This is a genomic window from Pasteurella oralis (assembly GCF_042681465.1).
In the GTDB taxonomy this organism is placed as follows: Bacteria; Pseudomonadota; Gammaproteobacteria; order Enterobacterales; family Pasteurellaceae; genus Pasteurella; species Pasteurella oralis.
The window spans coordinates 1-111,354 of sequence record NZ_JBHUFP010000003.1 but is presented as its reverse complement, the minus strand read 5'-3'; the positions used below and the strand labels follow the sequence as shown (position 1 = coordinate 111,354).

Below are 111,354 nucleotides of genomic sequence, written 5' to 3'. Positions count from 1 at the left end.
GGTCGTACAGTGGGTGCTGGTGTTGTAGCGAAAATTATCAAATAATTGAATTTTCAATTAGATTGAATAATAGAGGAAGGCGTATCGAGAGGTACGCCTTTTTTGTTTCCAATATTTCTGTAAACAAATAATAAATACAAAAACTCATGCGTTAAGTTGCATGAGTTTTCTATTCCACATAACTGAAATCATAAACAAGATATCAAGTGTTTAGCGTTATTAGCTTAAATACAACAAAATTTCAAAAAAACTGACCGCACTTTATATCCAATCTTGTTTCACTAAAGCTTAGTGACATCATATTATTTAGCTAACCGTTGTTCTAATAGCCACATTATCACTTCAGGGCTATTAAACACAGCATCCCATGTATTATGTGGATTATTATTAATAATGCCATTATCGCCTACTTGTTGTACGCTAAATTCGGTATATTTCACATTTTTTGCATTCACTTTATTCTGCAAAATATCGTAATTAATTCGTGATCCTACTACAGGTGAAACTTTATCTTCGATACTATGGAAAAACCACATCGGTACATCTTTCAACGCAGATAAACTCTCGACCGTCGCATTACCATCTATCCATTCAACAGTGTTAGCTTCTCGTCCACTCATCAGTAATGCACCAGCAAAAAAGTGCGGTCGTTTTTGCAACAAATATAAGCCACCTTCTGCACCACGCGATAAGCCTACAATATAAATACGTTTTGTATCAATATTAGGATTATTCGCCATCACCTCATCTAACATTTTAAATACTAGCTGATGACGATTATCTGTTTGCCAATGGATACCTTTTTTATCAAACGGATCAAATACAGAAGCATATTGTGGTGCGAGTACAAATCCATCTTCATATTGCAAAGTAGCGATTGCACCTTTACTTGACAATAAGTGTGCCATATTATCTTTGCCAACTTGCCCTGAACCATGTAAAAACAGCGTTAATGGATACTTTTTGCCCTCTTGCAAAGTCGGTTTGTATAAACGATAAAGTAACTGATTATCTGCCTTAGCTAAAGAAATTGAATGAGCAGTAAAATCATCAATATAACGAGTTTTCACTTGCGCTTTAGTTGCTGCTTGCTTAATTTCACTAGACTGTAATGTCTTACCATTAGTTAATTTTAATAAGCCTGCTTGCTTAATCGTATACACTAATTTATCGTCATAAAATACAGGGACGCGATTAGCCTGTACTTTTTCAACGTCAACAAGCTGTCCTGTACTATCTTTTGACTTAAATTTAACGGGTTGATTATTTTCTACTTTCAACGAGTAGAAATCCGCATTTTTATCCCGTTCATCTAACTCTAAAATCACAAATCGTCCCGCTTTACTTTGATATGCCTTATTCGGCGTATCATTCACATAAGCTCGAAGTAAAGTTCGTGGCATCGCTTCTGCTTGCTCAAGTGCGGTCTGAATTTGGTAAATTTGACGTAAATCACTGCCTGCCAGCAAATTCGCTTCATATTCCACTGCAATACCCGTAATTTTCGCGCCTTTTTCTGTCACATCTGCTAACAAGGTGGCATTGATCGCTTTTGGCATTTGTGGACTATCTGGTATTTGAGTAGAAGCAGTACTAAATAAAGGAAAACTGGCACAAGATAAAATAAGTATTTTTCTTAACATAACGAGGCTCCATAAAAGAATAGCAACAAACTAGGCGAGATTGTTGCTATTCATTAAGTTAATTAATTACAGTTTTTTACTTTGTACATTGACATATACAAGAATCGCAGCAAGTACACCCAGTGGTAATAACAAGTCAGTAATTGAGCCATCATTGCCCCAAATTAAGTTGGCTAAAATCACAGAACTACCACCAATTGCCCATGCAATTGTAGTAGGCACAGACCACACAATCATTTGCTTCTTCACATCATTGATTCCCATCATACGATTTACAACCCAGAATAAACTATCGTTGAAATAACCGAAGAATAAAGACCCCATTGTTGCAGCTTGCGCAGCTAATAACATATTCACACCTGGAATTTGTGCCAAAATAGGCGCAGAAATTGATGCTGCGGTAATCATTGCCACTGTACCTGAACCTTGAATAAAACGTACTAACGTCGAGACGATAAACGGAATCAAGATCGGTGAAATTGGTAACGCCGCAACCTGTTCTGCAAGCTCTTTACCTGCACCACTCTCACGTAAAACTGCACCTAACGCACCACCTGCACCCGTCACTAATAGGATAATCCCTGCGGTTTTTACGCCTTCTTCTAAATGCAATGCAGTTGTGGTTTTATCTACATTAGGTAATAAAGTATACACTGCGACTAATACGCTAATTGCCAATGCAATCATTGGATGACCAATGAAATTGAAGACTTGATAAAGTGTATTTTCAGCTAATGTCGGATTTGTTTTCGCCATTAAACCTAAAATAGCTTTTATGAAAATCAAACCTATTGGTAATAAAATTGGTAATAATGATAAACCTAGGCTTGGTAGATTTTTCTTCTCACGACTTTCAATATAATCATCGTATTTTTGTTTTAGTTCTTCTTGGCTAAACACTTCTTGGTTAAAAGTTGGATATTTTTTATCTAGCCATTTCGCATAAAGAACCATACCCACTACAGGTAATACTGCCATTGCCATACCAACTAACAACATTGCGCCAATATCGACACTAAATAAGCCCGCTACCCCCAATGGACCTGGTGTTGGTGGTACAGTATGATGGGTTACGACTAATCCTCCAGCTAATGCAACGCCCAATGTCAATAATGAACGTTTACCATTTTTAGCCAATGCTTTAGCGACTGGATAAAGAATAACGAACGCAGAATCAACGAAAATCGGGATACTAACAACATAACCAGTTATCGCTAATGCCCATTCTTCTTTTTTCTTACCTAGGAATTTAATGAAGCTATATGCCATTTTTTCAGCAGCACCAGATACTTCAAGAATGCTCCCCATCATGACACCAAGACCAATAACAATCCCAATTCCCCCTAAAGTACCACCAAACCCTTTCGTAATTGCACCTAAAGTGTTATCTACACTCATTCCCCCAATTAAACCAGCAATCGCGGCGGCAATCAGCATTGCAATGAACGCATGTACTCGAGTTTTTAATACTAAAAATACTAAGACAAATACGGCAACTAACAAGCCGATAATTGGAATAGGTAATCCAAACATAACGCCTCCCGTTACATATCACATTGAATAAATTGTTGAATCACATCAGCAAAATTTTGATCGGCGCTAAAACCTAAACCAAACGCTTGTGAACAGTTAATCGCAGCAGGCCAACTTGCCACGATATTATTTACGCCTTCATCAAATTCAAATTTCACATACTGTAAAATCTGTTCTCCTTTAACCTTCGCTAAATCAGCCAGCATTTGTTCAACACTCACGCTAAAGCCCGGTAAGTTGATGACATGCCAATCGCGTGCAGGTAAAGAAGGTAATTGAAGTGCATGAATAAAATTGTTGACGACGGTATTCGGGCTGGATAACCATAAATTCAGTTTTTCTGATACAGGGCAAATCGCCTCTTCTTGATGTAGAGGTTCACGAATAATACTGCTCACAAAAGAAGAAGCTGCTTTATTTGGCTTGCCTGGACGAATACAGATCGTTGGTAAACGCAAAACAATCCCATCCACAAAACCTTTGCGACTATAATCATTGATTAATAGCTCACACATCGCTTTTTGTGCACCATAGGTTGACTGTGGCGTGACTGCGGTATGATCTTGAATCAATGCAGGTAACTGACCACCATATACCGCCAAAGAACTGGTGAAAATGAAACGAATTTTAGGATTATTATGACGACAAATTTCAAGCAAATTACGTGTTGCTAAAAAATTAATTTGATAGCCCAGATCTGGATCTTGTTCCGCATGGCTACTCACAATTGCAGCTAAATGAAAAACCACATCTGTTTTACTATCAATAATGTCTTCTAATCCCACTGGATGACGTAAATCCATTTCGTAACAACGTACTCTTGGATCATTATTTGGCGCCACAGGCTTAATCACATCAATCAGAATAAGCTCATCGACTACCACATTAGATTGGGATAACAAGGTTTTTGCTAAACGTTGTCCAAGAAATCCTTGTCCTCCCGTAATAACAATTTTCATTATTTTCTCCTCAATTTCTGATCGCACTTTTGGCTATATTTTGTGCAAATCACGGTTTAGGATGTAAAAAATGCCCTACCCATCAACAGCAGGGCATTTTTACCAATTAATAACAACGTTGCTGACTAATTAAGTTTTATGCGAGGAATCGACCAATTACTTGACCGCCTACTAAAACCCAAGTCATTAAGAGAGAGGTGAAAAATACACCCAAATAAATGTAACCCGTTTTCAAATAGCACCAGTGATTGATTACAGTAAACACAATGAACTGTGGAATAATGACAGCTAACATCATCATCCAGCGCCCACCAAATTGTGGTAAACCGAGTAAATCGAAGCCAGGACCAATTTGCATAAAGCCAGGCACAAAATGGAATAGCCACAAGATAACTAATCCCGCTGTGGCAAAAATGATTGTTTTGATACTCCAAATAATTAGTGTTGAATGGAAAGATGCCGCCAATTTTTGCTTCATTTGTACTGACACAATCAATCCATTAAAGATGAAGAAAAAGGCTAAAATCGGTAACCAATAAACAAAGAACAAACTAAAACGTTCTGCAGTTAACGGTTTCAACAATGGCCATAAGAAGCGTAATTCTACGCTCAAAGCTTGATAAATTAAGCTTGTAAGTAAATACAAACCTAAAACTAATATCACACTGAGTAGTAAATAACGCCCAATAATTTGACCTGTTGTTAATACCGAAGAATGACTGGTTACACCAAATTCCGCCAGTGAAATAGCCGCTTTTCTTTTCCATAGGCTAAATAAAATTAAGCCAACAATACCACTTACAACTAGCCATAAAACAATACCATTACCCATTTCTAATGGCATAAAGCTCAATTTAGATGCAATAGGTTCATTCGCACCACCCCACTGAGTAAACAATGGATACAGCAACATAGTTAACACAATATTGACCGCAGCAAACACCCACCATTGTTTATCAGAAATTGCGGTTTTTTCTGTCACAGGTTTACGTGCGGCAGAGAAATATGCGCTGTTTAATAAGCCACTTGCGAAAAATAATGCGGCGATTAAGGCTGAGCCTAAAGCAAATAACCCCGCAAACTCTTTATACCAATAAGTCTGCTGATCAGGTTCAAGCCAATCTGTCCCTTTTTCGCCATTTTGTAGCGCTTGGTTAAACCAAAGAATGGCTTCCTTATTACTGTCAGCCGCAATCATCACACCAAGATGAGTTCCATCAACTATAGCAGCACGACGTGCAGAACCATCGTTAAAATCACCATAAGTATGATCCCATTTTAATGTGTCACTTTCCGCCAAACCAAAAGCACTCAAACGTTTAGGGTGAGTGACTAAATCTTTCACAGGGAAAGTTCTTTCACGGTAACCACCAATTTCCTCATATAAACCTTGAGTTAATAAGTAGTTATTCAGCTCCATATCGCCACCATTACTACTTAATCCATTGACTGCTTTATGATCTGGATTAAGTTTAGCGACACGAATCGCGTTCAGCGCACCTGTTGAGTGCCCAAAAACGCCTAAACGTGTTTTATCTACGAAAGGTAAGGATTTCAAATATTGATAGCCGTTATTTGCCCCACTCATATTTTTATTCGAAGCAGGCAACTTTGTCGAATAACCATGCCCAAAGTGGTCAATCGCCAATACCACAAAACCACGTTTTGCTAACTCTAACGCGCCAAAAGTACTGGTTGCTTCTTTATCACTTTGGTAGCCATGCAAAGCAAGTAAGCCTGCTTTGGGATTTTCTGCGCTTGCAGAAACAGGACGATATAATTTAGCAACCATAGGTTGCATTTCTTCAGTCATAAAACTGACCGAACTTACTTCAATCCGCCCGAAATCACGATCAATAGAAGAGGCAAGATAAGCACAAAGGAAAGTGAATAACAAAAATACACTCCCCCAAAGATAATTTTTTGTTAAATTCATATTAAACTCCTTCTGCCAGTACAGTGACTTGTGCACTATCAATTCCTTTGACTAATAAAGGCATTGCTAAAACACGTTTTAAAGTTTTGTTATTGAGCTGTGATAATTTCATGTCTTCAATAATGCAAATAAAGTTATCTTTATACATTCCCAGCATCACTTGATGAGCCTCAACACCATGATCAGGATTCGCCGGTGAAGCAAGGGAAATAAAATCAAAACCAATGGCTTTCAAATTACTCGCATGATCAATCAAATATTTCGCAGCTTGAATACTGACTGCTCCACCATTTGCTGCATATTGCTGTGGATCATCAACCCTTAATTGCTCTAATCCAGTGCGAATGAATAAACCATCTGCTTGCTGAATTTGTGCTAAATAAGGTTCAAGATCTTCTGGCTCAATTAATGTGCCTGCCGTTTTAGGCACATCAATCAAAAGGGGCTTTTCATAAATAAACTGTGTTAAAGGTAACTCGGTAATAGATAACCCATTTGGATTAAAATGCTTAGGCGCATCAAAATGCGTACCAAAATGATTAAACAAATGAATAATGGCACTGTTATACACATCACCTTGTGCCGTGCTTGTACAAATATCATAAGTCAGTGTAGGCTCACCCGGAAATCCTGGGTCCTTCACATCTAATGGATAAGAAAGTAACTGATAATTCATTGCTATCACCTGATCTATTCTTGCTGATAAGGTTTAAACCAATCTAAACCCGCGACAGTTTCAATTCTTGGTTTATATTCACAACCAACAAATCCTTGATAACCAATTTGATCCAACTTATCAAAAAGATATTGATAATTTATTTCACCTTCATCAGGCTCATGACGATCGGGCACTGATGCGATTTGAATATGTGCGACTTTATCTTTGAGTTGATCAGTTAGGCGTGATAAATTGCCATCAACATTTTGCGCGTGAAAATAATCCAGTTGAATAAAGACATTATCTCTATCCACTAAATTGACAATTTCTAAGGTATCAAACTGACTTTTTAACAAATAATTCGGCTTAACTTGCGGGCTTAACGCTTCTAATAAGATCTTGATTCCATGCGGTTTAAATTTTTCTGCCGCATAGCGAAGATTGTTGACAAATGTTTGTTTATATTGCGTTTTATCTGCACCTTCTGGCACAACAGCTGCCATAATATGTACATTAGGGCAATTCAGGGCAAGTGCGTATTCTAAAGCTAAATCAATGTCACGTTGGCTATCTGCTTCACGATTTGGAATAGCAGAAACACCCCATTCACCTTCATCAATATTGCCTGCTGATGTATTAAATAACACCTGCTGTAAACTATATTGATCTAATTTCGCTTTCAGCACATCTGCTGGATAGTCATAGGGCCATAAATATTCAACATATTTAAACCCAGCTTTCGCAGCGGCTTCAAAACGATCTAAAAAAGGCACCTCAGTGAACATCATGGTTAAATTTGCTGCAAATTTTGGCATATTACTTTCCTCTATTTTCGAGATCTTTCACTTCGTTATCAGTGAGATAACGAATTTTTTGTCCTTGCAAAATAAAATACAGCTTTGCGGTTTCTTCTAATTCTTCGGTATTGTCTACTGCATCAACTAAATCGCAGCCTGTTACGACAACACCATGATTAGCTAATAAAAATGCTTTACCAGATAAGGCTCTTTCACTCAATTCACGTGCAATATTCACGTCTCCTGGGCGATAATAAGGAATCACAGGCAATTTACCTACTCGCATGACATAGTAAGGTGTGAACGCTTGCATCGCGTTATCTGGATTTAAATTTTCCAAACAAGATAACGCCGTTAAATAAGTGGAATGTAAATGCACAATGGCTTTACAATCTGGATTTTTTTTGTACATAGCGAGATGAAATACCGATTCTTTCGACGGTTTTTTACCAGATAACACATTCCCATCCATATCAAGCACAGATAAGCTTTCAGCCTCTAAACGACCTAAAGATGAGCCGGTGGGGGTAACTAAAATCCGTTTATCATCTAAACGAACTGATAAATTTCCTGCCCCTCCTACGGTATAACCACGCTCAAACAACGAGCGTGCAAGATTGACCATTTCGATTTTTTGTTCTAATTCCGTCATACAAACATTCCTTGTGCAAAAGCAAAAAAGTCTTCTGTACCAAAGTTACCTGATTTCAATGCTAAGAAAATATTGTCATCTAATGCTTTTAACCAAGGCACGCCTGGCGCAATTTGTTTACCAATATAGAATCCAGTAAAGCCCAGTTGCTGTACAACAATGCTTGAAGTTTCTCCCCCCGCCGTGATGAAATTTACTACACCTGCTGCTTTTAATTTTTGTGCTAATTGAGCAAAGGTATTCTCAATTGCATGACTTGCTTTATCTGCACCAAATTCTGCTTGAATCTGTTTCAATTTCTCTGGCGAAACTGTGGCATAAACCATCGGGGCTAATGCATGATGTAAATTTGTAATGACCCATTGCGCTAGCTCATCAGCGTAAGCTGGATTCGAAATGCTTTGTGCTACGTCTAAGTAAAAGTGCGGTGCTTTTTCGGCATATTTTGCCACCTGTTTATTAGTCATGACAGAGCAAGAACCTGACAACACAACCGTTTTTGCTTTACTTGGTAATAACGCATTATCCCCTTGCTTACCACCACTTAAACGTGCTGCCATGTAAGCAGCTAAACCAGAACCCCCTGTGACTAATTTAAAATCAGCGATCGCCTCTGCAAGGACCGCTAATTGGCTGTTATCCACAGAATCCACTACTGCATAACGACAGCCTTGCTGCTTTAATTCAGCAAAGCGTGACTTCACAAATTCACAGCCTTTCATGAGATCTGCATAGCTCACTAAACCCGTCTTACCTCGTGCTTGCTTATCCATTAAGCGTACTAAATTAGCATCTTTCATCGGTGTAATTGGGTGATTTTGCATGCCAGATTCATTTAAAAGCACATTACCCACAAACAAATAACCATTAAAAATAGTACGACCATTCACAGGCAACGCAGGACAAATCATCGTGAAATCATCTTGTAACGCATCTAATAATGCATCAGTAACCGGACCAATATTACCTTTCTCAGTACTATCAAAAGTGGAACAATATTTAAAATAAAACTGTTTACACCCATTTTGCTGCAACCACGCTAATGCTTGTAACGATTGGGCAATCGCTTCTTCGACTGGATTTGAACGCGATTTTAAGCTGATTACGATGGCATCAACTTGACTTTGTAATGCACAATCAGGTACACCATTCATCTGTACTGTTTTCAGTCCATTTTCTACTAAGAAGCTAGCAATATCACTTGCTCCAGTGAAATCATCTGCAATCACACCTAACATTACGCTTCTCCTTTTTTACTTGGTAATTCAACCCCACTGAAAATTTTAATCACTGCACTATCATCTTCTTTGCCATAACCTGCATTGCTAGCAGAGGTGAACATATTAAAAGCTGTACTTGCGAGTGGTAATGGGAATTTCAACGACTTCGCAGTATCTGTGACTAAGCCTAAATCTTTGACGAAAATATCCACCATAGATAACGGCGTATAATCACCCTCTACCACGTGTTTCATCCGATTTTCAAACATCCATGAATTACCTGCCGCATTAGTCACTACGTCATACATTAAATCAAGTGGGATTCCTGCACGCGCTGCTAATGCCATTGCTTCAGCACCAGCAGCAATATGAACGCCTGCTAATAGCTGGTGCACAATTTTAACTGTTGAACCTAAACCAATTTCCTCGCCAATGTTATACACTTTGCCTGCTACAGCATCTAACACAGGTTGTAGCTTCGTAAAAGCTTGTTTTGAACCAGACGCCATTACTGTCATCTCGCCAGCAGCTGCTTTTGCCGCGCCACCAGAAACAGGAGCATCTAACATAAATAAACCTAACTCTGTTAATTTTTGTGAAATTTGTTGTGCATCTTGGGCAGAAATTGTCGAAGATACCATCACAGCCGTACCAGGTTTCAAATGCGCTGCCAGACCGTTATTACCAAAAAGTACCGCATTGACTTGATTTGCATTGACTACCAGTAACACAACAGCATCTAAATCTTGTGCAAAACCCACCGCACTTTGTGCAACTTGCTTTGCACCATCTGCTTTAAGCTTTTCTAAGGCAACGGGGTTAAGATCTACGCCGTAAGTCGCCAAACCTGCACGCACACAAGATTGTGCTGCGCCCATTCCCATAGCTCCTAAACCAATGACTGCAACTGAAAAATCTTGATTCATAAGTTCCTCCACCTATTTTTTGAACGAATATTTTACTATTAGTTATATTGCCTATTTTTTACAAATAAATCTGCGATCTAGATCTCAAAAATTAACAATTTAATGTTAATTTTTGTTAATAAAGTCTATTTATAATACTGCGAAGTTAAATTTTTATACAATAAAGGAGAAATAAGCGTATAATTTGCCTGGTTTTATTTGAATGGATGTAAAAGAATGTTAATTCCCGTAGAACGCCAGAAAAAAATTCTTAACTTAATTCATCAGCAAGGTATTATGCGAATTGCTAATTTAGTCGATATCATGGGTGTTTCCCATATGACAATTCGCCGTGATATCCAAAAACTGGAAGAAAAAGGCAAAGTGGTTTCCGTTTCTGGAGGTGTGCAGTTATTAGAGCGTTTAATTTCAGAGCCTACTCGTGACGACAAATCATTACTTTTCCACCAACAAAAAGCTGCTATTGGTCTTGCCGCAGCAGAACTGATTCCCACTAATGCGACGATTTATCTTGATGCAGGTACCACTACATTAGAAATTGCCAAGCAAATTACTGAACGTGAAGATGTGTTAATTATTACTAATGATTTTGGTATTGTTGATTTCCTCATCGCAAATGGTCGCTGCGATTTAATTCATACGGGTGGACGAGTATGTAAAGAGAACCGTTCTTCTGTAGGTGAACTTTCCGCACAATTTCTGCGCAATGTTTCCATTGATTTGGCCTTCATTTCCACCTCTTCTTGGAACTTACAAGGTTTAACCACACCTGATGAAGATAAATTACCTGTCAAACGGACAATTGTGCAGTCAAGCCAGCGTAATATCCTCGTCACTGACTCATCAAAATACGGCAAAGTTGCTACTTTTCTACTCTATCCACTAGATACATTTGATCAAATCATCTGTGATAAATCACTCTTGATTAATGCGCAAGAAAAGATTGTTGAAATGGACATTGAGTTGTTATTGGTCTAAAAAAGTGCGGTCAGAATTTGCAAGATTTTGACCGCACTTCATGCTATGGTTTAACCATTATTTTTTCGGCATTGCCGCTAACAGCTTGGTTAGCAATGTCCAATAGGTTTGTACTGCGGGAATATGTACTTTTTCATCTGGTGAATGCGCATTACGAATGGTTGGTCCAATAGAAACCATATCGATATTTGGATAAATTTTCTTCAATAAACCACATTCTAAGCCCGCATGAATCACTTTGACCACTGGTGCATAACCCAGTACCTCTGCATAGACTTTCTCGGTTAAATTCACAATTGGTGCATCGCTATGCGGCTCCCAGCCCGGATAGTAGCCACTAAATTCAACATCAGCACCGACCAAAGAAACTAATGATTTCAATAAGCTACCTACATAACGATTGCCACTATGAATCAGTGAACGAATTAAAATAGTCCCTTTAATATGGGTTTCATCTGTCCGCAATACACCAATACTTAATGAGCTTTCTACTACATTCTCAAGTACATCACTATTGCGAATGACACCGTTTGGTAACACGTTAAATAAGTGGATAGCTTTATGTGTCGTACTTTGCGAGAACACGGTATCTGCATTTTCCACTGGTTGTAGAGTAAATGTAAGATTAGGCTCTACTTTTGCTAGCTCATGCTTTAACAAAATTTCAAAATTTTGCACCGCACTTTGCAATGTTGCTAAACCCTCATTAAATGCTAATGTCGCAAAAGCTTCGCGTGGAATCGCATTACGCACAGAACCTCCACGAATCTCACTTAACGCAAACTGAAATTGAGGCTCATTTTGAGTAAGTTGCGCTAAAAAACGAGCTAACACCTTAATTGCATTGGCGCGCCCTGTATGAATGTCCCCACCCGAATGTCCACCAGACAAGCCTTTTAACACTAATTGATAGCTCTGTTCAAACGTATTCAGTTTACGTTCAATTTCTAATGAAATATTGGCATTTTCACCACCAGCACAACCAATATAAATTTCGCCATTCTCCTCCGTATCCGTATTAATCATGACTTCACTTTGTAACCAGTTTGGACGTAAACCAATTGCGCCTTCCATCCCAGCTTCTTCAGTCATGGTTAATAATACTTCAAGTGGAGGATGAGCCAGATCATCACTGTCTAATACTGCCAATGCAGATGCCATCCCAATCCCATTATCTGCCCCCAAAGTGGTGCCGCGTGCTTTCACCCACTCACCATCAATATAGGCTTGAATGGGATCTTGGCTAAAATCATGCACAGTCCCTTCATTTGCTTGTGGTACCATATCTAAATGTGCCTGTAACGCTACAGGTACATGATCTTCCATACCTGCTGTTGCTGGCTTACGAATCAAAATATTACCCGCTTCATCACGTTGTGCGTAAAAGCCTTTTCCTTTCGCCCAATGTATAATGAACTGTGCAATTTGTTCTTCTTGATAAGATGGATGTGGGATGGCGCAGATTTGACCAAACCATTTCCATAATAATTTTGGCTGTAATGTTTGAATCTCTGACATAACTCCTCCGATTTTGAAATCCGTTATTATGTTGTCTATAAAAATGCGAAAAAAACCAGCAAAATTATAGCATAAAAGGCTATTTCAGGTTATCCTAACGCAATTTTATTTTATGGGCAAAATTGCCCTCTTATTTTAAAAAGGTGTGTTTATGAGCGAAAAATATGTAGTGACGTGGGATATGTTCCAAATGCACGCACGTAAATTATCAGAGCGTTTACTACCCGCCTCTCAATGGAAAGGGATTATCGCAGTCAGTCGTGGTGGCTTATTTCCTGCAGCTGTGTTAGCGCGTGAATTAGGTATTCGTCATGTAGAAACTGTTTGTATTGCAAGCTATCATGATCATGTTGAACAAGGCGAACTCAAAGTATTACACCGTGCAGAAGGTGATGGCGATGGTTTTATCGTGGTTGATGATTTAGTTGATACAGGTAATACTGCACGTGCAATCCGTGAAATGTATCCAAAAGCAAGATTTGTTACAGTATTTGCAAAACCCGCTGGTGCACCGTTAGTGGATGACTATGTTATTGATATCCCACAAAATACATGGATCGAACAACCTTGGGATTTAGGCTTAACTTTCGTTCCGCCTCTTGCAAGAAAATAAATTTTGCAAACATTAAACAAGCAAATAAAAATGCGAGTTTTTCAACTCGCATTTTTTCTCTACGTTTTTACGCTACTTTTCAAAATAGACTTTTTTAAGTGCTAATTCCAAGCCTCTAAATTCTGCTAAACCTTTTAAACGACCAATCGCTGAATAGCCAGGATTAGTTTTTTTATTCAGATCATCAAGCATTTGATGACCGTGATCTGGACGCATTGGTATTAAACGATAATTCCCATTAGCTTTTCGTCTGTATTCTTCCGTTAAGAGAGCCTTTACAACCTTAAACATATCTACATCGCCCTCTAAATGTGCGGCCTCGTGAAAGCTCAGTGGATTGTCTTCACGGCAGGTAGAACGTAAATGTGCAAAGTAAATGCGATCAGAGAATTGTTCCGTCATTTTCACTAAGTCATTATCTGAACGAACCCCATAAGATCCCGTACACATTGTAAAACCATTCGCCGTTAATGGTTGTGTTTTGACAAACCATTGCATATCCTCAATTGTCGAAACAATACGTGGTAGACCTAAAATTGGGCGAGGAGGATCATCAGGATGAATTGCCATTTTAATTCCCACTTCTTCTGCGACAGGAATAATCTCATTTAAGAAATACGCCAAATGCGTACGGAATTTTTCTGGAGTGATATTTTGATAACGATCTAACTGCCCTTGGAATTCGCTTAGTGTATAGCCTTCTTCCGCACCAGGTAAACCTGCAATAATATTATTCGTCAATTGTTGAATATCCTGCTCACTCATTTTTTCGAAATAAGCTTTTGCTTGCGAACATTCTTCAACAGAATAACTTTGCTCCGCATTCGGACGTTTTAAAATATAAAGTTCAAAGGCAGCAAAGGCAATATGATCAAATCGCAATGCTTTTGACCCATCTGGCATTTGGTATGCCAAATCTGTACGCGTCCAATCTAACACAGGCATAAAATTATAACACACCGTATCAATACCACATTGAGCAAGATGGCGCAGTGTTTGCTTATAGTTATCAATCCATTGCTGATATTGTCCCGTTTGTGTTTTAATTTCTTCGTGAACCGGTACACTTTCTACTACTGACCAAACCAAACCAGCTTGTTCAATCTCTGCTTTACGTTTTTCAATCTCTTCTACTGACCAAATTTGCCCATTTGGAATATGATGAAGCGCAGTGACAATTCCCGTTGCGCCAGCTTGACGAATATCTGCTAGTGAAACAGGATCTTTTGGTCCATACCAACGCCATGTTTGTTCCATAAGAATTTCTCCATTCAAAATTATTTGGCTTTATAAATATGATCATTCTGTCATCAAACATATCACTACCTACCCTTTGCTATACTTTTTATGGAGGAACATCTCATTCTCATCGGATCTTCTTGTAACACTTTTGCTTCTTGTGTTCCATAAGATTCAATAGTAGTATGCTCTAGGTAAATTTCATATCCATCAGACAACAATTCGATTACTTTAGGAGCTCAATCGAATTTTCCGACTTTGAACGCCAATGTAGCAATATCAAATCCCAACAAAGACTGGATTTCGATTAAACAAATAACCATCAAAATTAGGGTCATCAAGATCAGATAATTCAAATAATTTCTGTTTTACATTTTCAAGATGCTGCCACATGGTTTTTTTAGCAAGCGCAGGATCTTTTCGTTGAATACTATTGAGAATCGCTTCATGATCTTTTAACCATAATCGACGATAATGATGTACTTTAATATGCGAATGAAGCCCTTTCCACATCGGATTAGAACGATATTTCCATAGCTCTTTTTGCATCTGAATTAAAACTTCATTCTGCGTTATTTCTGCAATCGCAGTATGAAATTCTTCATCTTCAGAATAATCATCATCACCGCCTTTCTCTAAAGTGATATATTCGCGCTTTAAAATTTCCTTCAAGCGTACAATATCATTACGGTTTGCTTGAATTGCTGCAAATTCAGCAATACTACTTTCTAATAATTGTCGAGCTTGCAACAATTCAAATGGTCCTACATCTAAATAATCAAAACTATCATTACTACTTGGTAAATTAATGACATAGACACCAGAACCCTTTTTAACAGAAATCAGGTTCTCTAGTTCCAACATAATTAATGCTTCTCTAACGACAGTCCGACTGACTTCAAAACGTTCCGCAATATCACGCTCTGGAGGTAATCGCTCACCAATTGTATAAATCCCTTTGCGAAGCTCGTCTTTTAATAATTCACCAATTTTTTTATAAGATCGTAATGGATAGTTTTCACTCATAATTAAAAAGCCTTAAATACTACAAACAATAACAGTACCAATTTAAATATTGGTATAACAAATTATAATTTAATATAACATAACTACTGTATTTTACGGATCTCTTCTACAATTTTGTATGTGTCAGGATCTGTTTTTTGTAATTCTTCGTACATTGGAATAACCGCAGCTTTAAATGTCGATTTGTCTACTTCAACAAAGGTTGACCCCTGCTTAATCGCAGATTCTCTTTCTTTATTTTCAGAAGCAACCCAAAGCGCTTGCATTTTAACCGTAGCCTCATTAGCGGCTTGCTTCAATGCTTTTTGTTCATTTTCACTTAAACCATCCCATACTTTTGCTGAAATCACTAACACATCAGGTACCATAGTGTGTTCATCTAAACTAAAATATTTAGATACTTCACTATGGCGGCTCAATGTATAAGACGGAATGTTATTTTCAGCAGCATCAACTACTCCTTGCTGCAGAGCTGTATAAAGCTCACCATAAGCTAATGGTGTTGGATTTCCTCCTAAGAATTTCACCATATTGACTGCTGTTGGACTAGGCTGGACTCGTACTTTCAAGCCTTTTAAATCCGCAGGTGTTTTAATCGGTTTTGATGTATAGAAACTTCTTGCCCCAGCATCTAAGTAAGCTAAACCAATAAAGCCATTTTCTTTCGATGACTGTAAAATATTTTGTCCAATTGGACTTTCCATCACTTTATAATAATGTTCCTTACTGTTAAATAAATAAGGCAAATTATATACACCATATGGTTTACTAAAAGCTTCTAATTCAGCAGCATTCGATTTTGCTAATGCTAAAGCGCCCTTTTGTACAAGTTCTAAAGACTCACGTTGTGAACCAAGTTGAGCATCGGGATAAACACGAATTTTAAGCTCGCCATTTGTTAATGCTTCAGTACGCTTCGCCATGAATTGTAATGCTTCATGAACTGGATGCGCCCTATTTTGATTATGGCTTAATTTTAAAGTCGTACTTGCTAATACATTAAGAGAAAGCCCCAATGCAATCGCAGTAATAACCACATTTAATGAGAATTTTTTCATAATCATCTCCTTTCATTTCATTCACTTTAGATCTATAAGAGTAATACCCCATTTGGCATGCCAATAATTGTATTTTTTTTCGTTTTAGTCAAAATTATTTATCTAAAAATGAGACCAAAATCACAAAATAAACAAAATTGGAATTCCAATTTAAAAAATGTGACCTCGATCTCATTTAAAATGGTGTGATTATTATAGAATTTGTTGCATATTTATCATTACAGGAGGGATTCATGGAAAAATTGTTTAAATTGGTGAACCAAATATTAATTACTTTCTTAGTTTCACTTTCCGCAGTACTTGTAATCTGTGTCGTTTGGCAAGTCATCTCTCGTTATATTCTCAGCTCAGCAAGCATTGTAACTGATGAACTAGCTCGCTTTCTCTTTATGTGGGTAGGTCTTATCGGCGCAGCTTATGCAACGGGATTAAAAAGACATCTTGCGATTGATTTATTACTCATGAAAAGTAAAGGAAAAAATAAAACACTTCTTGAAATCTTTATTTCTTGCGTAATGCTCTTTTTTGCAGGATTTATTCTTGTTTATGGTGGTGCTAATCTTGCTTGGGATACTCATGTATCAGGACAGATTTCACCATCACTTAGTATAGACATGGGGCTTGTTTACCTTTGTTTACCTGTTTCTGGAATCATTATGATGTTCTATATTCTTATAGACCTTATTTCAAAATTTAATAAAACTGGTCAACAACTTAATTAAGGAGCAACTTACTTATGGAATGGACAAGTATTCTCGCCCTTTTTGGCTCTTTCGTTTTAATGTTAGTACTTTCAGTGCCAATTTCCTTTGCTATTGCAATTTCAACATTAATCACGATTACAATTAGTTTACCATTAGATGGAGCCTTAACTGTTGTCACTCAAAAAATGGCATCTGGTTTAGATAATTTTGCGTTGTTAGCAATCCCCTTTTTTATTTTAGCGGGTAATATCATGAATCGTGGAGGCATTGCCATCCGCTTAATTGCTCTCGCTAAAGCATTAGGCGCTAGATTACCAGGCTCACTATTCCACAGTAATGTACTTGCCAATATGCTATTTGGCTCAATTTCTGGCTCCGCCGTTGCCTCAGCAGCTGCAATGGGAGGGATCATGTCACCTTTACAAAAGAAAGAAGGTTATGACCCTGAGATTTCAGCTGCAGTCAATATTGCATCTTGTCCAACAGGATTACTTATCCCACCAAGTAATACTTTGATTGTTTATTCTCTTGTTTCAGGTGGTACCTCTATTTCCGCTCTCTTTCTCGCAGGTTATCTTCCAGGCATGCTAATGGGATTAGGCATAATGCTTGTAGCGGGCTTTATTGCCAAACGTAAAAATTATCCCCTAGAACCTGCGCCAAGTTGCAAAGATGTCATGCTAAAAACTATTGATGCATTACCCTCTTTATTACTTATTTTTATTGTCATTGGTGGCATTATTGCTGGAATATTTACTGCAACAGAAGCCTCTGCAATTGCCGTCATCTATACTTTAATTCTTGCTGTTGGATTCTATAAAGAAGTAAAAATTAAAGAACTCCCAGCAATCATTCTAGAATCAAGCGTAACAACAGCAATTGTTTTATTACTCATAGGTGCCTCATCCGGCATGTCTTGGGCAATGGCAAATGCAGATATTCCTTATTTGATCCAAGATGCCTTACTCGCTGTTTCTGCTAATCCAATTATTATTATGCTCTTTATCACTGTACTTTTATTAATCGTTGGTACTTTTATGGATATGACGCCAGCAGTGTTAATTTTCACACCTATTTTCTTACCTATTGCGATGGAACTCGGCATTGATCCCGTTCATTTCGGTATCATCATGACCTTTAACCTTTGTATTGGTATCTGTACACCACCTGTTGGTAGCGCGTTATTTATTGGCTGCTCAGTAGGTCATGTGAGTATTGATCGAGTATTAAAACCGATGTTGCCATTTTTCGTTGCACTCATTGTCACGTTATTAATGGTGACATTCATCCCTGATATCAGCTTATTACTGCCTAAATTATTCCTTAATTATTCACCCATGTAATTAAATCATTTAGGTAAACCTCGAATACAGTTATTGATAAGGAAAAATTATGCAAATTCCATTTAATCATCAATTTAAAGATAAAGTTATTGTGATTACTGGTGCTGGCGGTGTGTTATGTGGCTTTCTATCTAAGCAGCTAGCAAGAACAGGAGCCAAAATCGCCTTACTAGATATTAACTTAGAAATGGCAAATCATTTTGCAGAGGAAATCACGCAATCGGGAGGGATTGCGAAAAGTTATCAAACGAATGTTTTAGAACTGAATAGTATTCAAGCAACAAACGAACAAATTAAAAAAGATTTTGGTCCCTGTGATATTCTCATTAATGGTGCTGGTGGTAACAATCCTAACGCAACAACAGACAATGAATTTCATGAATTTGAACTACCTGACAATACTAAATCCTTTTTTGACTTAGATAAAAGCGGCGTAGAGTTTGTTTTCAACCTTAACTATCTCGGCACACTTCTTCCTACTCAGGTTTTTGCGAAGGAAATGGTAGGGAGAAAAGGTAGTTGCATTGTCAATATTTCTAGTATGAATGCTTTTACTCCACTCACTAAAATTCCTGCCTATTCAGGCGCTAAAGCAGCCATCAGTAATTTTACACAATGGCTTGCAGTGCATTTCTCTCATGTTGGTATTCGTTGTAATGCGATCGCACCAGGTTTTTTAGTGAGTAACCAAAATCGTGCGTTGTTATTTAATACTGATGGCAGCCCAACAGCAAGAGCACATAAAATTTTAACTAATACACCAATGGGGCGTTTTGGTGAAGCCGAAGAGTTAGTAGGTGGCATTTTATTCTTAATTGATGAACGCTATTCAAGTTTTGTGAACGGCGTTGTATTACCTATTGATGGTGGTTTCTCAGCGTATAGTGGTGTGTAATAAGTTGTTTTAAGGAGTAGGTGAAATGAAATCCTTTCTATGTGAAAACTTTTTACTTTCGACAAAAACTGCAGAAAAGCTGTATCATGACTATGCAGAAAATATGCCTATTTTTGACTATCATTGTCATCTTAATCCAAAAGACATTGCTGAAAATCGGCAATTTAAAGATTTAGCAGAAATTTGGCTAGAAGGCGATCACTATAAATGGCGTGCAATGCGCACTGCTGGCATTGAAGAACACTTAATTACAGGTCCATCCACCAATTATGAAAAATATTTAGCTTGGGCGAAAACAGTTCCTCTTTGTATTGGCAACCCTATTTATCACTGGACACACTTAGAATTACGTCGTCCGTTTGGTCTCCACAATAAGTTATTTAATCCCGAAAGTGCGGTAAAAATTTGGCATGAATGCAATGAGATGTTGCAGCAGCCAGCATTTTCTGCACGAGGCATTATGCAACAGATGAATGTCAAACTTTCAGGGACTACTGATGATCCTACTGATTCTTTAATCTATCATAAAGCAATTGCAGAAGATAAAACATTTGATATTGATGTCGTACCAAGTTGGCGACCAGACAAAATTTTTAAAATTGAACTCCCAACATTTAATCCCTATATACAACAGCTTGCTGAAGTCGCTGATATTGAAATTACTAATTTTGCAACATTACAACAAGCGATTTTAAAACGACTTGATCATTTTGATCGACATGGCTGTAAATCTGCCGATCATGGTATTGAAATTGTCCGTTTTGCTGACATACCAACAGAACAAGAACTAGATAAAATCCTACAACAACGCCGTCAAAATCAACCACTGACCGAACAACAAATTGCGCAATTTAGTACTGCAATATTGGTTTGGTTAGGACAAGAATATCATAAACGTCAGTGGGTAATGCAATTGCATATTGGTGCTATTCGTAATAATAACAGCAGAATGTTTAGATTATTAGGTGCTGATAGTGGCTTCGACTCTATTGGCGATCGTATATTTGCACAACCACTTGCAAAACTCTTAGACGCTATGGATAACACAAACCAGTTACCTAAAACAATCCTCTATTGCTTAAATCCTCGTGATAATGAAATGATCGGCAGTATGATAGGTAACTTCCAAGGCGATGGTATTGCCAGTAAAATTCAATTCGGCTCAGGCTGGTGGTTTAATGATCAAAAAGATGGCATGGAGCGTCAATTAGAACAACTCTCTCAACTGGGATTATTAAGCCAATTTGTTGGTATGCTCACGGATTCTCGCAGTTTTCTTTCTTATACTCGCCATGAATATTTTCGCCGCATCTTATGTGAAAAATTAGGTCGTTGGGTTGAAAACGGAGAAGCACCAAATGATTTAACATTATTAGGTAGTATGGTTCAAAATGTTTGCTTTAATAATGCAAAACGCTATTTTAAATAAGGAAAATCCATGAAGAAAATAGCAATTATTGGTGAATGTATGATTGAGCTAAATGGTGAGGCATTTGGTCGTATGTATCAAACTTATGGTGGAGATACCCTGAATACAGCAACTTATTTAACTCGCGTCACCCCATCAACAGTACTTGAAGTACAATATATCTCAGCAATGGGAACAGATAAACTGAGCCAACAAATGATTGAGCATTGGCAAATTGATGGCATCAATACCAATTGGGTACTGCGTGACCCGAAACGACATGCAGGTCTCTATTTAATTCAACTGGATGCACAAGGTGAGCGAACGTTTTTATATTGGCGTAATCAATCCGCTGCGCGTTATTTATTGCAACATATTGAGATAGAAAAAGTATTTGAAGCACTGATAGCAGTAGATATGATTTATTTAAGTGGTATCTCTTTAGCTATTTTACCTGATCATGACAGAACAGCATTAATTACAAAGTTAATTGTACTTGCAAAGCAAGGCATAAAAATTGCTTTTGATAGTAACTACCGCCCTGCACTTTGGGAATCACTGGAAAAAACACAAGAAATTTATACCGCACTTTTACCTATTGTTGATCTGGCGTTAGTCACGTTCGAGGATGAACAAGCTATTTGGCAAGATAAAAATGCTCTTGATACCATCCATCGTTTAAAACAAATGGGAGTCAAAAAAGTTATTGTCAAACAAGGAAAATCTGGGGCAATGTGCAGTGATCGTCATAACAATCAATGCTTTGTGCCAACACAAGAAGTCAACAATATTGTTGATACAACTTCTGCAGGTGATGCATTTAATGCAGGCTTCCTTAATGGCTATTTGCAAGGTAAACCATTATATGTTTGTTGTGAACAGGGTCACCAATTAGCAGGGCTTGTCATCCAGTATCAAGGTGCAATTATTGATAAATCAGTAACAGCTCATTTAATAAATACATTCAACTAATTCATATTTAAGGATTTTTATGAAATATAATACTGATCAAATTATTGAAAAGTTAAGAACAATTAAAGTTGTGCCAGTGATTGCAGTAGAAGAAGCGGAAACAATTTTACCCTTAGTAGAAACTTTAGTCCAAAATGGCTTACCTGTTGCAGAAATTACTTTTCGCTCTACTGCGGCTGAACAAGCAATCCGTTTAGTTCGCCAACATTATCCTGAAATATTAATTGCAGCAGGTACAGTATTAACACCAGAGCAAGTCATCCAAGCCAAAAATGCAGGAGCTGATTTTATTGTCACACCGGGCTTTAATCCTAACATTGTCAAACTTTGTCAAGAGTTACAACTTCCTATTACACCGGGTATCAACAATCCCATGTCGATTGAAGCCGCACTTGAAATGGGCATCACTGCGGTTAAATTCTTCCCAGCTGAAGCTTCTGGCGGCGTAAAAATGATTAAAGCCTTACTAGGTCCTTATGCACAATTACAAATCATGCCAACAGGAGGAATTGGTTTACATAATATTCAAGCGTATTTAGCAATTCCAAATGTTGTTGCTTGTGGTGGTTCTTGGTTTGTGGAGAAAAAATTAATTCAAGAGAAAAATTGGGATGAAATTGGACGTTTAGTACGTGAAGTTTTAGCTAAAATTAAATAATCGCCCCACCAATAAAAAATGCGAGTTTAATACTCGCATTTTTTGTCTGTTATTAAGCTAATTTAGCCTTGAGCACTGCTAATAGCTGCTCTTTAGCAATCATTTCTTTCTCACCTAAACGACGATTCTTATATTCAATTTCGCCTTTCTCAAGATTTTTCTCACCAATCACAATCATATGCGGCACGCCAATAAGTTCCATATCCGCAAACATCACACCAGGACGTTCTTTACGATCATCAAAAATAACATCCACACCTTGTGCCATTAAAGTGCGGTATAATTCTTCAGCAAATTGCTGCACGCTTTCTGATTTATGCATATTCATTGGTACAATCGCCACTTTGAATGGAGCAATATTGTCTGGCCAAATAATGCCACGCTCATCATGATGCTGCTCAATGGCTGCTGCAATCACACGCGTTACTCCGATACCATAACAGCCCATGATCATGGTTTGTGGACGACCATCTTCGCCCTGTACCGTGGCATTCATCGCAGCGGAATATTTGGTGCCTAATTGGAAAATATGACCTACTTCGATACCACGTTTAATTTGCAAAGTACCTTTACCATCTGGGCTAGGATCACCTTCTACTACATTACGTAAATCGGCTACTTGTGGTACCGCCAAATCACGTTCCCAATTAATACCAAAATAATGTTTACCGTCTTGGTTTGCACCCGCAGAGAAGTTATCCATATTGGCGACGGTGCGATCGATCACAATCGGCATTGGTAAATTGATTGGACCTAATGAACCTGTACCCGCACCTACTACTGCACGAATTTCTTCATCGGTAGCAAACTGTAATGGGCTTGCGACGATATCCACTTTCTCCGCTTTAATTTCGTTTAACTCGTGATCACCACGTACTAACAATGCCACTAACTTGTGACCGCTTTCTTCAGTCGCGTGCACCACTAAGGTTTTTACTGTTTTTTCAATTGGTTGATTGAATTGTGCTACCAATTCCGCAATGGTTTTTGCATTAGGCGTATCCACTAAACGTAATTCTTCTGTTACTGGTCCGCGCTCACCTAATGCTACTGCTTCGGCAAGTTCAATATTGGCGGCAAAATCTGACTCTGTTGAAAACACTACATCATCTTCACCACTTTGTGCTAACACTTGGAATTCATGGGATGCACTCCCACCAATTGAACCTGTATCAGCCTGTACGGCACGGAAATCTAAACCTAAACGATTGAAAATATTGGAATAGGTTTGATACATCACATCATAGGTATTTTGCAAACATTCATGTGTAGTATGAAAAGAATAAGCATCTTTCATCACAAACTCACGCGAGCGCATGACACCAAAACGTGGACGTACTTCATCACGGAATTTAGTTTGAATATGGTATAAATTGAGTGGTAATTGCTTATAAGAACTCAATTCACGGCGCACTAAATCGGTAATCACTTCTTCATTGGTTGGTCCAATCACAAAATCACGTTCACCACGATCTTTAAAGCGCAATAATTCGGGACCATATTCTTCCCAACGTCCAGACTCTTGCCATAATTCTGCTGGTTGCGTAACCGCCATTTTCACTTCTAACGCACCGCTTTTATCCATTTCTTCACGAATAATGTTTTCTACTTTGTGTAACACACGTAGCCCTGTAGGCAACCAAGTATAAAGCCCCGATGCCAATGGGCGAATCATGCCCGCACGCAACATTAATTGATGGCTAACAATACTTGCCTCCGCAGGCGTTTCTTTTAAGGTTGAGAATAAATATTGACTTGTACGCATTGAGATACCTGTTAAATGAAAACGGTTTATAAATCGAAAAAATTGTGGCTTAGTTTATCACTGAGTGGAGTTTGCATAAAGAATTATAAAGCGGTTTAAGGGAAATGTTCAAAACCACCAGCACTGTACAGCTAGCGGACAAGCACTCTCAAAGAAGAAAACATCATTCAGTTAAAATCTGTTCGACCAATCCATCTAAACGTGTTTTTCTTTTTTTCCAATCAGGCATCACTTGGGTGAGTAAACTATAAAAATTCGGGCTGTGATTATGCTCTGCAAAATGGCAAAGCTCGTGCAAAATCACATAATCAATACATTCTCTTGGGGCTTTAACCAACATGGGATTTAACGTCAAATACCCTTTAACCGAACAATTGCCCCATTGTTTTTTCATTTTGATTAATTTAATGTCGGGGCGAAATGTCATCCATAATGCCTGCTCTAATAACGCTGTTAAACGTTGCTCAAAGATAATAGTGGCTTTTGCTCGATACCAGTTTTCTAACTGTTTTTTCACCTTGCTTGCGTTTTTTTCTGCTACATAAACCTCTAACTTGCCACGCAAAAATTTAACCCCTTCTAGCAATTGAGGATTTTCAATCACTTTTAACACATACTGTCGCCCTAAATAATAATGACTTTCCCCGCTAATGTACTGACGAGGCGTGATGTCTTGTTGTTGCTGCCGAAAATACGCTAACTGCTTCACAATCCAACATCGTCGCTTTTGCACCGCCACCAAGATGTCAGATTCCGAAGTATCTTCAGGCACAATAAGGCGAATTTGACAGTCAGGGTAAACATAAATCCGTAAACGTTTTGCATTCTTGCTGTACTGGTAAGTAAAACTTATAACTTGCTTGCCATATACAAAAACTAATTGTTTACTTATTAACATGATTTTTTTTAAACAATACAACTTCAATAATATGGATATAAAATCTATATTTGTATATTTTCCTGAGCGATACCAACCCTAAGATAGAAATCGTTGCTAATATAATTGCCATATTTAAAATCCAAAACTCAGGATCCAATATGCTAATAGACATATTTTTTAGTAATTCTTTATAAGAAATAGATATACCAAAAACTTGGTTAACTGCAAATATCGATAATATTGAGAAGAAAATTTTACCAAGGAACATATGCCGTTCCATCTGATAAGTAAAGTCAGCTTTTGTTAACTTTAATAAACCTTCATCAAAACCCATCAATTTATCTAAAGCTATAACATCATATAAAACACTTCTAACTTCATTATTTTTCAAAGTTCTATCTTTTATCATATAAAAAATACTTATCCCAACATTAGAAAATAAAAAAATAGTGAAGAAAAAAGAAAAAATAAGAGTGATAGAGAAAAATACTATTTTTACATATTCATTTTCAAAATTATCTAAAAGAACAAAGAAATATATAACCAACAAGATAACGGAGAATGTTATAGTAATGTTCCTCATATAATCATTACATTTCTTTTCTATTAGCCTTGGTTTATATTTATTATATCGAAATAAAAAATCTAAATAAGCGATAATTTTCTTTATTTCTTTTGCATCTTGATATAAAGAATATCTATCCACCATTACACATTCCTCCTCTCACAATCTGTATCAGCATTTCCAAAATTCGTTTGGTTTGATCCATGCCTGCCCCTATGGCTTTACAACGTTGGAAAACAAGCGGTAACAATTGCTTGCGAATTTCCGTTTCAATGGCTTGTGGGTTAATGGAAAAGAGCTTCACAACTTGATCCACGCTACGATCTACTTCAAATGCAAAATCCACCCAGCTTTGTTGCTCTTCAGGGTGAATTTGTGCAAAAAAATCGGGCAAATTCAGTTTAAACACACCAAAAAAGGCTTGAGCTTGGTGATTCCCGTGAAAATCTGGCAGCTCATCGAGTTGGCGTGCTTGTACTTTTTCCTCAAATTCTTTAAACAACCAATATTGCTTTAACGGATGCTCAAAAAGTGCGGTAGTTTCTGCAATAATTTTTTTCAATAATTGAGAAAAGGCTTCTTTCGCATAAGGATCATCGCCCATCTCTTGCTCAATCATTTTGATCACACGGGTTTTGATTATATCTGTTTCATTGCGTGTCTTTTCTGGCGACCATGTCTCAGGCTTTTGTTGTTTCCCCAATTTGGATACATCGTAACTACCTTCAGGCTCCTTAACCTGCACCCCAACCACGTGTTTATCTAATAGTTTTTTAACCTGATCTTCATATTCACGGTAATCCACTTTTTCGCCTGCATCTTGTTGAACAATCAAGCGTAGTGCAGAAAATTGTTGTAAGGTCGCTTTATAATGGCTTCTGTCTTCATCAGAAAATTGGCTATCTTCAAAAAAACTGGCGGACTGCAACGCTACTTTTAAGCAACTTGAAAACGCAGTCAGTGCCTCATAAAAGTCATCCCGTGCTTTAACGTTCATATCCACCAACTGACCATTCACCTTCTCCATTTTTGGCATCAATACTTGGCGTAGTTGCTCAATATCCTGTTTATTTTTTACCTTCTCAAAAATTGCCCACAATTGTCGATATAGCATTGGCAAGCGTTTATATTCCCTGCTCATTTGTTGGTAAAGCCCAGCAAGATCAGCAAGATCGTAGCCCCCTTGCGTACGTTCGGCTAAATCCTGATATTGTTCAATGGTGATATCTAATTCTTTTAAAATGCCCCGATAATCAATTAACAAGCCATATTTTTTCGCCGTATGTAAACGATTAACTCGTGCAATTGCCTGAATTAAATTGTGCGATTTCAGTGGTTTATCAATATACAACACGGCATTTTTCGGCTCATCAAATCCCGTCAGTAATTTATCCACCACAATCAGCATTTTTAGCTGATCATCTTTATCAAAACGTTGAATCTGCGTACTGGTATAAGTGGTTTCATCTTGGGCACCCACATTGTCTTTCCACCATTTCACCACATCATCACTTGCGGATTCATCAAGCTCAGTATTGCCTTCTCGGCTATCAGGGGCACTGATCACCAAAGCGGACTCAAACAGCCCAATTTCATCTAAATACTGCTTATATTTAATGGCGGAAGACTTACTGTCACAAGCCAATTGTGCTTTTAGCCCTGCTTCCACATGGTTCACAAAATGATTGGTAATATCTAAAGCAATTAAACGAATGCGATCCTCAGCGTGATACACCTGCCCTTTTTTGGCATATTTTCGTTTTAAATCGGCTTTTTGTTGTTCAGAAAGCCCCACCGTAATCCGTTCAAACCAGCTGTCAATAGCACGTTCATTCACCTCCAAATCAGGAATCCGCTCTTCATACAGCAAAGGCGTCACCGCCCCATCTTTCACCGCCTGTTGCATCGTATAGGCGTGCAAAATAGGACCAAATTTATTGGTGGTTTTCTCCTCTTTTAATAATGGCGTACCAGTAAATGCCACAAAAGAAGCGTGAGGCAATGCCTGTTTCATCCGAATGTGATTTTCACCGCCTTGACTACGATGCCCCTCATCAATTAGCACCACAATATCCGCACTGTCATTAAAGCACGCCTTTAATTTCGTGGCGGTATTGAATTTCTGAATCAAGGAAAAAATAATCCGCTCATTGCCCGAACCAATTTGTTCCGCTAAACGCTTACCCGATGTTGCCAAGGCATTTTCTTGATCTTTTTTATTGCCCAACTCACCGCTAGAGGCAAAGGTGCGACTGAGTTGCTTTTCTAAATCAATACGATCGGTCACCACCACAATACGGCATTGCTTCAAACCATCGTGCAAAATCAACGCTTTGCTCAAAAACACCATCGTAAAGGACTTACCCGAACCTGTGGTATGCCAAATCACCCCACCTTCACGTCCGCCATCTGGGCGTTTTTGCGTAATCCGTTCAATTAAACGTTTGATGCCAAACACTTGCTGATAACGTGCCGCAATCTTGCCTGACTTCTTATCAAACAAAATAAAATAACGCACAAATTCCAAAAGCCGGTCTGGTGAAAGCAAGGCAATCAGCAAGCGATCTTGCTCGGTCACAGACAAAGGCGATTGAGACCAATTTTCATACCAAGCCCGCTCCTCTTCTTTCATCATTTTTTGCGCAACAAGTGCGGTCACTTTTTGATTTTTTTTCGCCAATAAATCCGCTTCCGTTATATCCTCTTCACGCCATATTGCCCAAAATTTCGCAGGCGTGCCGCAAGTGGCATATTTGCCTGCCGAGCCATTAATTGACAGCAATAATTGGCTAAACATAAACAGCTGGGGAATTTCGTCCGCCCGTTGATTGCGCAAATGCTGAGAGATGCCCTCCTCAATGCTAGGCAAGGCTTTGCCATCAGGACGTTTAGCTTCAATGACGACTAAAGGTAAGCCATTAACAAAACACACAAAATCAGGACGACGATGTGCCACGCCATTGGTGCGAGTGACTTGAAATTCATCAGAAAAACAGAAGTGATTATTAGAAACTTGTTGCCAGTCGATAAGAAAGACGGTGGGATTGACTTTTTTGCCCTCCACAAACTCGGTTACTGAAATGCCATACAACAAATGGTGATACAGCGTTTCATTGGCGTGCAATAAGCCCTGTGATAAATCCACATTGCACACCTCCGCCACAATACTATCAATGGCGTTTTGTGACAGCGGATAAGATTTGCCTGCAAACATAAACTGCCGTTTTGCCAATGCCGCTCGCAATACCTCCACCAACACCACCGAAGACAAACTCCCCCCTCGTAGCGTCACTATTTCCTGCGGTGAAAGGTACTCCCAGCCTAAATTGCTCAATAAGATCGCCGCAGGAAGATGAGAAGAAAAACGTTCTTGAAAACGGGGTAGGTGTTGCATAGTTCTTCCTTAATTATTTATGAATATAGTGAAAGTATATTTAAAGTTTTTGATAACATTCCAAATCTATTTCTAACTTCATATGTTGATAAATTAATCCTATAGTCATGCCAAGAAGAAAGTCCATTTATGAATTCGTTCCAATTCTGATTATTGGATAAATCGAACCTAATATCCAATTTGGCTTCATAAAAATGTCCAGCTGAAATGACATATATTAATAATTCTCGCCTGATTCCATTTTCAAAAATTTCTTTATTGAGTTTTAAATTTAAAAACTCTAACAATTCTTGCTGATTTACTCGGCTATTCAAAAAATCATCTAGTAATTTTGGTTTAAGAACTGATAAAAAAATACAAAAAATAATTATCATGTTTCTCATATAATCCTGCTTACTACTCTCTATTTCTCCAATAATCAAGTAAACATCAAGAAAATGAATCACTTTTTCGACTTCTCTCAGAGAAACATTATGGATTTCAATGAGATCTTTTATAAAATCTAAAGTAGTATCATCCAGTGATAACATCGTGAAAAAGTCATTATCACTTTGACGAAGTTTTGATAAAAATAAATTATAAGCAGCTAATTCAGAATAGTAATTTCCGACTACTGTGGAAGGTAATTTAAACGTAAATTTAAACAATTTATCTAAGTAACGATGAGCATCAATAGTAGTACCATATCGTTGAGTCACAGCTGATTTTAATTGTTCTATATTCGTGACCAAAACAACTTTGATTTTTTCAATATCCAAAATATGCTTGATTACTTCTAACATATCTAGTGCATAGTCTGGACGACATCGGTCTAACTCATCAATAAATATGATAATCTCTTTATCTCCAGAGATTTCTTTAAGTAATTCTTTCAATAAATTAATATTTTTATTTAAATTTGCTTGTTCTTTTAATAAATAAGAAACGGATTTTTCTACCGCACTGTCTGTTGTTGTTTTTATTGCATCAGAAAATTCTTCTGTAATATCATTTGTATTACTTCTAAGTAAATAGCCCACCGAAGCTTTAACAATAAATTTAAATAATCCTGCAGCCAATTTTCCTAAACGGTTTATTTGTTCCTCATTAGGTTTACACACATTAATTATTTCAGACAATATGGCAATTAATGGTTCTCCAGAATGATCGGACTTAAATGCATCTATGTAAACTAGATGATATTTATCTTCTAATTTATCTTCAATGAGCTTAATTGTTTTCAAGCAAAACTCTGTTTTACCAATTCCCCATCCACCATTTATCACCATTGGTGATAAATTTAATTTAGAATCTAGAAGGTGAACTAAATTCTCGGCGATAAGTTTTCGATTAAATTCATCTCGTTGAGTAAATGTAATATTTTCTGATAGTGACATATTTCCTCCTAAACTTTTACCCTCACTTTCCCACTCAACAATTTTTGCATTAAGGCTTTTTTCTCTTGCTTTAAACAAGCGAGTTTTTGTTGAAGGGTGTCGATTTCGTGATCTTGTGTTGAAAGAATTTGTGCGATTTTTTGTTGTTCTGATAATGGTGGCAATGCAAAAGGAAATGAACATAACGCATCAAATCCTACTGATTCCCTAACAGAACCTTGAGTACTATTATTAATGCGTTGTTTAGCTTCGTGAGATTGCATCCAATACAAAAAGAAATCGCTATCTAATTCTTTAGATTTTATGCTAAAAACGACGTACATAGGACTTAATGTGCTATCACCAAATTTATCTAATCGTGCAAAAGATCCAACATTTAATCGAGAAGGATTATAAGCAAACTGACCTTTTTTGACGATTTTGTAATTAGAAATGTCCTCACTTGCAACACGCTTAGAAAACTGATCTTCTGGTAATACAAAACCGCTATGATTAGTGACACTTAAAACTCGTGTTACTTGATTATCTCTATTTCTTGCTTTTTCTTCTTTTAACAGATTGATTAATTTAGTCTTTCTCCGCTCCCCACTAAACCCTTTCAAACGTTTTTTGCCCGTTAGCAATTGCTGCATTAAGGCTTTTTTCTGTTGCTGACTATTTGCTAACAACTGCTCTGTGGTTTGAATTGCTTTGTCCCACGTAGAAAGAATATCTGCGATTTTGGTTTGTTCTGAGAGGGGGGGTAAATTAATCCATATATCATTAAGAATTTGCTGACTAAGATTAGAAATATTTGTACCACCACCCTTTTTTTTAATCTGTTGCTTCATCCAAAAAGAATGAGAGAATATTGAAATATACTTTGAGTATGTATTTTCATTAACAACTCTCCCTCTAATTGTAAAACCAGAAAAGGATAATTTTTCATTAACAAAGGGGAAATATAGGCAACGACCAATCAGATCTTTATTACCATTAGACCTTACAAATAATAAATCGCCAGAATAAAGTAATTCATCATTTTTAACTTTACCTTCAACATTAACAATATCTAAGTTTTCTGTTGTTTTTAACTCAGTAAAATTCTTAAAATCTGTGACTCCAACGATTTTTATCGCTTCTCCTGAATCTGATTTAGTGAAATTCAAACCATTTTTAAACTTCATTAAATCACCTAATTTTTTTCTTTCCCAACCGCTTGGCAACGTATTCATTTTGTTATCCTCAAAATCCCAATTCCTGCAAATAATCGTCCATTTGCTTTTCTAGCTCGGCTAACTGTGCCTTTAATGCCTCTCGCTCTGTACGCACCGCTGGCAAATCAATTTCCGCCTCTTCTTCAAAGGTGTCCACATAACGAGGAATATTCAGATTAAAATCATTTTCTTTGATTTCCTCGAAGGTAGCCACATAAGCATATTTCTCCACAGGGGCGTAAGTGCGGTAGGTTTTAGCAATTTTTTGGATATTCTCTTCCGTTAATAGATTTTGATTTTTCCCTGCCTTAAATTCACCGCTGGCATCAATAAATAATACCTTATTGTGCGATTTTTGCTTTTTAAACAGCAAAATAGCCGCAGGAATCCCCGTGCCAAAAAACAGTTTTTCGGGCAAGCCGATGACCGCATCCAATAAATTTTCTTCAATTAATTTTTGACGAATTTTGCCTTCTGCCGCCCCTCGGAACAGCACGCCGTGCGGCACCACCACGCCCATTCGCCCTGTTTTGGTTTTTAAGGTTTCGATCATATGCAAAATAAAGGCATAGTCGCCTTTGGTTTTTGGCGGCAGCCCACGGGTGAATCGCCCAAAATGATCGTTTTCCGCTTGTTCCACGCCCCATTTGTCTAAAGAAAAGGGCGGATTGGCGGTTACAATGTCAAATTGCATCAGGTTGCCTTGTTGATCCAGTAATTTAGGGTTGCGAATGGTGTCGCCCCATTCAATGCGGTGGTTATCTTCACCGTGCAAAAACATATTCATTTTTGCCAGTGACCACGTGGAGCCGATTGCCTCTTGACCAAAGAGGGCATATTGGCGTTCACCGTGATTTTGTAACACTTTTCGACCGCACTTCATCAATAACGAACCTGAGCCACAAGCAGGATCGCAAATGCTGTCGCCTAATTGTGGATCGAGTAGCTCTGCGATTAAATCGGACACTTCAGGCGGCGTGTAAAATTCCCCTGCTTTTTGCCCACCGCTTGCCGCAAAATGTTTGATAAGGTACTCATAGGCGTTACCGATAATATCTAACGACCCCACTCGTCTTGGGCTAAGGTCTAATTCAGGCTTGGCAAAATCTTCCAATAAATGACGTAAAATCTCATTTTTTTGCTTTTGATCGCCTAATTTATCGGTGTTAAAGGATATATCTTGGAACACGCTTTTACTCGAATCGCGTAATTTGGTGCCATTGGCTTCTTCAATGGCGTGCAAGGCTTGATCGATACGTTCACCATTACCGGGTTCAAAACGCTGTTCATATAAGGCATAGAAATTGGCGTGTTTGGGTAGCACAAACCGCTCATTTTTCATCATTTCTTCAATTAATTCAGGTTCATCGCCATATTGTGCTTGATAGTGTTGGTAATGATCTTTCCATACATCTGAAACGTATTTCAAAAACAGCATAGTAAGAATGAAATCTTTATAAGTATCGGGGCTGATGGTACCTCGGAAGGTATCACAAGCTGCCATTAATGCGTTGTTAATGGTCTCTTGGCTAATTTGTGTCATTGTTTATTCCTTTTGTGTTAATTTTTTGATTTGTGAATCGCTTTACTAAAAAGCATTTTACTGATGTCAGTAAAATGGTCTGAAACCTTGTGCTTATTGATTCCTTCAGCCATTTTACACTGTGTCTATTTCCTCATTAGACCATTTTGTATACTTCTGTTCTTCCCTGATGGACCGTGCAATACCTATCATCATTTGCTCTTCTGTTGCCATGAGTTTTTCAAGCAATTTTCTTTGTTGTTTTAAGTTATGTGCTAATGCAACAATTGTCTGCTGCTTCTGTAAAGAAGGGATTATAACGGGGGTATTTTCTAGAATAGGACGTCGAATATTTTTCATGCCTGATCCTTCCGCATTTTGCTCAAAATATTTTTGCACAACTCGCTGATTAAGTAGCCAAACTAAAAAGGCAGGCAAGACATTATGATGTTTGACTCGCATCACAAATAAATGGGGAGATGCTACGGCTTTTTGCTTTTCTACATTTTTAACCAAAACAGCGTAATTACGTTCTCCTTTGGCAGAAAGTAAAATATCACCGTCTTCCAGCCAATCAGTATGTGATTTTTCAATATTCGTTTTATCACAAGCTTGCCACGCAATCTCGCCATCAAGGGAAATATTCTTCATTTGAACAACAAAATGCTGCTCTCCTTCTGGGATTTTTCCCCTGAAAGGAAAACCAGCACGAATTTGTGCAATGTCAGAAAGTTTTTCCATCATTCAGCCCTTTAAGTTGTAACTAAGATGATGCAAATAATATAGCGTAAAAATAACACAAGTCAATCTATTTTTTATGCATCATAAAAAATACAACAAAAGATAAGCTTAATAAAAAAGCTAAACAACATGCATCGTTATTTAGCTTTATTTAAACCAGATGAAAACTATAAATATGCATTCAACTTCTCTACATACCTCGCATAAACTTTCTCATATTGCACTGTATTTTCTGGATTAGGTTGAACGCGAGATTCAGTATCAATATGCACAAAGGCTTCACACAAATCGGTTAAATCTCCTTCACCATTTGCCCACATAGCCTGAATCGCACCACCCAATGCAGCAGCTTCCTCTTCTTTTAAACAGACTACTTCAGTGTTCATAATATCCGCGATCATCTGCCGCCAAACTGCACTTTTCGCCCCACCGCCGATTAAGCGGATTTGTGAAGTTGATAAGCCTGCCTGACGGAATAAATCTAAACCATAACGTAAGGTAAAACTGGCGGCTTCCATCATCGCTCGGCATAAATTGGCTTGAGTAAAATTAGCTGCGTCTAACCCTAAAATACTGGCTTTCGCTTGTGGTAGTGGAGGGACACGTTCACCATTGAAGAAAGGCAGAATTGTGATACCTTCTGCACCAATCGGACTTTGTTGAATCAAGGTATTAAATTTTTGTACGTCGATGTCGAGTAAATCCATTAAATTTTTATTGGCAGAGGTCATGTTCATGACACACACTAAAGGCAGCCATCCTCCCGTGCTTGAGCAGAAATTCGCGATTTCCATTGGTAAACCAGCGAGAGGCGTATCCGTATAAGCATACAGTGTGCCTGATGTGCCTAAACTCATGGTGGCAATACCTTGTCTAATATTACCAGTACCAATCGCCCCCATCATATTATCACCACCACCAGTAGAAACAATCACATGATGAGATAAACCTAATAACTTAGCGATTTCAGGGCGTACAGTACCAATCTTCTGTTCAGCAGAAACCAAAGGTGGCAATACTTTTTGTGGGTCAAGTTCAGGGGCAAGTAAACGGAAAGCATCAGAATGCCATTGACGATTCACCACATCAAAATAACCCGTGCCTGAAGCATCACCATATTCCATACAAAAATGCCCTGTTAACCAATAATTGAGATAATCATGAGGCAACATAATTTTAGCAATACGTTGATACAGTTCTGGATAATATTTTCTGAACCACAGAATTTTTGACGCGGTATACCCAGTCTGTACCATAATACCGAGTTCAGAAAACGCCTTCTCTTTACCACCTAATGCACTCACAAACTCTGTATTTTCAATGGTTGTTTCAGTATCGCACCATAATTTTGCATGATACAAAGGCTGATCATCTTCATCTAATACAACTAAGCCATGTTGTTGCCCAGAAATCCCTATACCTTTAATTAAGTACGGTTCAATTTTGGCTAATTTTATTGCATCATGAAATGCTTTCACTAATGCTGTAGTCCACCATTGCGGTTGTTGTTCTCGACGTCCTTCGCTGTTCTCAATGATTTCATGTGGTGCATAACCAACACCAATCACTTTTTTCTGCTGGCTATCTACGACAATCGCTTTTGTGCCTTGTGTACCACAATCAATACCAATATACATACCCTTCCCCCTAAAAAATGCGGTATAAAATTGCGCAAAATTATACCGCACTTTTATGACTTATTTACTGAAAATATAGTGATTAACCAGATTTTCCAAATATTCTTGTTGACCTGAAACAGGTTTTGGATCGAATCCCTGCGTTGCTACAAGCTGGGCCAGTTCAGATAACGACATTTGATCTGATAAAATCTGTTGACCAAGTGCTGATTGCCAGCCTGCATAACGTTGATTCACCACTTGTTGTAACGTTTGTGCTTCTAACATTTTCGCTGCACGTCTAAGCGATAATGCAAGGACATCAATCGCACCAATATGCCCATGGAACAAATCATAAGGATCGATACTTTGACGACGAATTTTGGCATCAAAATTAAAGCCTCCTGTTGTAAAACCACCGGCTTTGAGAATTTCATACATCGCCAATGTATTTTCTTCAACACTATTTGGAAATTGATCAGTATCCCAACCTAATTGCGTATCACCACGATTAGCATCAATAGAACCAAAAATATCCAATGCAGTAGCCATTGCAATTTCGTGCTGGAAAGTATGTCCTGCTAAGGTGGCATGATTAGCTTCAACGTTCACTTTAATTTCTTTTTCTAAACCAAATTGTGTTAAGAATCCATATACAGTGGCGACATCATAATCATATTGATGTTTAGTTGGCTCTTGTGGTTTTGGTTCAATCAGCAAAGTCCCGTTAAAACCGATTTTATATTTATGCTCAACCACCATCTGCATAAAGCGCCCAATTTGCTCTCGCTCCTGTTTTAAGTCGGTATTTAACAGGGTTTCATAGCCTTCTCGCCCTCCCCATAATACATAATTCTCACCACCTAAACGCTGAGTTGCACCCATAGCGGTAAACACTTGTGCTGCCGCCCAAGCAAAAACTTCTGGATTGGGGTTAGTTGCTGCACCAGACATATAACGAGGATGAGTGAAACAATTCGCGGTTCCCCATAACAATTTTACCCCTGTCTCTTCTTGCTTTTGCGCCAAGATATCCACCATCGTATTGAAATTTGCTAAATATTCGTTGAATGAATGACCTTCTGGAGCAACATCGACATCATGAAAACAATAATAAGGCACACCTAATTTACTAAAAAATTCAAAAGCAATATCTGCTTTTTGTTTTGCACCTGCTAACAAATCACTGTTTTTTTGCCAGCTACGATCTAAAGATCCAACCCCAAACATATCGTTTCCTGTCCAACAGAAAGTATGCCAATAACATACCGCTAAACGTAAATGTTCAGCCATCGTTTTGCCTAAAATGACTTCGTCAGGATTGTAATATTTAAATGCAAAAGGATTCGTAGAATCAGCCCCTTCATAGCGAATTTTATCAATTTGACGGAAATAATCGGACATAATTAATTCTCCTGTAAATTTCAATAAACACAAATCTCGACATCATCATGCTAAAAACAAAAAAACCGCTCAATTATGTTATTTCACTTTGGGATTTAGATTATTGGTTATTGTGGTTCATATCACAAAAAAGAAAAAACGTAATAGGAATATCAGATTTAACAATTTTAACCGTTAACTTCAGGATCTAAAGTTTGTATAAATCCAATATTGGAGAATATGTATGGCAGATAATCTCTTTGATGTTTTTACTGACAGATCGGATTGTAATAGCGCCAAATGGGCAATTACTCGTCAATATGGCAAGGACATGATTTCGATGTCTGTCGCAGATATGGATTTACCCGCACCTCAAATGTTAATTGATTATTTAGCGCAACAAAATCGAACAGGGATCTACGGTTATACGATATTACCTGATAATTATTACGATATTGTCAGAAGATATCTATTTCGCCATTATCAATATGAGATTGCCAACGAACACATTGTTTTTTGTCCAAGAATCATTCAAGCGATTTCTATTTATATTAAAGAATTTACTTCTCCAACGGAGAGTATAGCTATTCTAACGCCTTCCTATGCGCCTATTGTAAACGCCATTTTATTGAACAAACGCACTGTTGAACGTTGTGCATTAATTTATCAAGCAGGCAAGTATACGATTGATTTCGATCAATTAGAAAAATGCTTCCAAACAGCTAAAACATTCATTTTAATTTCACCCCACAATCCAACAGGCATTATCTGGTCACGTAGCGATTTACAACATATTGCAGCGTTAGCAGAAAAATATGGCGTGTTTATTTTATCTGATGACGTTCATGCTGATTTCGATTTTTCTGGTGACAAACATATGATTATTTCCGCAATAAGCGCATATGTTGAAAAGCACTCCATCATTTGTACGTCACCCGCCAAAACATTCAATATCCCGGGACTTGAAATTGCCAATCTACTTATTTGCAATAAAAAGGTCCGAGATAAATTTCGAGGCTGTATGCAAGCCTTAGGTATGCATAACCCAAATTTCTTTTCCATTCCCGCCCTTCAGATTGCTTATCAATATTGCGACGACTGGCTTGATAAACTAAAACATTATATTTATCACAACAAATTGATTGTAAAAGATTTTTTCACTCGAGAAATACCACAATTGGAGGTATTCAACAGCGAAGGCACTTATCTGATTTGGGTTAACTATAGCAAGCTACAGATCAATGAAGAAAAGCTGAAACACTGGTTTCTTGATTTATCCCATATCGAAGTGTCTTGGGGAAGTGATTTTGGTCGCGAAGGACAGTCTTTTTTCAGAATGAACGTCGCCATGCCGCGCGCCTTATTAAAAGAGAGCCTACAAAAAATGAAACAAGGTCTAGCGTTATTAATGCAAGAGGAGCTTAATTATGAAGATGAACAATGAAATAAAAATCCCCACATTGCCACAAGCTTTATCTCCTATATTGGTTATGTTGGTTCTATTAGGTTTAGGTTATGCATTCTTTGACTTACCGCCTGAACCATTGATGGTAATTTCCTGTGTATTTGCTGGATTTTTAGTAAAACATTTAGGGTACAATTACAGCGATATCTTAAATGCGATCGCAGCTAAAATAGCTAAAACAATGCCCGCATTGTTAATTTTAATTACTGTTGGATTATTAATCGGTACTTGGATTGCTGGCGGTACAATCCCTATGATGATTTATTACGGCTTAAAAATTATCGACCCTCAATTCTTATATATCACCGCACTTGTTTTAACCTCTATTGTATCTGTTTGTACAGGTACATCTTGGGGGTCTGCGGGCACAGTTGGTGTTGCGTTTATGGGTGTTGCAATCGGATTAGACGCCAACTTGGCGGCGACGGCAGGTGCGGTCGTCGCTGGGGCTTATTTTGGTGATAAACTATCGCCATTATCCGATACAACAAACATCGCTTCAGCCGCCACTGGCGTTGATCTTTATGAACATATCGCTCATTTACTTTATACTACTCTGCCTTCTTTCATACTAGCAGCGATCATTTATGTTGTTTACGGCATGAGTAGTAATTTTCATGATGTTGCAACCCCAGAAAAAGTATTAGCAATGCTTTCAGGATTAGAGCAAATTTATCATTTTAATGTCATTTTGTTACTTATTCCTATCGTCATTATTTTATGGGGGTCTATTACTAAAAAGCCGACAATCCCCGTTATGCTACTTTCAGCCGCGATTGCTGTATTAAATGCATTATTCATTCAAGGGTTTTCATTGCATGATGTGATCAATAGTGCGGTCAACGGATTTAATGTTTCAATGATCAAAAATGATATAGCAATCAGTGCAGATCTAGCGCGGCTTTTAAATCGAGGCGGAATGAATGCGATGATGGGCACTTTATTAATCTGTTTCTGCGCATTATCTTTCGCTGGTATTTTATCACTCAGCGGTGCGTTAGATGTGATCATCAAACATTTGCTTAAACTAGTAAAATCTACAGCTTCTTTAATCTTTGCGACTATCCTTTGTGGATTAACCATGATTGGAGTGACTTGTAATGGGCAAATTTCTATCTTAATTCCGGGTGAAATGCTAAAAGAAGCTTACATTGAACGTGGATTACATCCTAAAAACCTCAGTCGAACAGTTGAAGACTCTGCCACAGTCATCGAACCTATCCTACCTTGGACAGCAGCAGGCGCTTATATGGCAGGCACACTTGGTGTCGCGACACTCTCTTACCTACCTTGGGCTGTATTGTGCTGGAGTGGTATTGTCTTTGCCATGCTATGGGGAGTGACAGGATTTGGTATTGCAAAATTAAAATAGCTGCCGTTTTTTACCATAATAACATCGCCGCTCAACCTGATGAGCGGTGATTTTTTTTATTCTTCCAATAAAGGCATTATGTTATTTCACTTTGGACTTTAGATTATTGGTTATTGTGTAGCAAATCACAAAAAACAAAAAACGTAATGCTATTACAAGATCTGATAATTGCACTTCATTTGCAATCTGCTCAAACTGACTATGAGTTAAGCAGTGACTACTCAAAATATCACTTATCCAACTACTTTGAGGTGGCCTATGAAAATTAAATCAACATTACTCGCAATCACTACTGCATTAATGTTCTTAAACAATACTGCTATTGCAAAAGATTTAAAAATTGGGATGTCTATTGATGATTTACGCTTAGAACGCTGGCAAAAAGACCGTGATATTTTTGTAAAAAAAGCCGAAGAATTAGGGGCAAAAGTCTTTGTCCAATCTGCTAATGGTGATGCTAGCGCTCAAATTTCTCAAATTGAAAATATGTTAAACAAAGATATTGATGTGCTGGTTATCATTCCATTTAATGGTGAAGTTTTAGGGAATGTCATTTCAGAAGCCAAAAAAGAAGGCGTAAAAGTATTAGCCTATGATCGTTTAATTAATAACGCAGATATTGATTTCTACGTTTCTTTTGATAATGAAAAAGTCGGTGAGTTACAAGCACAAAGTATTATCGAGAAAAAACCAGAAGGTCATTATTTTTTAATGGGTGGCTCACCTGTAGATAATAATGCAAAGTTGTTTCGTAAAGGGCAGATGAAAGTATTACAACCACATATTGACAGTGGAAAAATTAAAGTGGTTGGCGATCAATGGGTCGATTCTTGGTTAGCGGAAAAAGCCTTACAAATTATGGAAAATGCGCTCACTGCTAACAAAAACAATATTGATGCAGTAGTCGCGTCTAATGACGCTACGGCAGGTGGTGCAATCCAAGCATTAAGTGCACAAGGTCTAGCGGGTAAAGTGGCTATTTCAGGGCAAGATGCTGATTTAGCCGCAATCAAACGTATTGTTGATGGTTCACAAACTATGACAGTTTACAAACCAATTGCTCATTTAGCCAATAAAGCCGCTGAAATCGCTGTCGAATTAGGTAAAGAGCAAAAAATAGACGCGAATTCGACCCTCCATAATGGCATGAAAGAGGTGCCAAGTTACTTGTTAGAGCCTGTTATCGTCACTAAAGAAAACATTGATGACACCGTGATTAAAGATGGTTTTCATAGTAAAGAGGCAATTTATAAATAATCTTTTTAATTAAAATAACAGGGTAGTGCAACTACACTGCACTTCCCTGTTAGAGAACGATAAATTATGGCGAAATTATTAGAAATGAAAAACATCACAAAAAAATTTGGTGATGTTGTTGCTTTAAATAATATTTCAATTTCGCTAGAAATGGGAGAAGTGCTTTCTCTCTGTGGCGAAAATGGTTCCGGCAAATCCACCTTAATGAAAGTATTATGTGGTATTTATCCACATGGTGACTATGCAGGTGAAATCTACTTTTCAAACGAAAAACTCATTGCTAAAAATATCAAAGATACCGAAGAAAAGGGTATTTCAATTATTCATCAAGAGCTCGCGTTAGTAAAAAACATGTCTATTCTGGAGAATATGTTTTTAGGCAATGAAATGACGCAGCTAGGATTCACTAATGACAATGAAATGTACTTACGTTGTCAAGCATTATTACAACAAGTGCAATTAGAGGTTGATCCACATACGCAAGTTAGAGAACTGGGTTTAGGACAACAACAATTAGTGGAAATAGCGAAAGCATTAAATAAAAAAGTCCGTTTACTCATTCTAGATGAACCTACTGCCTCATTAACTGAAAAAGAAACGGCAATTTTGTTAAATCTTATTAAGGATCTACAGGCACACAATATTGCTTGTATTTATATTTCACATAAATTAAATGAAGTCAAAGCCATCTCCGATAATATTTGCATTATTCGAGATGGGGAGCATATTGGTACGCATCCTGCTAAAAAGATGAGCGAAGATGACATTATCACGATGATGGTCGGTAGAGAAATCACTTCATTGTATCCTCATCAAGCGCATTCCATTGGTGATGAAATTCTACGTATAGAAAACTTAACGGCATGGCATCCAACAAATACCCATATCAAACGCGTTGATAACGCAAATTTTGCTTTACACAAAGGGGAAATTCTTGGCGTAGCAGGACTCGTAGGTTCTGGGCGCACAGAAATGGCACAATGTATCTTTGGATCTTATCTAGGAAAATATCAGGGTAATATTATCCTTGAAAATCAGCCTATCCAGATTAAAAACTGTGCGCAAGCTATTGCCAATCATATTGTCATGGTGCCAGAAGATCGTAAAAAACATGGCATTATTCCAATTATGGGAGTGGGGCAAAATATTACTCTCGCCTCTCTCTCACAATTCTGTTTTGGAAAAAAAATCATTAATGCTCCGCTTGAAGAAACGATCATCAATCAATCCATCGCTAAACTCACCGTCAAAACTTCCTCAACACAGCTGGCTATTGGGCGTTTAAGTGGTGGCAACCAACAAAAAGCGATTCTGGCAAAATGCTTGTTACTGAATCCCAAAATCTTGATCTTAGATGAACCGACCAGAGGAATTGATGTCGGCGCCAAATATGAAATTTATAAGCTAATCAACCAACTCGCACAAGAAGGTATGGCGATTATTGTTATTTCATCTGAACTACCTGAAGTACTTGGTATTAGCGATCGCATATTAGTGATGCATCAAGGAAAAATTAAAGCAGATCTTATTAATAACAATCTGACCCAAGAACAAGTGATGGAAGCGGCACTTAAGGAGTAACCAATGAACAAATTAAAATCAATTAATTTACAAGTTTATATTATGCTTATTGCCATTGTGATTATTATGACGTTTTTCTCATTTGCAACCGATGGTGCCTATTTAAGTGCAAGAAATATATCAAATTTACTACGCCAAACTTCCATTACGGGAATATTAGCTATCGGCATGGTCTTTATTATTATCTCGGCAGAAATTGACTTATCTGTTGGTTCCTTAATGGGTTTGTTGGGTGGGTTTGCGGCGATTACTAATGTCTGGTGGCATTGGCCATTACCCTTAACTATCCTGATTACATTAATATTAGGGCTTATGTTGGGTGCTTGGAATGGCTGGTGGGTTGCCTACCGAAAAGTACCTTCTTTCATCGTCACATTAGCAGGTATGTTAGCTTTTAGAGGCATTTTAATTGGTTTAACTAATGGTACAACAGTTTCACCAATTAGTGCAGAAATGACTGCTATCGGGCAAGGTTATTTACCAGATAGCTTAGGCATGCTGTTGGCGACCATTGTGTTGTTTTTCTTTGTTGTTTGGGGCAGCTATCAACGTAAAGCTCGCCAAAGACTCAACTTAGCAGTACAACCTGTCACAAAAGACACACTAACCTATGCTGTAGTTACTATTTTAGTATTAGGTGCAATTTATTTGCTAAATACCTACCGAGGCGTGCCATTTCCCGTTTTAGTATTGGCTTTACTGACTATTATTGGTACATTTTTAGCCAGAAAAACCGCTTTTGGTCGCCATATTTATGCCATCGGTGGCAATATTGATGCGGCAAGATTATCTGGTATTAATGTCGAAAAAGCCAAGCTAATTATTTTTGCTTTAAATGGACTTTTAGTCGCCATTGCAGGTTTAATTTTAAGTGCACGTTTAGGCGCAGGCGCACCATCGGCAGGTCAAAATGCAGAACTTGATGCGATTGCAGCTTGTGTAATTGGCGGCGCGAGCCTTGCTGGTGGTATAGGTACTATTTATGGTGTAGTAATAGGTGCATTTATTATTGCTTTACTGGATAACGGAATGAGTATGTTAGATGTCCCTACATTCTGGCAATATATCGTAAAAGGCGGCATTCTCCTTCTCGCAGTATGGCTTGATACAGTAAGCAAGAAAAAAACGTAATTTACTCTCAAATTCATGTCTCATTCCACCGCTGACTACTTTGTTTAGCCAAAAGTGCGGTGGAATTTTTATCATTTTGCTAAGTTTACTTTTTTATCTTATAGTGGAACAAGCAAAGGAGATAAAAATGTCAGAACAACCTTACAAAGTTGCCCTACTCTTTAATGCAAATAAAATTTATGACCGTGGTGTAATTGAGGGGATTGGACAATATATCCAAGCATCACAATGCACCTGGGATATTTTTATGGAGGATGATTTTGTCTATCACAAAGAAGACATCCGAAATTTATCTATTGATGGTATTATCGCTGATTTTGATGACATTGAAACCGCAGAATTGCTGCATAACATTAATGTACCAATTATTGCTGTAGGTGGTTCATACCAAAACCCAGCTTATTATCCTGATCTCCCTTATGTCGCAACAGATAATTATGCACTAATCGAAACAGCTTTTCTTCATCTTCAACAGAAAGGAATTAATCGTTTTGCGTTTTATGGTTATCCTGCTGAAAGTGAAAAACATTGGTCATTAGAACGCCAAAATGCTTTTATTCAGCTAATGCAGCGTTATGAACATAAGCCACAGTATTATCTTGGCGATAAAACTAACTCGCAAAATTGGTTAGAATCGCAAGACAGGCTGTGTGAATGGCTAAAAAAGCTTGCAAAACATACTGGGATTATTGCTGTAACCGATGCTCGTGCGAGACATTTACTCCAAGCTTGTGAACGGCTCCACATTGTTGTTCCGGATGAACTGTGTATCATTGGGATCGATAATGAAGAACTGATTCAATACTTATCCAGAGTCTCACTTTCTTCCGTTGTACAAGGAACTAGCCAAATTGGTTACCAAGCCGCTAAATTGCTTCATCAGCAACTCAGTGGGTATCCAGTATCACATAAACCTATATTAATTCCACCAATTAATGTCGCAGAACGCCGTTCAACAGATTATCGCTCGTTACAAGATCCTTTAGTTATTCAAGCCATGCATTTTATTCGCCATCGTGCCTGCCAAGGTATTAAAACCGAACAAGTATTAGATCATTTACGTATTTCCCGTTCTAATTTAGAACAGCGTTTTAAAAATGAAATGAACAAAACAATTCATCAAATCATTCATGAAGAAAAATTAACCCGAGCACAATATATGCTACGTTTTACTGATATTTCTACGCAAGAAATTGCTGAAATTTGCGGTTATCCATCAGTACAATATTTCTATGCGGTATTTAAAAGAGAATATGGGAAAACCCCAAAAGAATTTAGATTAAAATAGTGCTATCAGATCATACAATCATTTTATGTTTGTGCCGCAATAAAACTTTGCAATGTTTCATAACTGACCGCACCACCTGTGGCTGACATAGAGAATAAATTGAAATATGCCAAGCCATGCCCGAGCTTTAACACCTCAACTAAAGGCAAATGATGGTGTAAACCATAAAGCACACCAGTACAAAAAGCATCACCAGCCCCTAACGTACTGATAACGTGTTTCTTCTCCACCCAATAAGATGGCACTCCAATCTGTTCCCCTTGTTTATTTGTTGCCACTGCCCATTTTGGTTCATGCACAATCACGGTATCTCGCACACCTTGTGCCATAATTTGTGCTGCCATTTGTTGTAATACTTCTGGTGTAGATGCTAAATGCTCACAATCCGTCAGCCATTTCGCTTCAACATCATTAATAATGACATAATCGACAAAAGGTAAAATTGGTTGGATTTGTTGGATGAAAATGTGTTTATCTGACACAGAAACTAAATCAATAGAAATCAGTAAACCTTGTTGATGTAATTGTGTCAGTGTATTCTTGAGCTGAGCGACATCCAATAATTGTGGCAATAACGGAAGGTATGCAATATGTGCAATTTTAGCGGGATGATGAATTTGCAAAATATGCTCCGCTTGGTACTGTGCCATCGCTCCCACATAATGAAAAAAAGTGCGGTCACCTGTGTGTGAATTTATCATCACATCTGTAAACGAAGTAGGTAAATCTAATTCAACCACATTATCTACATTCACATCATGTTGCTGGGCTTGACGTAAAATAAACTGTCCTTCACTGTCTTTACCAATTGCCCCCGCAAGAAAACGCGGTAAGTCTGGATCAAGTTTCGCTAAATTAAACAATATATTAGTACAGCCACCACCACAATGAAGTTCGACTTTTGAAATGGTGGCTAACATAGATTCTTGCGGATAATCTGAAATCAATAAAGTACGATCAACTAACAAATTACCAATTGCGAGAATACCATTACGTGCCTGCATAGTATTGTGCCTTATTAATACTATTAAAAATGTGCATTTGTTCTGCAACAGTATGGCTAATTGCTTGTTGCACATTATTCATCATAATCAAGTAATAATTATATTTAGCGTCTAATTCAGTATTATTTATATCTTGTTCAACTTGTTGTAACGCGGCTTGTGACATACCAGTAAAGAAATTGATTTTACAAATGCCACGCTGAATCGTCTGTTGGAAATCTTCTACACTTAAGCCTGACCCCCCATGTAAAACCAATGGTACAGAAACAGCCTGATGAATTTGCTCAAGTCGCGCAAAATCTAATTTAGGTACGCCTTTATATTTACCATGCGTATTACCAATTGCAACAGCAAGTGCATCAATCCCCGTTTCACTGACAAATTCCACTGCTTGTTCCACTTTGGTATATAACGCCACATCAGCGCTACTTTCTAATGCACCGCCTTCATCCCCCCCCACTGCGCCTAGCTCACCTTCCACTGAAATACCATAGTTTTTACACAGTTCAACTACCTTGCGAGTTTGTGTAATATTTTCGGCATAAGGTAATTGTGAACCATCAAACATAATTGAAGAAAAACCGCACTTAATCGCACGCTCAATCGTAGGGAAAGTTAAGCCATGATCCAAGTTTAAACAAACAGGTATCCCAGCAAGTGCTGCTTTTTTCTTGATATATTCTGTCGTTGGCTCTAAATCAATATACTGTAAATGTACCTCTGCTACGTTAATAATCACTGGCGATTGATGTTGTTGCGCCGCAGCAAAAACTGCATCAATAAAATTGGAATCAATCGCATTAAATGCGCCTACTGCAAATTTGTGTTGGTTTGCGACAGCCAACATGGATTTTAAATTTAACAATGCCATGTTATTCCCCTTTTAAATAATGGTTATAATCACTACACAGCAAGTGAATTGGTGTTTCGTCTTCTTCAATGTGTGAGAAACGCCCTAAAGGCTCTAAAAAGCGATTATCAGTTAAATCATCATTTGCCATAGAAACTTCACCCGCTAACACCACGCCATCTTCAGCCCAAAAACTATGGTAGAGCAATGGGGTTAAACAAATACTCTGCCCGGGTTTAAGTTTAACTAGACCACCTGCTGGCACAGTCATTTGCTTGCCATCAATCGCAACGTGAATATCTGCGCTATCATCTAACAAATCCGTTTGCTCATCACGTTGATATAAGCGAATCACTAAAGTCCCGCCGCCACGATTAATAATATCCTCCATTTTTTTCCAATGGTAATGCATGGGGGTAATTTGCCCTTCTTTTACCATCATAATTTTCTCTGCATAAGGCTTATTGTTAGTTGCAGACTGATTACGAATGGTGAATAACGTTAAACCAAATTTGGCAAAATCATTCAAATTAAAATCTGTCACATCCCAGCCTAAACGTGCATCAAGAACTTCTTGTTGTGTACTAAGATTTGCTTGTTGCCAATCTTGCAAGCTGTAATCAGCAAATATGGGTAGATGGAAACAATAGCGCTGCATTAGCGCCTTTGCTTCCTCAATCACTTGATTAATTTCAGAACGTTTCATGCTCCCCTCCCCCCTTCAATAAGGTCTAAAGTGCGGTCGATTTTGCAAAAGTTTTGCTTATTTCTCCAACGGCCATAACCAAGCGGCACCGCGCACACCACTTGAATCACCATGTAACGCTTTACGAATTGGCGTATGGAACTCTTTACCAAAAATGTAATTTGGCATTAATTTTGGTACATTCGTATAAAGCCGATCGATATTACACACCCCACCAGCGAATACAATAACATCAGGATCCAGCATATTGACATAAGCCGATAACGCTTTGGCTAAACGACGTTCGTAAGCCTGAATTGATTGCTCGGCGAGCACATCCCCCTGTTCAGAAAGAGCAACAATCTCATTCCCTTTTAAACGCTGACCAGAACGACGTTCATAGTCATCGCATAATCCCGTACCAGAAACAAATTGCTCAACACAACCATAATGCCCACAATAGCATTGATTATGACGTGCGACTTCTCGTTCTTCTTCATCCATCCAAGGTAACTGGTTGTGCCCCCATTCACCACCAATACCGTTACCTCCATTATGAGGTTTACCATTAATCGCAATACCTGAACCAGAACCCGTACCTAAAATCAACGCGAGTACCACTTCATATCCGGCTCCTGCACCATCAGTGGCTTCAGATACGGTCATACAGTTTGCATCATTGGCAATACGTACTTCTCGACTTAATACACGACACAAATCTTTATCTAACGCTTGCCCATTTAGCCAAACCGAATTGGCATTTTTCACTTTATGGCTAAAAGGTGAAATCGTTCCTGGAATACCAATACCCACCGTACCCATTTGTCCTGTAGCTTGTTCTGCATCATCAACTAGTCCTTTAATTGCTGCCAATGTTTCTTCATATGAACCTCTTGGTGTTGGCACACGTTTTCTAAACAATTCCTTTCCATCATTAGAAAGTGCAATCACTTCAATTTTTGTCCCACCTAAATCAATGCCAATACGCATAGCCACCTCATAATGTTAATTTTGTGAATTGATGAATATTATTTCAGAACGAAATTATATATACTTTAGAAATTCTTTGTGTCATAAATGAGTCCAGCCATGCAACAAAATACGTCTATTCTTGTTATTGATGATGATGTTCAAATTTGTGAACTGCTTACCGATATTTTCGAAGAGCATGGTTATGCTGTTGTCAGTGCACAAACAGGCAAACAAGCATTAAGTTTGCTGCAATCTGGCGCCCATTTTTCTCTTATTTTTCTGGATTTAATTCTGCCTGACGTGAATGGTTTAGTCCTATTACAAAGTTTAAAAACAATGACGTCAGCACCTGTCATCATGTTAAGTGGGCTAGACTCTGAATCTGATATTGTGGTAGGTTTAGAAATGGGTGCCGATGACTACATTCCAAAACCATTTTATCCTCGTGTAGTAGTTGCAAGAGCAAAAGTAGTTTTACGCCGCCATCAACCACAACCTTTTATTGCAAGTAATATCCACCAAGGACTCACCTTTAATCACTGGATCCTTGATACTGAAAATCATAAACTTTATACCCCACAAAAACAGGAAGTAGAACTAACTCAAGGTGAATATACCTTGCTATATGCACTAATTGCTAATGCACAAAAAGTCCTTTCTCGCCAAAAGTTACTCGAACTCACTCACAGTGAAAGCTTAGAAATTTTCGATCGCACTATCGATGTTTTAATTATGCGCTTACGTAAAAAAATCGAACCTAATCCCAAAGCGCCTACTTATATTCAAACTGTACGTGGTACTGGTTATTTATTTTCTGCTGCTGTTGAACGCTGTTAATTTATCTAATTAACTAGAATTCTACCACTTTTAATATAAAATCAATAAGTAAAGCACCTTTCCTCTTAGCGACAACTCATTGTTATAGACTAAATGGAAGGATTTCACCTTCCATTATATTTCGAATTACCTCGATAACGTCTATCTCTCAAATAAAACTCAATTTTTTCATATAATTCCCCCCTTTCTGAAAAAAGAAAGAGGGGGAAATTCAATTACTTAACAGTCCAACCTTTGTAATCTTTGATGTTATCACGAGTAATTAAATGTACTGGGATTAACACAGGATCTTTCGGGGCTGGTTTGCCTTGTAAAATATCATAACCAATTTTCACTGCTTCTGCCGCCATTACTTGTGGATCCTGAGCTGGCGTACCGCGGAATAAACTGTCTGATAATTTCAATGCTTCTTCACCATCTGGCGAACCATCCACACCCATAATGAAGAATTCACTACGTTGCGCCTGTTTTGCAGCTAAATCTGCACCAATCGCAGTTGGATCATTAATGGCAAATACCGCATCAATTTTCGGATGTGCAATTAATAATGAGGTCATCACTTCTAAACCACCTTCACGACTACCTTTTGCATTTTGGTTATGTGATAACACTTTGATATCACTATGTTTTGCAAATACATCTTGGCAACCTTGTACACGATCTTGTACTGCAGATACTGGTGGTCCATTAATAATGACGACATTCCCTTTACCATTTAATTTTTCAACGATAGTCTGGCAAGCAATTTCTCCTGCTTGGTAGTTATTTGAAGTCACTGTTGCATTCGCACCATCAGCCGCGACGTCAACCGCGACTACTACGATACCCACATCACGTGCACGCTGTACTGCGGGTCCAATTCCTTTAGAATCTGCCGCATTAAGAATAATCATATCCGCTTTTGCCGCAATGAAGTTATCAATTTGTGCAACTTGTTGACCTAAATCATAACCACTTGATACAGAAACAACGTTCACTTTATCACCTGCTAATTCTTTGGCTTTTAATTCAGCTCCTTTCGCAATTTGCACGAAGAAGGGATTAGCCAAATCGCCCACTGTAACACCGATAGATTTTAATTCTTTTGCTTGCGCAAAAGGTGCGACTGCTAACATTAAAGATACTGCTAAAGTTTTTAATTTCATTACAATTTCTCCTATAAAGTGGATATTAAGCTGAACGAGTACGGTATTTATCGATTAATACAGCAACGATGATTACCCCACCTTTAATAACGAGTTGCCAGAAATAAGACACGCCCATTAACGTCATACCATTATTTAAGGTGGCAATAATCAACGCACCGATGAGCGTACCTGTAATTGTACCGATACCGCCCACAAAACTTGTGCCGCCTAAAATAACAGCTGCAATTGCATCAAGTTCATAACCAACACCAAGGTTACCATTAGCACTGTATAAACGTGATGCACTCATTACGCCACCAAGCCCAGATAACAAACCACTGGTTGCGTAAACAAAAATTAATACTAAAGACACTTTAATACCCGTTAAGCGAGCAGCTTGTAAGTTACCGCCCACGGCATAAATATGCGTACCCAATGTAGTACGACGCAAAATAAACCAACATACTGCAATAACAGCAAAGGCAATAATCACTAACCAAGGAATGGAGCCAAGATAACCATTACCGATCCAGCTAAATGAAATTTTTGAGTTAATCACTGTGGTGCCATCTGCGACTAGATATGCAGCGCCACGCAGAGCAGTATAAGTTCCTAGTGTCACAATAAAAGGAGGTAGCCCAGCGTAAGCAACGAGCAAACCATTAAATACGCCCATACCAAGACCAGCAAGCAAGGCAAGTGGTACAGCAAATTCAGCTAAAGCTGGGTTAAGTGAAGTCACTAAACCAATTACAGCGGTTACGCCAAGAATAGAACCAACAGAAAGATCGATCCCTCCAGTTAAAATAACAAATGTCATCCCTGCCGCTAATACAATATTAATTGACGCTTGCCGTGTAATATTCAACATATTGGCTTCGGTCATAAAATTTGGTGCGACAAAAGAGAAAATAATGACGATTAAAATTAAAATCGGCAAAATCCCCATTGCTTGCATTGCATCCGCAATTGCAATCTTTTTAAAACCTGCTTTGGCTGGTTGTGCTGTTCCCATTTTTACCTCTCCTCAATTTTTAATTCTTTTTAATCTGATTCTATGATTCTGCACCACAAGCAAATGCCATAATGCGTTCTTGATTGATTTCATCGCCTGTTAACTCACCTACCGTATAGCCTTCGCGCATAACATATACACGGTCGCTCATACCCACAATTTCTGGCAACTCACTAGAAATCATCAAAATTGCGACACCTTGTTTTGCCATGTCAATCATCATGCGATAAATTTCACTTTTTGCGCCGACATCAACACCACGGGTTGGCTCATCCATAATAAACAATTTCGGCTGAATTGCCGCCCAACGAGAAAGCAACACTTTTTGCTGGTTTCCCCCAGATAAACCACTTACATTGACATTCGCACTTGGCACCCGCATTTTTAATCCTTCAATCGCTTCTTGCGTGGCTTGTTTACCTTTTGCTTGATTAATCACTAACATCGTAGCATCACGCTCAATGGTCGCCATCGTGACATTCTTCAAAATATTTAAATCAAGAAACAAACCTTCTTCTTTACGATTTTCAGGTAACAAAGCGACATGGTGTGCAATAGCATCACGCGGCGAGTGGAAACTGATTTCACCACCACTTAAATAAATTTTACCGTGAGTTGCTTGTTTTACCCCAAATAATAAATGTGCCAGCTCAGAACGTCCCGCCCCCACTAAACCAGACAAACCAATAATTTCTCCAGCCCTTACTACTAAGGAAGCATCTTTGACTTTATTACCATCAGACAAGTGTTCGACACGTAACACTTCTTCACCAGCAGGGACAGTTTCTTTATTAAATAAATCCGTCAGTGGACGCCCTACCATCATCTGTACCAACGTCGCCGAATCTAAGTTATCGCGGGTCAATGAACCTACATATTTCCCATCGCGCAATACACTAACACGATCTGCTAATTCATAAATTTCTGCCATTCGATGACTGATATAAATAATCGCCATCCCCTCATCACGTAATTTTTTCACTAATTCAAATAAACGCTCAGTTTCACGTGAAGAAAGCGCTGCAGTTGGCTCATCCATTACTAAAATACGACTATTACGATGCAATGCACGTGCAATTTCGACTTGTTGTTGCTCGGCAATGGTTAACGAAGAAACTTTTTGTGTTGCAGAAAATTGTGCGCCTAATCGATCCAATACTTCTTGTGACTCTTCAGCCATGGTTTTACGATCTAAACCAAACAGATTTTTAATTTCACGTCCAAGAAAAATATTTTCAGCGACAGTTAAATTAGGGGAAAGGTGAATTTCTTGATAAATTAACGTAATCCCTGCTTTAATTGCATCCTTAGGTGAAGAAATAGAAAAATGCTCACCATCAATGAGAATCTCACCAGCAGACGAAGTATAAGCGCCAGCAAGAATTTTCATCAGTGTACTTTTACCTGCTCCATTCTCTCCCATCAATGCATGAATTTCACCACGATAAATAGACAAATCCACATTTTGTAAGGCATAAAAAGTACCAAATCGTTTGGCAATGCCTTTCATTTCCAGTAGAGGGCGAACAGGCGAATCAGAACTAACTTGTGCCATCTTCATAAATCCCTTTTCAAATTAAACATAGTTTGCATTTAAGCACAGCAATATGAATGAAAAATGTTGAATCTCATTCATAATTGTCATAATTCTCAGTTTTTCTCAATTTTGCGAAAGGGATCACGAAATTCGCACAAAAACGACCGCACTTTACTCCAATATTAATGCAACATAACACTGCTCAAACTTTAGTTAAAAGATGAATTATTTACTCTTTGTTAAAACAGAATCAATATTTCGTCTATTTATCTATTTATTAGAAAATATATAATGCCCTCATATGTTGAACAGAGAGGGAATAAAAGAATGAAAACGGTATATCACGCAGCAAACAGTCGTGGCAACGCAGATCACGGTTGGTTAAAAAGCAGACACACTTTTAGCTTTGCGCATTATTATGATCCAACTCGAGTTCATTTTGGCGCGTTACGAGTCATCAACGATGATTTTGTTGAAGGTGGTATGGGCTTTGGTACTCATCCTCACGATAATATGGAGATTATTTCTATTCCATTGAGTGGTGATTTAGCACATAAAGACAGTATGGGCAATGGAAGTGTGATCCGTCATGGCGATATTCAAGTCATGTCTGCTGGGACAGGCATTACGCACAGTGAAATGAACCCTAACCCAGATAAGCCTGTGCAATTTTTACAAATTTGGGTCTTTCCAAATAAACGTGATGTGGAACCACGCTACCAACAAATTACGATTGCAAACACACAAAAACCAAATGATTTCCAACAAATCTTATCGCCTAATCCAGAAGATGAGGGGGTTTGGATTCATCAAGATGCTTGGTTTTCACTTGCAAAATTTGATAAAGGTGTCACTAAAAATTACGTATTACACAACGCTAGCAATGGTGTGTACGCTTTTGTGATAAAAGGGAATGCGAATATTGGTGGTATTGAGTTAAACCAACGTGATGGTTTAGGGCTATGGGATACAGACAGTATTGATATCATTGCCACAAGCGATGCAGAAGTTTTGCTGATGGAAGTACCAATGGCGGTCGAATAATTCCCTATCACAAGTAAAAAAACCTGAGGCAATCCTCAGGTTTTTTTATGCCAAAATGAATTAGCACTAATTTTAGTTCAAAATAACAAATTTTATTATAAACATTCACTTTGATCTACATCAAAAACACTATTTATATACATCTAATGAGGTATAGCAAGCTATTGCCTAGTTTATGTAAATTGAGCAAAAAATAAATCTGAGTAAATTACTCAATTATTAATAACAAGGAAGAAAAAATGTTAGATCAACAAACTCGTGACATTATCAAAGCGACAATTCCTGTTTTAGAACAACATGGCACAACCATTACTAAAACCTTTTATCACAATATGTTTAGTGCCCATCCTGAGCTATTAAACGTCTTTAATAAAACTAACCAAACACAAGGTCGCCAACCAATGGCGCTCGCCAGTACTGTTTTAGCTGCCGCAAAACATATTGATAATCTGGCTGCAATTTTGCCTAATGTGATGCAAATCGGGCATAAGCACCGAGCGCTAGAAATTAAAGCAGAACATTATCCCATTGTTGGTGAAAATTTACTTAAAGCGATTAAAGAAGTATTAGGTGAGGCTGCCACACCCGCAATTATTGATGCTTGGGCAAAAGCTTATGGGGTGATTGCAGATGTCTTTATTCAAGTTGAGCAAACAATGTATGATGCTGCGGCATGGGAAGGTTATAAGCCTTTTAAAGTCGTAGCTAAACGTGCTGTTTCTGATCAAATCACAGAATTTACTGTACAAGCTGATTTCCCACTACCAATAGTCAAAGCAGGGCAATATATTACTGTACGCGTACAACCTGAAGGTGAAACCAATACAGCATGGCGCCATTATTCGCTCTGTTCAACGGACACTAATAATGGTTTAAAATTTGCCGTAAAACGTGAAGGTGTAGGTGAACAAAAAGGCTTAGTTTCACATTATTTACATGATCATGTACAAGTGGGTGATAAATTAGATTTTACCGCCCCAGCTGGAGATTTCTTATTAGCACAAAGCGATAAACCACTTGTTTTAATTAGTGGTGGCGTTGGTATTACCCCATTATTAGCTATGTTAGAACAACAAGTGAATACGAATGATCAACGTAAAATTCATTGGATTCATTCTTGCCGTAACCGCGAAAACCATGCTTTCAAAGCAGAAGTTGACACTTTAATTAACAAAGCAAGGCATGCTCAAAATCATGTAATTTATACTGCACAACAAGCGCGTATTGATGCAAACTTCATTGCTAAACATATTCCACAAGGTGCTGACGTATATGTTTGTGGCACCATTAGTTTTATGGAAAGTATGATTGATTTATTAAAACAACAAGGTTGGCATGAGAATGATATCCACTTTGAGCCGTTTGGACCAAAAATGAGTGTTGTCACTGTTTAACCACATTCCCTCGACCTACTTTAATGTTAAGTAGGTCGTTTCTTAGCATAAAAAACACAATTCAATTCATATTTATCATTTTTTTTCCACCATTTATGCTTAAAATAGTGACTATCTAACTCAAGTGCGGTCTACATAATGAAAAACTGGAAAAACACTTTTTTTACTAAGTCTTACAGTGTACGCTTTCGTTTAATGCTCTTTTTGATCACAGCTATTTTTTTGATCGTTGTGATCAGTATGACTGCGATCATTGGCTTAAACAGCACCTATAATTCTTTATCTAACTTACGTGATCGTTCACTTACCCAAATGTTTTCCTCTATGACATTAGGTGTAAAAACAGCACAAATCTCCACTTATGCCAAGCGCCTTACCCAAACAACACGCGCCTTAGAGTATCAAGAGGAATCCAAAGCGTTGACTTTGCATGCACAACAGCTACAAACTCTGCTTGCTCAAGCAAAACAATCAACTTCAGAGCAGGATCAGCGTTTCGCCCACATCGTACATCACATTGATTTATTAAGTAAAAGCGTACAAGAATTATTACTGCAAACTCACAAACGTCATGTACTGCATACCAATATCATTAGTGAATTAAATCAAGGTTTACTTTATATCCAGCATATCAAAAGATTAGAAAAACGGACCGCACTTACCAGTGAGTTGTCACCCAATTTTATGTTACAGCTGGCTCGCGTAGAAAAATTAATCGAAGATGCCACCAAAAGCAGTTTTTCCACCAGCGTCTTTCTCAGTATTCAATCTAACTTTTTGTTCTTTCCATCAGTCGAAGACTTCACAGATATCCATGTTGAATTTAACAAGCTCAAACAGCTTTTTCCAACCATGATTCAAAATGCGGAAACATTGGCACAAATTAATCTACGTATTCAATTTTTGACTTTTCAAATTGATGCGCTAGTACAACAAATTAATCAACAATACACTCAACTTGCTAAAGAAAAAGTAGACAGCGTTAATGTTGATTCTGAACAAATTCAACAACTCTTATCTACCTTCTCACTATCTATTTTACTGTTTTCTTTATTCACTATTTTACTCATCATTATTCTTGGTCAATACATTTATTCCTTGATTGGTAAACGTCTTTATTCAATTACAGACGCGTTAAAACGCTTATCGCAAGGTGATAAAAATGTCACTGTACCACAGCAGCAAACTCAAGATGAAATTGGTGATTTAGCGCGTACTTTTGATATCTTTCATCAAAATGTAATTACGTTGGAACAAACGGATTCTTTGCTCAAAGAAAAAAGCGAATTATTAGAACAAACTTTTTTAGCTATGCGCGATGGTTTAGCCATTTTTGATGGCCAACTTAATTTAGTTTCTTATAATGTCCAATTCAAAAGCCTGCTCCAAGATTGTTTCAATCAACATGAGCAACTGAGTATTCACTCACTCGTTGACTACTTCAACGCACAACAAGCGAAAGTGGTTGGTAGCGAGCAAGCTATTAATTTAGCGCTGTTGAAAAAAATTCGCCAAGCGCAAGATTTACTGGAAATTGAATACCAACAACAAATTTTGGAATGGCGTGTGAGTCCATTAAAAGATGGTTTAGTCACCTTTCTTATTGACCGTACTCAACGTAAAAAATTAGAAAATGAAATTGCACATAGCCAAAAAATGCGTGCTATTGGTCACTTAACGGGTGGTATTGCTCATGACTTTAATAACTTTTTAGCAGTCATTATTGGCAACCTTGATTTAATCGATCCTGATACTCTAAACGAGCGCCAAGCTAAGCGTCTACAACGCGCCTTGAAAGCTGCCGAAAACAGCGCGACTCTCACGCAACGTTTATTAGCTTATGCCAGAAAACAACCGCTGCATCCAACTACGTTAGATATCAATCAGCTTGTTCTAGAGTTTAATGATCTAATCAAACACACGATTCCACCAACAATTAAAGTGCGGTTAGATTTAGCCGAAAATTTACCACAAGTCTATATTGATAAAAATCAACTTGAAACCGCACTGGTCAATTTAATTGTCAATGCAAAAGATGCATTAAATAACGAAGGTAACATCATTATTCGTACAACACAACTCAATGTACAACGCACACATCGCCAAGAACATATGGTGCAATTATCCATTATTGATGATGGTTGTGGCATGGATGAACAAACACAGAAACATGTCTTTGAGCCTTTTTTTACCACTAAACAAAATGGACGTGGCAGTGGTTTGGGCTTATCTATGGTATATGGCTTTATTCGCCAATCAAAAGGCCGTGTGACGATTGACTCTCGCTTAAATAAAGGCACTACAATTCACTTACAATTGCCAATTATGAAACAGACTCAAACACAAACGCGAGTCACACAACAAGACTGTGCAACTTGTGATATCCAATATCAGATTTTAGTGGTAGAAGATAAAGCCAGCTTACGCGAAACATTGGCAGAGCAACTGCATACCATGGGCTATCAAGTCATGTTGTGTGAATCTGGTGAACAAGCAATTGAATTACTCAGCCAAGGGCGAACCATTGACTATTTACTTTCTGATATTATGTTATCTGGCAAACTCACTGGCACAGATGTAGCAAAATGGGTAGTCGCTCATTTACCGCAGGTCAAAATTCTCTTAATGACTGGGCATACTGAGCAATTAGAAAAAGCGGAACAATTCCCGGTTTTAGTCAAACCCTTTAAACAATTAGAATTACAACAGAAACTGAACGCTCTTTAACACTCAATAAAAAATCCACCATAACCGTTACTACAAACAACGAATTAAGGTGGATTTTTTTAAAAGCGCAATTAACCTTTTTTCCAACCCTGCATGTATAGCATTTCTAATGCGACAGTAGCGCCCGCTAATGCCGTAATATCGGATTGATCATAAGCAGGTGAAACCTCCACCAAATCCATCCCTACGATATTCACCTCTTTTAATGCACGTAAAAGCTTTAACACTTTATCGGTGCTTAAACCACCACAAACTGGTGTCCCCGTTCCCGGCGCATAAGCAGGATCTAAACAATCAATATCAAAGGTCAAATACACTGGCAACTCGCCAACCACCGCTTTAATTTTTGCGACGATTTGCTCAACACTCTCCTCATTAACTTGCGGTGCGGAAAGCACAGTAAATGGCAAAGTGCGGTCAAATTCTGTACGAATTCCAATTTGTACAGAATGAGCAGGATCAATTAAACCTTCTTTTGACGCATGGTAGAACATCGTACCATGATCGTAATTACTGCCATTTTCATAGGTATCGGTGTGTGCATCAAAGTGAATCATCGCTAACTGACCAAAATGTTTGGCATGTGCACGTAACAATGGCAAGGTAATAAAATGATCCCCACCTAAGGTTAAACAACGTTTACCTGCTTTAAGTAATGCGGTTGTATGTGCCTCTAATTCTTCAACAAAATTCTGGTTATCGCCAAACGAATAAACTAAATCACCACAATCCACAATATTTAAGCGTTCACGCACATCAAAATCCCAAGGAAAACGACAATGTTCCCAAGCGAGATTAACTGAAGCACGGCGAATAGCTTCCGCACCAAAACGTGTACCTGCACGACCAGAAACAGAGGCATCAAAAGGGACGCCAGTAATTACCCATTCTGCTTCTGTTTCTGTTGGATTGAAATTAACAGGCAAACGTAAAAAACCAAAATTATTGGAAACTAATGAAATATCTTCTTTATTGTGTAACGTATTGTACATAGTTGTTCCTATTAACTAACAAAGCACTATCAAAACTTGTAAAAAAGTGACCGCACTTTTGTCACCAATCACTCTTCTTCTAAATAAGTATAACCATTCAAACCTGCTTCAAGTTCTTTTAAGAACTGAATCGCTTCTGAAGCAGGTAAATTGGAATGTTCAATTTGCTCACGATAACGAGCCAGTAGCTTCTTGGGATCAAGATACACATACTGCAACATATCTGCTACCGTATTACCTTCATCATAATCCACAATGTTGACCTGGTTATTTTCTTCAACTAAAACATCAATCGTACTCGTGTCACCAAACAAATTATGCATATTACCCAAAATTTCTTGATAAGCACCGACCATGAAGAAGCCAACAAGCGGTGGATTATCTTCCTCATAATGTGGCATTGGCATTGTCGTTGTAATACCATCACCATCAATATAATGGTCAATTGAACCATCTGAATCACAAGTAATATCCAGCAATACTGCTCGACGGCTCACAGGCTGATTCAAATTTGAAATGGGGCATACGGGAAATAATTGATCAATGCCCCAAGCATCAGGTAGTGATTGAAATAAAGAAAAATTGACATACAGTTTATCTGCGAAACGCTCTTGTAACTCATCAATAATTGTACGGTGTGAACGATGTTTTTCATTAAATAATTGCCCTACTTCGTGACAAATATTTAAATATAGCTGTTCTGCCCAAGCGCGTTGCGCTAAATTCAATAAACCCACATTGTACTGATTATGTACATCAGATAAATCAAATTGACTTTCATGAATCCAGCTACGTAATGAACGCTTTTCACGTGATGATTGAATATCTACCCAAGTTTCCCACATACTATGCAGTACACTTGGTGCTTCTTTTTCTGGTGCATTTAATGGTTCAGGCTTATAGCGCTCAATCCCAATGACATTAGAAACTAATACCGCATGATGTGCTGTCACACCACGACCTGATTCGGTAATAATCGTTGGATGTGGTAAACCATGTTCACGACAAGCCTGACCAATTCCCCATACCACCGTATCCGCATATTCATTTAAACCATAATTCACTGAGCAATCCGATTGTGTACGATTACCTTCATAATCCACACCCAAACCACCGCCGACATCAAAACATTGGATATTCACACCTAATTTATGTAATTCCACATAAAAACGTGCACTTTCACGGACACCTGTCGCTACATCACGAATATTGCCAAGTTGTGAACCCAAATGAAAATGTAAAAGTTGTAAACAATCTAAACAAGCATGCGCCTTTAACATTTCCACCAGCGTCAACATTTGTGATGCAGATAAGCCAAATTTTGATTTTTCACCGCCTGAAGATTGCCATTTGCCCGATCCTTGCGAAGCTAAACGGGCACGCACGCCTAAACGTGGTTTTACCTTTAACTTTGCAGCCTCTTCTAGCACTAATTGGATTTCAGATAACTTCTCAATCACTAAATAGACTTTATGACCTAACTTCTCACCCATTAAAGCAAAACGAATATATTCACGGTCCTTATAACCATTACATACAATCACAGTTTGTGTTATTCCTGCATGCGCTAATACTGCCATCAATTCTGCTTTAGAGCCTGCCTCTAGACCTAATGGCTGTGCTGAGTTAATTAGTGACTCAACAACACGGCGATGTTGATTTACTTTAATAGGATAAACAAGAAAATAATTACCTTCATAACCAAAATCTTCACGTGCACGTTTAAATGCCTGATTAATCGAACGTAAGCGATGTTGGATAATTTGTGGGAAACAAAATAGGGTTGGTAAATGTGCGCCTTGTTCCTGTTGAGCTTTCTTGGCTAGCGCGGCTAAAGAAATACGATTTTGTGGTTTATCTGGATCTGGGCAAACAAAAATATCACCATTTTCATCCACGTTATAATAACGCATACCCCAATAATTGATATTACACACTTCACGCACAGTATTTTCAGCGAATGTTAACGAAGTGGTATCAGACTTTAAAATGACTTGTTCCAATGTCTTAGTTTACCTCTTAATAAGTGTTACAAAATAATTGCAAAATCAGACCGCACTTTGCTTGTTGTTATTGTTTATTACCTAAGCAAAAAACAGTGCTAGCATAAAACAAAACACACAAAAGCAATAGCCCTCTGCTATAAAAAAATGGCGAATATATTGTTATTCGCCATTTCTTCTTATGTATTTCACTAACGATATTTATCGAGAAAACGATAGTAATTCGTACCAATAAATAATGCAGCTTGCTTAATGAATTTCCCGCCATGTACTGTCGGGACTTTTAATTTCTCAAAAACACGTAAACGCTCATCATTACCTAAAATTGCCTCAGCAACAATACGCCCAGCTAACCCCGTTAAAGCAACACCATGCCCTGAATAGCCTTGCGCAAAATAAATATTCGGTGCGATACGTCCAAAATGTGGATTAGAATTTAACGTCATATCAATCGGACCGCCCCAACCATAGTCTATTTTGACATCTTCTAATTGTGGAAAGACATGTAGCATATTACAGCGCATGACTGTTGTCATATCTAATCCTGGACTGGAATCACTCCCAAACAACAAACGATTATCTGCACTCAAACGATAATAATCTAAAAAATAGTTATTATCACACACAGACATACGATTACGAATCAAACTGTCTGCCATCGCATCAGTTAATGGCTCAGTGGCAATAATGAAACTTTCAACAGGTAAAATTTTACTAGCAATGCCACGGTGCATTGTTTTAGGTAGCACACTAATATAAGCATTCGTTGCCAACACAACATCTTTTGCAATAACTGAACTTTGATCCGTACTGACTTTGACTTTAGATTTACCTACCCGTAAATCCATGGCTGGCGAATGCTCATAAATTTCAACCCCTAAATCTAAACAGGCTTGCGCGAGTCCTAAACAATAATTCAGTGGATGTAAATGCCCTGAATTTGGATCAAACAATGCTCCTGTATAAATGTCACTGCCTAAATTCTGTGCTAACTTCGCCTTGTCCCATAACGTCATTGATTGATAATTAAAATATTCACGACAAGCTTGCTCAATCGCAACCAGATCCTCCATACGGCGCTGATTAAGTGCCAACGTAGCATAACCACGCTGCCAATCACATTGAATAGCATACTTAGTGATACGTTCATCAATAATATCTAATGCTTCAAGTGACATTTGCCAGAGTTGATTTGCCGTATCAAAGCCAACTGCATCAATATAAGCACTGATATCTTCTTCAAAACCATTAATCGCTTGCCCGCCATTTCGCCCCGAAGCACCAAATCCTACACGCGCACCCTCTAACACAATCACTTTTTTGCCCTGTTCTGCTAACTCAAGGGCGGCAGATAAACCAAAAAACCCCGCCCCAATCACACAAACATCTGCTGATTTACGTTGTGTCAATGTAGGTAAAGTGAAATGAAAATGACGAGTAGCAGCATAATAAGATTGGATATGCTCTTGATGAGAAAATTTCAACATAAAATGACTTGGTAATGAAAATTGCCGGCAGTTTACTCTTACTTAACAAGATGTCAATTTAATTCAATCAGGTTATAAAATTTGCTATACTCGGCGCCAAGTTTTTAAACTTAGTATTCATGCGGATCGACATACTAAAATCCGTTCATTTTTAACCGCACTTTATTGTCTTTGGACTTTGAGGGACTAAAAATTGAAAAGACTTTTTACCAATGTGATCAAATCACTTGCGTTAACCTCTCTCTTATTCTTCACCCATTCTGCTCTTGCTGCCAAAAAACTCTATGTTTACAACTGGACTGACTATATTCCTTCCAGTCTAATTGCAAGCTTTACCAAAGAAACTGGTATCGAAGTCATTTACTCTACTTTTGAAAGCAATGAAGAAATGTATGCTAAGTTAAAATTGCTGTCTAAAAACAACAGCTATGATTTAGTTTTTCCATCAAGTTATTACATTAATAAAATGGTAAAAGATGGCATGCTACAAAAGCTCGAACACACTAAATTAAGCAATTTTCATCACATTCCATCCCATTTATTAAACAAAGAATTTGATCCAAATAACCAATATTCGCTCCCTTATATTTATGGCTTAACGGGTATTGGCATTAACGCTGAAGAAATCGATCCACAAGAAATTACTAGTTGGGCAGATTTATGGAAAGCAGAATATAAAGGAAAAGTGCTGTTAACCGGTGATTCACGTGAAGTCTTTCATATTGCTTTATTATTAAATGGTAAATCGCCAAATACGACTAAAGAAAGTGAAATCAAAGCAGCTTATGAACGCTTAGTAAAACTGATGCCAAATGTTCTTGTCTTTAACTCTGATTCGCCTGAAGTCCCTTATGTGCAAGGTGAAGTTGCTTTAGGTATGATTTGGAATGGTTCAGCGTATTTAGGCAATAAAGAAAATCCAAATATTCAATTCATTTATCCCAAAGAGGGCGCAATTTTCTGGATGGATAACTACGCTATTCCTAAAACAGCACAAAATGTCGAGGGTGCCTATCAATTTATTGATTTCCTCTTACGTCCAGAAAACGCTAAAATCGTAATTGAACGCATGGGTTTTTCAATGCCAAATGAAGGCGTAAAAGCATTACTATCACCTGAAATGGTAAATAATCCAGTATTATTCCCACCAGCTGAAGAAGTACAAAAAGGAATTATGCAAGCTGATGTAGGTAAAGCTGTTGATCTCTATGAAAAATATTGGAATAGACTAAAAACAAATTAATAATGACAAAATTAAAGTGCGGTCAATATATTGAATATTTCGACCGCACTTTGATTAAAAAATATTTCAATTAACTAAACCCCTTTAATAAAGAATCAAAAATATAACTTTCCACCCGACTATAATTATTTTTCTTTAATCGGCATAAAGTGACAATCCAAGGAATAGGATCTTTAATTCGTCGACAGACAAAATCATGAGAAGGATATTGTTCTACAATAGGTAAAGGCAAAATCGTTAATAAATCTTTATTAATTTTTGCTGAATTTAGCAAAAAGTCCCAAGAACTTGATTCTAATATAATATTAGGATACACATTATGTAATTCAAATGCTGAAATGAGTTGGTGATAAATGAAAAAAGTTTTATCAAAAATTGCTAGTTTTTCATTATGTAAATCTTGCCAAGTTAATATATTTTTCTGAGTAAGATGATGCTCTGGTGACAGGAAAACAGCCAATTCAGAATGAATTAACTCAAAAGAATCAATAATATTTTTTGAAATATGTTCTGGGTATAATAACGCAGCAAAATCAATATTACCCAATAATAATTCATTTCTTAGTACGTAAGCCCCTTGCTCCTTAATTGTAAAATTAATATCTGGGTTATTTAAAATTAATTTAGGCATTATTTTAGAAAAGACAACAGATAAGACTAGAGGTGGGATTCCGATGGTAATATTACCAGTAATTTGTTTTGCTGTTTTATGGAGATTTTTATTCATTTCATTATATTTATTAATAATCTCTTTAGCATCATTATAATAATTTTCACCAGCATAAGTTAGACCAATAATTTTTCCTTTAGCGCGTTTAAATAATTGTACTGATTCTCTTTGTTCAAATTCATTAATCATCATACTTAAAGCCGGTTGTGAAATATATAAGGTTTGTGAGGTTCGGCTTAAATTAAAATCATTATCTACAATAGAGATAAAGTAACGTAGATGTCTAATATCCATAAAGATTTCCCCTTCTGATTCCATTAGGCAAATTAAGCTTAAAAGTATCCACTTCAATAGTCAACTCAAACTATAAAATAAATTTATATAAGATTAAAAAAACAATATTTCCTACATAGAATATTTCTTGCTATCTTTTTGAATAAATAAACCACATCAAATTACATAAAATTAATATTTTTAACAAAAAATTAATAATTGGCGCGTATTTATAAAGCTAAATTTTAATATTTACTAAAGTAATTAAACATCTTTATAGACATGTTTAATCAGGGTTTCTTTGTCTAATATAAATTTATTTTATTAAAATATATGGAGAACTACTATGTCTAAAGTAATACCTATTACTGATGTACAAAGTCATTTATCTGATGGAATGACGATTTTATTTGGGGGGTTTATGGGGGTAGGCACCCCAACTCGCCTAGTCCAAGCCATTTTAGACTCTGGAGTAAAAGACTTAACCATTATTGGCAATGATACTGCTTTCGTTGATACTGGTGTAGGTCCATTAATTGCCAACAAACGTGTCAAAAAAGTCGTTGCATCTCATATTGGTACGAATACAGAAACAGGTCGGCAAATGATTTCTGGCGAACTTGAAGTTGAACTCGTACCACAAGGAACACTGATTGAACGGATTCGTGCAGGAGGCGCAGGCTTAGGCGGTATATTAACACCAACAGGTGTAGGAACCGTCGTTGAAGAAGGTAAACAAACGATTGAATTAGACGATAAAAAATACCTTCTTGAAAAACCAATCAAAGCAGATATTGCAATTATCGGAGCGCATATATCAGATAAAAAAGGCAATTTAACTTACCAATTAACCACTCGTAATTTCAATCCTATCATTGCATTCTCAGCAGAAAAAACATTCGTTGAACCAACACAAATTGTCGAAGTAGGTCAAATTCAACCAGACCATGTTATCACCCCTGCTGCACTTATTGATTACATTATTCTTCCAGAGGAACACTAAGATGAACGCAAAAGAACTGATTGCTCGCCGAGTCGCTTTAGAATTACGTGATGGTGATGTTGTAAATTTAGGCATCGGCTTACCGACCCAAGTTGTAAACTACTTACCTGAAGGTATCGATATTACCTTACAGTCTGAAAATGGATTTTTAGGTTTAGGACCTGTGACGGAAGCTGATCCTAATTTAGTTAATGCTGGAGGTCAGCCTTGTGGCATGCTCTCTGGCGCAGCGATGTTTGATAGTGCAACATCATTTGCATTAATTCGTGGTGGTCATGTTGATGCTTGCGTGCTTGGTGGCTTACAAGTAGATGAAGAAGCGAATTTAGCAAACTGGATGGTGCCCGGAAAAATGGTGCCAGGCATGGGTGGAGCGATGGATCTCGTGACTGGTGCTCGTAAAGTTATTATTGCAATGGAACACTGTGCCAAGGATGGCTCCTCCAAAGTGTTAAAACGTTGCACATTACCTCTCACAGCAATACATGCAGTACATATGTTAGTCACTGAATTAGCAGTATTCGAATTTATTGATGGAAAATTGCACTTAACCGAAATTGCAGAAGGCTATGACGTAGATGCTGTTCGGGCAAAAACTGAAGCGGAATTTGTTGTTTCGCCATTTATCAAAGTTATGCCGCTAGCACAATAAGGAGATTGTATGATTAGCACTATTTCCAGAGGAATGACGAAGTTTGTCAGCCGTTACTTACCAGATCCACTTATCTTCGCATTACTACTGACGCTAATCACCTTTTTTGTCGCGTTGGGTCTTACAGACTCAACGCCTGTACAAATGGTGAAATATTGGGGTGATGGTTTCTGGAATCTACTCGGATTTGGTATGCAAATGGCATTAATTGTTGTCACAGGTCATGCACTAGCTAGTTCACCACCAATAAAAACTATATTGCGTAACATCGCATCACTTGCTAAAACACCAACACAGGGGGTTATGCTGGTTACCTTCTTCAGTGCATTGGCTTGTGTTATTAACTGGGGTTTTGGTTTAGTAGTTGGTGCGATGTTCGCACGTGAAGTTGCGCGTAGAGTCAAAGGATCTGACTATCCTCTATTAATTGCTTGTGCTTATATTGGTTTTATGTCTTGGGGAGGTGGTTTATCTGGTTCAATGCCATTATTAGCCGCAACACCAGGAAATCCAGTTGAACACATTGCAGGACTTATTCCAATTCAAAATACATTATTAACGGGTTTCAATATCTTCATCACACTGGGACTCGTCATCTTCTTACCATTCCTGACTAAAATGATGGTGCCTAAGCCAAATGAAGTTGTTATGGTTGATCCAGATCTTTTAAAAGAAGAAGCTGATTACCAAAAAACCCTTTCGAAAGATGCACCGCCCTCTGAAAAATTGGAAGAAAGCCGTATATTAAGTTGGGTTATTGGCGTATTTGGTATTGGTTACTTAGTCATATACTTCATGGATAAAGGCTTCAATATCACGATCAATACCGTCAATCTCATCTTCTTAGTCGCAGGGGTACTACTACACAAAACACCAATGGCTTATATGCGTGCAGTCAAAGCCGCAGCAGGTAGCACCGCAGGTATTTTGGTCCAATTCCCATTCTATGCAGGTATCCAGTTAATGATGGAACATTCTGGATTAGGTGGATTAATCACAGAATTCTTTATCAACGTTTCTACTAAAGAAACTTTCCCATTAATGACGTTCTTCAGCTCTGCATTTATCAACTTTGCTGTGCCCTCAGGTGGTGGTCACTGGGTAATTCAAGGTCCTTATGTACTTGCAGCAGCACAAGCATTGGATGCGGACTTAGGAAAATCAGTGATGGCAATCGCTTATGGAGAACAATGGATGAATATGGCACAACCTTTCTGGGCATTACCAGCACTTGCCATTGCTGGACTAGGTGTGAGAGATATTATGGGCTACTGTATGACTGCGCTCATTTTCTCAAGTGTGATATTTATTATTGGATTAACAGTATTTTAAAACAAAGGAGAGGTTATGAAAAATGTCGTTATAGCAAGTGCAGTACGCACACCAATTGGTAATTTTAATGGAAGTCTATCAAATGTCAGTGCGGTGGAATTAGGAACTATTGCCATTAAGGCAGCAATTGAAAAATCAGGGATTGATATCGCTGCTGTTGACGAAGTCATCATGGGTCAAGTGTTACAAGCCGGACAAAAACAAAACCCTGCTCGCCAAGCCTTATTGCACAGCGGAATTTCACAAGATGTGACTGCTTACACTGTGAATAAGGTCTGTGGTTCAGGCTTAAAAACAGTCGCTCTCGCCGCGCAAGCAATTCGTGCAGGCGATGCTAATATCATCGTCGCAGGTGGTATGGAAAATATGAGCCAAGCCCCTTACTTACTAGATGCTAAAGCACGTTGGGGACATCGTTTAGGCAATGGACAGCTTAATGATGTCATTTTATTAGATGCTTTAGTCTGTGCTGAAAACCATTACCATATGGGAATCACTGCTGAAAATGTCGCCAAAAAATATGGCATTACACGTGAACAACAAGACACAATGGCACTTGAATCACAACGTAGAGCTGTTACCGCAATCGAATCTGGCGCATTTAAAAATGAAATTGTTCCTGTAACTGTTAAAGTGAAACGAAAAGAAATACTTTTTGATACAGATGAATTCCCAAAAAAAGAAACAACATTAGAAGGTTTATCAGCGCTTCGTCCCGCATTTGATAAAGAAGGTACAGTGACTGCAGGGAATGCGTCTGGTATCAATGATGGTGCAGCAGCATTAGTCATTGTTGAAGAAGAAACAGCAAAAGCACTAGGCTTAACTATTTTGGCTCGTATTAAAAGTTATGCAAGTGGTGGAGTTGCACCAGAAATCATGGGAATGGGCCCAGTACCCGCTTCACAAAAAGCTCTTGCTAAAGCAGGCTTGAGCTTAAATGACATTGACTTGGTTGAAGCCAATGAAGCTTTTGCTGCACAATTCCTTGCTGTAGGTAAAGAGCTTGGTTTTGATCCAGAAAAAGTCAATGTTAATGGTGGCGCCATTGCATTAGGTCACCCTGTCGGTGCTAGCGGTGCACGCATTCTGGTCACGCTTATCCATGCACTACATGCAAGGAACAAAACCTTAGGTTTAGCAACACTGTGTATCGGTGGCGGTCAAGGTATTGCGATGGTTATTGAGCGCATATAACTATATCACCCCAATTGCACCTTATGTATTCGCTTGGCAGATAAGGTGCAAAACTCTCATCAAACTCACCGCACTTTTGCGGGTATCACATTCCTATATGGATTCAGGAGTCACTATGTTAAAAAACAAAGTTGCATTAGTTACTGGTGCAGCAAGTGGTATTGGTCTCGCCGTCAGCCAAACGTTAACACAAGAAGGCATTAACGTAGTTATGGTCGATATCAACGAAACTTTACTGCAAAAACAAGCTGAAAAATTACAAGCAACCTATGTTGTTGCGGATTTATCAAAACGCGAATCTTGTAAACTTGCAGTAGATCATGCTGTAAAAACATTTGGCAGTATAGATATTCTAGTCAATGTTGCAGGCATTCAAACCGTTTCCCCAGTTGAAGATTTCCCAGAAGACAGATGGGATTTCATGATTAACCTCATGCTAACAGCACCATTTTTATTAACAAAATACGCTTGGCCATATATGAAAAGAAATCAGTGGGGACGTATCATTAACTTAAATTCTATTCATGGTGTCGTTGCTTCTGAGTTTAAATCTGCTTATGTATCTGCCAAACATGGTTTATCAGGCTTGACTAAAACAACGGCGCTTGAAGGTGGACCGTATGGTATTACTGTGAATTCAATCTGTCCTGCCTATGTAAGAACCCCACTTGTTGACAAACAAATTGCCGATCAAGCCGCTCATCATAATATTTCAGAAACTGATGTCATCAGCAAAATTATGCTACAAAAGGCAGCAGTGAAACGTTTAATTGAGCCTGCTGATATTGGTGAGTTTGTTAAGTTCCTCTGTTCTGATGCCGCAGCATCTATTTCAGGTTCCTGCTTAACCGTCGACGGCGGTTGGACGGCAGGCTAATCAAGCACAACTTTAGCCACAATTGTTGTAAACAATTGTGGCCAAATTACATAGGGGAAAACCATGTTCAGTTTATTAGGAATTTTTATCGGTTTAGTACTACTGATGTTTTTAGCATTTAGAGGCTATTCCATCGTTTGGATTGCGCCTCTTTGTGCAACAGTTGTTGCTTTTACAGGGGATTTAAATGTCTTAGATGCTTACTTAGGCAGCTACATGACAGGCTTAGTTGGATTTGTTAAAGCTTGGTTTCCTGCATTCTTACTCAGTGCCATTTTTGGTAATTTAATGGATGTAACTGGTGGGGCAAAATCAATTGCGATCTGGTTAACTCGAATGCTAGGCGCCAAAAGTGCTATCGCTTCTATTGTATTAGGTTGTGCTTTACTTACTTATGGCGGTGTGAGTTTATTTGTTGTCGTTTTTGCAGTTTATCCATTAGCGCTCGCTGTCTTTAAAGAAGCCAATATTACTCGCCGTCTTATACCAGGTACCATTGCTTGTGGTGCATTTACCTTTACAATGACAGCATTACCCGGCTCTCCACAAATTCAAAACTTAATTCCAACAGCCTACTTCGGTACAAGTGCAATGGCTGCACCAATTATGGGTACAATTGCAGCAGCAATCTTATTCTTTGGTGGTGTAGCTTATTTAGAAATGCGTCGTAGAAAATATGCAAAAAATGGAGAATATTTTATTGAACCATTAGTAGAAAATTCTGCTGACGATAATCAAACAAATCTACCCTCAGCTCTATTAGCCATTCTGCCATTAATCAGTGTCATTGTTGTGCTTAATTTTGTTCCTGAATTAATTGGGCTAAAAAATGGTGATCCTAAAAATATTGTACTTGCCTTACTAGCAGGAATTGCGTTGGTAATTATCTTGAATTTAAACAAACGCGCCACTTTTATTCCAGCAATTGGCAAAGGTACAAATGGTGCTGTAGGTGCCATTATTAATACTGCTGCGGCTGTTGGTTTTGGTAGCGTCGTACGTATCGCACCGGGTTTTGAACATTTAACAGCAATGATCTTAAACGTACCAGGAAGCCCACTTATTTCACTGTCTGTTGCAGTAAACATCTTAGCTGGCGCAACAGGCTCAGCTTCTGGTGGAATGGGAATCGCACTGGAAGCATTAGGTGAAAAATACCTCGCAATTGCTAAACAGGCGAGTATTTCACCAGAAGCATTACACCGTATTGCCTCACTCTCTTCAGGTGGTTTAGATACTATGCCACATAATGGTGCAGTATTAACATTATTAAGTAATACGGGTATGACACACCGCGATTCCTATTTAGAAATCGCGATGACATCATTCATTCTGCCTATTGTTGCAACAATTGTTGTAATTACACTATTCAGCCTGTTTGGTATTTATTAGTCTTCTTAATGCAAAATACCTGTGTTAACGATATTTACACAGGTATCTTCATTAGCTTACGTACAAACTACACATTATATTTTTGACGATACGCCACTAAATCTTCAATAGTCACAACAGGAAAACCAAACTTGTGTGCAAAGTCAACAATTTCAGGTGCGCGTGCCATTGAGCCATCATCATTAGTAATCTCACAAATAACCCCTGCACCTTTATAACCTGCTAAACGCGCTAGATCTACAGAGGCCTCAGTATGACCACGACGACTTAATACTCCTCCTTCTACAGCACGTAATGGAAAAATATGTCCCGGACGACTTAAATCACTTGGTTTTGCGCCATCTGCAACAGCAGCTTTAATTGTCGTCACACGATCTTTAGCTGATACACCTGTTGCAACACCTTTTGCTGCTTCAATAGTCACGGTAAATGCCGTCTTATTAACACTTGTATTATCCTGTACCATGGGTGGTAAATCTAACGCTTGACATAATTGGTCTGTTAAGCAGAGGCAAACAATGCCACTACCATAACGAATCAACATGGTCATTTGCTCAGTATTGATCGTTTCTGCTGGGAAAATTAAATCCCCTTCATTTTCACGATCTTCATCATCTAATACTAAAACGCCATGACCTTGTTTAAAAGCCTCAATAGCAGCAACAACACGCGCTTCTGCGTTACCAAAAGGAGATAAAATTGACTGATTCATAGTAAATTCCTTGAAATATAGAGATATTTAGATACCAGAATCAGGGCTGATGAGAAAAATTATGTGGCTAAGAAAATCTTAAACAAACAAAAAAGACAGGTTTTGATCACAAAACCTGCTTATTCTCTTTCATCCAGACTATACTGTCGGCTTTGGATTTACACCAAATCTGCTGACTTTGTTATTTACATAAATAACAAACGCTCGTGGGCTTATGCTAAGGCACTTACCACCGGTAGGGAGTTTCACCCTGCCCTGAGAATGCGTGCATAGTATAACGCAAACTTAATCTTGAAAAAATGTTTTTATTTGCAACAAGATTACATACAATAGACAAAATTTTCCCTAATATGAGGTCATTATGCTAAATCCTAAAAAAATAGAGCAAGTTATACAACAAATCCAAGATTCATTACCACAAGGAATTAAAGATTTAGGTCAAGATGCAGAAGCAAAACTTAAGCAAACACTACAAGCGCAATTATCAAAATTAGATTTAGTGACTCGTGAAGAATTTGATGTACAAACTCAAGTCCTAATGCGTACTCGTGAAAAGCTTGTTGAACTAGAACAACGTGTCAATGCACTATTAGAACAAAAGGCATTACCTTAACTTGCATTGCACATTGCGGAAATCAAAGTGCGGTCTGTTTTGATAAAATTTCTGAATCATTACAAGGAATAAATTATGTCTTCTTTTGCCTACTTACAGCAAAAACGCAAACAATTAAATTTAAAGGTGAATGATATTTGTCAGCAAGCAAATATTACACGTGCTTACTTTAATCAACTGGTAAGTGGAAAAATAAAAAATCCAAGTGCTACAAAACTGAGTGCGTTACATAAAGTGCTACAAATTACTGAACCAAATAATAAGAAAGTAGGTGTAATTTTCGGCAAATTCTATCCTGTTCATACAGGTCATATTAATATGATCTATGAGGCATTCAGTAAAGTAGACGAAATCCACATTATTGTATGTAGTGATACAGAAAGAGATTTAAAACTGTTCTATGATAGTAAAATGAAACGTATGCCAACAGTGCAAGATCGCTTACGTTGGATGCAACAAATTTTCAAATATCAGAAAAACCAAATTTTTATTCATCATCTGGTTGAAGATGGAATTCCAAGCTATCCAAACGGCTGGGAAGCTTGGGCAGAACAAGTTAAACTGCTTTTCAAAGAAAAAAACTTCACCCCAAGCATTGTCTTTAGTAGCGAAGTACAAGATAAAGCGCCTTATGAAAAATATTTAGGTTTGGAAGTCACATTAGTTGACCCAGAACGCCAATTCTTTAATGTATCCGCTACAAAAATTCGCAACAATCCATTCCACTATTGGAAATTTATTCCTAAAGAAGTACGTCCTTTCTTTGCTAAAACAATTGCAATTTTAGGAGGTGAAAGCAGTGGTAAAACAGTGCTCGTCAATAAACTGGCAACTGTGTTTAATACTACATCAGCTTGGGAATATGGACGTGAATTTGTTTTTGAAAAATTAGGTGGCGATGAACAAGCAATGCAATATTCTGACTATCCACAAATGGCATTAGGTCATCAACGTTACATTGACTACGCCGTACGTCACGCACATAAAGTTGCCATCATTGATACTGATTTTATTACGACTCAAGCCTTTTGTATTCAATATGAAGGCAAAGCACATCCATTTCTAGATTCGATGATCAAAGAATATCCCTTTGATGTCACTATTTTACTCAACAATAATACGAAATGGGTTGATGATGGTTTACGTAGCTTGGGCAATCAAAAACAACGTCAACGTTTCCAATTATTATTAAAAAAATTACTTGATAAATACAATGTACCTTACATTGAAATTGAATCACCAAGTTATTTAGAACGCTATAATCAAGTGAAAAAAATTGTTGAAAAAATTCTAAACGAAGAAGAATTGCCAACACTCACAAGTGAACATGGGATACAATCCATTTTTGAGGAAGACGCATGATTTTATTTGCAGGTGATCCACATGGCAATTTTGATCACCTATATCCTTTTATTCAAACACAACAAAATGTTGCACTTATTATATTAGGCGACTTACAGCTCACCACGCCCGATGAACTCAAGAAATTATCACAATATTGTGATCTTTGGTTCATCCATGGCAATCATGATAGTAAAACCGTCTCTGCATTCGAGTCAATCTGGGAAAGTAACTGGCAATCACGCAACTTACATGGCAAAGTAGTAGAAATTCAGGGTAAACGTATTGCTGGTTTAGGTGGTGTATTTCGAGGTCAAATTTGGATGCCGCCAAACAAACCGCTCTTTTTTGATCCTATTCATTATTGCCAATATTGTTCACAAGAAAAAATTTGGCGAGGCGGAATTCCGTTACGTCATCGAACGTCTATCTTTCCTTCAGATATCGAAGCATTAGAACAAATGCAAGCTGATATTTTAATTTGCCATGAAGCGCCTAAACCACACCCATCAGGTTTTACAGTGTTAAATGAACTTGCACATAAAATGAATGTACGACATATCTTTCATGGTCATCATCATGAAAATTTTGACTATAGTAATATGATTAATGAGTATAATTACCAAGTTACTAACGTTGGCTTTCGTAGTTTGTGTGATATAAATGGACAATATTTACTGATGGGAATTGATGATCGCTAAAGATCATCAATTTACCTTCCTGTTTCCCGTTCCATTCCAAACAAGAGTACACTGTATCTCATTTGCTTAAAAACAACTTAATTCAAAGAAAGTGCGGTCAACTTTTCGAAAGTTTTACTATATTTCTTCAGTTATTAATCTTACTAGCCCTAACTATATCTATAAAATTAGTAGTCTAATAGTCTAATAGTCTAATAGTCTAATAGTCTAATAGTCTAATAGTCTAACAATAAATAATGACAAGTATAATCCATTGAAACCAGAACAAAAAAGAAAACCCACTAATTAGAATCAGTGGGTTTTATCTAAAAAAATATAAGTTACAAAATCAACTTATCTAAATCATTATTCTGCAGCAGCTTCTTCAGTTGCTACTTCTGGGCGATCAACTAACTCAATATAAGCCATTGGTGCATTATCGCCTGCACGGAAACCACATTTCAAAATACGGGTGTAACCACCTGCACGTTGAGCAAAACGTGGACCTAATTCATTGAATAATTTAGCAACAGTTTCGATGTTGCGTGTACGAGCAAAAGCTAAACGACGATTTGCAACGCTATCTACTTTTGCTAATGTAATTAACGGTTCAACTACACGACGTAATTCTTTCGCTTTTGGCAATGTAGTCTTGATAATTTCGTGACTAACTAAAGAGCTTGCCATATTACGGAACATCGCTTGGCGATGGCTGCTATTACGGTTTAGTTGACGACCACTCTTACGATGGCGCATGACCTTATCCTTCTCAGAAAAATCTTTAACCTATGACCAAACTAGTCTTCAGCAATACTTGCTGGTGGCCAATTCTCAAGGCGCATACCTAGTGATAAGCCGCGCGAAGCAAGAACATCCTTAATTTCAGTAAGAGATTTCTTACCAAGATTAGGCGTTTTTAATAACTCAACTTCAGTACGCTGTACTAAATCACCGATATAGTGAATTGTTTCTGCTTTCAAACAGTTAGCAGAACGAACTGTCAACTCTAAGTCATCAACAGGACGCAACAGAATCGGATCGAATTCTGGTTTTTCTTCCTTAACTTCTGGTTGACGAACATCACGCAAATCAACGAATGCATCTAGTTGCTCTGCTAAAATTGTTGCTGCACGACGAATTGCTTCTTCTGGATCAATAGTGCCATTAGTTTCCAACTCAATCACTAGCTTATCTAAGTCAGTGCGCTGTTCAACACGCGCTGCCTCAACATTATAAGCAATACGATCAACTGGACTATAACATGCATCTACTAATAGACGACCAATTGGTCTTTCTTCATCTTGCGCATGTACTCGGGCTGATGCTGGTACATAGCCTCTACCACGTTGAACACGAATACGCATATTAATTGATGCATTTTCGTCAGTCAAATGACAGATAACATGCTCAGGATTTACGATTTCAACATCTCCATCATGGGTGATGTCTGCTGCAACAACAGGGCCAATTCCAGATTTGTTTAGTGTCAGAAATACATCATCTTTATTCTGAACTTTAACCGCTAGGCCTTTTAAGTTTAGAAGTACTTCAAGAATATCTTCCTGAACACCTTCTTTACTGCTGTATTCGTGCAATACGCCTTCAATTTCTACTTCAGTCACAGCACAACCTGGCATTGAAGATAGAAGAATACGACGCAATGCATTACCTAAAGTGTGGCCGAATCCACGCTCTAACGGTTCTAAGATCACTTTAGCATGAGTTGAGCTAATTTGCTCAATATCAACTAAGCGTGGCTTTAAAAATTCTGTAACAGAACCCTGCATTTTATCCTCTCTTTGCTTCTAAGCTTTAACTATTTATTATTTAGAGTAAAGCTCAACGATCAGATGTTCGTTAATGTCTGCTGATAAATCAGAACGTTCAGGAACACGTTTGAACACACCTTCCATTTTAGCAGTATCAACTTCTAACCAAGTCGGTTTTTCTCTTTGTTCTGCTAACTCTAATGATGCTTTAATACGTGCTTGTTTTTTAGATTTCTCACGAACAGCAACTACATCATTAACTGAAACTTGGAATGATGGGATATTAACAACACGACCATTTACAACAATCGCTTTATGACTCACCAATTGGCGAGCTTCAGCGCGAGTTGCAGCAAAGCCCATGCGATAAACAACGTTATCCAATCTACCTTCCAATAATACCAGTAAGTTTTCACCAGTATTACCTTTTAAGCGGTTTGCTTCTTTATAATAATTACGGAATTGACGTTCTAAGATACCGTAAATACGACGAACTTTTTGTTTTTCACGTAATTGACTACCATAGTCAGATAAACGCGGCTTACGGGCACCGTGTTGACCTGGAGCGGTATCAATTTTACATTTTGATTCAATCGCGCGCACACCTGACTTAAGGAATAAGTCAGTGCCTTCACGACGGCTTAGCTTGAGTTTAGGACCCAAATATCTTGCCATTTTCTTTCTCCAACTATCCTATGACGCCATTAAACACGACGTTTTTTCGGTGGACGACAACCGTTATGAGGAATCGGAGTCACATCAGTAATATTCGTAATACGGAAACCCGCTGCATTTAATGCACGAATAGTAGACTCACGACCAGGACCTGGTCCTTTCACCATAACTTCCAAGTTCTTTAAGCCGAATTCTTTTACAACTTCAGCGCAACGTTCAGCCGCAACTTGTGCAGCAAACGGGGTAGATTTACGAGAACCACGGAAACCTGAACCACCAGCAGTAGCCCATGCTAGAGCGTTGCCTTGACGGTCAGTAATGGTAACGATTGTATTATTGAAAGATGCGTGAATATGCGCTACGCCATCTACAACTTGTTTTTTTACACGTTTACGTGCACGAACTGGTGTTTTAGCCATTTTACCTTACCCCGACTTATTTCTTGATCGGCTTACGAGGACCCTTACGGGTACGCGCATTAGTTTTAGTACGTTGACCACGTACCGGTAAACCACGACGATGACGTAAACCACGATAACAACCTAAGTCTAATAGACGTTTGATGTTTAGTGTTACTTCACGACGTAAGTCACCTTCAACGGTAAATTTACCAACTTCGTCACGCAGTTTATCAATCTGCTCTTCAGACAATTCGCTGATCTTAACATCTTCAGCAATACCCGTTGCTGCACAAATAGCTTGAGCACGAGTTTTACCAATACCATAAATTGCAGTTAAAGCGATTACAGTGTGTTTATGATCAGGAATGTTAATGCCTGCAATACGGGCCACTATGCACTCCTATTATTTAACTAAGTTGACACTTTGATCTTGAAAAGCCCGTTTTCAGGATACTCAAACAAAGTGTCAAGGACATAAATGAGCTGAGCAGTATAACTGCTCAACTGGTTCTTTGCAAGAAAAAATATCAATTAACCTTGACGTTGTTTATGTTTAGGGTCGCTACAAAGGACACGAACAACACCTTCACGTTTAACAATTTTACAGTTACGACATAATTTCTTAACGGAAGCACGAACTTTCATTGCTTATCCCTTTTATTTAATGGACAAATTATTGTCCGAAACCTTTAAGGTTTGCTTTCTTCAACGCAGATTCATATTTAGTTGACATTAAATGACTTTGAACCTGAGCGATGAAATCCATAATCACCACTACAACAATCAGTAAAGAAGTACCACCAAAATAAAACTGTACATTCCAAGCTGATGTCATAACGTAAGGAACTAAACACACAAATGTGATATATAGACCGCCAATTAATGTTAAGCGTGTCATAATTTTATCAATATAACGTGATGTTTGTTCACCTGGTCTAATTCCTGGTATAAATGCACCAGATTTTTTCAAATTATCCGCTGTATCACGAGGATTATATTGCATTGCAGTATAGAAAAAACTAAAGAAGATAATTGCTACAGCATAAACAAGCAAATATAAAGGCTGACCAGGATGTAGTAACATAGATAATTTAGTTAACCACTCCAAGCTAGAACCTTCACCCAACCATTGCACTAATGTAGCAGGGAATAAAATAATACTTGATGCAAAAATTGCTGGAATTACACCTGCCATATTAACTTTTAATGGTAAGTGAGTTGAATGACCACCAAGAATCTGACGACCTTGCTGGCGCTTAGCATATTCAACCTTAATTCTTCTTTGTCCTCTCTCAACAAAGACAACAAAATATGTAACTGCAAAGACAATAACTGCGATCAATAAGAGAACTAATAGATGCATTTGACCTTGGCGAGTTTGCTCAATAGTTTGACCAATCGCTGATGGTAAACCTGCAACAATACCTGCAAAAATAATTAGAGAAATACCATTACCAATACCACGTTCTGTAATTTGCTCACCAAGCCACATTAAGAACATTGTTCCTGTAACAAGGCTGATTACTGCAGTAAAATAAAAACTAAAGCCTAAATTAGGTACTAGTCCAGGTAACATATTTGGAAGACCGGTTGAAATACCAACAGCCTGCAAAGTTGCAAGTACTAAAGTTGAATAACGAGTGTACTTACTAATTTTACGGCGCCCAGCTTCGCCCTCTTTTTTCAATTCTGCAAGTGCAGGATGAACCGTCGTTAATAGTTGAATGATAATCGATGCCGAAATATAAGGCATGATACCTAACGCAAAAATTGACGCACGACTCAACGCACCACCAGAGAACATGTTAAACATATCAATGATGGTGCCTTTTTGTTGTTCAATTAATTGAGCTAACACGGCCGCATCAATACCAGGAACCGGAATGAAAGAACCAATACGGAAAACGATAAGTGCACCTAACACAAATAATAATCTGCTTTTAAGTTCACCTGTACCGCTTTGAGTACTTCTACTTTGATAACCTGGTTGCTTAGCCATTTATTTATTATTCCTCAACTGAACCGCCAGCAGCTTCAATTGCTGCTTTAGCACCTTTAGTTACACGTAAACCGCGAACAACCACAGCACCTTTTACTTCACCTGCTAAAATGACTTTAGCAAATTGAATATCTTTAGTAAGTACATTAGCTGCTTTTAAAGATTCTAAGGTAACTACGCCACCTTCAACTTTAGTTAATTCATTCAAACGAACTTCAGCTGTTACAGCTGACTTCATTGAAGTAAAACCAAATTTTGGTAAACGACGATATAAAGGCATTTGACCACCCTCGAAACCGCGACGAACACCACCGCCAGTACGAGATTTTTGACCTTTGTGACCACGACCACCTGTTTTACCTAAACCAGAACCAATACCGCGACCTAAACGTTTAGCACTATGCTTTGCACCTTCAGCTGGTGATAGAGTATTTAAACGCATTCTCTTACTCCTCCACTTTAACCATGTATGAAACTTGGTTAATCATACCACGTACCGCTGGAGTATCGATTAACTCAACAGTATGATGCATATGGCGAAGACCAAGACCACGCAGTGTAGCTTTATGCTTCGGTAAACGAGCGATAGAACTACGTACTTGAGTTACTTTAATAGTTTTAGCCATTATCAATTACCCCAAGATTTCATCAACGGTTTTGCCACGTTTTGCAGCAACCATTTCTGGTGATTTCATATTTGCAAGTGCATCAATAGTTGCACGAACAACGTTAATTGGGTTAGTTGAACCGTATGCTTTAGAAAGAACGTTACGTACACCTGCAACTTCTAATACTGCACGCATTGCACCGCCCGCGATAATACCTGTACCTTCGCTAGCTGGTTGCATAAATACACGAGAACCAGTATGAGAACCTTTAATTGGATGCTGTAATGTGCCTTCATTTAAAGCTACATTGATCATATTGCGACGTGCTTTTTCCATCGCTTTTTGGATCGCTGCCGGAACTTCGCGCGCTTTACCATAACCAAAACCAACGCGACCATTACCATCGCCTACTACAGTTAATGCAGTAAAGCTCATGATACGACCACCTTTAACTGTTTTTGATACACGGTTTACCGCGATTAGCTTCTCTTGCAGTTCACCAGCTTGTTTTTCGATGTTTGCCATCTGAAATTACCTCTATTAGAACTGTAGACCAGCTTCACGGGCAGCGTCCGCTAAAGTTTGGACACGACCATGATATTTAAAACCAGAACGATCAAAAGCAACGTCTTTGACGCCTTTCGCTAATGCTCTTTCTGCAACAACTTTACCTACTACTGCTGCTGCATCTTTATTTCCGGTATATTTCACTTGCTCACTAATTACTTTTTCAACAGTTGAAGCAGCGGCAAGAACTTCTGAACCGTTCGGTGCAATTACTTGTGCATAAATATGACGTGGAGTACGGTGAATAACTAAACGTGTTACACCTTGCTCTTTCATCATATGACGTGCACGCGTTGCACGACGGATACGAGCTGATTTCTTATCCATAGTGTTACCTTAATTATTTTTTCTTAGCCTCTTTGATACGTACCACTTCATCAGCGTAACGTACCCCTTTACCTTTATAAGGCTCAGGACGGCGATAAGCACGAATATCTGCAGCAACTTGGCCGATTAATTGCTTGTCTGCACCTTTCAACACAATTTCAGTTTGAGATGGACATTCCGCTGTAATACCTGCTGGTAAAACGTGCTCAATAGGGTGAGAGAAACCTAAACTTAAAGCAACTGCATTGCCTTTAATTTGTGCTCTATAACCAACACCCACCAATTGTAACTTCTTAGTGAAGCCTTCAGTAACACCGATAACCATTGCATTAACTAATGCACGCACAGTACCTGCCTGAGCATCAGCTCCAACGATACCTTCACGTGGAGAGAAGGTTAATTCGTTATTATCTTGTTTAACTTCAACTGCGTCATGAATGGTACGAGATAACTCGCCATTTTTTCCTTTAACTGTTAATAGCTGACCGTCGAGTTTTACCTCAACACCGGCAGGAATACTAACAGGTGCTTTTGCAACACGAGACATTTTCCTACCTCTCTATTAAGCTACGTAACAGATAATCTCACCGCCTAAACCCGCTTGGCGAGCTGCACGGTCAGTCATCACACCTTTAGATGTAGAAACAACTGCAACGCCTAAACCACCCATTACCTTTGGTAATTCATCTTTACGCTTATAAATACGTAGACCTGGGCGACTAACACGTTGAATACTTTCTACAACTGGTTTGCCTTGGAAATATTTTAAAGTAATTTCCAATTCTGGTTTAACACCATCTAAAACTTTAACGCTTTCGATATAACCTTCTTCAGCTAATACATTGGCAATTGCCACTTTTAGCTTGGATGAAGGCATACTAATCGCAACTTTGTTCGCAGCCTGACCGTTACGAATACGAGTCAACATATCTGCGATTGGATCTTGCATACTCATGTATTTTTACTCCGATTCCAAAATAAAGTGGTAAATTACCAACTCGCTTTCTTAAGGCCTGGGATCTCACCGCGCATTGCAGCTTCACGCACCTTAATACGGCTTAAACCAAACTTACGAAGAACACCGTGAGGACGTCCTGTTTGGCGGCAACGGTTACGCTGACGACTTGGGCTAGAATCACGTGGTAAAGTTTGTAACTTTAATACCGCATTCCAACGATCTTCGTCAGAGGCATTTACATCAGAAATGATCTGTTTCAATTCCATACGTTTAGCATAGAATTTTTCAGCTAGTTTTACACGTTTTACGTCACGTGCTTTCATTGATTGTTTAGCCATAATAACCTGCCTTATTTACGGAATGGAAAATTAAAGGCAGCAAGTAGCGCTTGACCTTCTTCATCACTTTTCGCTGTAGTAGTAATAGTAATATCTAAACCACGTACACGATCCACTTTATCATAATCGATTTCAGGGAAGATGATTTGCTCACGCACACCCATGCTGTAGTTACCACGACCATCAAATGATTTCGCGCTTAAACCGCGGAAGTCACGAATACGTGGAACAGCAATTGTAATTAAACGTTCAAAGAACTCCCACATACGCTCACCACGTAGTGTTACTTTACAACCGATTGGATATCCCTGACGGATTTTAAAGCCTGCAACAGATTTGCGTGCTTTTGTAATCAAAGGTTTCTGACCGCTAATCGCTGCTAAATCTGCTACTGCATTATCTAGCAACTTCTTATCGGTCAATGCTTCACCCACACCCATATTTAGGGTTATCTTTTCGATTCGTGGGACTTGCATGACAGATTTGTAGTTGAATTTTTCTTTCAATTCGTTCACTACTTGATCTCTGTAGTAATCATGCAGTTTCGCCATCGCATTACTCCAGTTTGTTAAATAATTTCATTGTTAGACTTGAAGAAACGTACTTTTTTACCATCTTCAAATCTAAAACCTACACGGTCTGCTTTGTTTGTTTTTGGGTTAAAGATCGCTACATTTGATGCATCAATTGGAGCTTCTTTCTTCACTAAACCACCTTCTTTTCCTAATGCAGGAACTGGTTTTTCATGTTTAGTAATAATGTTTACACCTTCAACAATCACTTTACCGTTTGGTAACACTTGAGTTACCTTACCACGCTTACCTTTGCTTTTACCAGCAAGCACGATTACTTCATCGTTTTGACGAATTTTTGCAGCCATTTGTCACTTCTCCTTACAGTACTTCTGGCGCCAAAGAGATAATCTTCATAAACTTCTCAGAACGAAGTTCACGAGTCACCGGTCCAAAAATACGAGTACCGATTGGTTGCTCTGTGTTATTGTTTAAAATTACACATGCATTACCATCGAAGCGAATGACTGATCCATCTGGGCGACGAACACCCTTCTTGGTGCGCACAACAACTGCTTTTAATACATCACCTTTTTTAACTTTACCGCGTGGAATTGCTTCTTTCACAGTAATTTTGATGATATCACCAATAGCAGCGTAACGACGGTGCGATCCACCTAGAACCTTGATACACATTACACTGCGAGCGCCTGAGTTATCAGCAACGTCCAGCATAGTCTGTTCTTGGATCATCTTAGTACTCCGCTAAAATTAATAAAACCCTTTCGGGACGAGCCTATTTACCTAATGTAAATAGGATGCGGATTGTAGCACAATTCATCAAAGAAAAACAAGATACTTTTCTCGTTTCTTGTCAAGTAAAATTTATAAAAATAGATTGCAATTTATAAGCTATTAATAGCCACCAAACTAATAAAAACTACTTTTTAAAAATGAGACATAGTAAACAAGTAGTTTACGTAAATATGTAAGTAGTTTTGTATAAAATTTAGCTCAAGCTTCTTTTTTATTCTTCGTATTCACCATTGCTTAGTTTGTTATAGTAGGATTGTAGATAGTGTAAAAAGTGCGGTCGATTTTCTGTCTGTTTTGTTACAAAAAAGCCAAGAAAAAAATCTTCCTGGCTTATATTTTCGATTCAGTTCAAAACAAACCACTAGTTTCTATTTTTCTGAGCGCTCATAGGCTGGATGCTTTGGTCCAACAAGTAAACCGCCATTTTTACCTCTATAAACAAGATTACTCATGGCTGGAGAGGCAACTTGATACCCCTTATCTTTAGTTGTATCAATGATTTGAGTCACAGCTGCTTTAATTAAAGCAGCTAGAAGACCATCATTACTATTGCTTGACCCTTGTGTATAAGATCCCATCCCTTCCCAAAGCGTTTGACCTGTTTTTAAATCGACTAATTTACCCTCCAAGGAAACTGTAGTCACACTATCAATTAATTTGTAACTCGTACCATATTCATTCACATTGATATAAAAAATACTATCTGCACCAAAAATCTCATGCATTTTTTTCAATTGGGCGCTGCGAATTAAATTACCATCAGTTAATCCATTTTGTTTAAACACTTCATCAACTAAAGCAACAGGGTAAACATAATAACCACGTTCAGCTAATGGATAGGTTGCACGAGCTAATACACTGGTATCAGCCTTTACATCCACTGAATTATTGACAGGCATTACCATCAAAATTGATTTTGGTTTACTCTGTTTAAACGCAGTATAATCATAAGATGCGACTTTCTCATTTGCACAACCTGTTAATAGGATAAAACTCGCAAGAAGAATTATTAATTTTTTCATTTTACTTATCCCTATTTCTTACGTTGTAAATACTGCATAAAAGTCGCACTTTCTGGATACAAACGTTGCTCCTCTTGGAAAGCAACACTTGCATCTGCTTGTTTACCTTGCTTTAGTAAAGCTAATCCTAAATGCCCATAAACCCCTGGCGCTACAGGTTTATTCTTTTCTTTTGCTTGTGCAATAATCTGATTTAATGCTTCTTCTTGCTTTGCAAAGTCCCCTTCCTCATTGTAATGGCTGTATACAACATCAGAATAGTTACCCCAGTAATACAAATCATGCTTTTTAGGTGAAGAACAGGCAGCTAAAAATACAGTGCTTAAAATTACAGTGACAAAATAAATCTTTTTCATCATTATTCCTTAGTTAACAGGGGACCAACGACCTGCTTCAATACCATTAACCAAGTTATTTACAGCTTCACGGATCGCTAAATCAAGCACTTTGCCATTTAAAGTTGCATCATAACCGGCTGTGCCACCAAAACCGAGTACTTCACGGTTAGATAAATTATACTCTCCCGCACCTTGTACTGAATAAACTACTTCTGAAGTGACTACATTTACTACATTTAAAGTCACTTTTGCATATGCAATTTGTTCTTTACCACGCCCTAAAATACCAAATAGCTGATGATCACCGACTGTTTTACGACCAAATTCAGTCACATCACCCGTAACTACATAAGCAGCCCCTTTTAATTTTTGTCTCTGCCCCTTAATTTTTGCTTCAGAAGCAATTTCACTCATATTAGTGCGATCTACAACAGAAAAACGTCCTGTTTGTTGTAAATGGGAAATCAAAATTGTTTTAGATTGGTTACTTAACTGATCTGGACCATTTGAAAAAACACCATTTTGGAAACTTGATTTATTATCAAATTTACCTACTGAAATGACTGATTTTACGCCTTGATAAGTACTTGCTGTTGCAGCAGCCTGTGTTGAAGTTGGTGCAACGACACGAGAACCCTCGTTTGCACAGCCAGTAAGCCCTAACGCAGCAATACACAATGTTGTTAGTACTAATTTTTTCATAATAACTCCTTGTTGATAAAGATAAGAGTGACCGTTTATCATCGCACTATAATGAAAGCAACCTCTAGAACATCTAGTTGCAGTAAAAGTGCGGTCTAATTTTTACAACTTTTTATAAAAGCAAACACACTATTATTCCTAAGTTTTGAATATGAAAAAGATTATTCATTTTTTCTTAGCGCTATTTTCTGGAAACGAATTAAAATGCTAAGAATAACCTAGGTAGGCTTAGAATTTTATCTAAAAAAAGACCGCACTTTTATAAGTACGGCCTTTTTCGATTAATTACAATAATTAAATTACTGCTTTTTCAACAACGCGAACTAAAGTCCAAGATTTAGTTTTCGAGATAGGGCGGCATTCACGCACTTCTACTACATCACCAACTTGAGCTTCATTGTTCTCGTCATGCACGTGTAACTTTGTTGTGCGACGGATAAACTTACCATAAAGTGGGTGTTTAACCTTGCGTTCAATTGCAACAACGAACGATTTGTCCATTTTGTCACTTACAACTTTACCTTGCACGCTACGAATTTTATCAGTCATTACTCACCCGCCTTTTCGGTTAGTACAGTTTTTACTTGCGCAATGCTACGACGCACTTGTTTTAACTGATGGGTTTGTTGAAGCTGACCGGTGGCTGCTTGCATACGCAATTTGAATTGCTCACCTAAAAGGTTCACTAACTCAGCATTCAGCTCTTCAACATTTTTGTTACGTAGTTCTTGAGCTTTCATTACATCACCGTCTTAGTTACGAAAGTGGTCTTAATTGGCAATTTAGCAGCTGCTAATGCAAATGCATTTCTTGCGATCTCTTCAGACACACCATCCATTTCATATAGTACTTTACCCGGTTGGATCAAGGCTACCCAGTACTCAACGTTACCTTTACCTTTACCCATACGGACTTCTAATGGTTTCTCAGTAATTGGTTTATCTGGGAATACACGGATCCAGATTTTACCTTGACGTTTAACTGCACGAGTCATCGCACGACGTGCTGCCTCAATTTGGCGAGCTGTTAAACGACCACGACCAACTGCTTTCAAACCGAAGGTACCGAAGCTTACTTCTGTACCTGCTGCAATACCACGGTTACGACCTTTGTGGACTTTGCGGAATTTTGTACGTTTTGGTTGCAACATCTAGCGATTCTCCTTACTTACGACCTTTGCCGCGTGGAGCCTTTTTAGGCTTGTCAGCAGGTTGTTGTTCTGGTTGCGCGATTGCAGCCATTCCACCGAGAATTTCACCTTTAAAGATCCATACTTTAATACCGATTACACCGTATGTAGTATGAGCCTCTGCAGTGTTATAGTCGATGTCCGCACGTAGTGTATGTAGAGGCACACGACCTTCACGATACCATTCTGAACGTGCAATTTCTGCACCACCTAAACGACCACTTACTTCAACTTTGATACCTTTAGCACCTAAACGCATTGCGTTTTGTACTGCACGTTTCATCGCACGACGGAACATGACACGGCGTTCTAATTGAGAAGCGATGCTATCTGCAACTAATTTTGCATCTAATTCAGGTTTTTTCACTTCAGCAATGTTGATTTGTGCTGGAACGCCTGCGATAGCCGCAACTGCGTTACGTAATTTTTCAACATCTTCGCCTTTTTTACCGATAACGATACCTGGGCGAGCTGTGTGAATTGTGACACGGATGCTTTTCGCTGGACGCTCAATAGTGATGCGTGAAACGGAAGCATTCGCTAATTCTTTATTTAAGAATTTACGTACTTTGAAATCGCCATCTAAGTTATCGGCGAAATCTTGTGTATTCGCGAACCAAGTAGAGCTCCAAGGCTTAACGATACCTAGGCGAATACCATGTGGATGTACTTTTTGACCCATTGCTATTCCTCTACTTATTAACGATCTGACACAACCACTGTAATGTGGCTAGTACGTTTTAAAATACGATCTGCACGACCTTTAGCACGTGGCATAACACGTTTCATGCTTGGACCTTCATCTACGAAAATCTTCGCTACTTTAAGATCATCGATATCTGCACCGTCATTGTGCTCTGCATTAGCGATTGCTGATTCAAGCACTTTCTTCACTAGAGCCGCAGCTTTTTTATTAGTGTAAGTTAAAATTTCTAATGCTTGAGCAACTTTCTTACCACGAATTAAATCCGCAACTAAGCGAGCTTTTTGCGCTGAAGTGCGAGCGTAACGATGTTTTGCAATAGTTTCCATCTTTTACCCCTTACTTCTTAGCTTTCTTATCCGCAGCGTGACCGCGGTAAGTACGAGTCGGTGCAAATTCACCTAATTTATGACCGATCATTTCATCAGATACATAAACAGGAACGTGCTGACGACCATTATGGACTGCGATGGTCAATCCGATCATTGATGGAATGATCATTGAACGACGGGACCAAGTTTTAATTGGCTTTTTATCCCCGCTTTCCACCGCCTTCTCTACCTTCTTCAACAAGTGTAGGTCAAGGAAAGGACCCTTCTTGAGAGAACGTGGCATGGCTTATCCTCTTTATTAATTAATATTATTTACCACGACGACGTACGATGAATTTATCAGTACGTTTGTTATGGCGAGTTTTCTTACCTTTAGTTTGAACGCCCCAAGGTGTTACTGGGTGTTTACCAAAGTTACGACCTTCACCACCACCGTGTGGGTGATCTACTGGGTTCATTGCTGTACCACGAACTGTTGGACGTACGCCTCTCCAGCGGTTAGCACCTGCTTTACCCAATACGCGAAGCATATGTTCTGAGTTACCAACTTCACCAATGGTTGCTGTACACTCAGCTAATACTTTACGCATTTCGCCTGAACGAAGACGTAATGTAACATAGTTACCTTCACGAGCGATAATTTGTACATAAGCACCAGCAGAACGCGCGATTTGACCGCCTTTACCAGGTTTTAATTCAACATTATGTACAGTTGAACCCACTGGAATATTACGCATTGGTAATGCATTACCAACTTTAATAGGCGCATTTACACCAGCTTGGATCGTATCGCCTGCAGATAAACCTTTAGGTGCTAAGATATAACGACGTTCACCATCTTTATAAAGCACTAAAGCAATATTTGCAGAACGGTTAGGGTCATATTCTAGACGCTCAACAACCGCTGGAATATCTAACTTGTTACGTTTGAAATCGATTAAACGGTAATGTTGTTTATGACCACCACCAATATGGCGAGTAGTAATACGTCCGAAATTATTACGTCCACCGGTTTTAGATTTAGTATCTAAAAGTGGTGCGTAAGGTTTCCCTTTATGTAATTCAGGGTTCACGATTTTAACAACGTGACGACGACCAGCGGAGGTCGGCTTACATTTAACGATAGCCATTATCTTCTACTCCTCCGAATTACTCTGCACCTTCAACGAAGTCAAGTGATTGACCTTCTTGAAGAGTTACATAAGCTTTTTTCCAGTCACTGCGACGTCCCATTCTTGCACCGTGACGTTTAGTTTTACCTTTCACTACAACGGTACGAACAGAATCCACTTTCACTTCAAATAATTGCTCAACAGCATTAGCAATTTCAACTTTATTTGCATCTAAAGCCACTTTGAAAACGATAGTGTTAGACTTCTCAGCGTTATTTGTTGCTTTTTCAGAGACATGTGGTGCTTTTAACACTTTTAGCAAACGTTCTTGTTGAATCATGCTAACATCTCCTCAATTTGTTTCACAGCATCAACAGTGACAACAACTTTATCGAATGCGATTAAGCTGACTGGATCGATACCTTGCACATCACGTACATCGACTTTGTATAAGTTACGTGCGGCTAAGAATAGGTTCTCGTCTAAGCTTGCTGTGATAATTAACACATCTTCAAGTGCTAATTCTTTTAATTTTTGTACTAAAACTTTCGTTTTTGGTGCTTCTACTTCAAATTTCTCAACAACAACTAAACGATCTTGACGAACAAGCTCAGAAAGAATGCTCTTGATTGCACCACGGTACATTTTTTTGTTCACTTTTTGGCTGTGATCTTGTGGTTTCGCTGCGAAAGTCACACCACCTGAACGCCAAATTGGTGATTTGATATCACCCGAACGCGCACGACCTGTACCTTTTTGACGCCAAGGTTTTTTACCTGAACCAGACACTTCAGCACGAGTTTTTTGTGCACGAGAGCCTTGACGAGCACCTGCTGCATAAGCAACAACAACTTGGTGAATCAATGCTTCGTTGAACTCACGTCCGAAGGTAGTTTCAGAAACAGTTAGTGCGTTTGCACCTACAACTTGTAATTCCATCTCTATCTCCTGACTTATGCTTTAACTGCTGGTTTAACGATAACATCACTATTAGTTGCACCAGGAACGGCACCTTTCACTAATAGTAATTTACGCTCAGCATCAACACGAACAACTTCAAGTGATTGAACGGTTACACGCTCAGCCCCTAAGTGTCCAGCCATTTTTTTACCTTTAAACACACGACCTGGTGTTTGGTTTTGACCAATAGAACCAAGTACACGATGTGATAAAGAGTTACCGTGTGTAGCATCTTGAGTACGGAAATTCCAACGTTTTACACCGCCAGCAAAACCTTTACCTTTAGAAGTACCAGTAACATCAACTTTTTTAACATCCGCGAAGATGTCAACATTAATTTCTTGACCTAAAGTGAATTCTTCACCTTCAGTAGTACGAAATTCCCATAAACCGCGACCAGCTTCAACACCTGCTTTCACGAAATGACCAGCTTCTGGCTTAGTTACACGACTTGCTTTTTTAGAGCCAGTGGTAACTTGAATTGCAGAATAGCCATCTGTTTCTACAGTTTTAACTTGAGTCACACGGTTGGCTTCAATTTCGATAACAGTAACTGGAATTGAAACGCCATCTTCATTGAAGATACGAGTCATACCAACTTTACGACCGACTAAACCAATCATTGTAATAACCTCTTAATTAACCTAGGCTAATCTGCACGTCAACGCCGGCAGCTAGATCTAAACGCATTAATGCATCAACAGTTTTTTCTGTTGGCTCAACAATATCAACCAAACGTTTGTGAGTACGAATTTCGTATTGATCACGCGCGTCTTTGTTCACGTGTGGAGAAATCAACACAGTGAAACGCTCTTTACGAGTTGGTAACGGAATTGGACCACGAACTTGTGCACCAGTACGTTTAGCTGTTTCTACGATCTCCGCAGTAGACTGATCGATCAAACGATGATCGAATGCTTTTAAGCGGATACGGATTCTTTGGTTCTGCATTAGACCAGAGCTCCAATCAAAATTTAGCTAATAAAAAACTAACACCAACACTTTTCTTACTTCAAAAAACGAAAAGGGGTGCAAGTTAACCTATTTTAGTTTCCCAATCGGAAACATTTTATGTATTACTTAGTAATACTCGTTTAATAAATGATTACATTAAACGGCTTCTCAGTGAGAAAGCCCGCGAATTTTACTGAAATCGACCGCATTTTGCAAGTCTTTTTCTCAATCATAATGAAGAAAATCCACTTTAAATAGTTTGCAAAGAATATTTTACCCTCATACATCGATGACATGCGCTTATGTTTAAAGTCTATTCAGTTACGCATGATTTCAAGTTATAATTTGTACTTCTTTTCCTCATTTCACCACATTAACTATGTCATCATTGACCAGTTTTAAAGCAAAAGTGCGGTATGTTTTACACAAAAAACTACGCCAAACCCATCGTGTTTCACGTAAAAGTTTAGAGTTTACTTGTTTATTAATTGGTGCCGCATTAGTTGCACTATTTTCATTAGGATTTGCAAAATTTGCCGATCTTGGGCTGGAATGGAATGCCCACTGGTCTGCTCAATATCCAATAGCAGTTTGGGTTGTGCTGCCTTGTGGGTTAGCATTACTCACTTGGTTTACGGCAAAATATACGCCCTATGTGGCAGGTAGTGGTATCCCACAAGTCATTGCCTCAATAAGTTTACCTCATGGTGCTAATAAAAGTCGTCTTATCTCATTTTGGCAAACACTGTGGAAAATCCCACTCACATTTTTAGCCATGTTGATTGGCGCTTCCGTTGGGCGTGAGGGACCTTCTGTCCAAGTTGGTGCTGCCGTTATGTTAGCCTGGGGTAATTTTTGTCGTAAACATGGTGTTGCATTCAATGGACTCAGTGCAAATGAATTAATGGCAACAGGTGCCGCAGGGGGTTTAGCTGCTGCGTTTAATGCGCCACTTGCAGGTGTAATTTTTGCTATTGAAGAACTAGGGCGAGGTGTTTTGTTACGTTGGGAACGCCGTGTACTGTTAGGCGTATTAGCATCAGGTTTTATCTTAGTTGCAATAGAAGGTAATAATCCCTACTTCCCACAGTATCATGGCGAAACTAGCGTACCTTATATGTTTTTATGGGTTGCACTTTGTGGTTCTGTTTGCGGTATACTCGGTGGAGTATTTGCTCGTTTGTTAGCCAAAGGTTTAGCAGGAATATCACCTACGAAAATACGTGGTTGGATTCGTCGTCACCCAATTTATGTTGCTCTTTTTCTAGGCTTGTTACTCGCTACATTAGGCACTTACACACAAGGTAAAAGCTATGGCACAGGCTATGATGTTGTCGCCAATGCATTAGATGGTGCTAAAACACCTGCTGAATTAGGCATGTTAAAGCTACTATCCACTGTAGCAACTTATTGGACTGGTATTGCAGGTGGTATTTTCACACCGGCTTTAACAACAGGTGCGGGAATTGGTGCACAAATCTGGTCATTGACTAGCGGTATAGTGGATCAACGCCTATTAGTTTTACTCTGTATGGCGAGCTTTTTAGCTGGTGCTACGCAATCGCCTGTCACGGCAAGTGTAGTTGTCATGGAAATGACTGGTTGCCAACCCGTGTTATTTTGGTTATTGATTTGTTGTTTAGTTTCGTCCATTATTTCACGCCAATTTCATCCTAAACCTTTTTATCATTTTGCGGCAGCACGTTTCCGCCAACGAATTCAAGAAGAAACCAAAGAAGAACAAAAATGAGCCAAAATCAACCGCACTTTTATCGTGGACGCTTTTCTGTTGCTCCAATGCTTGATTGGACAACACGCCACTGCCGCTATTTTCACCGCCAATTTAGTCGCCATACCTTACTGTATACAGAAATGGTGACAACAGGTGCAATTATTCATGCTAAATATGACCATCTCGAATTTTCTCTCACAGAAAATCCCGTTGCACTACAATTAGGTGGCAGTGATCCAGTCCAATTAGCACAATGTGCAAAAATTGCTGAAACACGAGGCTATCATGAAATCAACTTAAATGTAGGCTGTCCTTCTGATCGCGTTCAAAATGGCATGTTTGGTGCTTGTTTAATGGCAAAAGCCGATTTAGTTGCTGAATGTGTGAATGCGATGCAAGCAGTAGTAGAGATTCCTGTTACAGTAAAAACACGTATTGGCATTGATAATCTTGATAGCTATGAATTTTTATGTGACTTTGTACAAAAAGTACATAAAGCTGGTTGCCAAGAATTAATTATTCATGCACGTAAAGCCTGGTTATCAGGACTAAGTCCAAAAGAAAATCGCGAAATTCCGCCATTAGATTATGAACGGGTTTATCAGCTAAAACGAGATTTTCCTCATTTATTTATGAGCATTAATGGTGGTATTAAAACGATTGAAGAAATACAACAACACTTGCAGCAGATGGATGGGGTGATGGTAGGACGTGAAGCTTATCAAAATCCCAGCTTATTAGGTCATATTGATCAAGCATTATTTGATCCAACCAGCCCAATTGTCACGCCAAGAGAAGCGGTAGAAAAAATGTTTCCTTATATTGAACAACAATTAAGTCAAGGTGTGTATTTAAATCACATTGCCCGCCATATGCTTGGCGCATTTCAACATTGCAAAGGTGCAAGACAATGGCGACGCTATTTAAGTGAAAATGCACATAAAACTGGAGCTGATTTAAAAGTTGTAGAAACTGCTTTAAGCTTTGTGGAAGCCTAGCTTAATCAACGTGCTTCAACAAAAAGTGCGGTGAAAATTTTCAAAAAATCCACCGCACTTTTACTCATCTAGTTAATAGGTTACAGAATATTCTCAAACTCTTCCATGACCCACTTCGGCCAAACACTGGACTGTACTTCCCCAATATGCTTTTTCTGTAGTAGCAACATCACTAAACGAGAACGTCCAATACCACCACCAATGGACAATGGTAAACGTCCATTAATTAAATCTTGGTGCCAATCAAATTGAAGACGATCTTCATTTTTCGTTAAAGCAAGCTGCTTACGTAATGCTGTTTCATCGACACGAATCCCCATAGAGGAAAGCTCAAAAGCACGTTCTAACACAGGGTTCCATACTAGAATATCGCCATTTAAGCCTTTATATTCGCCTTCTGATGGCGTGGTCCAGTCATCATAATCTGGTGCTCGCATATCATGTGGTTTCCCATCTGATAACTTACCACCAATGCCAATTAAGAACACCGCACCATGCTCTTTACAAATCGCATTTTCACGCTCCTTGTCATTCATATTTGGAAAACGTTGCACTAATTCTTCACTGTGTACAAATTTAATTTCTTTGGGTAAAAACTTAGCCAAACCAAATTTTTGACTCACTGCATCTTCTGTTTCTAACATTGCGGCATAAATTGATTTCACCGTTTCTTTTAAATATTCAATATTACGCTGCTGTTCAGAAATTACTTTTTCCCAATCCCACTGATCCACATAAACAGAATGGGTTTGATCTAATGAATCTTCATCTGGACGTAATGCCGTCATATGCACAAATAACCCTTCTCCTTCGGCAAAATTAAAACGCGCAAGAGTATGACGCTTCCATTTGGCTAACGAATGAACCACTTCAAAAGTCGCATCTGTGATCTGTTTCACATTTACTTGTACTGCTTTCTCTGCACCTGAAAGATTATCTTGAATACCATTACCAACTTGACTTAGGATAGGACCTTGAACTTCAACAATACCTAAATGTTCTGCTAATTTTTCTGTGAATGTGTTCTTCGCGAAGCTAATTTCTTGTTGCTGTAAAATAAATGATTTCTTCATTTCCGATACCTTAAAAATAGATCTACATCAAAATTGTTGGATATTATTTAATATTATGGGCATACAACTCAATACATTTTTGCAAAAAAGGGATATAATATAAATCTCATCAAATATAATATGCATTTTTTTAAATAAATTCTAAAAAGGTAGACTATGCACAACATTGATAATCTTGATCAGCAAATTTTACGTGTACTCACTAAAGATGCACGCACACCTTATGCTGAAATGGCAAAAAACTTTGGCGTGAGTCCAGGTACGATTCATGTGCGCGTTGAGAAAATGCGTCAAGCCGGTATTATTGAAGGAACTAAAGTACGTATTAATGAACGAAAATTGGGTTATGATGTTTGCTGTTTCATTGGCATTATTCTGAAAAGTGCAAAAGATTATGAGAAAGTAATAAAAAAATTAGAAGGATTCGACGAAGTTGTCGAAGCTTATTATACTACAGGTAACTACTCTATTTTTATTAAAGTCATGACCCACACTATCGCAGAATTACATTCTGTCTTAGCCACAAAAATTCAGTTAATTGATGAAATCCAATCTACTGAAACCTTAATTTCAATGCAAAATCCCATTTTGCGTGATATTAAACCCTAGCATAATGATAAGGAGAGATTATGTCAGAAGTATTCCATCTAGGTTTAACCAAGGCTATGTTAGAAGGTGCAACATTAGCCATCACCCCTGGTGCACCAGAACGTGTTGAAAAAATTGCCAGTTTATTAGAACGTCCAAAATTTTTAGCTTCAACACGTGAATTCACCTCTTGGCTTGGTTATATCGGAGATAAAGCGGTTGTAGTTTGTTCAACAGGGATTGGTGGTCCTTCAGTGTCTATCGCAGTTGAAGAACTCGCACAATTAGGTGTTCGCACCTTCTTACGTATTGGTACTACAGGGGCAATTCAACCACATATTAATGTGGGTGATATTTTAGTCACAACTGGTGCAGTGCGTTTAGATGGTGCGAGCTTACATTTTGCACCAATGGAGTATCCGGCCGTCGCAAACTTTGAATGTACTACTGCACTTTACAAAGCAGCGATAGAATGTGCCAATCAAAAAGTCTATGTAGGTATTACTGCAGCCTCAGATACATTCTACCCAGGTCAAGAGCGTTACGATACTTATAGCGGTAAAGTTTATCGTCACTTCCAAGGTTCATTACAACAATGGCAAGATCTCAATGTGATGAATTTTGAAATGGAATCTGCTACTTTATTTACTATGTGTTCTGCTTTAGGCTTGCGTGCAGGTATGGTTGCAGGTGCGATTGTAAATCGTACACAGCAAGAAATCCCAAATGAGGAAACAGCAAAAAATGTAGAAAAAAATGCTGTTGAAGTTGTAGTGAAAGCGGCAGCATTACTGGTTTAAAAATCACTATTTCATTGCTAAACGCTTGGTTAAATACCAAGCGTTTTTTTTCATTTTTTATGTCGACAAAATTTAGCAAAAATCGACCGCACTTTGACTAGCTTTTCTTCTTTTTCTATACAATTCAAGCTTTTTTTGGATACTTTATCGCCTTTTGTATGCAAATTCTGTACAATAGTTTTATTTTTTCAATTTCATGAATATGTTGAGAGTTTTTTATGACATCTTCTTTACCAAATATTGGTTTTATTAGCCTCGGTTGCCCTAAAAATTTAGTCGATTCTGAACGCATTCTCACTGAATTGCGTGCAGATGGTTATAACATTATTCCAAGTTATGAAAACGCAGATTTGGTGATTGTCAATACTTGCGGTTTTATCGATAGTGCCGTACAGGAATCGCTTGAAGCGATTGGCGAAGCGTTAGAAGAAAATGGCAAAGTCATTGTGACTGGTTGCCTAGGTGCAAAAGAAGATCGTATCCGTGAAGTCCATCCTAAAGTCTTAGAAGTAACTGGTCCCCACAGTTATGAGGCTGTAATGACACAAGTGCATAAGTATGTGCCGAAACCAGACTACAACCCTTATGTTAATCTTGTACCTAAACAAGGAGTAAAGCTGACCCCAAAACATTATGCCTATTTAAAAATTTCTGAGGGTTGTGATCATCGTTGTACATTTTGCATTATTCCTTCTATGCGTGGCGATTTAGATAGCCGTTCCATTACACAAGTTTTAGATGAAGCGAAACGACTTGTCGATGCTGGCGTAAAAGAAATTTTGATTGTTTCGCAAGACACCTCTGCTTATTCACTCGACCAAAGCAAAGAAAATCAAAATAAAACTGTTTTCTGGAATGGTATGCCAATTAAGAACAACTTAATTAGCCTATGTGAACAGCTTGGCAAATTAGGCGTATGGGTGCGTTTACATTATGTCTATCCTTATCCACATGTTGATCACCTTATTCCACTGATGGCAGAAGGTAAAATTCTGCCTTATTTAGATATTCCACTGCAGCATGCAAGCCCAAAAATCTTAAAGGCGATGAAAAGACCAGGTTCGATTGATCGCACATTAGAACGCATAAAAAAATGGCGCGAGATTTGTCCAGATCTCACGTTACGTTCCACTTTTATTGTGGGTTTCCCAGGTGAAACTGAACAAGATTTCCAATTACTCTTAGACTTCTTAGAACAAGCGCAACTTGATCGCGTGGGCTGTTTTAAATTTAGCCCTGTAGAAGGTGCTGTTGCTACTGATATGCCAGATCAAGTTGCAGAGGAGGTCAAAGAAGAACGCTTCCATCGCTTTATGCAATTACAGCAACAAATTTCAGCACAACGCCTACAACAAAAAGTAGGCAAAATATTAACTGTAATAATCGATGTAATTGATGAAGAAGACATCATTGGACGTTCGATGGCAGACGCGCCAGAAATTGATGGTGTTGTTTATATTGAAAACCCAGAGCAAATGGAGATTAAAGTTGGACAGTTTGTTCAAGTCCAAATTACGCAGGCAGATGAATACGATCTTTACGGTATTTTAACAATTTAATTACATCTTTTCACAACTTTACATAGCAAAGATAGTGATTAATTAATAACCATCGTAAAATTAATAATCAAGTTTACTTTACACATCCTTGTTTCCATAGCTGTACCAAATAGGGATTATAACCACTAGATAAATGAGAATTTTTCTATTCTCAATATATCTAATAGAAATCACAGGTGAAATAAATGAATAAAATCTATCGTACATTATGGAACACGGCTACTCAAAGCTGGATCGTTGTCTCAGAATTAGCAAAATCTGGTGGAAAAAGCGCATCAGCCAAAACAGGACTAGTCAATGGAGTAAGCGGTGTTAGTCTTACTTTGACAACAGTTACTGCATCTTTGTTATTCGTCAGTGGACAGGTTGGAGCTGTGGATATAGTTGGAAATAAATTCACTTTACCAACAAATACTGATGGTAATTATTGTTTTTTTGATAAAGCAACAGAAAGTGTAATTTGTGGTGATGAAAATACCAAGACTGTGGATAAGTTTAATAATAAAACACCTAAATCAGTTGTGATTGGCAAAGGTGCTGTGAATGAAGGCGAGAGTAACGTAGCTGTAGGGGCAACTGCAAAAACAGGAGCGACTACTGCGGCTATAGCTATTGGTAATGCAGCACAAGCTAATAAAGATTATGCGATTGCAGTAGGACATGAAGCTCAAGGCAATGGTAAATGGGATATTTCTATCGGACGTCTTGCTGGACAAAATGCAACCCCAGCGAATAATAGTGAAGGTAGGAATATTGCAATTGGTGATGGAGCACTAAAAGATGGTAAAAATGTTAATAATAATACCGCACTAGGTACCAGTGCTGGTCAAAGATTATCAGGTACACATAATGTGATTATGGGTACTTATGCTAATGCAGATGAGGCCGTTCAATCTGCTTTAGCAGGATCAACAATTACAGAAATAAAAGCAAAACAAACTTCTGACAATAAATACTATATAGAAGCTAGTAATACTGTGGCATTAGGTCATCGAGCATTAGCAACTCAGCTAGCCGCTGTGGCAATAGGACAACAAGCAAAAGCATTAGGTAGTCAAACTATTGCAACAGGTAATGGTGCTAAAGCAAGTGGTTCAGGCTCCGTTGCAACTGGTAGCAATTCCATTTCAACTGGAACTTCCTCAATAGCAATTGGTGGTACTGTAAATTCAGCAGAATCAACTAAAACTATCGCCTCTGATCATTATGCTATCGCGATGGGTAATGGCGCACACGCCACTAAGTCAGATACAGTTGCGGTTGGTAGAAATGCTAAAGCAGCGGGACAAGGAACAATTGCTATTGGTTACAATTCTGGGGTGCTGAAATTATCAACAGAAACAACTGATGCTATCGTTGCAGCGACAGACGCCGTCTTTATCGGTAATAAAGCTGGCTATAAATCAAACAACAATCGTATGCAAGTATCTATTGGTAAAGACTCTGGTGAAGGAATTGTTGGCACAGAAAATATTACTTTTGGTAATGGCGCAGGTAAAAATACCAAAGGTAATACAAATGTCGCTATCTCAAGTCGTGCGGGGCAAAATGTCGAAGGTCACGATAACTTTGCTGCCTTAATTGAAGCTGGGCAAAATATTAAAGGTGTTAACAATATTGCGATTGGTAAACACGCAGGTCGTGGCACAGATGCTAATCAAAAACTAGCAATCAATAATACTATTGCATTAGGTAAATCTGCACTTGCTTCTAAAGATGATGGTATCGCTATTGGTCAAGATTCCAAAACACAAGCAACCAATGCTATTGCTATTGGCCGCAGTACAACTATTAGTGATACAGGTCTAGGCTCTGTCGCAATTGGTGCATATAGTTCTGCAAATGGCGTAAATTCAGCGGCGATTGGTCAAAAAGCTGAAGCCTCAGGTCAAAACTCTTTCGCTGGCGGTCAAGACTCTCATGCAACAGGTAAATCATCAATCGCTATTGGTGATGGCGCGAAAAGCTCTTCTGACTCATCTATTTCTGTAGGGACATATTCTAAAGCCTCAGCTGGCGGTACAACTGCTCTTGGTTATAAAAGTAATGCACAGGGATATCGTAGTTCAGCGTTAGGTTCTGAAGCTTCCGCGACAGCAATCAGTACTAGTTCCGTTGCTGTCGGTGACAAATCTCAAGTTAATGCAGTCAAAGGGGTGGCTATTGGTTATAACGCTCAAGCAATAGGTGGCGAAACAGCCAATATTGCAATTGGTGATAGCGCTAAAGCAGATGCAAGCGGTGCAATTGTGTTAGGTACAAAAGCAGAGGCTTCAAGCTTAACTGGTACGGATGGCAAAAAATATGGTGCATATTCAGCTATCGTTATTGGTACTGAAGCCAAAGCTATTGCACAACAAGCTCAAAATGGCAAATATGAAAATCCGAAAGATGCTATTGCTATTGGTACAAAGGCTGAGGCACATTATGCTAGCGCAATTGCTTTAGGAGCTGGTGCTAAATCTGATACCAAAGCACAAGCAGTATCTATTGGTTATAATTCAAATGCAAAAGGCTATCAAGCCATTGCTTTTGGTTCTGAAGCAAAAACAACTGAAAATGCAGGTAGTTCTATTGCACTTGGGACGAAAGCTCATACCCGTGCGGCTTTTTCATTAGCATTTGGTTCAGAAGCAGAAACAGGCTTTGATGGCGGCAGTTTAACAGACGGTGCAGGGGCTATTGCTTTAGGACAAAAGGCGAAAGCCAAAAAACAAAGCTCAATAGCATTGGGTCAAGATGCTATTGCAGATCATAAAGATGCAGTAGCTCTTGGCAGTGGCTCACAAACAGCCGATGCAATAGCAACAACCCAAGCAACAGTGAATGGTTTTACTTATTCTGGCTTTGCTGGTACTGCGCCTACATCAACGGTAAGTATTGGTAAAGCAGGTGCAGAACGTACAATTACTAATGTTGCAGCAGGTCGTATCACCAAAGATAGCACCGATGCAATTAACGGTAGTCAATTATATTTAGCGCTAAATACACTAGGGCATGTTGGTGATACTTTAGTCACCAATGTATTAGGTGGAGATGCTGCAATTGTTAAAACAGGGGATACTGCTGGTACATTAACAATGTCAAACATTGGTGGTACTGGTAAAGGGACTATCCATGAAGCTATTCAATCCGTCAATAACACAGCAAAAGCCGCTAAAACTGAAGTTGTTCAAGGTAATAACATCGTTGTTACAGAAACCGTAGGAACCGATGGTAATAAAGTATACACTGTTGCCACAGCTAAAGAAGTCAACTTTGATAAAACTACTGTTGGCAGTGTAGTAATTGATAAAAATACTAATGATATTACTGGGTTAGCTAATAAAGAATTAACATCACCAGATTTTGGTACAAAAGGCAGAGCGGCAACTGAAGAGCAGCTAAGTAAGGCAGTAAATCAAGTTACTGGTATTTTAGGTGGAGATGCTAAATTTGAAAATGGTGCTTTAACTATGACAAATATTGGCGATACTGGTGCAACAACAATTCATGATGCGATTAAAAATGTAAATGCTGTCGCTAAAGCAGCGAAAACAACGGTTAAACAAGGCGATAATATTGTAGTAACTGAAGAAGTAGCTAATGACGGCAGCAAAACTTACACGGTTGCAACCAAAAAAGACGTGAAATTCGATAGCGCTGTTGCAGGTGGTACGAAAATCGATAGTAATGGTTTAACTTTCGTCAATGACGATGGCTCTAAAGTTGACAATAGCCCAAGCATCAGTAAAACAGGTATTAATGCGGGTAACCAAAAAGTAGCCAATGTTGCAAATGGGGATGTATCACAAAATAGTAAAGATGCCGTTAATGGTAGCCAATTATTTGCACAGGCTGAAGGTGTGAAAAATATCATTGGTGGCAATACAACCTATGATCCTACAACTGGTACTTATACAAATGCGAATATTGGCGGTACAGGTAAGAACAATATTAGTGATGCAATTAAAGCAAGTCGCAATGAAGTTTCTGCTGGCAAAAACATGACCGTGACGCCAACCCTAGGGGCTAATGGGCAGACGATCTATGAAGTTGCAACAAAAGACAATGTTGAGTTCAAAGAAATTAAAGTCGGTCCAAGTGTCACGATTAATGAATCAGGCTTACAAGCTGGCAATATTAAAGTTGATGCAACAAGTAATAAGATCAGTGGGCTTGCGAAAGGTGACGTTTCTGCAACAAGTACAGATGCAGTAAATGGCAGCCAGTTACATGAACTTAGCCAGAAGATTAATCAACAAGGCAATAACTACAATGCGTTAGATAAGCGTATTAATAATGTAGACAGAAAACTCCGCGCAGGTATTGCTGGTGCGAATGCGGTGGCTGGTCTACCACAAGCTTATATTCCAGGTAAGAGCATGGTTGCTATCGCCACTAGTACCTATAAAGGTGAAAATGCGGTTGCACTAGGTATGTCACGTATTTCTGATAATGGTAAAGTTATCATTAAATTAACAGGTAATACGAATTCTCGCGGTGACTTTGGTGGAAGTATTGGTGCGGGCTACCAATGGTAATGGCTAACTATTGCTAGAAAGTACAATAAATTCGGCTCTATTCGATTGAATAGAGCCGAATTATATTCTAATTGCAATAAAATAAACGCCTGCGGCAAATTATAAAGAGATAAAGGAAGTAGAATGACAATCAATATATTATTTGTATGTTTAGGTAATATCTGCCGCTCTCCAATGGCAGAGTTTGTCATGCGAGATAAAATTAAACGAGTAGGCTTACAAGATGCGATTAAAACCAGTAGTGCAGGAACCTCAGGTTGGCATAGTGGCGAAGATATGCACTGTGGTACCACAGAGATCTTAGATCTACATAAGATTGATAGCACTGGTTTTCGAAGTAAAAAAGTGCGGTCAGAAAATTGGCAATTTTTCGATTATTTACTTGCAATGGATGATCTCAATCTACAGGATCTCGAGATCATGTTTGGCCATCATCCAGAGAAATTATTCAAAATTACTGATCTCTGTCCTGATTTAGGCTATGACCATATCCCTGATCCTTGGTATAGCAAAAATTTTGCGCAAACTTATCAACTTTTAGACCAATGCTGTGATGCACTATTAAACAAAATACGTATCACACATTGTCTTTAAATTTGTGATCTTCAACACATTTATTTTGAGCAAATTTCGATAAGATAATGGGGAGGTAAGTACTTTTTATACTACAACGCTATAAGGAGCGCCTATGTTTCCAGAATTTCGTGATTTGATTTCTAAATTAAAAATTGAAGATGCCCATTTTAGTCGTTTATTTGACAAACATAATGAGTTGGATCAACGGATTAAAAATATTGAATCCCATATTGAACTCGGTACACCGATAGAAGTAGAAAATTTAAAAAAAGAGAAATTGCGTTTGAAAGATGAGCTTTATGCCATATTGAAAAAGCAAAGCTAAACTACTCAAAATTGCTAAAAAAAGAACCGCACTTAATGTGTGGTTCTTTTTTTTTCAGAGTCAAAATTAGTGTTTACATCCACCATTACCACAGCAACCTTCGTGATCATGATGGTGATGTTCATGATGATGGCTGCCACAACCACAACCATGTCCGTCTTCATCACTATCGTGATGGTGTCCACCACAGCAGCCGCCTTCTTGATGAATATGTCCATGCGAAATTTCTTCTAATGTAGCCTCACGAGTTGCCACTACTTCAACAGTAAATAACAATTCTTGACCTGCTAACATGTGATTACCATCTACTACAACATCATTTTCTGCAACTTCAGTAATGACGACAGGTAATGCACCAATATCTGTATCAGCAATAAAACGCATTCCTACGACTAATTCATCTACACCTTGAAATACATCTTTTGGTACACGCTGCACCATATTTTCATTATATTCGCCGTAACCTTCTTCTGGTTTTACACGCACCTCAAATTTATCACCAACTGCTTTGCCTTCTAATGCATTTTCTAAACCAATGACTAAATTATTATGACCCTGTAAATATTCTAAAGGTTGGTTGGTTGGCGCCTCATCAACTAATACACCATCTGCTGTGCGTACTTGATAAGCAATACTCACCACCACATTTTTTGCAACTTTCATTATTACTCCGATTTTTTAACGAATGAATTTGATTATTGTATAAGAAATATGAAGTATTAGAAAGCTAATCATTGATTAATTCAATCTTCGCTTGTACTTGCGCGCGAATCTGAGTTTTCCCCGCTTCAAGTGCCATCTCATCTGCAGCATATGAGACCGCACTTGCACGCATCATTTTATTAGAGTAAGGACGTGGTGATTGAACAAAATGATCTGGCGTAGCAATGTTTAATTCGATGACTTTATAGCCTTTACTCTTTAAACTGGTTTGGATCACTTTCGCTTTTTGCTCAAATTTTTGTAACACCGCTTCTGTCATTTCATTTTCCAATGCAGTCAGTGTATCTGGTGAAATGGAAGCATACAGTTTTTCAATCATTAATTGGTTGTTTAACTCTGAGACCAATTTAGAAAGTGCAACAGAGTCTTTACTTTGTAAAACAAGTTCAGCACGGCTTACCCAACCATTTTGTTTACCATCTTTGCCATAGCGCACTTGTGTATTACGATCTTGTGATTGAATTTGCACAATACTTTGCTTTTTCACTAAAGCAATTGCGGTATTAATACGCTCTGTCACATTTTTATTTAATAAACTAATGTCTTTACCTTCCTCTTGAGTGAACATGACTACTTGCATTAAATCTTGATTTACTTCTCTTTCAACTTCTGCACTAAAAGTCACAATATTACTTGGCTGACTTTCTGCATTCGCAGAAACGGCAAAAGGTAAAGCTAATAATGCTAATGTTAAATGTTTTAATTTCATAAAATATCCTTATTAGAGTTAAAAATAATCATTTATTAGGCAATATCACCCCTAAATAGTTCCAAAATAAAACCGCACTTTTAATAAGTATAAAAGTGCGATCTTAATTTATGAAATTTTGATAGGCTTAGGCGTCATCTTCTTCCTCAAAAAATTCACCATCATCGCCATATTCATCATCACTCGCATTTGGATCTTCAAAATAAGTTCCCCAACCATCATAGAGACCAGCAAACTTTTCTACTAATGGAATTAATTCTTTTTGTTGAGCATCTATAATTTCGGGTTTTAATTCGACTTCACTAATAATATCAAAACAGAAAATAACTTTGCCATTATCCTCTTCAAATTCTTCCGCTTCTGATACTTCATAGCCTGCTTTAAATGCTTCTACTGCTATTTTTTCTAACTTATCAAAGTCATGATGTGCAATATGATGTTCAATAATATAAAGTGCATTTGGATCACTGCCATCATTTAATAAATCAGTAATAATTTCGCGCGTTTCAGCTTGTAATACTTGTAAATCAGTCATAATCAATTTGCCTCTTAGAAATGAATTGGCGTTATTGTAAAAGGAATGGGTAGCTTAAACAAGGTAAGATATTTGGTGGTAAAAATAAAAAATCTTCCACTAAGGGAAGATTTTTTCTCGGTAAATGAAATTATTTTTTTAATAAATCACGGATTTCTGTTAATAACACTTCTTCATTTGAAGGTTTTGGCGGTTCAGCTGGCGTTTCTTCTGCTGGTGTTTCACGTTTTAATTTATTCAATGCCTTAATCATTAGGAAAATGGCGAAAGCAATAATAATGAAGTCAAAGACGTTTTGAATAAATGCACCATAATTTAACGTCACTGCGGGTACATCACCTACCGCTTCTTTTAATACGATACTTAGATCTTTAAAATCAACACCACCAGTTAAAATACCTAATACTGGCATAACAACATCGCCAACTAATGAACTGACAATTTTACCAAAAGCACCGCCAATGATCACACCGACAGCCATATCAACAACATTACCACGCATCGCAAATTCGCGAAACTCTTTAATAAAACTCATAAAAACTCCTCACTAAACTTTACTTTGAATCAACGTGCATTATAGGAGCTTTTCATTTGTTGTACAGTATATTTACTCTACTTTAAATAAAAAATACACTCGGCTGAAATAGCTTTTCAATATCAGATACAAATTTTTTATCGCTTAAATATACAATGACATGATCGTTATCTTCAATCACTAAATTTTTCTTTGCCATAATCACTTCATTACCACGCAAAACGGCACCAATAATTGCCCCTTGAGGTAATTTTAGCTCAGAAATTTTGCGACCAATAACGAGTGATGAGTCTTCTTCACCATGAACAATAATTTCGAGTGCTTCTGCGACACCATGTCGTAATGACGCAACATTGACAGTATCTCCTTTACGTACATGGCTTAATAACGCTGAAATTGTTGCCTGTTGTGGTGAAACTGCAATATCAATAGTACCACCTTGAATAAGATTGATATATGCCATACGTTGAATAAGCACCATTGCTTTTTTCGCACCTAAGCGTTTCGCTAATAATGCAGACATAATATTGGCTTCATCATCACTGGTTAATGATAAAAAAACATCAATATTTTCAATCTGCTCTTCAAAGAGGAAAGATTGATCTGATGCATCACCACAAAAAATCAATGTATTAGATAATTTTTCTGCTAACGCGGTTGCACGCTCTGCATTACGTTCAATTAATTTTACTGAGCATTGTCCCTCCAAGCGTTTCGCGACACCGATACCAATATTACCTCCACCAGCAATCATGATACGCTTATAAGGTTTTTCTAGACGTTGTAACTCGCTCATGACCGCTTTAATGTGAATTGTTTCACAAATAAAAGTGACTTCATCACCTGCTTCAATGATAGTTGAGCCCTGTGGACGAATCACTTTATCTTGCCGTAAAATAGACACAATACGGCACTCAATATGTGGCATATGATCTTTCAATGCAGAAATCGCATAACCGACTAATGGGCCACCATAATATGCCTTTACAACCACAAGACTAATACGCCCATCAGCAAAATGCGCTACTTGTAACGCACCGGGATAATCAATCAAACGCGTAATCTCATCTGTAACTAATTTCTCTGGTGAAATAATATGATCAATAGGCAACACATTCGTCTGGAATAATTTATCTTTTTCTCGTAAATATTCCGCATTACGAATACGTGCAATTTTTGTTGGCGTGTTAAATAACGTATAACTAATCTGACACGCTACCATATTAATTTCGTCAGAACTGGTCACCGCGACTAGCAAATCCGCATCTTGCGCCCCTGCTTCGCGTAACACTCTTGGTGAAGAAGCCGAGCCATTCACAACACGTAAATCATGCTTACTTTGTAAATTTTCTAAACGTAGTGATTGATTATCAACCAAAGTAATATCGTTATCCTCACTCACTAAATTTTCAGCAAGTGTTGTCCCAACTTGCCCTGCACCAAGAATGATGATTTTCATTATTCTGTTCTCTCAATTACCAATGGCTTAACACCGACTTCTTGCGTATTTAAATACTGTTTTAGCTGCTCAACTTGACCACAAATGGTTTCCGTGATTTGTTCTGCCACTTCAAGATGATCTTGCCCTGCAGTTCTTTGTGTTTTACCAAATAATATGGCATCTAACAAACGCTCTTCTTGCATTCCTTCATCGCAATAACGCAAAACACCAACATCTTCAAATAAAGTCGCAACTCGACCAAGTTTTGCAACGACATTACCAATAACACTATCATCACCACCTAAACGGCGAAACAAAGATTCTTGTGGAAAACCGCCACAGGCTAATAAAAATAAACGACGAAAAACCACATTGCGTGCAGATGCTAACTGCACATTTTCCCATGCGTCCTTAAAATCAGGATGTTCTGCATAACGTTCCGCTAAATCTACTGGTTTTAAAGCAAGTCTTACTAATGATGTTTCTGGTCGAAAATGAAACACGCAACTTGCTGTCGTTAGTGCTTCTGGCTCATAAGCATCATCTGCGTCTAAAAAAGCAATAAATTCTGCGTTACTTTGTAATGCTCCCCAATTTCTCGCTTTCGCAAGCCCACCATTGCGTGATAGCTTTTCTACGGTGACTTTCTCAGGAAATCGTGCTGCAATTTGATTAGCCAGTTTAAATGTATTGTCTGTCGAATTATCATCTACAATCCAAAGATGATTCAACGCATTTTGGTTTAATACTGAATTAACAGCTCGAATCAGCGTTTTCTCTGCGTTATAACAAGAGATAACCACATCTACTTTGGGAAAAGACCCTTTATTGATATTCATAATTAAACTACCTTCCTTAATTTAGCATAATAAAAACCATCGCCGCCGTTTTCTGTTGGAATAAACTGAAAACCAACTGCGCTTTCTGTAGAAGCAAAAGGCAATTGCTCTAATTTAGCATCTACATTGTCCTGTAAAAATTGCCCAATTTGTAATGCATTTTCCTCAGGTAACACCGAGCAAGTTGCATATAATAAAGTTCCATTTGGTTTTAATATTGCCCAAAGGGCTTGTAAAATTTGTGCTTGTAGCAGCACAAGCTGTTCAATATCAGATTCTTGACGCAACCATTTAATATCAGGATGGCGACGAATCACGCCTGTTGCAGAACAAGGCGCATCTAATAAAATTCGGTCAAATTGGACCGCACTTTTACCCGCAGCAATGCCAACCTGTTCTAACCATTGTGCTGGCTGGCTAGCATCACCGCAAATCACTGTCGCAGACTGTTGCATACGCGCTAAATTTTCATGTACACGTTTCAAACGGCTTTCTTCAATATCTAAAGCAACAACATGGGCTTTCGGTGCTTGTTCTAAAATATGTGTCGTTTTACCACCTGGCGCGGCACAAGCATCTAAAATCAACTCATGGTCCTGTGGCGCCAATAAAATAGCAGACCACTGCGCATGTAAATCTTGAACGCTAACATGTCCTTGTGCGAAAGCAGGCAAATTATTGACTGCGGTAGGCTGTGCCAAACGTAGTGCGCAAGGATTATCTGCACTAAAAGTATCAATACCCTGTTCTGCTAACAAAGCACGATAACTTGTTGTATCACTCTGTTGCTGATTAACACGGATCCACATTGGCGGCTTTTGATTATTGGCTTCAATAATATCACGCCAATTTGGATAAGCTTTTTTCAAACGATTTACTATCCATTCAGGATGTAATGTCTGCCAATGTTTATCGACTTGTGCTAAAAAATGTTGTTGCTCTCGTAAAAAGCGACGTAATACTGCATTAATTAGACCTCGAAACCCCTCAACTTTAAGGGTACTTGTTGCATTAACCACTTCATCAACTGCCGCATGAGAAGGAATACGGGTATAAAGTAATTGGTATAAGCCAACTAGTAATAAGCAATGTACAATGCGTTTTTTTCCCTTCAATGGTTTATCAACAATCAACTTAATAATATTTTCTAAACGAGGTAATACACGGCAAATGCCAAAACAAATTTCTTGTAATAAAGGTAAGTCTTGCTGCTTGATTTGGTTTTGTACCTCAGGCAACAACGTGGATAATGATTTTCCTTGATCTAAAACTTGTAAGATGATTTGAGCTGCCAGTGCACGGCTTGAAAGTGCGGTCTGTTTTTTAGCAGTTTTTACTCGCTTTTGCATTATAGTACCTTACCTACAGTGAACCACTCAGCTCGTCCATTCAACAATTCCTGTGCTGACATCGACTTCTTGCCTGCCGGTTGTAATTGCAATAAATTCAATACACCTTCTGCGGTGGCAACTTGAATACCTTTTTTATCTGCGCTTAAAATCGTTCCTGCTGGTTTATCAACATGTGGTAAAACGACTGCTTGATAAACTTTTATTAATTGCTCATTGCCAAGCTGATCTGTTATAGAAAAATAACTTATTGGCCAAGGATTAAAAGCACGGATACAACGTTCCAATATATTTGCTGATAGACTCCAATCTAATTTCGCTTCTTCTTTAGAAAGTTTCTCCGCATAATTCGACTGTAACTCATCTTGCTTCTCTGCAACAAACTTACCTGATTCTAAATGATCCAATACATCAATAAGCGCACTTGGTGCAATCTCAGCCAGTCTATTATATAAACTAATTGAAGTTTCCTCTGGTCTGATATCACAATAGACTTTGTGCAACATGTCACCTGTATCTAACCCCTCATCCATTTGCATAATCGTCACACCTGTTTGTGTATCACCCGCCCAGATAGCACGTTGAATGGGGGCCGCTCCACGCCAACGAGGTAACAAAGAACCATGCACGTTTAAACAACCTAAACGGGGCGTGTCTAAAACAACCTTTGGTAGAATTAAACCATAAGCCACAACAACCATTACATCAGCATGTAATTCAGCTAATTCAGCTTGCGCTTCAGATTTACGCAGTGATTTAGGTTGATAAATAGGTAGTTGATACTGTTCGGCTAATTGCTTAACAGCACTAGCCTGTAATTTTTTGCCACGCCCAGCAGGTTTATCTGGCTGAGTGTACACAGCAACTACATTATGATGAGAGTCAAGTAAGGCTTGCAAATGTTTTGCCGCGAAATCAGGTGTTCCAGCAAAAATGATATTCAATGGTTTCATGATAAATTGGATAATGTTCTACGTTATGAATCAAAACACCCACGCTTTTAACGTGGGCTACTAAAAAATTATTTTTGTTTAGCGAGCTGCTTCTGCCATTTTATTAATTTTTCTTTCATGCGTTGGCGTTTTAATGGTGATAAATAGTCAGCAAAAACGATTCCATTTAAGTGATCAATTTCATGTTGAATACAAATTGCTAACAAACCATCAGCTTCTAAAGTGTATTCCTTACCATGACGATCTAATGCTTTCACTTTTACTTTCTCTTTACGAGGTACAAAACCACGCATTCCCGGCAACGATAAGCATCCCTCTTCAATACCTGTTTCACCACAACTTTCAACAATTTCAGGATTAATAAGTACATATTGATTTTCTTTTGTACCTTCAATATCAATTGTAATGATTCGCTGATGAATATCTACTTGCGTTGCCGCCAAACCAATACCTTCTTGGTGATACATTGTTTCAAACATATCATCAATAATTTCACGTGTTTTATCATCAACAACATCCACCGGTTTCGCAATAATTTTTAAGCGCTCATCGGGGTAAACCAGTATATTTAATAGTGCCATAATCTCTCTTATTTCATTTATTAAGCTAATAAAGTTACTATTTTAACGGTTTTTTTACTTTTTTACCAAATTCCACAAATAAACTCAAATATGCCTCATAAAACATATCACTCGTTACATTGTCCAACGCTCTCATTTTCCATACTGGAAATTAACAACCCTCATACCCCCTAGGTTATCTATACCAATATGCTTAATATTCAAATTTTTAAAGAAATAAAACAGTAATAAAAGCAAGTAGCCAGCTGGCTTTTTAACTAAAATATCAGTTAGTCTATCAATATTACCTAATATGATTAGTCGAAC

At 38.1% G+C, this 111,354-nt stretch carries 112 protein-coding genes and 1 riboswitch; of the genes, 36 read left to right on the top strand and 76 right to left on the bottom strand.

Going from position 1 to position 111,354, the window contains the following annotated elements; genetic code table 11:
* Positions 1 to 302: 302 nt before the first annotated feature.
* From ACFSAV_RS01695 to ltnD, 9 genes are all read right to left on the bottom strand, one after another.
* Positions 303 to 1,643 carry a phospholipase gene (locus tag ACFSAV_RS01695; protein WP_379095489.1) on the bottom strand — a complete coding sequence of 447 codons (1,341 nt, stop codon included), beginning with the start codon at positions 1,641 to 1,643 and terminating at the stop codon, positions 303 to 305.
* Between the two features lie 66 nt (positions 1,644 to 1,709).
* Entirely contained in the window at positions 1,710 to 3,176 is a 1,467-nt protein-coding gene (locus ACFSAV_RS01690) for a GntT/GntP/DsdX family permease (RefSeq protein WP_379095486.1), read from the bottom strand.
* A gap of 11 nt (positions 3,177 to 3,187) precedes the next feature.
* Complete coding sequence (denD, locus tag ACFSAV_RS01685) at positions 3,188 to 4,135, bottom strand: D-erythronate dehydrogenase (RefSeq protein ID WP_379095483.1); 948 nt, start codon at positions 4,133 to 4,135, stop codon at positions 3,188 to 3,190.
* Positions 4,136 to 4,271: 136 nt separating this feature from the next.
* A complete protein-coding gene (locus ACFSAV_RS01680; protein WP_379095480.1) occupies positions 4,272 to 6,071 on the bottom strand; it encodes an alpha/beta hydrolase in 1,800 nt (599 codons plus the stop codon).
* A 1-nt stretch (position 6,072) separates the two neighbouring features.
* The gene (locus ACFSAV_RS01675) at positions 6,073 to 6,747 is read right to left on the bottom strand and encodes a cyclase family protein (RefSeq protein ID WP_101776243.1); all 675 of its coding nucleotides are present in this window, start codon (positions 6,745 to 6,747) and stop codon (positions 6,073 to 6,075) included.
* 14 nt (positions 6,748 to 6,761) lie between these two features.
* A complete protein-coding gene (otnI, locus tag ACFSAV_RS01670; protein WP_101776244.1) occupies positions 6,762 to 7,544 on the bottom strand; it encodes a 2-oxo-tetronate isomerase in 783 nt (260 codons plus the stop codon).
* A 1-nt stretch (position 7,545) separates the two neighbouring features.
* A complete protein-coding gene (gene otnC / locus ACFSAV_RS01665) occupies positions 7,546 to 8,178 on the bottom strand; it encodes a 3-oxo-tetronate 4-phosphate decarboxylase (RefSeq protein WP_379095476.1) in 633 nt (210 codons plus the stop codon).
* The gene (gene otnK, locus ACFSAV_RS01660) at positions 8,175 to 9,416 is read right to left on the bottom strand and encodes a 3-oxo-tetronate kinase (RefSeq protein ID WP_379095473.1); all 1,242 of its coding nucleotides are present in this window, start codon (positions 9,414 to 9,416) and stop codon (positions 8,175 to 8,177) included. Before otnK ends, otnC begins: the two co-directional genes overlap by 4 nt.
* Entirely contained in the window at positions 9,416 to 10,324 is a 909-nt protein-coding gene (gene ltnD / locus ACFSAV_RS01655) for an L-threonate dehydrogenase (protein ID WP_379095470.1), read from the bottom strand. The genes otnK and ltnD overlap by 1 nt, the downstream gene beginning before the upstream one ends.
* Before the next feature lie 216 nt (positions 10,325 to 10,540).
* Here ltnD and ACFSAV_RS01650 point away from each other — a divergent pair, with 216 nt between their 5' ends.
* Positions 10,541 to 11,302 carry a DeoR/GlpR family DNA-binding transcription regulator gene (locus ACFSAV_RS01650; protein ID WP_101776248.1) on the top strand — a complete coding sequence of 254 codons (762 nt, stop codon included), beginning with the start codon at positions 10,541 to 10,543 and terminating at the stop codon, positions 11,300 to 11,302.
* Between the two features lie 57 nt (positions 11,303 to 11,359).
* On the opposite strand, the gene ACFSAV_RS01645 is transcribed toward ACFSAV_RS01650, so the two are convergent.
* Positions 11,360 to 12,820 (bottom strand): aminoacyl-histidine dipeptidase, encoded by a 1,461-nt coding sequence (locus tag ACFSAV_RS01645; RefSeq protein WP_379095467.1) that lies wholly within the window; start codon positions 12,818 to 12,820, stop codon positions 11,360 to 11,362.
* Between the two features lie 151 nt (positions 12,821 to 12,971).
* Between ACFSAV_RS01645 and gpt the strand changes: the two genes are divergently transcribed.
* The gene (gene gpt / locus ACFSAV_RS01640) at positions 12,972 to 13,433 is read left to right on the top strand and encodes a xanthine phosphoribosyltransferase (RefSeq protein WP_101776250.1); all 462 of its coding nucleotides are present in this window, start codon (positions 12,972 to 12,974) and stop codon (positions 13,431 to 13,433) included.
* A gap of 72 nt (positions 13,434 to 13,505) precedes the next feature.
* On the opposite strand, the gene uxuA is transcribed toward gpt, so the two are convergent.
* From uxuA to ACFSAV_RS01625, 3 genes are all read right to left on the bottom strand, one after another.
* On the bottom strand, positions 13,506 to 14,690 hold the full coding sequence (gene uxuA, locus ACFSAV_RS01635; RefSeq protein ID WP_101776251.1) for a mannonate dehydratase: 1,185 nt from the start codon (positions 14,688 to 14,690) through the stop codon (positions 13,506 to 13,508).
* Positions 14,691 to 14,951: 261 nt separating this feature from the next.
* Positions 14,952 to 15,698: an FCD domain-containing protein gene (locus ACFSAV_RS01630; protein WP_379095463.1), complete on the bottom strand. Its 747-nt coding sequence runs from the start codon at positions 15,696 to 15,698 to the stop codon at positions 14,952 to 14,954.
* Between the two features lie 83 nt (positions 15,699 to 15,781).
* Complete coding sequence (locus tag ACFSAV_RS01625; RefSeq protein WP_379095460.1) at positions 15,782 to 16,756, bottom strand: TRAP transporter substrate-binding protein; 975 nt, start codon at positions 16,754 to 16,756, stop codon at positions 15,782 to 15,784.
* 233 nt (positions 16,757 to 16,989) lie between these two features.
* Between ACFSAV_RS01625 and ACFSAV_RS01620 the strand changes: the two genes are divergently transcribed.
* From ACFSAV_RS01620 to ACFSAV_RS01595, 6 genes are read left to right on the top strand one after another with little or no spacing between them, the layout of a single operon-like run.
* Positions 16,990 to 17,478: a TRAP transporter small permease gene (locus ACFSAV_RS01620; protein WP_379095458.1), complete on the top strand. Its 489-nt coding sequence runs from the start codon at positions 16,990 to 16,992 to the stop codon at positions 17,476 to 17,478.
* A gap of 14 nt (positions 17,479 to 17,492) precedes the next feature.
* A complete protein-coding gene (locus tag ACFSAV_RS01615) occupies positions 17,493 to 18,803 on the top strand; it encodes a TRAP transporter large permease (protein ID WP_379095456.1) in 1,311 nt (436 codons plus the stop codon).
* Positions 18,804 to 18,852: 49 nt separating this feature from the next.
* Complete coding sequence (locus tag ACFSAV_RS01610) at positions 18,853 to 19,698, top strand: SDR family oxidoreductase (protein ID WP_101776256.1); 846 nt, start codon at positions 18,853 to 18,855, stop codon at positions 19,696 to 19,698.
* Positions 19,699 to 19,723: 25 nt separating this feature from the next.
* On the top strand, positions 19,724 to 21,127 hold the full coding sequence (gene uxaC / locus ACFSAV_RS01605; RefSeq protein ID WP_101776257.1) for a glucuronate isomerase: 1,404 nt from the start codon (positions 19,724 to 19,726) through the stop codon (positions 21,125 to 21,127).
* A 9-nt stretch (positions 21,128 to 21,136) separates the two neighbouring features.
* On the top strand, positions 21,137 to 22,078 hold the full coding sequence (locus tag ACFSAV_RS01600; protein WP_379095451.1) for a sugar kinase: 942 nt from the start codon (positions 21,137 to 21,139) through the stop codon (positions 22,076 to 22,078).
* A gap of 19 nt (positions 22,079 to 22,097) precedes the next feature.
* Entirely contained in the window at positions 22,098 to 22,736 is a 639-nt protein-coding gene (locus ACFSAV_RS01595; RefSeq protein ID WP_101776259.1) for a bifunctional 4-hydroxy-2-oxoglutarate aldolase/2-dehydro-3-deoxy-phosphogluconate aldolase, read from the top strand.
* 52 nt (positions 22,737 to 22,788) lie between these two features.
* Here the strand turns inward: ACFSAV_RS01595 and proS are convergent, their stop codons facing one another.
* The 10 genes from proS to xylA form a co-directional block, all read right to left on the bottom strand.
* Positions 22,789 to 24,501 (bottom strand): proline--tRNA ligase, encoded by a 1,713-nt coding sequence (gene proS, locus ACFSAV_RS01590; protein ID WP_379095447.1) that lies wholly within the window; start codon positions 24,499 to 24,501, stop codon positions 22,789 to 22,791.
* 163 nt (positions 24,502 to 24,664) lie between these two features.
* Positions 24,665 to 25,399 carry a M48 family metallopeptidase gene (locus ACFSAV_RS01585; protein WP_379095443.1) on the bottom strand — a complete coding sequence of 245 codons (735 nt, stop codon included), beginning with the start codon at positions 25,397 to 25,399 and terminating at the stop codon, positions 24,665 to 24,667.
* The gene (locus tag ACFSAV_RS01580) at positions 25,386 to 26,090 is read right to left on the bottom strand and encodes a hypothetical protein (RefSeq protein WP_379095440.1); all 705 of its coding nucleotides are present in this window, start codon (positions 26,088 to 26,090) and stop codon (positions 25,386 to 25,388) included. Before ACFSAV_RS01580 ends, ACFSAV_RS01585 begins: the two co-directional genes overlap by 14 nt.
* Positions 26,080 to 29,340, bottom strand: coding sequence for a type I restriction endonuclease subunit R (locus ACFSAV_RS01575; protein WP_379095437.1), 3,261 nt, complete (start codon positions 29,338 to 29,340; stop codon positions 26,080 to 26,082). Before ACFSAV_RS01575 ends, ACFSAV_RS01580 begins: the two co-directional genes overlap by 11 nt.
* Positions 29,341 to 29,357: 17 nt before the next feature.
* On the bottom strand, positions 29,358 to 30,716 hold the full coding sequence (locus ACFSAV_RS01570; protein WP_379095434.1) for a KAP family P-loop NTPase fold protein: 1,359 nt from the start codon (positions 30,714 to 30,716) through the stop codon (positions 29,358 to 29,360).
* Positions 30,717 to 30,724: 8 nt separating this feature from the next.
* Complete coding sequence (locus tag ACFSAV_RS01565; protein ID WP_379095431.1) at positions 30,725 to 31,930, bottom strand: restriction endonuclease subunit S; 1,206 nt, start codon at positions 31,928 to 31,930, stop codon at positions 30,725 to 30,727.
* A 10-nt stretch (positions 31,931 to 31,940) separates the two neighbouring features.
* Positions 31,941 to 33,455, bottom strand: a complete 1,515-nt coding sequence (locus tag ACFSAV_RS01560; RefSeq protein ID WP_379095428.1) for a type I restriction-modification system subunit M — start codon at positions 33,453 to 33,455, stop codon at positions 31,941 to 31,943.
* Positions 33,456 to 33,569: 114 nt separating this feature from the next.
* Positions 33,570 to 34,175 (bottom strand): restriction endonuclease subunit S, encoded by a 606-nt coding sequence (locus tag ACFSAV_RS01555; RefSeq protein WP_379095425.1) that lies wholly within the window; start codon positions 34,173 to 34,175, stop codon positions 33,570 to 33,572.
* Between the two features lie 167 nt (positions 34,176 to 34,342).
* Entirely contained in the window at positions 34,343 to 35,812 is a 1,470-nt protein-coding gene (gene xylB, locus ACFSAV_RS01550; protein ID WP_379095422.1) for a xylulokinase, read from the bottom strand.
* 60 nt (positions 35,813 to 35,872) lie between these two features.
* Positions 35,873 to 37,195, bottom strand: coding sequence for a xylose isomerase (gene xylA / locus ACFSAV_RS01545; RefSeq protein WP_379095419.1), 1,323 nt, complete (start codon positions 37,193 to 37,195; stop codon positions 35,873 to 35,875).
* 223 nt (positions 37,196 to 37,418) lie between these two features.
* On the opposite strand from xylA, the gene ACFSAV_RS01540 reads away from it, so the two are divergent.
* From ACFSAV_RS01540 to ACFSAV_RS01515, 6 genes are all read left to right on the top strand, one after another.
* Positions 37,419 to 38,618 carry a MalY/PatB family protein gene (locus ACFSAV_RS01540; protein ID WP_379095416.1) on the top strand — a complete coding sequence of 400 codons (1,200 nt, stop codon included), beginning with the start codon at positions 37,419 to 37,421 and terminating at the stop codon, positions 38,616 to 38,618.
* A complete protein-coding gene (gene nhaC, locus ACFSAV_RS01535; protein WP_379095492.1) occupies positions 38,608 to 40,011 on the top strand; it encodes a Na+/H+ antiporter NhaC in 1,404 nt (467 codons plus the stop codon). The genes ACFSAV_RS01540 and nhaC overlap by 11 nt, the downstream gene beginning before the upstream one ends.
* Positions 40,012 to 40,269: 258 nt before the next feature.
* The gene (gene xylF / locus ACFSAV_RS01530) at positions 40,270 to 41,268 is read left to right on the top strand and encodes a D-xylose ABC transporter substrate-binding protein (protein WP_101776264.1); all 999 of its coding nucleotides are present in this window, start codon (positions 40,270 to 40,272) and stop codon (positions 41,266 to 41,268) included.
* Positions 41,269 to 41,334: 66 nt separating this feature from the next.
* The gene (xylG, locus tag ACFSAV_RS01525; RefSeq protein WP_101776265.1) at positions 41,335 to 42,849 is read left to right on the top strand and encodes a D-xylose ABC transporter ATP-binding protein; all 1,515 of its coding nucleotides are present in this window, start codon (positions 41,335 to 41,337) and stop codon (positions 42,847 to 42,849) included.
* 3 nt (positions 42,850 to 42,852) lie between these two features.
* Complete coding sequence (locus ACFSAV_RS01520) at positions 42,853 to 43,980, top strand: sugar ABC transporter permease (protein ID WP_379095411.1); 1,128 nt, start codon at positions 42,853 to 42,855, stop codon at positions 43,978 to 43,980.
* A gap of 127 nt (positions 43,981 to 44,107) precedes the next feature.
* On the top strand, positions 44,108 to 45,268 hold the full coding sequence (locus ACFSAV_RS01515; protein ID WP_101776267.1) for a XylR family transcriptional regulator: 1,161 nt from the start codon (positions 44,108 to 44,110) through the stop codon (positions 45,266 to 45,268).
* 23 nt (positions 45,269 to 45,291) lie between these two features.
* On the opposite strand, the gene ACFSAV_RS01510 is transcribed toward ACFSAV_RS01515, so the two are convergent.
* From ACFSAV_RS01510 to mak, 4 genes are read right to left on the bottom strand one after another with little or no spacing between them, the layout of a single operon-like run.
* On the bottom strand, positions 45,292 to 46,272 hold the full coding sequence (locus ACFSAV_RS01510) for a carbohydrate kinase family protein (RefSeq protein ID WP_379095408.1): 981 nt from the start codon (positions 46,270 to 46,272) through the stop codon (positions 45,292 to 45,294).
* Entirely contained in the window at positions 46,259 to 47,143 is an 885-nt protein-coding gene (locus ACFSAV_RS01505) for a ketose 1,6-bisphosphate aldolase (RefSeq protein WP_101776269.1), read from the bottom strand. Before ACFSAV_RS01505 ends, ACFSAV_RS01510 begins: the two co-directional genes overlap by 14 nt.
* Position 47,144: 1 nt before the next feature.
* The gene (locus ACFSAV_RS01500; protein ID WP_101776270.1) at positions 47,145 to 47,828 is read right to left on the bottom strand and encodes a D-lyxose/D-mannose family sugar isomerase; all 684 of its coding nucleotides are present in this window, start codon (positions 47,826 to 47,828) and stop codon (positions 47,145 to 47,147) included.
* Positions 47,829 to 47,885: 57 nt separating this feature from the next.
* Positions 47,886 to 48,797 (bottom strand): fructokinase, encoded by a 912-nt coding sequence (gene mak, locus ACFSAV_RS01495; RefSeq protein ID WP_379095405.1) that lies wholly within the window; start codon positions 48,795 to 48,797, stop codon positions 47,886 to 47,888.
* Between the two features lie 99 nt (positions 48,798 to 48,896).
* Here mak and ACFSAV_RS01490 point away from each other — a divergent pair, with 99 nt between their 5' ends.
* Positions 48,897 to 49,616: a response regulator gene (locus ACFSAV_RS01490; protein WP_101776272.1), complete on the top strand. Its 720-nt coding sequence runs from the start codon at positions 48,897 to 48,899 to the stop codon at positions 49,614 to 49,616.
* A 215-nt stretch (positions 49,617 to 49,831) separates the two neighbouring features.
* On the opposite strand, the gene ACFSAV_RS01485 is transcribed toward ACFSAV_RS01490, so the two are convergent.
* From ACFSAV_RS01485 to ACFSAV_RS01475, 3 genes are read right to left on the bottom strand one after another with little or no spacing between them, the layout of a single operon-like run.
* Positions 49,832 to 50,761 (bottom strand): ABC transporter substrate-binding protein, encoded by a 930-nt coding sequence (locus ACFSAV_RS01485; protein ID WP_379095402.1) that lies wholly within the window; start codon positions 50,759 to 50,761, stop codon positions 49,832 to 49,834.
* A gap of 25 nt (positions 50,762 to 50,786) precedes the next feature.
* Positions 50,787 to 51,758 carry an ABC transporter permease subunit gene (locus ACFSAV_RS01480; RefSeq protein ID WP_379095399.1) on the bottom strand — a complete coding sequence of 324 codons (972 nt, stop codon included), beginning with the start codon at positions 51,756 to 51,758 and terminating at the stop codon, positions 50,787 to 50,789.
* A 40-nt stretch (positions 51,759 to 51,798) separates the two neighbouring features.
* On the bottom strand, positions 51,799 to 53,319 hold the full coding sequence (locus ACFSAV_RS01475) for a sugar ABC transporter ATP-binding protein (RefSeq protein ID WP_379095396.1): 1,521 nt from the start codon (positions 53,317 to 53,319) through the stop codon (positions 51,799 to 51,801).
* A gap of 303 nt (positions 53,320 to 53,622) precedes the next feature.
* Here ACFSAV_RS01475 and ACFSAV_RS01470 point away from each other — a divergent pair, with 303 nt between their 5' ends.
* The 3 genes from ACFSAV_RS01470 to ACFSAV_RS01460 all read left to right on the top strand — a co-directional run bounded on the left by ACFSAV_RS01470 (position 53,623) and on the right by ACFSAV_RS01460 (position 58,460).
* Positions 53,623 to 54,339 (top strand): pirin family protein, encoded by a 717-nt coding sequence (locus ACFSAV_RS01470; RefSeq protein ID WP_379095393.1) that lies wholly within the window; start codon positions 53,623 to 53,625, stop codon positions 54,337 to 54,339.
* A 239-nt stretch (positions 54,340 to 54,578) separates the two neighbouring features.
* Positions 54,579 to 55,733, top strand: a complete 1,155-nt coding sequence (hmpA, locus tag ACFSAV_RS01465; protein WP_379095390.1) for an NO-inducible flavohemoprotein — start codon at positions 54,579 to 54,581, stop codon at positions 55,731 to 55,733.
* Positions 55,734 to 55,871: 138 nt separating this feature from the next.
* Positions 55,872 to 58,460, top strand: a complete 2,589-nt coding sequence (locus ACFSAV_RS01460; RefSeq protein WP_379095387.1) for an ATP-binding protein — start codon at positions 55,872 to 55,874, stop codon at positions 58,458 to 58,460.
* A gap of 71 nt (positions 58,461 to 58,531) precedes the next feature.
* On the opposite strand, the gene speB is transcribed toward ACFSAV_RS01460, so the two are convergent.
* The 3 genes from speB to ACFSAV_RS01445 form a co-directional block, all read right to left on the bottom strand.
* Entirely contained in the window at positions 58,532 to 59,452 is a 921-nt protein-coding gene (gene speB / locus ACFSAV_RS01455) for an agmatinase (RefSeq protein ID WP_379095384.1), read from the bottom strand.
* 68 nt (positions 59,453 to 59,520) lie between these two features.
* Positions 59,521 to 61,455 carry a biosynthetic arginine decarboxylase gene (gene speA, locus ACFSAV_RS01450; protein WP_379095381.1) on the bottom strand — a complete coding sequence of 645 codons (1,935 nt, stop codon included), beginning with the start codon at positions 61,453 to 61,455 and terminating at the stop codon, positions 59,521 to 59,523.
* Positions 61,456 to 61,646: 191 nt separating this feature from the next.
* A complete protein-coding gene (locus ACFSAV_RS01445) occupies positions 61,647 to 62,942 on the bottom strand; it encodes an NAD(P)/FAD-dependent oxidoreductase (RefSeq protein WP_101776281.1) in 1,296 nt (431 codons plus the stop codon).
* A 193-nt stretch (positions 62,943 to 63,135) separates the two neighbouring features.
* Between ACFSAV_RS01445 and ACFSAV_RS01440 the strand changes: the two genes are divergently transcribed.
* On the top strand, positions 63,136 to 64,185 hold the full coding sequence (locus tag ACFSAV_RS01440; RefSeq protein ID WP_379095378.1) for an extracellular solute-binding protein: 1,050 nt from the start codon (positions 63,136 to 63,138) through the stop codon (positions 64,183 to 64,185).
* Positions 64,186 to 64,255: 70 nt separating this feature from the next.
* Here the strand turns inward: ACFSAV_RS01440 and ACFSAV_RS01435 are convergent, their stop codons facing one another.
* Entirely contained in the window at positions 64,256 to 65,149 is an 894-nt protein-coding gene (locus ACFSAV_RS01435; RefSeq protein WP_379095375.1) for a LysR family transcriptional regulator, read from the bottom strand.
* Positions 65,150 to 65,474: 325 nt separating this feature from the next.
* On the opposite strand from ACFSAV_RS01435, the gene atoD reads away from it, so the two are divergent.
* From atoD to ACFSAV_RS01405, 6 genes are all read left to right on the top strand, one after another.
* Positions 65,475 to 66,131: an acetate CoA-transferase subunit alpha gene (gene atoD, locus ACFSAV_RS01430; RefSeq protein ID WP_379095372.1), complete on the top strand. Its 657-nt coding sequence runs from the start codon at positions 65,475 to 65,477 to the stop codon at positions 66,129 to 66,131.
* Between the two features lies 1 nt (position 66,132).
* Positions 66,133 to 66,783, top strand: coding sequence for a 3-oxoacid CoA-transferase subunit B (locus tag ACFSAV_RS01425; RefSeq protein WP_101776285.1), 651 nt, complete (start codon positions 66,133 to 66,135; stop codon positions 66,781 to 66,783).
* Between the two features lie 9 nt (positions 66,784 to 66,792).
* Positions 66,793 to 68,115, top strand: a complete 1,323-nt coding sequence (locus ACFSAV_RS01420) for a TIGR00366 family protein (RefSeq protein WP_101776286.1) — start codon at positions 66,793 to 66,795, stop codon at positions 68,113 to 68,115.
* 15 nt (positions 68,116 to 68,130) lie between these two features.
* Positions 68,131 to 69,312 (top strand): acetyl-CoA C-acetyltransferase, encoded by a 1,182-nt coding sequence (locus tag ACFSAV_RS01415; protein ID WP_379095368.1) that lies wholly within the window; start codon positions 68,131 to 68,133, stop codon positions 69,310 to 69,312.
* 115 nt (positions 69,313 to 69,427) lie between these two features.
* Positions 69,428 to 70,189, top strand: a complete 762-nt coding sequence (locus tag ACFSAV_RS01410) for a 3-hydroxybutyrate dehydrogenase (protein WP_101776288.1) — start codon at positions 69,428 to 69,430, stop codon at positions 70,187 to 70,189.
* Positions 70,190 to 70,252: 63 nt separating this feature from the next.
* Complete coding sequence (locus ACFSAV_RS01405) at positions 70,253 to 71,581, top strand: GntP family permease (protein WP_379095365.1); 1,329 nt, start codon at positions 70,253 to 70,255, stop codon at positions 71,579 to 71,581.
* Between the two features lie 67 nt (positions 71,582 to 71,648).
* Here ACFSAV_RS01405 and ribB read toward each other — a convergent pair whose 3' ends face one another.
* On the bottom strand, positions 71,649 to 72,293 hold the full coding sequence (gene ribB / locus ACFSAV_RS01400; protein WP_101776290.1) for a 3,4-dihydroxy-2-butanone-4-phosphate synthase: 645 nt from the start codon (positions 72,291 to 72,293) through the stop codon (positions 71,649 to 71,651).
* Between the two features lie 117 nt (positions 72,294 to 72,410).
* A riboswitch (FMN riboswitch) is annotated at positions 72,411 to 72,560 on the bottom strand.
* Positions 72,561 to 72,654: 94 nt separating this feature from the next.
* Here ribB and ubiK point away from each other — a divergent pair.
* The 3 genes from ubiK (at position 72,655) to ACFSAV_RS01385 (ending at position 74,948) form a co-directional block, all read left to right on the top strand.
* Positions 72,655 to 72,906 (top strand): ubiquinone biosynthesis accessory factor UbiK, encoded by a 252-nt coding sequence (gene ubiK / locus ACFSAV_RS01395; RefSeq protein ID WP_101776291.1) that lies wholly within the window; start codon positions 72,655 to 72,657, stop codon positions 72,904 to 72,906.
* 75 nt (positions 72,907 to 72,981) lie between these two features.
* A complete protein-coding gene (gene nadR / locus ACFSAV_RS01390) occupies positions 72,982 to 74,268 on the top strand; it encodes a multifunctional transcriptional regulator/nicotinamide-nucleotide adenylyltransferase/ribosylnicotinamide kinase NadR (RefSeq protein WP_379095360.1) in 1,287 nt (428 codons plus the stop codon).
* Positions 74,265 to 74,948 carry a metallophosphoesterase family protein gene (locus tag ACFSAV_RS01385; protein ID WP_101776293.1) on the top strand — a complete coding sequence of 228 codons (684 nt, stop codon included), beginning with the start codon at positions 74,265 to 74,267 and terminating at the stop codon, positions 74,946 to 74,948. The genes nadR and ACFSAV_RS01385 overlap by 4 nt, the downstream gene beginning before the upstream one ends.
* 345 nt (positions 74,949 to 75,293) lie before the next feature.
* On the opposite strand, the gene rplQ is transcribed toward ACFSAV_RS01385, so the two are convergent.
* The 31 genes from rplQ to rpsJ all read right to left on the bottom strand — a co-directional run bounded on the left by rplQ (position 75,294) and on the right by rpsJ (position 91,206).
* Positions 75,294 to 75,683, bottom strand: coding sequence for a 50S ribosomal protein L17 (rplQ, locus tag ACFSAV_RS01380; RefSeq protein ID WP_032855573.1), 390 nt, complete (start codon positions 75,681 to 75,683; stop codon positions 75,294 to 75,296).
* A gap of 41 nt (positions 75,684 to 75,724) precedes the next feature.
* Positions 75,725 to 76,714 carry a DNA-directed RNA polymerase subunit alpha gene (locus ACFSAV_RS01375; protein ID WP_101776294.1) on the bottom strand — a complete coding sequence of 330 codons (990 nt, stop codon included), beginning with the start codon at positions 76,712 to 76,714 and terminating at the stop codon, positions 75,725 to 75,727.
* A gap of 36 nt (positions 76,715 to 76,750) precedes the next feature.
* Positions 76,751 to 77,371 carry a 30S ribosomal protein S4 gene (gene rpsD / locus ACFSAV_RS01370; RefSeq protein ID WP_049214876.1) on the bottom strand — a complete coding sequence of 207 codons (621 nt, stop codon included), beginning with the start codon at positions 77,369 to 77,371 and terminating at the stop codon, positions 76,751 to 76,753.
* Positions 77,372 to 77,400: 29 nt separating this feature from the next.
* Positions 77,401 to 77,790, bottom strand: coding sequence for a 30S ribosomal protein S11 (gene rpsK, locus ACFSAV_RS01365; protein WP_005701868.1), 390 nt, complete (start codon positions 77,788 to 77,790; stop codon positions 77,401 to 77,403).
* 16 nt (positions 77,791 to 77,806) lie between these two features.
* A complete protein-coding gene (gene rpsM / locus ACFSAV_RS01360; protein ID WP_005717912.1) occupies positions 77,807 to 78,163 on the bottom strand; it encodes a 30S ribosomal protein S13 in 357 nt (118 codons plus the stop codon).
* A gap of 140 nt (positions 78,164 to 78,303) precedes the next feature.
* Entirely contained in the window at positions 78,304 to 78,417 is a 114-nt protein-coding gene (rpmJ, locus tag ACFSAV_RS01355) for a 50S ribosomal protein L36 (protein ID WP_005548767.1), read from the bottom strand.
* Between the two features lie 28 nt (positions 78,418 to 78,445).
* The gene (secY, locus tag ACFSAV_RS01350) at positions 78,446 to 79,771 is read right to left on the bottom strand and encodes a preprotein translocase subunit SecY (protein WP_101776295.1); all 1,326 of its coding nucleotides are present in this window, start codon (positions 79,769 to 79,771) and stop codon (positions 78,446 to 78,448) included.
* Positions 79,772 to 79,778: 7 nt separating this feature from the next.
* Positions 79,779 to 80,213 carry a 50S ribosomal protein L15 gene (gene rplO, locus ACFSAV_RS01345; RefSeq protein WP_101776296.1) on the bottom strand — a complete coding sequence of 145 codons (435 nt, stop codon included), beginning with the start codon at positions 80,211 to 80,213 and terminating at the stop codon, positions 79,779 to 79,781.
* Between the two features lie 4 nt (positions 80,214 to 80,217).
* Positions 80,218 to 80,397 (bottom strand): 50S ribosomal protein L30, encoded by a 180-nt coding sequence (gene rpmD, locus ACFSAV_RS01340; protein ID WP_005543631.1) that lies wholly within the window; start codon positions 80,395 to 80,397, stop codon positions 80,218 to 80,220.
* Positions 80,398 to 80,403: 6 nt separating this feature from the next.
* On the bottom strand, positions 80,404 to 80,904 hold the full coding sequence (rpsE, locus tag ACFSAV_RS01335; protein WP_005764304.1) for a 30S ribosomal protein S5: 501 nt from the start codon (positions 80,902 to 80,904) through the stop codon (positions 80,404 to 80,406).
* A gap of 15 nt (positions 80,905 to 80,919) precedes the next feature.
* Positions 80,920 to 81,273, bottom strand: coding sequence for a 50S ribosomal protein L18 (gene rplR / locus ACFSAV_RS01330; protein WP_101776297.1), 354 nt, complete (start codon positions 81,271 to 81,273; stop codon positions 80,920 to 80,922).
* A gap of 13 nt (positions 81,274 to 81,286) precedes the next feature.
* Entirely contained in the window at positions 81,287 to 81,820 is a 534-nt protein-coding gene (gene rplF, locus ACFSAV_RS01325) for a 50S ribosomal protein L6 (RefSeq protein WP_379095352.1), read from the bottom strand.
* Positions 81,821 to 81,835: 15 nt separating this feature from the next.
* Positions 81,836 to 82,228 (bottom strand): 30S ribosomal protein S8, encoded by a 393-nt coding sequence (gene rpsH / locus ACFSAV_RS01320; RefSeq protein ID WP_005724020.1) that lies wholly within the window; start codon positions 82,226 to 82,228, stop codon positions 81,836 to 81,838.
* A gap of 35 nt (positions 82,229 to 82,263) precedes the next feature.
* Entirely contained in the window at positions 82,264 to 82,569 is a 306-nt protein-coding gene (gene rpsN, locus ACFSAV_RS01315) for a 30S ribosomal protein S14 (protein WP_078239490.1), read from the bottom strand.
* A gap of 11 nt (positions 82,570 to 82,580) precedes the next feature.
* Positions 82,581 to 83,120 carry a 50S ribosomal protein L5 gene (gene rplE / locus ACFSAV_RS01310; protein ID WP_005764312.1) on the bottom strand — a complete coding sequence of 180 codons (540 nt, stop codon included), beginning with the start codon at positions 83,118 to 83,120 and terminating at the stop codon, positions 82,581 to 82,583.
* Between the two features lie 17 nt (positions 83,121 to 83,137).
* Positions 83,138 to 83,449 carry a 50S ribosomal protein L24 gene (gene rplX / locus ACFSAV_RS01305; RefSeq protein WP_032093964.1) on the bottom strand — a complete coding sequence of 104 codons (312 nt, stop codon included), beginning with the start codon at positions 83,447 to 83,449 and terminating at the stop codon, positions 83,138 to 83,140.
* Positions 83,450 to 83,462: 13 nt separating this feature from the next.
* Positions 83,463 to 83,834 (bottom strand): 50S ribosomal protein L14, encoded by a 372-nt coding sequence (rplN, locus tag ACFSAV_RS01300; RefSeq protein ID WP_005548786.1) that lies wholly within the window; start codon positions 83,832 to 83,834, stop codon positions 83,463 to 83,465.
* Between the two features lie 431 nt (positions 83,835 to 84,265).
* A complete protein-coding gene (locus ACFSAV_RS01295) occupies positions 84,266 to 84,919 on the bottom strand; it encodes a DUF799 domain-containing protein (RefSeq protein ID WP_379095347.1) in 654 nt (217 codons plus the stop codon).
* 11 nt (positions 84,920 to 84,930) lie between these two features.
* On the bottom strand, positions 84,931 to 85,275 hold the full coding sequence (locus ACFSAV_RS01290) for a DUF4810 domain-containing protein (protein WP_379095344.1): 345 nt from the start codon (positions 85,273 to 85,275) through the stop codon (positions 84,931 to 84,933).
* A 9-nt stretch (positions 85,276 to 85,284) separates the two neighbouring features.
* A complete protein-coding gene (locus ACFSAV_RS01285; protein WP_379095341.1) occupies positions 85,285 to 85,959 on the bottom strand; it encodes a CsgG/HfaB family protein in 675 nt (224 codons plus the stop codon).
* A gap of 294 nt (positions 85,960 to 86,253) precedes the next feature.
* Positions 86,254 to 86,508: a 30S ribosomal protein S17 gene (gene rpsQ, locus ACFSAV_RS01280; protein ID WP_101776302.1), complete on the bottom strand. Its 255-nt coding sequence runs from the start codon at positions 86,506 to 86,508 to the stop codon at positions 86,254 to 86,256.
* Entirely contained in the window at positions 86,508 to 86,699 is a 192-nt protein-coding gene (gene rpmC / locus ACFSAV_RS01275; RefSeq protein ID WP_005706394.1) for a 50S ribosomal protein L29, read from the bottom strand. The genes rpsQ and rpmC overlap by 1 nt, the downstream gene beginning before the upstream one ends.
* Entirely contained in the window at positions 86,699 to 87,109 is a 411-nt protein-coding gene (gene rplP, locus ACFSAV_RS01270; protein ID WP_005717925.1) for a 50S ribosomal protein L16, read from the bottom strand. The genes rpmC and rplP overlap by 1 nt, the downstream gene beginning before the upstream one ends.
* A 13-nt stretch (positions 87,110 to 87,122) precedes the next feature.
* Positions 87,123 to 87,830 (bottom strand): 30S ribosomal protein S3, encoded by a 708-nt coding sequence (rpsC, locus tag ACFSAV_RS01265; RefSeq protein WP_005717926.1) that lies wholly within the window; start codon positions 87,828 to 87,830, stop codon positions 87,123 to 87,125.
* 17 nt (positions 87,831 to 87,847) lie between these two features.
* Entirely contained in the window at positions 87,848 to 88,180 is a 333-nt protein-coding gene (gene rplV, locus ACFSAV_RS01260; protein ID WP_050692961.1) for a 50S ribosomal protein L22, read from the bottom strand.
* Positions 88,181 to 88,190: 10 nt separating this feature from the next.
* Positions 88,191 to 88,466 carry a 30S ribosomal protein S19 gene (rpsS, locus tag ACFSAV_RS01255; RefSeq protein WP_005539416.1) on the bottom strand — a complete coding sequence of 92 codons (276 nt, stop codon included), beginning with the start codon at positions 88,464 to 88,466 and terminating at the stop codon, positions 88,191 to 88,193.
* 25 nt (positions 88,467 to 88,491) lie between these two features.
* Positions 88,492 to 89,313, bottom strand: a complete 822-nt coding sequence (rplB, locus tag ACFSAV_RS01250; protein WP_101776304.1) for a 50S ribosomal protein L2 — start codon at positions 89,311 to 89,313, stop codon at positions 88,492 to 88,494.
* 19 nt (positions 89,314 to 89,332) lie between these two features.
* Positions 89,333 to 89,635, bottom strand: a complete 303-nt coding sequence (gene rplW, locus ACFSAV_RS01245) for a 50S ribosomal protein L23 (protein ID WP_005724030.1) — start codon at positions 89,633 to 89,635, stop codon at positions 89,333 to 89,335.
* Positions 89,632 to 90,234 (bottom strand): 50S ribosomal protein L4, encoded by a 603-nt coding sequence (gene rplD, locus ACFSAV_RS01240; RefSeq protein ID WP_379095336.1) that lies wholly within the window; start codon positions 90,232 to 90,234, stop codon positions 89,632 to 89,634. Before rplD ends, rplW begins: the two co-directional genes overlap by 4 nt.
* A gap of 14 nt (positions 90,235 to 90,248) precedes the next feature.
* Positions 90,249 to 90,878 (bottom strand): 50S ribosomal protein L3, encoded by a 630-nt coding sequence (gene rplC, locus ACFSAV_RS01235; protein WP_101776306.1) that lies wholly within the window; start codon positions 90,876 to 90,878, stop codon positions 90,249 to 90,251.
* Between the two features lie 16 nt (positions 90,879 to 90,894).
* A complete protein-coding gene (rpsJ, locus tag ACFSAV_RS01230; RefSeq protein WP_001181005.1) occupies positions 90,895 to 91,206 on the bottom strand; it encodes a 30S ribosomal protein S10 in 312 nt (103 codons plus the stop codon).
* 382 nt (positions 91,207 to 91,588) lie between these two features.
* Between rpsJ and ACFSAV_RS01225 the strand changes: the two genes are divergently transcribed.
* A complete protein-coding gene (locus ACFSAV_RS01225) occupies positions 91,589 to 92,959 on the top strand; it encodes a chloride channel protein (RefSeq protein ID WP_379095333.1) in 1,371 nt (456 codons plus the stop codon).
* The gene (dusA, locus tag ACFSAV_RS01220; protein WP_379095330.1) at positions 92,956 to 93,939 is read left to right on the top strand and encodes a tRNA dihydrouridine(20/20a) synthase DusA; all 984 of its coding nucleotides are present in this window, start codon (positions 92,956 to 92,958) and stop codon (positions 93,937 to 93,939) included. The genes ACFSAV_RS01225 and dusA overlap by 4 nt, the downstream gene beginning before the upstream one ends.
* 80 nt (positions 93,940 to 94,019) lie before the next feature.
* Here the strand turns inward: dusA and asnA are convergent, their stop codons facing one another.
* Positions 94,020 to 95,012: an aspartate--ammonia ligase gene (asnA, locus tag ACFSAV_RS01215; RefSeq protein ID WP_101776309.1), complete on the bottom strand. Its 993-nt coding sequence runs from the start codon at positions 95,010 to 95,012 to the stop codon at positions 94,020 to 94,022.
* Between the two features lie 156 nt (positions 95,013 to 95,168).
* Here asnA and asnC point away from each other — a divergent pair, with 156 nt between their 5' ends.
* The 6 genes from asnC to ACFSAV_RS01185 all read left to right on the top strand — a co-directional run bounded on the left by asnC (position 95,169) and on the right by ACFSAV_RS01185 (position 103,383).
* Positions 95,169 to 95,621 (top strand): transcriptional regulator AsnC, encoded by a 453-nt coding sequence (asnC, locus tag ACFSAV_RS01210; protein ID WP_101776310.1) that lies wholly within the window; start codon positions 95,169 to 95,171, stop codon positions 95,619 to 95,621.
* A gap of 20 nt (positions 95,622 to 95,641) precedes the next feature.
* Entirely contained in the window at positions 95,642 to 96,400 is a 759-nt protein-coding gene (gene udp, locus ACFSAV_RS01205; RefSeq protein WP_101776311.1) for a uridine phosphorylase, read from the top strand.
* A gap of 218 nt (positions 96,401 to 96,618) precedes the next feature.
* On the top strand, positions 96,619 to 97,959 hold the full coding sequence (gene rimO / locus ACFSAV_RS01200; protein ID WP_379095325.1) for a 30S ribosomal protein S12 methylthiotransferase RimO: 1,341 nt from the start codon (positions 96,619 to 96,621) through the stop codon (positions 97,957 to 97,959).
* 185 nt (positions 97,960 to 98,144) lie between these two features.
* Positions 98,145 to 102,482, top strand: coding sequence for a YadA-like family protein (locus ACFSAV_RS01195; RefSeq protein WP_379095322.1), 4,338 nt, complete (start codon positions 98,145 to 98,147; stop codon positions 102,480 to 102,482).
* Between the two features lie 123 nt (positions 102,483 to 102,605).
* Positions 102,606 to 103,076: a low molecular weight protein-tyrosine-phosphatase gene (locus tag ACFSAV_RS01190; RefSeq protein ID WP_379095319.1), complete on the top strand. Its 471-nt coding sequence runs from the start codon at positions 102,606 to 102,608 to the stop codon at positions 103,074 to 103,076.
* Between the two features lie 94 nt (positions 103,077 to 103,170).
* A complete protein-coding gene (locus ACFSAV_RS01185; RefSeq protein WP_101776315.1) occupies positions 103,171 to 103,383 on the top strand; it encodes a YdcH family protein in 213 nt (70 codons plus the stop codon).
* 66 nt (positions 103,384 to 103,449) lie between these two features.
* On the opposite strand, the gene slyD is transcribed toward ACFSAV_RS01185, so the two are convergent.
* The 9 genes from slyD to def form a co-directional block, all read right to left on the bottom strand.
* Positions 103,450 to 104,046: a peptidylprolyl isomerase gene (gene slyD, locus ACFSAV_RS01180; RefSeq protein ID WP_101776316.1), complete on the bottom strand. Its 597-nt coding sequence runs from the start codon at positions 104,044 to 104,046 to the stop codon at positions 103,450 to 103,452.
* 64 nt (positions 104,047 to 104,110) lie between these two features.
* Positions 104,111 to 104,815 (bottom strand): SIMPL domain-containing protein, encoded by a 705-nt coding sequence (locus ACFSAV_RS01175; RefSeq protein ID WP_379095315.1) that lies wholly within the window; start codon positions 104,813 to 104,815, stop codon positions 104,111 to 104,113.
* A gap of 127 nt (positions 104,816 to 104,942) precedes the next feature.
* Positions 104,943 to 105,350 carry a ribonuclease E inhibitor RraB gene (gene rraB / locus ACFSAV_RS01170; protein WP_379095312.1) on the bottom strand — a complete coding sequence of 136 codons (408 nt, stop codon included), beginning with the start codon at positions 105,348 to 105,350 and terminating at the stop codon, positions 104,943 to 104,945.
* Between the two features lie 130 nt (positions 105,351 to 105,480).
* Positions 105,481 to 105,885: a large-conductance mechanosensitive channel protein MscL gene (gene mscL / locus ACFSAV_RS01165; RefSeq protein WP_379095309.1), complete on the bottom strand. Its 405-nt coding sequence runs from the start codon at positions 105,883 to 105,885 to the stop codon at positions 105,481 to 105,483.
* Between the two features lie 82 nt (positions 105,886 to 105,967).
* A complete protein-coding gene (gene trkA, locus ACFSAV_RS01160; protein WP_101776320.1) occupies positions 105,968 to 107,344 on the bottom strand; it encodes a Trk system potassium transporter TrkA in 1,377 nt (458 codons plus the stop codon).
* On the bottom strand, positions 107,344 to 108,168 hold the full coding sequence (locus ACFSAV_RS01155) for a glycosyltransferase family 2 protein (RefSeq protein WP_101776321.1): 825 nt from the start codon (positions 108,166 to 108,168) through the stop codon (positions 107,344 to 107,346). Before ACFSAV_RS01155 ends, trkA begins: the two co-directional genes overlap by 1 nt.
* Positions 108,168 to 109,514 (bottom strand): 16S rRNA (cytosine(967)-C(5))-methyltransferase RsmB, encoded by a 1,347-nt coding sequence (gene rsmB, locus ACFSAV_RS01150; protein WP_379095306.1) that lies wholly within the window; start codon positions 109,512 to 109,514, stop codon positions 108,168 to 108,170. The genes ACFSAV_RS01155 and rsmB overlap by 1 nt, the downstream gene beginning before the upstream one ends.
* Positions 109,514 to 110,467, bottom strand: coding sequence for a methionyl-tRNA formyltransferase (fmt, locus tag ACFSAV_RS01145; RefSeq protein ID WP_379095303.1), 954 nt, complete (start codon positions 110,465 to 110,467; stop codon positions 109,514 to 109,516). The genes rsmB and fmt overlap by 1 nt, the downstream gene beginning before the upstream one ends.
* 68 nt (positions 110,468 to 110,535) lie before the next feature.
* A complete protein-coding gene (def, locus tag ACFSAV_RS01140) occupies positions 110,536 to 111,048 on the bottom strand; it encodes a peptide deformylase (RefSeq protein ID WP_379095300.1) in 513 nt (170 codons plus the stop codon).
* Between the last annotated feature and the right edge of the window lie 306 nt (positions 111,049 to 111,354).

Excerpts from the sequence above, each read along its gene's own strand:
- xylG (WP_101776265.1), top strand. The coding sequence starts at position 41,335 with ATGGCGAAATTATTAGAAATGAAAAACATCACAAAAAAATTTGGTGAT.
- ACFSAV_RS01645 (WP_379095467.1), bottom strand. The coding sequence starts at position 12,820 with ATGTCAGAGATTCAAACATTACAGCCAAAATTATTATGGAAATGGTTT.
- ACFSAV_RS01695 (WP_379095489.1), bottom strand. The coding sequence starts at position 1,643 with ATGTTAAGAAAAATACTTATTTTATCTTGTGCCAGTTTTCCTTTATTT.
- ACFSAV_RS01500 (WP_101776270.1), bottom strand. The coding sequence starts at position 47,828 with ATGAAACGTTCTGAAATTAATCAAGTGATTGAGGAAGCAAAGGCGCTA.
- atoD (WP_379095372.1), top strand. The coding sequence starts at position 65,475 with ATGTCTAAAGTAATACCTATTACTGATGTACAAAGTCATTTATCTGAT.
- ACFSAV_RS01445 (WP_101776281.1), bottom strand. The coding sequence starts at position 62,942 with ATGTTGAAATTTTCTCATCAAGAGCATATCCAATCTTATTATGCTGCT.
- ACFSAV_RS01425 (WP_101776285.1), top strand. The coding sequence starts at position 66,133 with ATGAACGCAAAAGAACTGATTGCTCGCCGAGTCGCTTTAGAATTACGT.
- ACFSAV_RS01225 (WP_379095333.1), top strand. The coding sequence starts at position 91,589 with ATGTCATCATTGACCAGTTTTAAAGCAAAAGTGCGGTATGTTTTACAC.
- ACFSAV_RS01630 (WP_379095463.1), bottom strand. The coding sequence starts at position 15,698 with ATGAGTGAAAACTATCCATTACGATCTTATAAAAAAATTGGTGAATTA.
- ACFSAV_RS01405 (WP_379095365.1), top strand. The coding sequence starts at position 70,253 with ATGTTCAGTTTATTAGGAATTTTTATCGGTTTAGTACTACTGATGTTT.
- speB (WP_379095384.1), bottom strand. The coding sequence starts at position 59,452 with ATGTACAATACGTTACACAATAAAGAAGATATTTCATTAGTTTCCAAT.
- rplV (WP_050692961.1), bottom strand. The coding sequence starts at position 88,180 with ATGGAAACTATTGCAAAACATCGTTACGCTCGCACTTCAGCGCAAAAA.
- rplW (WP_005724030.1), bottom strand. The coding sequence starts at position 89,635 with ATGATTCAACAAGAACGTTTGCTAAAAGTGTTAAAAGCACCACATGTC.
- ACFSAV_RS01560 (WP_379095428.1), bottom strand. The coding sequence starts at position 33,455 with ATGACACAAATTAGCCAAGAGACCATTAACAACGCATTAATGGCAGCT.
- ACFSAV_RS01675 (WP_101776243.1), bottom strand. The coding sequence starts at position 6,747 with ATGAATTATCAGTTACTTTCTTATCCATTAGATGTGAAGGACCCAGGA.
- rpmJ (WP_005548767.1), bottom strand. The coding sequence starts at position 78,417 with ATGAAAGTTCGTGCTTCCGTTAAGAAATTATGTCGTAACTGTAAAATT.
- gpt (WP_101776250.1), top strand. The coding sequence starts at position 12,972 with ATGAGCGAAAAATATGTAGTGACGTGGGATATGTTCCAAATGCACGCA.
- rplN (WP_005548786.1), bottom strand. The coding sequence starts at position 83,834 with ATGATCCAAGAACAGACTATGCTGGACGTTGCTGATAACTCAGGCGCT.
- rimO (WP_379095325.1), top strand. The coding sequence starts at position 96,619 with ATGACATCTTCTTTACCAAATATTGGTTTTATTAGCCTCGGTTGCCCT.
- proS (WP_379095447.1), bottom strand. The coding sequence starts at position 24,501 with ATGCGTACAAGTCAATATTTATTCTCAACCTTAAAAGAAACGCCTGCG.
- trkA (WP_101776320.1), bottom strand. The coding sequence starts at position 107,344 with ATGAAAATCATCATTCTTGGTGCAGGGCAAGTTGGGACAACACTTGCT.
- ACFSAV_RS01295 (WP_379095347.1), bottom strand. The coding sequence starts at position 84,919 with ATGAAAAAATTAATAATTCTTCTTGCGAGTTTTATCCTATTAACAGGT.
- ACFSAV_RS01435 (WP_379095375.1), bottom strand. The coding sequence starts at position 65,149 with ATGGATATTAGACATCTACGTTACTTTATCTCTATTGTAGATAATGAT.
- rplC (WP_101776306.1), bottom strand. The coding sequence starts at position 90,878 with ATGATTGGTTTAGTCGGTCGTAAAGTTGGTATGACTCGTATCTTCAAT.
- ACFSAV_RS01470 (WP_379095393.1), top strand. The coding sequence starts at position 53,623 with ATGAAAACGGTATATCACGCAGCAAACAGTCGTGGCAACGCAGATCAC.
- ACFSAV_RS01580 (WP_379095440.1), bottom strand. The coding sequence starts at position 26,090 with ATGGTGGATAGATATTCTTTATATCAAGATGCAAAAGAAATAAAGAAA.
- ACFSAV_RS01460 (WP_379095387.1), top strand. The coding sequence starts at position 55,872 with ATGAAAAACTGGAAAAACACTTTTTTTACTAAGTCTTACAGTGTACGC.
- ACFSAV_RS01420 (WP_101776286.1), top strand. The coding sequence starts at position 66,793 with ATGATTAGCACTATTTCCAGAGGAATGACGAAGTTTGTCAGCCGTTAC.
- ACFSAV_RS01185 (WP_101776315.1), top strand. The coding sequence starts at position 103,171 with ATGTTTCCAGAATTTCGTGATTTGATTTCTAAATTAAAAATTGAAGAT.
- ACFSAV_RS01515 (WP_101776267.1), top strand. The coding sequence starts at position 44,108 with ATGTCAGAACAACCTTACAAAGTTGCCCTACTCTTTAATGCAAATAAA.
- ubiK (WP_101776291.1), top strand. The coding sequence starts at position 72,655 with ATGCTAAATCCTAAAAAAATAGAGCAAGTTATACAACAAATCCAAGAT.
- mscL (WP_379095309.1), bottom strand. The coding sequence starts at position 105,885 with ATGAGTTTTATTAAAGAGTTTCGCGAATTTGCGATGCGTGGTAATGTT.
- def (WP_379095300.1), bottom strand. The coding sequence starts at position 111,048 with ATGGCACTATTAAATATACTGGTTTACCCCGATGAGCGCTTAAAAATT.
- ACFSAV_RS01480 (WP_379095399.1), bottom strand. The coding sequence starts at position 51,758 with ATGGGAACAGCACAACCAGCCAAAGCAGGTTTTAAAAAGATTGCAATT.
- rpsQ (WP_101776302.1), bottom strand. The coding sequence starts at position 86,508 with ATGACTGATAAAATTCGTAGCGTGCAAGGTAAAGTTGTAAGTGACAAA.
- ACFSAV_RS01520 (WP_379095411.1), top strand. The coding sequence starts at position 42,853 with ATGAACAAATTAAAATCAATTAATTTACAAGTTTATATTATGCTTATT.
- ACFSAV_RS01600 (WP_379095451.1), top strand. The coding sequence starts at position 21,137 with ATGAAGAAAATAGCAATTATTGGTGAATGTATGATTGAGCTAAATGGT.
- rplR (WP_101776297.1), bottom strand. The coding sequence starts at position 81,273 with ATGGATAAGAAATCAGCTCGTATCCGTCGTGCAACGCGTGCACGTCAT.
- rplE (WP_005764312.1), bottom strand. The coding sequence starts at position 83,120 with ATGGCGAAACTGCATGATTACTACAGAGATCAAGTAGTGAACGAATTG.
- ACFSAV_RS01615 (WP_379095456.1), top strand. The coding sequence starts at position 17,493 with ATGGAATGGACAAGTATTCTCGCCCTTTTTGGCTCTTTCGTTTTAATG.
- ACFSAV_RS01570 (WP_379095434.1), bottom strand. The coding sequence starts at position 30,716 with ATGTCACTATCAGAAAATATTACATTTACTCAACGAGATGAATTTAAT.
- ACFSAV_RS01620 (WP_379095458.1), top strand. The coding sequence starts at position 16,990 with ATGGAAAAATTGTTTAAATTGGTGAACCAAATATTAATTACTTTCTTA.
- xylB (WP_379095422.1), bottom strand. The coding sequence starts at position 35,812 with ATGTATATTGGTATTGATTGTGGTACACAAGGCACAAAAGCGATTGTC.
- rraB (WP_379095312.1), bottom strand. The coding sequence starts at position 105,350 with ATGACTGATTTACAAGTATTACAAGCTGAAACGCGCGAAATTATTACT.
- secY (WP_101776295.1), bottom strand. The coding sequence starts at position 79,771 with ATGGCTAAGCAACCAGGTTATCAAAGTAGAAGTACTCAAAGCGGTACA.
- ACFSAV_RS01575 (WP_379095437.1), bottom strand. The coding sequence starts at position 29,340 with ATGCAACACCTACCCCGTTTTCAAGAACGTTTTTCTTCTCATCTTCCT.
- rplB (WP_101776304.1), bottom strand. The coding sequence starts at position 89,313 with ATGGCTATCGTTAAATGTAAGCCGACCTCCGCTGGTCGTCGTCACGTT.
- uxuA (WP_101776251.1), bottom strand. The coding sequence starts at position 14,690 with ATGGAACAAACATGGCGTTGGTATGGACCAAAAGATCCTGTTTCACTA.
- mak (WP_379095405.1), bottom strand. The coding sequence starts at position 48,797 with ATGCGTATTGGCATTGATTTAGGTGGGACAAAAATTGAAGTGATTGCA.
- ACFSAV_RS01490 (WP_101776272.1), top strand. The coding sequence starts at position 48,897 with ATGCAACAAAATACGTCTATTCTTGTTATTGATGATGATGTTCAAATT.
- ACFSAV_RS01385 (WP_101776293.1), top strand. The coding sequence starts at position 74,265 with ATGATTTTATTTGCAGGTGATCCACATGGCAATTTTGATCACCTATAT.
- uxaC (WP_101776257.1), top strand. The coding sequence starts at position 19,724 with ATGAAATCCTTTCTATGTGAAAACTTTTTACTTTCGACAAAAACTGCA.
- ACFSAV_RS01555 (WP_379095425.1), bottom strand. The coding sequence starts at position 34,175 with ATGGAAAAACTTTCTGACATTGCACAAATTCGTGCTGGTTTTCCTTTC.
- rplX (WP_032093964.1), bottom strand. The coding sequence starts at position 83,449 with ATGGCTGCAAAAATTCGTCAAAACGATGAAGTAATCGTGCTTGCTGGT.
- ACFSAV_RS01410 (WP_101776288.1), top strand. The coding sequence starts at position 69,428 with ATGTTAAAAAACAAAGTTGCATTAGTTACTGGTGCAGCAAGTGGTATT.
- rplD (WP_379095336.1), bottom strand. The coding sequence starts at position 90,234 with ATGGAATTACAAGTTGTAGGTGCAAACGCACTAACTGTTTCTGAAACT.
- xylA (WP_379095419.1), bottom strand. The coding sequence starts at position 37,195 with ATGTCCGATTATTTCCGTCAAATTGATAAAATTCGCTATGAAGGGGCT.
- ACFSAV_RS01175 (WP_379095315.1), bottom strand. The coding sequence starts at position 104,815 with ATGAAATTAAAACATTTAACATTAGCATTATTAGCTTTACCTTTTGCC.
- asnA (WP_101776309.1), bottom strand. The coding sequence starts at position 95,012 with ATGAAGAAATCATTTATTTTACAGCAACAAGAAATTAGCTTCGCGAAG.
- rplO (WP_101776296.1), bottom strand. The coding sequence starts at position 80,213 with ATGCGTTTAAATACTCTATCACCAGCTGAAGGTGCAAAGCATAGTGCT.
- xylF (WP_101776264.1), top strand. The coding sequence starts at position 40,270 with ATGAAAATTAAATCAACATTACTCGCAATCACTACTGCATTAATGTTC.
- fmt (WP_379095303.1), bottom strand. The coding sequence starts at position 110,467 with ATGAAACCATTGAATATCATTTTTGCTGGAACACCTGATTTCGCGGCA.
- rpsK (WP_005701868.1), bottom strand. The coding sequence starts at position 77,790 with ATGGCTAAAACACCAGTTCGTGCACGTAAACGTGTAAAAAAACAAGTT.
- rplF (WP_379095352.1), bottom strand. The coding sequence starts at position 81,820 with ATGTCTCGTGTTGCAAAAGCACCTGTTAGTATTCCTGCCGGTGTTGAG.
- ACFSAV_RS01510 (WP_379095408.1), bottom strand. The coding sequence starts at position 46,272 with ATGCAGGCACGTAATGGTATTCTCGCAATTGGTAATTTGTTAGTTGAT.
- rpsS (WP_005539416.1), bottom strand. The coding sequence starts at position 88,466 with ATGCCACGTTCTCTCAAGAAGGGTCCTTTCCTTGACCTACACTTGTTG.
- rpsJ (WP_001181005.1), bottom strand. The coding sequence starts at position 91,206 with ATGCAGAACCAAAGAATCCGTATCCGCTTAAAAGCATTCGATCATCGT.
- ACFSAV_RS01650 (WP_101776248.1), top strand. The coding sequence starts at position 10,541 with ATGTTAATTCCCGTAGAACGCCAGAAAAAAATTCTTAACTTAATTCAT.
- ACFSAV_RS01565 (WP_379095431.1), bottom strand. The coding sequence starts at position 31,930 with ATGAATACGTTGCCAAGCGGTTGGGAAAGAAAAAAATTAGGTGATTTA.
- rpsC (WP_005717926.1), bottom strand. The coding sequence starts at position 87,830 with ATGGGTCAAAAAGTACATCCACATGGTATTCGCCTAGGTATCGTTAAG.
- ACFSAV_RS01415 (WP_379095368.1), top strand. The coding sequence starts at position 68,131 with ATGAAAAATGTCGTTATAGCAAGTGCAGTACGCACACCAATTGGTAAT.
- ribB (WP_101776290.1), bottom strand. The coding sequence starts at position 72,293 with ATGAATCAGTCAATTTTATCTCCTTTTGGTAACGCAGAAGCGCGTGTT.
- slyD (WP_101776316.1), bottom strand. The coding sequence starts at position 104,046 with ATGAAAGTTGCAAAAAATGTGGTGGTGAGTATTGCTTATCAAGTACGC.
- rplP (WP_005717925.1), bottom strand. The coding sequence starts at position 87,109 with ATGTTGCAACCAAAACGTACAAAATTCCGCAAAGTCCACAAAGGTCGT.
- otnK (WP_379095473.1), bottom strand. The coding sequence starts at position 9,416 with ATGTTAGGTGTGATTGCAGATGATTTCACTGGAGCAAGTGATATTGCT.
- rpmC (WP_005706394.1), bottom strand. The coding sequence starts at position 86,699 with ATGAAAGCTCAAGAACTACGTAACAAAAATGTTGAAGAGCTGAATGCT.
- ACFSAV_RS01690 (WP_379095486.1), bottom strand. The coding sequence starts at position 3,176 with ATGTTTGGATTACCTATTCCAATTATCGGCTTGTTAGTTGCCGTATTT.
- ACFSAV_RS01610 (WP_101776256.1), top strand. The coding sequence starts at position 18,853 with ATGCAAATTCCATTTAATCATCAATTTAAAGATAAAGTTATTGTGATT.
- nadR (WP_379095360.1), top strand. The coding sequence starts at position 72,982 with ATGTCTTCTTTTGCCTACTTACAGCAAAAACGCAAACAATTAAATTTA.
- rpsE (WP_005764304.1), bottom strand. The coding sequence starts at position 80,904 with ATGGCAAACATCGAAAAACAAGCTGGTGAACTGCAAGAGAAGCTAATC.
- rplQ (WP_032855573.1), bottom strand. The coding sequence starts at position 75,683 with ATGCGCCATCGTAAGAGTGGTCGTCAACTAAACCGTAATAGCAGCCAT.
- ACFSAV_RS01195 (WP_379095322.1), top strand. The coding sequence starts at position 98,145 with ATGAATAAAATCTATCGTACATTATGGAACACGGCTACTCAAAGCTGG.
- ACFSAV_RS01625 (WP_379095460.1), bottom strand. The coding sequence starts at position 16,756 with ATGAAAAAATTCTCATTAAATGTGGTTATTACTGCGATTGCATTGGGG.
- ACFSAV_RS01595 (WP_101776259.1), top strand. The coding sequence starts at position 22,098 with ATGAAATATAATACTGATCAAATTATTGAAAAGTTAAGAACAATTAAA.
- ACFSAV_RS01585 (WP_379095443.1), bottom strand. The coding sequence starts at position 25,399 with ATGTTAATAAGTAAACAATTAGTTTTTGTATATGGCAAGCAAGTTATA.
- otnC (WP_379095476.1), bottom strand. The coding sequence starts at position 8,178 with ATGACGGAATTAGAACAAAAAATCGAAATGGTCAATCTTGCACGCTCG.
- ACFSAV_RS01290 (WP_379095344.1), bottom strand. The coding sequence starts at position 85,275 with ATGAAAAAGATTTATTTTGTCACTGTAATTTTAAGCACTGTATTTTTA.
- ACFSAV_RS01285 (WP_379095341.1), bottom strand. The coding sequence starts at position 85,959 with ATGAAAAAATTAGTACTAACAACATTGTGTATTGCTGCGTTAGGGCTT.
- nhaC (WP_379095492.1), top strand. The coding sequence starts at position 38,608 with ATGAACAATGAAATAAAAATCCCCACATTGCCACAAGCTTTATCTCCT.
- hmpA (WP_379095390.1), top strand. The coding sequence starts at position 54,579 with ATGTTAGATCAACAAACTCGTGACATTATCAAAGCGACAATTCCTGTT.
- ACFSAV_RS01680 (WP_379095480.1), bottom strand. The coding sequence starts at position 6,071 with ATGAATTTAACAAAAAATTATCTTTGGGGGAGTGTATTTTTGTTATTC.
- asnC (WP_101776310.1), top strand. The coding sequence starts at position 95,169 with ATGCACAACATTGATAATCTTGATCAGCAAATTTTACGTGTACTCACT.
- ACFSAV_RS01190 (WP_379095319.1), top strand. The coding sequence starts at position 102,606 with ATGACAATCAATATATTATTTGTATGTTTAGGTAATATCTGCCGCTCT.
- ACFSAV_RS01540 (WP_379095416.1), top strand. The coding sequence starts at position 37,419 with ATGGCAGATAATCTCTTTGATGTTTTTACTGACAGATCGGATTGTAAT.
- ACFSAV_RS01505 (WP_101776269.1), bottom strand. The coding sequence starts at position 47,143 with ATGGCATTGTTAAATTTAAAATCCATGTTGGCTGTCGCAAACCAACAC.
- ACFSAV_RS01485 (WP_379095402.1), bottom strand. The coding sequence starts at position 50,761 with ATGAAATTAAAAACTTTAGCAGTATCTTTAATGTTAGCAGTCGCACCT.
- rpsD (WP_049214876.1), bottom strand. The coding sequence starts at position 77,371 with ATGGCAAGATATTTGGGTCCTAAACTCAAGCTAAGCCGTCGTGAAGGC.
- rpmD (WP_005543631.1), bottom strand. The coding sequence starts at position 80,397 with ATGGCTAAAACTATTAAAGTAACTCAAGTACGTAGTTCTATCGCTCGT.
- dusA (WP_379095330.1), top strand. The coding sequence starts at position 92,956 with ATGAGCCAAAATCAACCGCACTTTTATCGTGGACGCTTTTCTGTTGCT.
- ACFSAV_RS01375 (WP_101776294.1), bottom strand. The coding sequence starts at position 76,714 with ATGCAGGGTTCTGTTACAGAATTTTTAAAGCCACGCTTAGTTGATATT.
- udp (WP_101776311.1), top strand. The coding sequence starts at position 95,642 with ATGTCAGAAGTATTCCATCTAGGTTTAACCAAGGCTATGTTAGAAGGT.
- rsmB (WP_379095306.1), bottom strand. The coding sequence starts at position 109,514 with ATGCAAAAGCGAGTAAAAACTGCTAAAAAACAGACCGCACTTTCAAGC.
- denD (WP_379095483.1), bottom strand. The coding sequence starts at position 4,135 with ATGAAAATTGTTATTACGGGAGGACAAGGATTTCTTGGACAACGTTTA.
- ltnD (WP_379095470.1), bottom strand. The coding sequence starts at position 10,324 with ATGAATCAAGATTTTTCAGTTGCAGTCATTGGTTTAGGAGCTATGGGA.
- ACFSAV_RS01475 (WP_379095396.1), bottom strand. The coding sequence starts at position 53,319 with ATGAAGATGGCACAAGTTAGTTCTGATTCGCCTGTTCGCCCTCTACTG.
- rpsH (WP_005724020.1), bottom strand. The coding sequence starts at position 82,228 with ATGAGTATGCAAGATCCAATCGCAGATATGTTGACTCGTATTCGTAAC.
- otnI (WP_101776244.1), bottom strand. The coding sequence starts at position 7,544 with ATGCCAAAATTTGCAGCAAATTTAACCATGATGTTCACTGAGGTGCCT.
- rpsN (WP_078239490.1), bottom strand. The coding sequence starts at position 82,569 with ATGGCTAAACAATCAATGAAAGCACGTGACGTAAAACGTGTAAAACTA.